The sequence below is a fragment of the Allobosea sp. Root670 genome (assembly GCF_001429415.1).
Lineage (GTDB): Bacteria > Pseudomonadota > Alphaproteobacteria > Rhizobiales > Beijerinckiaceae > Allobosea > Allobosea robiniae.
In genome coordinates, this window is record NZ_LMJU01000003.1 from 56,120 (window position 1) to 146,170 (window position 90,051).

A 90,051-nucleotide genomic window follows, 5' to 3' on the forward strand; every position below is an offset into this window, starting at 1 on the left:
CAGGGTCGTCATTTCCTACATATTCCCGGCCCGAGCCCGATCCCTGACCGCATCCTGCGTGCGATCGCGATGCCGATCATCGACCATCGCAGTGCCGAGTTCGGCGCGCTCGGCAAGGAGGTCCTCGAAGGCTCCAAGGCCGTCTTCAAGACCAGCCAACCGGTCGTGATCTACCCCTCCTCCGGCACAGGTGCCTGGGAGGCGGCGATCACCAACACCCTCTCCCCCGGCGATACCGTGCTGATGGCCGAGACCGGGCATTTCGCGACACTCTGGAAGCAGATCGCCACGCGCTTCGGCATCAACGTCGAGTTCATCCCGGGCGACTGGCGTCATGGCGCCGATCCGGCCGCGATCGAGGCCAGGCTCGCCGAGGACAAGGCCCACGCGATCAAGGCGGTGATGGTCGTCCATAACGAGACCTCGACCGGCGCGACCAGTCGTGTCGCCGAGATCCGCAAGGCCATCGACGCCGCCGGCCACCCCGCCCTGTTCATGGTCGATACGATCTCGTCGCTTGCCTCGGTCGACTACCGCCACGACGAATGGCAGGTCGACGTCACCGTCTCCGGCTCGCAGAAGGGTTTGATGCTGCCGCCCGGGCTGAGCTTTAACGCGATCTCCGAAAAGGCCCTCGCGGCGTCGAAGACCAACAAGCTGCCGCGTTCCTACTGGGACTGGCAGGAGATGGTGAAGATCAACGCCAGCGGATTCTTCCCCTACACGCCCGCGACGAACCTGCTCTACGGCCTGAAGGAAGCGCTCGCGATGCTGCAGGAGGAAGGGCTCGACAACGTCTTCACCCGCCACCAGCGCCTGGCCGCGGCCTGCCGCGCCGCCGTCAAGGCGTGGGGGCTCGAAGTGCTCTGCCAGAACCCGGACGAATATTCGCCGGTCCTGACCGCCGTGCTGATGCCGCCGAGCCATGACGCCGACCGCTTCCGCAAGATCGCGCTGGAGAAATACAACATCTCGCTCGGCTCCGGTCTCGGCAAGGTCGCCGGCAAGGTCTTCCGCATCGGCCATCTCGGCGAATGCAACGAACTCAGCCTGCTCGGCGCGCTGTCGGGCGTCGAGCTCGGCCTGTCGGCGGCCGGCGTGCCGCATCGCAGCGGCGGCGTCGCCGCGGCGATGGCGAGCTTCGAAGGGCAGGACAAGGCCAACGAAACAGCGGTCGCGGCCGTCGCCTAGAGGCTGCTGATTTTATACGGAACCACGCCGTCATCCCGGGCTTGTCCGGGATGACGACCCGCTTCCGTGAAAATCAAGCAAGCCTGGGGCATCGCGCGTCCTGTCGGACGGCCCGGCCCTACGGCGCTTTCAGGCCGAAGACGGCCTCCGCCGTCTCTCCGGCCGTCAGGGCCGCCTCCCATTTCGCCTCCAGCACCAGCCGGGCTTCGGCATCGGCGATGCGGGCGCGGATCGTTGCCGGCGTCAGCGCAACCAGCCCGTCATCGTCGCCGATCAGGAGATCGTCGGGCGAGACGATCGCACCCCGATCGTCACCGGCCGGTTGATCTCGCCGCGCTCGGCCGAAGACGGGCCGCGCAGCCGCTTGCGCCGCGCCAGGCTCATCGTGACGCCGGTCGGATTGTGCCCATGGCCCTATCGGCGGATCACGCCTTCAGGTGAAGCGTCACCAGCACGGTGATCTCGGCGCCATCGGGCAGCGACGCGGCGACGCGCAGGAAATTGCCGAAATGGCTCACCCGCTGGAAGGTGACGGCGTCCCTCGCGGCCGGCAGGTCGAATTCCGAGCCCTCGGCGCACCAGTGCAGGCCATCGGCCGAGATCTCGATCCGCGCTTTCGGCAACGGGCCTGTCGGTGGCTTCAGCGCACGCACGAAGACGATCGCCTCCTTCGCCCAGCCGGCCTCGTAGGGCTCGGTCGCGCTTTCAGCCGTCCAGCTTTCATTGCGGGCAACGACGGCGGTGAGGTTCTCGGGCAGCATCAGAAATCCCCCGACAGGCAGACGGAGTCGAGATAGGCGAAGGCGCGCTTGTCGGTATCCGTCTCCGCGAAGAAGGCGAGGTTCAGCATGCACCACAGGTTCTTCATCGCGGGGATGCGGATGCAGTCGTAGCCATCCATGGCGAAGACCCGGTCATTGACCTGAAACCGTGTCGCCTGCATCGCGGCGAGGTCGAAATCGAAGCGCAGATAATGCCAGTTCACCTTGGTCGGGATCTCGTTGTAGCAAAGCCGCTGCTCGCCACCCGGCAGATCCTCCCAGTCATCGGGAGCGAGGTGGTAGTGCGTGATCGTCTTGCCGGCGGTGCCGATCGGCTTGATCGGCGTCGTCTTGCGCTTAAACTGCCATTTCTGGATGTGCTGGCCGTCCTGCGCATTCAGGAAGCGCAGATGCGGCATCACCCGGTCGCCCGGCCCCGAGGTGTCGCCGATCTGGAGATCGTAGAGGAAGCCGAAGGAGCGGATATCGGTCTCCGAGAGCGCGAGCTCCGTCGCCTCCGGCTTGAAGGTGAAATAGGCCTCCAGCCGGATCGGCCCGGCCTTGCGGAAGGTCAGGCGCTTGATCGCGACATTCTGCGCGCCTTTCTTCGGCCGGGTCGCGATCTTCAGCGCATAGGAGCCGTCGACGCCGCCATGCGAGCCGAAATCCCAGTTCGGCAGGGTCGAGAGCATGGCATGGCTGTGCTGGGCATAGCCCGGCAGCATCGCGTCCAGCGTATCCTCATAATTGCCGACGAGCTGGGTCCAGCCGCACATGCCGCGGTCGAAATCGTCGAGGCAGATGATGCGCGGCAGCGGGTCGAAGCGGCTTAAGGCAGGGTCGCTCTCGCGGATCGCGCGCCTGAGGTCGTCGAGCTGGGTCATGGCTTATCCCTTCACCGCGCCGGCGGTGAGGCCCGCCACGAGATGCTTCTGCATGAGGATGACGAAGGCGAGCACCGGCACGAGTTGCACGGTGGAGGCTGCAAAAAGCACGCCCCATTCGACGCCCTCGACGGCGCCGATCATCTCGGAGATCACCAGCGGCGCTGTCTTGGCCTTGGTCGTCGTGAAGATGAAGGCGAAGAGGAACTCGTTCCAGGCATAGACGATGACGAAGACCGAGACCGCGAGCATGCCCTGCGCCGCCATCGGCAGGATCACGCGCATGATGATCTGGAACTGCGAGGCGCCGTCCATCATCGCGGCCTCGTCGAGCTCGCGCGGGATCTGGTCGATGAAAGTGCGCATCACCACCGTGCCCAGCGAGACGAAGAAGGTGGCGTAGAGCACGATCAGCACGAAATGCGTGTCGTTCAAGCCCAGCCAGTTCACCACCGGGAAGAGCGGCAGCGTGATCACGATCGGCGGGATCAGGCGGATGAAGATCAGGAAGAACGCCGAGGCCTGCAGGCCCTTCGAGGCGAAGCGCGAATAGGCGAAGCCGGCGAGCAGGGAGACACCGACGGCCAGCACGGTCGCCCCGACCGTGACGAGGAAGCTGTTCCACAGGCCGAAGAAGAAATCGCCCCAGCGGCTCCACAGCGCCTGGTAGTTCGCCAGTGTCGGCGCGAAGGAGAAGGTGCCGGTGGTCGAGAAGATGTCGCGGTCGGCCTTGAACGAGGACATCGCGATCAGCCCGATCGGCACCAGCGACCAGGCGACGACCGCGAGAACGCCAACGAGCTTCAGAAGATGGCGGAGCAGCTTAGGCACGCGCGAACATCTCCTTGTAGAGCCGGCGCAGGTAGAACAGCGCGAGCAGGAGCGAGGCGAGCACCAGCAGCCAGCCGGTAGCGGCGGCAGAGCCGAAGGCGTTGTAGCGGAAAGCCTCGAGATAGAGATAGACCGCCATCACCTCGGTCGAGCGCGCCGGCCCGCCGCCGGTCATCAGCCAGACCTCCGAGAACAGCCGGAAGGCGAAGATGTAGCGGAACAGGGCGGCGATCAGCAGCGCCGGCATCAGCAGCGGCAGCGTGATCCGGCGGAACGAAGTCCAGGCCGAGGCACCGTCGATCGAGGCGGCCTCATAGAGATCGCTGGGGATCGAAAGCCGCGCCGCGTAGAGGATGATGAACGAGAACGGCAGGTGCAGCCAGATCGAGAGCAGGCTGACCATGGCGAGGCCATGGCTGGGGTTCACCGCCCATTCGATCGGCGGCAGGCCCAGCGTCATCAGCAGCCGGCTCATCATCCCGACATCGGGCTCGAACAGGTAGCGCCACATAACCACCGCCGAGACTTCGCTGACGGCATAGGGCGCGAGCACGATCGCGAGCAGCAGCGCGCGCAACGGCACGCCGGAGGCGAAGAACAGGGCCATGCCGAGCCCGATCAGCAGTTCGACATGCACCACGACGGCGACGACGATGACGGTGTTGAGCAGCGCCTTCCAGAAATACGGATCGCTCAGCACCTTCGCGTAATTGGCGAGGCCGACGAACGTCGCCGCCTGTCCGAAGGAGGACTGGTTGAGGCTCAGCCAGAAGACATAGAGCGCCGGCACGAAGATGATGCCGCCGATCATGAGCTGAACCGGGGTGACGAGCGCGATCGCCGAGAAAGGCGTACGGGCGCTCATCAGGCGATCCTGAAGCGCTTCAGAGCCTCACGGTCGATCTCGATGCCAAGACCCGGCCCCTGTGGGATCGCGAGCTTGCCGTCGACGAGCTGCGAGCCCTCGCCGACGAGCGGCTGCGTGAAGGCGTCGCGCAGCGGGTTCTCGTAGACCATGCATTCGAAGGTACGGAAGCTCTCCGCCGCCGCGGCGAGCTGCAGGCTCGCGGCAACGCAGATCGCGCCCGACCAGCCGACATGCGGCGCATAGGCCGTGTTGAAGGTCGCAGCGAGCTCGGCGATGCGCCAGGTCTCGGTGATGCCGCCGGAGCGTGTCACGTCCGGCTGAATCAGCCCGAGCGAGCGGTCCTGCAGCATGGTCAGCGCCTCGCCCGCGACGAAATCGCTCTCGCCGGCCGCAAGCCGTATCGGCAGATGCTGCGCAAGGCGGCGATAGCCTTCACGGTCATGCGGCGCGATCGGCTCCTCGAAGAAGCCGTAGCCGAGATCAGCCAGCGCGCGGCCGACGATCATCGCGTCGTCGACGTCATAGGCCCAGTTCGCATCGACATAAAGCGCGATCTCGTCACCGGCGAGCCGGCGGATCAGCTTCGCGCGGGCGATGGCATCACGCAGCGGGTGGCCGAGCTTGACCTTGATCTCCCTGAAGCCGGCCTTCAGCGCCGCCGCCACCTCGGCCTCGACCGTCGCGTCGTCGAGCCAGTTGATCGAGGAGGCATAAGCCGCGACCTCCGTGCGCCCCATGCCGCCGAGCAGCTTGTGGATCGGCTGCCCCGCCTGTTTCCCCGCGATGTCCCAGAGCGCGATGTCGACGGCCGCGATGGCTTCGACGACCTGCCCGCCGGGCCGCCCCGAAAGCGCCGCCCGCATCGCCTTCCAGAGCGCGCGCCGGTCGGCGGCATCGCGGCCGATCAGCCGGGGCACCAGCGCCTCCTCAATGAAGCGCGCATAGCCGGCCGCGCCGCGCCGACACAGGCCCTCGCCGAAGCCGATCGTGCCGTCCTCGGTCTCGACCTCCACGACGACGATCTCGATCGCCGGGTAGTCGCCCTGCGAGGTCCGCTGGACCTTGGGCAGCGTCGCCCGCAGCGGATGGACGTCGATTTTGACGATGCGGCTGGCCGACATGCGGCGTTGCCCTCCCGAGGCGCGTGGCTGAACGGCACTTGCTTATCTGATAGGTTGAACAGTTGCCAAGGAACGCGGCATCTGTCAATGATCCCCGCCGGAGGAAATTGATGAGCGATATCGCCCGTTCCGTGCTGGATGCCGACGACCCGTTCGCGGGCGGCGATGTCGTGCCGATGCGCCTCGGCGATGCCGTGATCCAGCGCATCACGCAGGCGATCCATGAGGGCCGTTTGAAGCCGGGCGATTTCCTGCCGTCGGAAGCGCGCATCGCAGCCTCCTTCGGCGTCAGCAAGCCGATCGCGCGCGAGGCCATCCGCCAGCTTGCGGCCATGGGCGTCGTCCATATCCAGCAGGGCAAGCCGACGCGGGTACAGGCGCTCGATGCCGCGCCGCTCGACCGGTTCTATCGTTTCGCCGTGCGCGGCCGTCCCAACGGCCTGACCGAAGCCGTCGAACTGCGCCGCATCCTGGAGCCGCCGATCGCGGCGCATAGCGCCGAACGGCGTACGGACGAGGATATCGAGAAGCTCGATCTCATCCTCGCCCGGATGGAGGATGCGCTGGGTCATGTGCCGCTCTGGATCGAGGCCGATCTCGATTTCCACGAAGCGGTCGCAGCCTCCTCTGGCAACCGCCTGCTCGATTTCCAGCTCCGCGGCCTGCGCCCCGTCATCCGCGAGGTGATGGAGATTTTCAACTCGCGCGAGGCGCGCGGTCCCGAGGACTGGCAGCGCACGTTCAAGCGCCATGTCCTTGTCGTGGACGCCATCCGCGCGGGCGATGCCGCCGCGGCTTCCGCCGCCATGAACAAGCATTTCGAAGCGGCAGAAGCCGCCATCGCGGAACTCGCGAGCCATAGGGAGGATCATCATGAGTCAAGGGGCGACACTCGACCGTAGGCAGTTCGGCGCCGGTATCCTCGGACTGAGCTTCGCCGGGCTGGGCCACACGGCGCAGGCGCAGAGCGGGCCTTTCAACGTCTTCACCCATCGCGTCATGCAGACGGTCGCGACCGGCGCGCAGGGCGGCGACATCACCAAGGACTGGGCGCAGAAGAACGGCGTCACCGTCCAGTGGACGACCTTCGACACCGGGCCGCTGCAGGAGCGCCTGTTCCGCGAGGCGAGCCTCGGCGAGACCTCCGTCGATGTCGGTTTCGTCGTCAACACGCAGGTCGTGCCCCGCGCCGCGACACTGTTCGAGCCGCTCGACGACTACCTGAAGAAGGACCCGGTCGAGGACATCGCCGATATCTTCCCCGGCCTGATCGAGGGCATGAAGGTCGGTGGCAAGCAGCTCGCGATCCCGTTCCGCCACGCCTCCTCCGGCCTGCACTACAACGAGGAGATTCTGGCCGAGAAGGGCTTCTCCAAGCCGCCCGCGACGATCGAGGAGATGATCGAGATCGCCAAGGCCTGCAGCTATCGCCGCGCCGATGGCACGCAGGTCGTCGGGTTGTGCACGCCGGGCGCGACCTATCCCAACGTGATCGATCTCGCCCGCGCCTGGGACGGCGATTTCATCACGCCGGACTTCAAATGCGTCGCCGACCAGCCGCCGATGCTGAACGCGATCCGCACCTTGCGCGAGCTTTTCCAGGCCAACGCCTTCCCGCGCAATTTCGCGACGCTCTCGCCCGAAGACGTCAATGTCTGGATGCAGCAGGGCCGCGCCGCGATGAGCCTGCAGAGCATGGGCCGCAACCGCATCTACAACGACCCGCAGAAGTCGAAATTCCCCGGCAAGATCAAGACGATCGCGGTGCCCGCCTCGAAGACGCTCGCCGGCAAATACGCTGCAGCCCCGGCCAAGGTCGAGTTCTGGGGCATGGTCATCCCGAAGAACGCCAAGCGCAAGGACCTCGCCTGGAGCTTCATCAAGGCAATGATCTCCAAGGAGGCGACGCTGAAGGCCGCCCTCAACGGCAACGGCCCGGTCCGCGCCTCGACCTATGCCGATCAGGGCTTCGCCGGGTCCGTGCCTTACGCCGCCGAGGAATTGAAGGTGCTCAAGGTCGCGCGCGTCCCGATGCCGGCCTTCGACGAGGCCGCCCGTGCCGGCGATCTGTTCAAGGAAGAAGCCGAAGCCGCCGTGCTCGGCATGAAGACGCCGGAAGAGGCGATGGCCTCGCTGGTCAAGCGCGTACAGCCGCTGCTGCCGGCCTGACGATCGAGAAAGCGGCGCACCACGCCCGAAAACGAGCACCGGAGGACAATCGATGACATCCCGCATCTCGCGCCGCCGGTTCGGTGCACTCGCCGGCGCCGCAGCCGCCGCGGCGCTTCTCCCGCGCGCCGCCTTCGCCCAGGCGAAGACGCTGACCGCGCTCGGTCACCGCGTCCACCAGAATGCCGCGACGACCGGTCCCGGCGGCGACGCCACCGAAGCCTTCCGCAAGGCGAACGACGCCAATGTGAACTGGGTCACGTTCGGCGATGTCAACGCGGTTCATGAGCGGCTGCTGCGCGAGGCCTCACTCTCGGAGACCTCGATCGATGTCGCCTATCTCGTCAATGGCCGCGCGGTGCCGCGCAATCTCCAGCTCTTCGAGCCGCTCGACGCGCTGATGAAGCAGGCGCCGATCGAGGCCTTCGACGATTTCGCGCCGGGCCTGCTCGCCCCGCTCAAGGTCGGCGATGCGCTGCACGGCATCCCGGTGCGCCACGCGACCAACGCGCTGATCTACAACGAAGCCCTGCTGGAAGAGCGCGGCGTCACCAAATTGCCGACGACATTCGAGGAGCTGGCGGAGCTGGCCCGCAAGCTCACCTTCAAGCGCGAGGACGGCACACAGATCTATGGCCTCGCCTTCACCGCCGTCTTCGCCTCGAACTTCCTGACGCTCGCCCGCTGCCTCGGCGGCGACTACATGACGACCGACGGCAAGATCGTCGCGGCCGAGCCGCCGATGGTGAAGACGCTCGCCCTGCTCGCCGATTTCTACAAGGCTGGCGTGCTGCCGCGGAATTTCGCGACGGTGAACAACGAGGAGATCACCACCTGGATGCAGCAGGGCCGGGCGGCGATGACGATCAACCCCTTCGCCAGGCTGGTGACCTATAATGACCCGTCCAAGGGCAAGTATGGCGGGCGGTTCAAATCGCTGCTGCCGCCGATGGCCGCCGATCTCGTCGGCAAGGTCGCCTTCGCCCCGACGACCGAGTTCTGGGCGCTGATGATCCCGAAGAACGCCAGGCAGAAGCCGCTGAGCTGGGAGTTCATTCGCTCCCTGTCCTCGAAGGTCGGCACGACCGCCATGGCGTTGAACGGCAACGGTCCGGTCCGAATCTCGACCTATGCCGACGAGAAGCTGAAAGCCGCGATGCCCTATGCCGCCGACGAGGCCGCCGCGCTCAAGGCTTCGCGCATCCACCTGCCAGCCTTCGACGAGCAGGCCCGCGCCCACGACATCTTCATCGAGGAAACACAGGCCGCCGTGCTCGGCCGCAAGCCGGCGCAGCAGGCGATGGACGACGCAACCGCGCGCGTGAAACCATTGCTCGGCTGATGACAGGCCCGCTTTCGGGGCGTGTCGCGCTCGTCACCGGCGCGGCGCGCGGCATTGGGCTGGCGATCGCGACACGCCTCGCGGATGCCGGCGCGCATGCCATCATCCATGACCGGGACGCCGCCGCCGCCGACGCGGCGGTCGCCGACCTGCGAGCGCAAAACCACGCGGCCACGGCCCTGATCGCCGACCTCGCCGAGCCGGCCGCCCCCGCGACGATGGCAGGGCAGCTCATGGCAAAGGGGAGCGAGCCCGATATCCTCGTGCTCTGCGCCTCAGTCGAGATGCTGGAGACCTGGGACGCGGTCTCGGAAACCGCAATGGCCGCCCAGACGCAGATCAATCTCCACGCTACGGTCAGGCTGTTGCAGGCTTTCCTGCCGGGGATGCTGACGCGCGGCTTCGGCCGGGTGATCGCGATCGGCAGCGTGCAGGAAGCGCGCCCCAATCCGACCCATCTCTACTACGCCGCCACCAAGGCCGCGCAGACCAACATGATCCTGAACCTCGCCCGCACCACGCAGGCGCCGGACGTCACCTTCAACATCGTCAAGCCCGGCGCCATCCTGACGGACCGCAACCGCGCCGTGCTGGCCCAGCCCGGACGGGAGCAGCAGGTCCTCGCCCGCATCCCCTTGGGCCGGATCGGCAGCCCCGAGGATTGTGCGGGCATCGCGCTGCTGCTCTGCTCACCCGAGGGCAGCTATATCAACGGCGCCGAAATCGCCGTGGATGGCGGCTTGCGGCTCTGACCGGGCTCAGGGCCCGACGAGCTGCCCGCCATCGACGACGATGCTCTGGCCGGTGACCCAGCTCGCCTTGGCCGAGGCGAGGAACAGCACGACCTCGGCGATCTCCTCAGGCCTGCCCATCCGCCCGAAGGGAATGTTCGCCAGAGTCGCATTGTAGAGCTCGGGATTGGAGGTCTTGCGGTTTTCCCATGAGCCGCCGGGAAACTCGATCGAGCCCGGCGCGACGCAGTTCACCCGGATGCCCTTGCGCGCCAGCATCTTGGCCTGGCTGCCGGTGTAATGCATCACCGCAGCCTTGATCGCGCCATAGGGCGCCGAGCGCGCCGAGGCCCGCAGGGCCGAGATCGACGAGATGTTCACGATCGACGAGCCCGGCTGGAGATGCGGGATGGCTGCATGGCTGCCGCGCACCACGGCCATCATGTCGACGCTGAGCGAGGCCGCCCAGCCGTCCTCGTCATCGCTCTGGCCGAAGCCCGACGCATTGTTGACGAGGATGTCGAGCCCGCCCAGCGCCTTCACGGCCTCAGGCACATAGGCCTCGATCTGGCCGGCATCGGCAAGATCGACGGTCGCCGCATGGGCGGCGACGCCCAGCGCCGCGATCTCCTGGCGCGTCGCTTCGAGCGGCCCGGCACTGCGTGCGCAGATCGAGACCGCCGCCCCGCCCGCGGCGAAGCCGAGCGCGATCGAACGGCCGATGCCGCGGCTGCCGCCCATCACGATCACGCGCTTGCCGGTGAATTCCTTGGCCATGCGGGCCTCCCCTTCCTGATTGATTCCCGGTCTGTATTGCCGGCGGAAAGGCACGCGCTTCAAGGCAGGCGGCACGCATGCCGCCCCTGCGATTCAGGGAGGAGCACCGGGTCTATCGGTCCCGCGCGACGCGAAAACCATTGGTGTAGAAGCGCACGTCGGCTTCGTATTTGAAGCGCGCAGCGGACCGCAGATAGCGCGGATCGTTGTTGAACGAGCCGCCGCGCAACACCCGCTCGCGGCAACCCCCGACCGTATAGGCGCTGCCGTCGCGGGGCGCGCTGCGATAATTCTCGCTCCAGCAATCGGCGACCCATTCGGCGGCATTGCCGGCCATGTCGTAGAGACCGAAGGCATTGGCGGGGAACTGGCCGGCCGCAACGGCGCTGCCGCGCTTCTGGTCGTTGCAGCCGAGGCAGTTCGCGCGGTTCTTCACCAGGGCCTGGCCCCAGGGATAGGTCGTCGTGGTACCGGCGCGCGCGGCGTATTCCCATTCGCTCTCGGTCGGCAGGCGATAGGGTTTTCCGCTCCGGGCCGAGAGCCAGGCGAGATAGGCATTGGCATCGTTCCAGTGGATGTCGGTGACCGGTCGCTTGCCGCGGCCGAGCCCGCGATCGTCAGGCCGGTAGTTGCAGCCACCCTGGTCGATGCAGAGATCCCATTCCTCGAACGTCACCTCCCGCACCCCGAGCAGGAAGCCGCGGATAGTCACCGGATGCACCGGCTTCTCGAATTCGTAGAGATCGTTCGAGCCCATCTGGAAGCTGCCTGCGGGGATCGCGACCAGTTCGGGACAGCCCGCGCAATCGCGCTGCGGTGCGCCGGCGACCGGCTGGGAAGCGGCTGGCGGCGTCGCCACTGCAGCAACGGCGGCAGGGGCAGCAGGCGCAGTCGGGCCGGCCCGATATTCCTGCTCGCGCGTGCGGGCGAGCGAGGCGAACCGCCCGTTCGGATAGGCATCGAGATAGGCACGGTACTCGGCGGCGCTGCGGCTGTTGCGGATCGATTCCCAGAAGGCGAGATCATAGGCCGAGTCCTGGGTCGCGCCCGGTGTCTGGGGCGGCGGAATGACGGCGCGGCTGCCCTGCGCGACGGCGACCGGCCGGGTGACCGGCGTGACCACGAGCCCTTTGGATGGCTCCGCCGAGAGCCAGATCTGCTGGCTTCGCCGGGTTTCGCGCGAAACCGTGTCCCGCACCTGCTTCAGCGCCTGCGTCATGTCCAGCCCCGGCGTCCGGATCGCCTTCAGCCAGGCGGCGACCGCGCGGTCGGGGCCGCCCGGCAGAGTCTTGCTGGGCGCCGTCGGGAACAGCACGGCGATGCCTTCCATCGGCTCGAGCGGGAGCAGCCCCTTCGCCTTGCCCTGCCAGGGATTGTCGCGGCCGGCATTCAGAAACACCAGGGCGCTCGCCGGCCGGGCGACGATCAGCGGATCGATGATCTCGTCGAGATCGACCGCCCCTTCAGCGCCGTTCTGCGTCGAGACCAGGAAATTGCGGTTCCGCTGCTGGATCGCGTGGCCGCTGTAGAAGACGACGACCTGCGCGCCGCGCCGGAGCTTGCTGGCAAAGCCGGCGATCGCCTGCCGCAAGGCATTGCGGTCGGCATTCTCGACGGCGACGACATCGAAGCCGCCGGCGCTCAAGGTCTCGGCGACGGCGCGGCCCAGTTGGGCGGTGCCGGCGATCGGCGCCTCCGGATAGGCCTCGTTAGCAATGACGAGGGCGACGCGCGCAGGCTCGCCCGGCTGCTGGGCAAAGCCGGGCAGACCCGACAATCCCTGCAGCACGATCGCAGTGGCCAGAACGCGCAACCAAGCCATCGGCAGACGATATCCCTTAGCTAGCGGACATTGACCGTGATCTTCGGCGACATCACGGGCGGATTATGCGGCGTATGATTGTAGTCGCCGAGCAGCAATTGTAGCGTGTGCCGGCCCTTGGGCAGCGTCACCACCACTTCCGTCTGCCCGTTGCCGAGATGGATGTTGTTGTAGTCGGACGGGATCGGCTGGTCCGGCGGGCCGGGATCGGTGTCGATCAGCAGATGATGATGCCCGGTTCGGGCGTGATTGACGCCTGCCGGCGCAACGCCCATGCCGCGCAGGCCGATCCGCACGGTGAAGCGCTCGGGAACGCTCAAGCCATCGATCGGATAGTGGAAATAGACTTGCGCGCCCGGCGGAGCCGGCTGGCGCGTGGCGGTCTGCGCCGCGACTTCTGAAACGAGCCCCTGCCAGGCCATCAGCGCGACAAGGCCGGCGGCTGCGATGCGGATTCCCGACATCACCTGCGCCTCCTCGCATGCGGACCACCCGGCGCCACGATCACCGTGATGCGCTCCGAGATCACCGGCGGGTCGTGCGGCAGATGGTTCTCGTCGGCGAGCAGGAGCTGCAGCGTGTGCCGCCCGTTCGGCAGCGTCAGCTTGTATTCGGTCTGGCCGCCGCCGAGATGGATATGGTTGAGATCGGCCGGGATCGGCTCGTCGAACGAGGGCGGCCCGGCGTCGACCAGCAGATGGTGATGGCCGGTATTCGGCTTGGCGACGCCGGCCGGCGCCACGCCCATGTTGCGCAGGCCGAAGCGGATCGTCGAGGTCGGATAGATCCGGTCGCCATCCCTGGGATAGACGAAATAGACCGCGGCATCGTTGGGCGACGCCGTGCGGGCGCGGCCGGGGCCATGGGCATGCGGCGGTGGAGGCGCAGCGACCGAAGCCTGCGCGTCGCCGACGACGCGGACCCGGATGCGCGGGGACACCACCGGCGGATCATGTGGCACATGCTCGTGATCGCCCATCAGCAATTGCAGCGTGTGTTCGCCGGGCGGCAGCGAGAGTTCGACCTCGGTTTGCCCGCGCCCGAAATGCAGATGGTTGAAGTCGCTGGGAATCTCGCGGTCCAGCGCCGGCAGTTCGGTATCGACGAGGAGATGATGGTGCCCGCCATTCTGGCTGGTGGTTCCGGCCGGCGTCACCGATATGCCTTCCGCCCCGAAACGGATCTTGGCGCGGCTGGGGATCGTCGCGCCGTCCTGCAGATCGATGAAGAAGACACGGGCGCCGGGCGCCGCGACTGAGCGTGGTTTCTCAGGCGCCGCCGAGACCTCGACCGTGATGCGCTCCGACACCACCGGCGGATCATGCGGCACATGATTGTGGTCGGCGAAGAGCAGTTGCAGCGTGTGCTTGCCAGGCGTGAGTGCAATCTCGGCCTCGGTCTGGCCGCCACCGAAATGGATATGATTGAAGTCGCTGGGGATCGGCTGGTCGAGCGGCGGCAATTCGGTATCGATCAGCAGGTGGTGATGCCCGGCATTGCGCATCGCCTGCCCGGCCGGCACGACCTCCATGCCTGAGATCGCGAACCGCACCGTGAGCTTGGCGGGAACCTGCGCCTTGTCGGCGAGACCGACGAAGGAAAGACGGGCGGCTGCAGGGGCCGGGCTGCGCTGCCGGGCGCGATCCTGCGCCGATGCGCCCGCGAATGGGAGCGCCACGGCCAACCCCAACAGCAGAAGCGCCGGCGCGAGGCGTAGCATCAGCGTCTTCCTTTCGCGAGAAGATAGGCCGAAGGCTATCAGCGACGATTGCAGCCTTCAAGCAAAACGCCGTCCGGTTTCGATGAGAACTATGCTTTGTTCTGGAGATGGCCGGGATCATGCATTAGCATGACGTAGAGGCTGCGAGCAGCCTCCAGGATGCACCCATGACCCTCGTCGCCAGACTCTGCGGCCTGCTCCTCATGCTCTGGTCCGGCCTTGCCCTGGCCGAGACGCCGCCCGAACGCCGCGTGGCGCTCGTCATCGGCAATTCCAGCTATCGCAATGCGCCGGCGCTGCCGAATACCGTGAACGACGCGCGCGACATGGTCACCGCCCTGCGCAAGGTCGGCTTCGAGGTGGTCGACGGCATCGATCTCGACAAGCGCGGCATGGATGCGGTGCTGACGCGCTTCGCCCGGCTGGCGCAGGATGCCGACGCCGCGATGTTCTATTTCGCCGGGCACGGCTTCCAGTTCAACGGCGAGAACTATCTCGTGCCCGTAGAGGCCAAGATCGAGGACGAGGTCGGCGTCCAGTACGAGACGACCCGGCTCAACGATGTCGTCACTGCGCTGAATTACGCAAAGGGCGTCAAGATCATGGTGCTCGACGCCTGTCGCAACAACCCGTTCGTCGGCTTGCTCGCCAAGCGGCAGGCGACCCGCGGCTTCTCCGTCGGCTCAGGCCTCGCCCCGGTCCAGCGCGCACAGGGCATGGTCATCGCCTATGCCACGCAGGCCAACGATGTCGCCGCCGACGGGGCCGGCCGCAACAGCCCCTTCACCGCCGCTTTGGTGCGCGAGATCGACCAGCCCGGCCTGGAAGTCGCCGCGCTGTTCCGCCGCGTCCAGAAGAGCGTCTACGACACGACCGCCGGCAAGCAGACGCCGGAACTCTCGCTCTCCCTGCTCGGCGATTTCTATCTCAACCGAGAAGAGACCGATGCCGATGTCTGGCGCCGGATCCGCGCCAGCGACGACACCACCGCCTTGCAGGCCTTCATCCAGCGCTATCCGCAGAGTTTCTTCGTCATCGACGCGCGTACGCGGCTCGACCTGCTCGAACGCCGCTCCTTGGTCTCGAGCGATCGTGAGAAACTCATACGCGAATTCGCCGAGCGCGAGCGCGCCCTGCTCCAGCGCCTCGAACGGGCGGAACAGGGGCGGCGGCAGGCCGCCGACGATCTCGCCCGCAAGGATATCGGCGACGCGGTCGACGTCCCGCCGCCCGTGCCGGCTCCGGGCTCCGCGCCTGTCGCCATCGCCCCTGCCCCACCCGCGTCGCGCACGCAGGACAAGGCGGAGCGCGCGCGCCTCGCCGACGAACTCGCCCGCCGGGAATCGGAGCTCGCTGCGATCGAGACGGAAAAGCAGCGCCTCGCCGAGGAACGCAGGAATGTCGAGCAGGCCATGGCGGCCCGGCTCGGTGTATCCGGCTCGCTGTCGCCGAACCGATCGACGCAGCCCATCGCCCTGCCGGGTGCCGCACTGCGCCCGTCGGACGCCGCACCGCGCGGGCGAGCCTCCGGCGAATGCGCCGAACTGTTGATGCGCGCGCAGCTTGGCGATCTCACGCCGGCGGGGCGCGAACAATTGCGGCAATGCCGCTGATGCAGGGTGGCCGCGGCGGGAAAGCCCGGCCAAAGCCGGAGAGGTGAGGCATGGCAGGCTTTGTCCGCTTCAAGACCGTCATGATCGCCCTGGCTTTACTGGGGGGCAACCTATCGGCCGGCGCCCAGACCGCGCCGCCACCGCCAACCCCTACGCCCTTCGCCGAGGCGCTGCGCAAGGCGGCCGACGATCTCTTCACGAAGGCGGCCGTCTCCGGCGACAGGATCGAGCTGGTGATCGACCCGCTGATCGACGCGGCCTCGGGCGCGCAATCGACCGCGACGCGCTCGATGCAGGCGACCCTGATGGAGCTCGTGCGGACGAACTACCCGCGTTTCACCGTCCTGCCCTTCGACAGCGAAGCCCTGGCAAGCAAGCCGGTGGTGCTGGTCGGCACCTTCACCGCCGTGAACAACCAGGGCGTGGCGGACGGCCCACGCGACGCCTACCGGATCTGCCTGACGCTGGCCGATCTCAAATCCAACAGCATCGTCTCCAAGGGCGTCACGCGCGCCCGCACCGAAGGCGTCGATACAACGCCGACGCCCTATTACCGGGACTCGCCGCTCTGGGCGAAGGATCAGGCGACGGACGCCTATATCAAGACCTGCCAGGGCACGAAGCTCGGGGACCCGATCGATCCCGGCTATGTCGAGAAACTCACCGCCAATGCGCTGATCAATGACGGCATCCTCGCCTATGAGACCCAGCATTTCCGCGAGGCGCTCGCCTTCTACCGGACGGCGCGCAGGCTGCCGGGCGGCGAGCAGCACCGCGTCAGGATCGGGACCTATCTCGCCGCCAGCAAGCTCGCCCGGCGCGAGGACATGATCGATGCCTTCGGCGACCTGATCGATTATGGCCTCGGCACGGACCGATTGATGGTGAAGCTGCTGTTCAAGCCCGGAACGACGCAGTTCATCGATGATCGCCAGATCACCGAGCCCTATCCGATGTGGCTGAGCCAGATCGCGACGCGCTCGCGCCAGAAGGGCGCCTGCCTGGAGATCGTCGGCCATACCTCGCATACAGGCCTGCCGCAGGTGAACGACCGGCTCTCGGCGCTCAGGGCACAGTTCGTCATGGACCTGCTGCTGACCGGCGCGCCCGACAATCGCGGACGCATGATCGCGACCGGCCGCGGCTTCAAGGAAAACCTCGTCGGGACCGGCAAGGACGACGCCAGCGACGCGCTCGACCGCCGCGTCGAGTTCAAGGTGATCGGCTGCTGACGCGAAGCGATCGACGGCACTGCCCCCTTTCGATTCGGCGGGGGCGCTGTTGCGGCGGCGCGCGGAAAAGCGGAAGCTGCACGCCCTCGCGCAAGCTTTCCTGCGATCGACACCGTGCTGACCCGCCCCACATCGCGCCCCTCCGATTTCGGCCACAAGACCGGCACGACGCGCTTCAGCGCGCAGACTCTGCGGACGGCCTGACGATGACCGAGGAAGCCAAACGCATCGGCGCAGTCATCGGGGCGCCACCCGAAGCTGTTCGCCAGGCGCTCTCGCGCCATGGCGTGCTGCGGGCGGGCATCAACCTGTCGAACTTCCTGCTGGTTTCCAGCCGCACGGCCGATGGCGGCCCGGCCGGCGTTTCGCCGGACATGGCAGCGATCCTCGCCGAATGCCTCGGCCTGCCACTCCAATACGTCACCTATCCATCGCCGGGCCCGCTCGCGGATGCGGCCGAGCGCGACGAATGGGATGTCGCGCTGGTCGGGGCCGAGCCGCAGCGCGCCGCGGTCATCGACTTCACCCCTGCTTATACCGAGATCGAGGCGACCTATCTGGTACCCGCAGGCTCGCCCCTGCAATCCGTGGCGGAGGTCGACCGGAAGGGGCGGCGCATCGCAGTCGCCGCGCGCACGGCCTATGGCCTCTGGCTCGAACGGAACATCCGAGAGGCCGAGCTCATCACCGGAGAAGGTTTCGACGGCGCATACCAGCATTTTGTCGACCGGAAGCTCGATGCTCTCGCCGGTCTGAGGCCGAAGCTGATCGAGGACGAGAAGACGCTGCCGGGCTCGCGCATGCTCGCCGGCCGCTTCATGGCGGTCCAGCAGGCGCTGGGCACCCCCAAGGCCTCCGGCATCGCCCTCGACTATCTCAGGAGCTTCGTCATCGCCGCCATCGAGAGCGGGGTCGTCGGGCGGCTGATCGCGAAGCATGGCGTCACCGGCCTCTCTGTCGCGGAGCCGCCTCCCGGCAGCTAGACCGGCAGCTCACCGGCCTTGTCGAGGTGACGGAGGTTCACGACGCCACCCCGTTCAACCAGAATTGAGCGGAGGGCAGCCCCGGGAAAGTGCCGGGCTCCGATTGATCGATCGCCGTACAATCCGTATCCCTCTTGTCGACAAGAGGGTTTTCCATGACCGCCACCAAGACCAAGGCAATCCCCGCCCCGGAGCGCAAACGCGGCTCCGGCGTGAAATTCGTCTACGATCTGCTGCGCGATGAAATCCTCGATCTGGTCCTCCAACCCGGCTGCCCGATCGACGAGGTCCAGCTCGCCGAGCGCTTCCAGATGTCGCGCACGCCGATCCGCGAGGCACTGGTGCGGCTGGCCGGTGAAGGGCTGATCGACACGCTGCCGAACCGCTCGACCATGGTGGCCAATCTCGACTTCTTGAACATGTCGCCCTTCTTCGACGCGCTGACTCTGATGTACCGGGTGACGACCCAGCTCGCCGCCCAGAACCGCCGGCCGGAGGATCTGGAAGCAATCCGCGCGCGGCAGGCGGAATTCGCCGCCGCAGTGAAGGCGCAGGATGCGCTGGCGATGATCGCGACCAACGCCGCCTTCCATGCCGCGATCGCGGAAGCCGGGCGCAACCCCTATTTCAACAGCCTGTTCAGCCGCCTCCTCGACGAGGGCCGGCGCTTCCTGCGGCTCTACTACCAATCCTATGACGACCGGCTGCCGCAGCAATTCGTCGACGAGCACGAGACCATCGTCGCCGCGATCGTGGCCCGCGACACGGCTCTGGCGGAGCGCCTGGGGAAGGCTCATGCGGAACAGATCGTCCGCCAGATTCAGAAGCTCATGATCGGCGAGGACAGGCTCGACATCGCACTTTGAGTTTCTTGCGTAATCATTGTCGACAAAGAATATGCAAAATCCTATAATGAGCCCGAGAAGAGCGCGCCGCCGGGGTGTCGGGCTCTCCGCAAGAACGGCAGCCAGAAGGAGAGCGAGATGAAGGCCCAGATTTTCTCCGGCGTGATCCCCGCGCTGATGACCCCCTGCAAGGCGGACCGCACGCCCGATTTCGACGGGCTGGTGCGCAAGGCCAAGGAGCTGGTCGCCGGCGGCATGTCCGCCGTGGTCTATTGCGGCTCGATGGGCGACTGGCCCCTGCTGACCGATGCCCAGCGCATGGAAGGCGTCGAGCGTCTGGTGAAGGCCGGCATCCCGGTCATCGTCGGCACCGGCGCGGTCAACACCGCCTCTGCCGTCGCCCATGCCGCCCATGCCCAGAAGGTCGGCGCCAAGGGCCTGATGGTGATCCCGCGTGTCCTCTCGCGCGGCTCGGTCATCGCCGCCCAGAAGGCGCATTTCAAGGCGATCCTGACCGCCGCTCCGGACCTGCCCGCGGTAATCTACAACAGCCCCTATTACGGCTTCGCCACCCGCGCCGACCTGTTCTTTGCGCTGCGCGCCGAGCATCCGAACCTCGTCGGCTTCAAGGAATTCGGCGGCGCCGACGAAATGCGCTATGCGGCCGAGAACATCACCAGCCGCGACGACGGCGTCTCGCTGATGATCGGCATCGACACCACCGTCGTCCATGGCTACGTCAATTGCGGCGCGACCGGCGCGATCACCGGCATCGGCAACGTCCTGCCGCAGGAAGTGCTGCATCTCTGCCAGCTCTCGGTCGCCGCGGCCGCAGGCGATGCCACGGCGCGCCGCCAGGCGCAGGAGCTGGAGCAGGCGCTGGCCGTGCTCTCCTCCTTCGATGCGGGCCCGGACCTCGTCCTGTTCTTCAAGCACATGATGGTGCTGAAGGGCGACGCGGAATACGCCCTGCACTTCAACGAGACCGATGCGCTCAGCGACAGCCAGCGCGGCTATGCCGAGGCCCAGCTCAAGCTGTTCGACGCCTGGTATGCCGACTGGTCTAAGGCGAACGTCGCCCGCAAGCAGGCGGCCTGATCAACGCCCCCGCGCGGCGGAAGCCCTTCCGCCGCGCATCGCCACAATCCATGCTGGGCCTCCCGGATCGCCTGCCGCATCCGGGCCGAGAACCGGACCCGCATTCGCGAAACGCACCCGCTGATGGCCAATCTCGATGTCATCGTCATAGGCGCCGGCGTGGTCGGCCTCTCCGCTGCGATCGCAGCGCAGGGGCGCGGCCTGACGGTCACAGTGCTGGACAAAACCGGGCCGGCGGCGGGCGCCTCGGCCGGAAATGCCGGTGCCTTCGCCTTCACCGACATCCTGCCGCTGGCCTCGCCGGGTATCCTGCGCAAGGCGCCGAAATGGCTCCTGGATCCGCTCGGACCTCTCTCGGTGCCGCCAGCTTATGCGCTCAAGATCGCGCCCTGGATGTTCCGCTTCTGGCGGGCCTGCTCGCCCGCACGCGTCGCGCATTCCACGGCGGCGCAGACCGCGCTGATGGACCTGTCCAAGGCGGAGCTGGAGCCTTTTCTGCAGGAGACCGGCACTTTCGCCATGCTGCGCAAGGACGGCAATCTCCAGGTCTATGAAAGCAAGGCCGAGCTTGAGGCTTCCCTGCCAGGCTGGCAGGCCCGCGAGGAGCACGGCATCGCCTTCCGGCATCTCGACGCCGCCGGCATGGCCGAGATTCAGCCCGGCCTCGCCCCGCGCTTCACCCACGGCACTTTCACCCCCGGCTGGTATTCGATCGCCGACCCGCAGGGCTATACGGTCGCGCTGGCGGACCACTTCCGCGCCCGCGGCGGCACGATCGAGCGGCTGGAGGTCGAGAGCCTCGCGCCTTCCGACGGCGGCGTCACGATCGTGCCCCGCGGCGGCCAGACGCGGCAGGCGAAGCAGGTCGTGCTCGCGGCCGGCGCCTTCTCCCACCGCATCGCCAAGAGCCTGGGCGAGCGCATCCCGCTTGAAACCGAGCGCGGCTACAACACCACGCTGCCGCCCGATGCCTTCGACCTGCGGACACAGGTCACCTTCGGCGGCCATGGCTTCGTCGTCAGCCGGTTGTCGATCGGCATCCGCGTCGGTGGCGCCGTCGAGCTCGGCGGGCTCGACTTAGCCCCGAATTTCCGCCGCTCGGAGGCGATGCTGGCCAAGGCCCGCGCCTTCCTGCCCGGCCTCAAGCCCGATGACGGCGTGCAATGGATGGGCTTCCGCCCCTCCCTGCCGGACAGCCTGCCGGCGATCGGCCGGGCCCGCGTCACGCCACGCGTCGTCTACGCTTTCGGCCATGGCCATCTCGGCCTGACGCAATCGGCCGGCACCGCGCGGCTGGTCGCCGACCTCTTGACGGATCGGCCGCCCGCCATCGACATCGCTTCCTTCTCACCGCAGCGTTTCTGAGAGTCGGACCATGGCCAGCCACACCTTCTCCTGCATCGACGGCCACACCTGCGGCAATCCCGTGCGCCTCGTCTCCGGCGGTGGCCCGCGCCTCGAAGGCGCCAACATGCTGGAGAAGCGCGCCCATTTCCTGCGCGAATTCGACTGGATTCGCACCGGCCTGATGTTCGAGCCGCGCGGCCACGACATGATGTCGGGCTCGATCCTCTATCCGCCGACCCGCCCTGATTGCGACGTAGCCGTGCTCTTCATCGAGACCTCGGGCTGCCTGCCGATGTGCGGCCACGGCACCATCGGCACGATCACCATGGGCATCGAGAACGGGCTGATCACCCCGCGCGAGCCGGGCAAGCTCTCGATCGAGGCTCCCGCCGGCAAGGTCGATATCAGCTACCGCCAGGAGGGCCGCTTCGTCGAGGAGGTCCGCCTGACCAATGTGCCGGGCTTCCTCTATGCGGAAGGCCTGACGGCGGAGGTCGAGGGCCTCGGCGAGATCGTCGTCGACGTCGCCTATGGCGGTAATTTCTACGCGATCGTCGAGCCCCAGAAGAACTTCCGGGACATGGCCGACCATACCGCCGGCGAACTGGTCGGCTGGTCGCCCAAGCTGCGCGCCGCGCTGAACAAGAAATACGAATTCGTCCATCCCGAGCATCCCGAGATCCAGGGGCTCAGCCATATCCAGTGGACCGGCAAGGCGACGAAGCCGGAGGCCCATGCCCGCAACGCCGTGTTCTACGGCGACAAGGCGATCGACCGCTCGCCCTGCGGCACTGGCACCTCGGCCCGAATGGCGCAGCTCGCCGCCAAGGGCAAGCTCGCGGTCGGCGACGAGTTCATCCATGAATCGATCATCGGCTCGCTGTTCAAGGGCCGCGTCGAGGCGGCGACGACCGTGGCCAACCGCCCGGCGATCATCCCTTCCATCGCCGGCTGGGCCCGGATGACCGGCTACAACACCATCTTCATCGACGACCGCGACCCCTTCGCCCACGGCTTCGTCGTCACCTGAGGCCGCTTCAGCTTGCGGACGGCTCGTCCGATCCTCGGCGGATCAGGAAGATCGCGGCCCCGCCGCTCATCAGCGCGAGGCAGAACCAGGTCAGCGCATAGATCAGATGCGTGTTGCGGAAACTGACCTGGGTCATGCCGCCCTGCGGCAACGGGCCGGGCTCGGTCGCCGCATCGGCATCGACGAAATAGGGCGCGACCTCGTTTAAGCCGCGCGCCGAGGCGATCGCGGCGACATCGCGCGAATACCAGCGGCCGGCCGCAGGATCGTTGCTGCGCAGAAAGCCGCCGCCGGGTTCGCTCAAACGCAATAGGCCGGCGACCTTCGTGTCCCCGCTCCCCGCCGCACGGCGCTCATCCACCCCGCGCCGATCCTCCGGCACGAAGCCGCGATTGATCAGCACGGTGAAGCCGGTATCGCTGCGGAACGGTGCCATGACCCAGAAGCCCGGCCCGCGCTCGGTCACGGCCATGGTCAGCGTCTCCGGCGCATCGAGATAGCGGCCCTGCAGGACAACGCGACGATACTCGTCGGAGGCCGCATCGATCTCGCTCCACGCCGCCGGCCCCGGCGCTGCGACCGGGGCAGCATGAATCCGCGCCTCGACGCGGGCGATCAGGCCGAGCTTCCAGCTTCGGCGCTCGACCTGCCAGGTGCCGAGGCCTGCGAAGATGAGCGTGAACAGGCAAAGCGCCGCGGCGAAAACGAACCGGGCAAAGCCACGGCGTGCCCGCCCGCCTGCATCGACCGGCATCGTACGGACCTTACATCCGGTGCATGTCCGGCATCATGTTGCTGTTGAGGTGGAACATCACCCAGAGCGAGCCGGCGAGCACGATCGCCACGATGACGAGGGTGAAGATCAGCCCCATCATGTTCCAGCCTCCCTCCGAGCGGCCGTTCATGTGCAGGAAATAGACCATGTGGACGACGATCTGCGCGGCGGCGAAAGCCATGATCACGATCGCCGTCAGCGTCGCATTCCCGAGCATGTCGTTCATGACGAGCCAGAACGGGATCGCGGTCAGGACGACCGAGAGCAGGAAGCCGGTGACATAGCCGCGCAAGCTGCCATGCGGTGCGTGATCGGCACCGTGGGCATCATGCGGTTCGGCGTGCGGTTCGACGTGGCTTTGGGAACCGCTCATTTCAGCACGCCCATCAGGTAGACGAAGGTGAAGACGCCGATCCAGATGACGTCGAGGAAGTGCCAGAACATCGAGAGGCACAGCAGGCGCCGGCGATTGGCCTCGATCAGCCCGCGCTTCGAGACCTGCACCATCAGCACCGTCAACCAGATCAGGCCGAAGGTAACGTGCAGGCCGTGCGTGCCCACCAGCGTGAAGAAGGAGGAGAGGAAGGCGCTGCGCATCGGCGTCGCGCCCTCGCGGATGAGATGCGCGAACTCGTAGAGCTCGATCGCCAGGAAGGCGAGGCCGAACAGCCCGGTGACGACGAGCCAGCGCTGCATCAGCGCCTGCTTGCCCTTGTCCATCGCCAGCATGGCAAAGCCATAGGTGATCGATGAGAACAGCAGCATGGCGGTGTTGACCGCGACCAGCCTGAGGTCGAACAGATCGGCGCCGGAAGGCCCGGCCGCGTAGTTCCGGCCCAGCACGCCATAGGTCGCGAAGAGGACTGCGAAGATCAGGCAGTCGCTCATCAGATAGAGCCAGAAGCCGAGCATGGTCGAGCCGCCGGAATGGGCGTGATCGTCCCCGGTGACGTAGAATGCCGGCACGCTCGCGGCTTGAGCCTGTGCTTTCGCCTTGGCCATCATCGCCCCTCAGGCCCGTCCGAGCTGTCGGCTTCGCGCGTCCTCTTCCCGCACGACATCGTCGGCGGGGATATGGAAGTCGCGGTCGTAGTTGAAGCTGTGGATGATCGCGGTCGCGACCACGCCGATAAAGGTCAGCGCCGCCAGCCACCAGATGTACCAGATCAAGGCGAATCCGCAGATTGTCGCAAGCCCGGCGATGATCACACCGGCGCCGGTGTTCCGTGGCATGTGGATCGGCTTGAAGCCGCCGAGCGGACGGCTATAGCCGCGCTTCTTCATGTCGGCCCAGGCATCGAGATCATGCACGATCGGCGTGAACGCGAAATTGTAGGCCGGCGGCGGCGAGGAGGTCGACCATTCCAGCGTGCGCCCGTCCCATGGGTCGCCCGTCGTGTCGCGCAATTGCTCGCGGCGGAGGATGCTGACGGCGATCTGGATGATGAAGCAGAGGATGCCCAGTGCGATCAGCACTGCGCCCATCGCCGCGACGACGAACCAGATCTGCAGCGACGGGTCCTCGAAGCGGCTGAGCCGTCGCGTCACGCCCATCAGGCCGAGCACATAGAGCGGCATGAAGGCGACGTAGAAGCCGATCACCCAGAACCAGAACGAGAGCAGGCCCCAGAACCGGTCGAGCTTGAAGCCGAAGGCCTTGGGGAACCAGTAGGCGATGCCGGCGAAGACGCCGAAGACCACGCCGCCGATGATGACGTTGTGGAAATGGGCGATCAGGAACAGGCTGTTATGCAGCACGAAATCGGCCGGCGGCACCGCCAGCATCACGCCGGTCATGCCGCCGATGACGAAGGTCAGCATGAAGGCGAGAAGCCACATCATCGGCAGCTCGAAGCGGATGCGGCCGCGATACATCGTGAACAGCCAGTTGAAGATCTTCGCCCCCGTCGGGATCGAGATGATCATCGTCGTGATGCCGAAGAAGGAGTTCACGCTGGCGCCCGAGCCCATCGTGAAGAAATGGTGCAGCCAGACGAGATAGGACAGGATGGTGATGACCACCGTCGCATAGACCATCGAGGCATAACCGAAGAGGCGCTTGCCGCAGAAGGTCGAGGCCACCTCGGAATAGACGCCGAAGATCGGCAGGATCAGGATGTAGACCTCCGGGTGGCCCCAGATCCAGATCAGGTTCACGTACATCATCGGGTTGCCGCCGAGATCGTTCGTGAAGAAATTGGTGCCGACATAGCGGTCGAGGGTCAGCAGCGCGAGCGTCGCCGCCAGGATCGGGAAGGTCGCGACGATCAGGACGTTGGTGCAGAGCGCGGTCCAGGTGAAGACCGGCATCCGCATCATCTCCATGCCGGGCGCCCGCATCTTCACGATGGTCGCGATCAGGTTGACGCCGGACAATGTCGTACCCACGCCTGCGATCTGCAGGGCCCATAGGTAGTAGTCCATGCCCACCCCGGGCGAGTAGGCGGCCCCCGAAAGCGGCGGATAGGCGAGCCAGCCGACCTTGGCGAATTCGCCGATGAACAGCGACATCATCACCAGCACGGCGCCGCTCACCGTCATCCAGAACGAGAAATTGTTGAGGAAGGGGAAGGCGACGTCGCGCGCGCCGATCTGCAGCGGCACGACATAGTTCATCAGGCCGGTGACGAAGGGCATCGCCACGAAGAAGATCATGATCACGCCATGCGCCGTGAAGATCTGGTCGTAATGATGCGGCGGCAGGTAACCCTCGTTGCCGGCAAACGCGATCGCCTGCTGGCCGCGCATCATCAGCGCGTCGGCGAAGCCGCGCAGCAGCATGATCACGCCGAGGATCATGTACATGATCCCGATCTTCTTGTGGTCGACGCTGGTGAACCACTCATGCCAGAGATAGCCCCAGAGCTTGAGCCGAGTGACCAGCGTGACGAGCGCGAGGCCGCCGAGCGCGACCGCGGCGAAGGTCCCGATCAGGATCGGCTCGTGATAGGGGATCGCCTCAAAGGTGAAGCGCCCGAAGATCAGCTTCCACCAGTCGGGATAGGAGGTCATCGTTCCCAGCCTCAGTTGGCGACGCGCGCGGTGACGCCCGCGGTGCCGTAGACATCGGTCGGCGTGCAGATCGCCGTCACGAACGGACGCGGCGGCATCGGCTGCCCGCCCCGGCGCACGCTCTTGTCGTATTCGAGCTGCGCGACGATATGGATGCCCTCCTTGCCGCCACCGCCCTTGGCGTCCAGCGCCATCATGTCGCGCGTGCACATCTTGGCCCGGTCGACGCACATGTTGAGGATGGCGCTGAATAGGTCAGACGGAATGTCGCGGAAATAGCGAACCGCCTCGCGCTCGCTCGGCTTCTCCAGCACGAGATACTCCTCGCGCCCCAGCGTGCTGCCGGTGCGGATCGCACCCTGCACCCAGTCGCCGAAAGCCTTGTCGTCGACACCGCGGAAGCGGAAGCGCATGTCGGAGAAGCCGGCGCCGCTATAATTGGCCGAGAAGCCCTCGAACTCGCCGGCATGGTTGATCACGGCGTTGAGCTTCGTCTGCATACCCGGCATCGCGTAGATCTGGCCGGCCAGGGCGGGAATGAAGAGCGAGTTCATCACCGAGGACGAGGTGATGCGGAACTCGATCGGCTGGTCGACCGGCGCCACCACCTCGTTGAGCGAGGCGATGCCTTGCGCCGGGTAGAGGAACAGCCATTTCCAGTCGAGCGCGACGACCTCGATGACGAGCGGCTCCTTGCGGGTCCCGTTTCCGCCGGCCTTCGCCTCGACTGCCGGCTTGCCGGCGCTGATGCGGTCGAGCGGGCGGTAAGGGTCGAGCAGATGCGTGCCCATCCAGGTCATGGCGCCGATGACGATGATGATCAGCAGTGGCACCGACCAGATCACCACCTCCAGCGGCAGCGAATGGTTCCACTCCGGATCGTAGCTGGCCTTGGCCGAGGCGCGGTAGCGCCAGGCGAAGAAGATCGTCAGCGCCATCACCGGCACGATGATCAGCAGCATCAGCCCGGTCGAGGCGAGCAGCAGGTTGCGTTGTTGCAACGCAACATCGCCGGACGGACCGAGCAGCACCATCTGGCAGCCGCCGAGCAGCGCGAAGAGCGGCAGGACCGCTAAAAAACGAAAGATCCGCAAGAGACTCGAGACCTCCCTCATCCGGGACTGCCGTTCTCTATTCCCATTCTTTCGCACCGCACATAAGACAATCTGTCTCATTGCGATGGTTTGACGGGTGGCTTCTATCCACCGTATCCATTTGTACGAGGTGCGGGCAAGTCCGGTTCGGCCGGCTCGCCTCCCAACGAGGAATTCGCGGTCATGAGCGCTGACGCGGCGAACCATTCAACGAGACATCCGGCGGACGAACATGGCCGCGACCACGTGTCGCCGGCCGATATCGCGCTCGGCGTCATCATCGGCCGGACCTCGGAATATTTCGATTTCTTCGTCTTCGGCCTCGGCTGCGTGCTGGTTTTCCCCGAGCTGGTCTTCCCCTTCGCCGACCGCCTGACAGGCACGATCTATTCCTTCGGCATCTTTGCGCTGGCTTTCGTCACCCGCCCGATCGGCTCGGTGCTGTTCTTCGCCATCGACCGCCGTTACGGCCGCGCGACCAAGCTCACCGCCGCCCTCTTCCTGCTCGGCGGCTCAACGGCGGGCGTCGCCTTCCTGCCGGGCTATGCGACGCTCGGCATCTGGTCGATCGTCATCCTCGCGGGCTTCCGACTCCTGCAGGGCATCGCGCTCGGCGGCGCCTGGGACGGGCTGTCCTCGCTGCTTGCGCTCAATGCCCCGCCCAACCGCCGCGGCTGGTATGCGATGCTGCCGCAGCTCGGAGCGCCCTTCGGCTTCATCCTCGCGGCCGGGCTCTTCGCCTATTTCGAGGGTGCGCTCTCGAAGCAGGATTTCCTCGGCTGGGGCTGGCGCTATCCCTTCTTCGTCGCGCTGACGATCAACGTCGTCGCGCTCTTCGCCCGCCTGCGCATGGTCGCGACCCAGGAATTCGCCCAGCTGATGCAAACCCGTGAGCTGATGCCGGTCCCGGTATTCGAGCTCATCCGCATCCACGGCCGCACCCTCATCGTCGGCGCCTTCGTGCCGCTGGCGAGCTTCGCGCTCTTCCACCTCGTCACCATCTTCCCGGTGAGCTGGATCAATCTCTTCACCGACCGCTCCGTCTCCGAGTTCCTGCTGGTACAGGCCGCCGGCGGCGTGGTCGGCGCAGGCGCGATCGTCACCTCCGGCCTGATCGCCGACCAGATCGGGCGCCGCAACACGCTGCTGCTCTCGGGCGGGATGATCGCGCTGTTCAGCCTGTCGAGCATCGTCGCTCCGCTGCTCTTCGGCGACAGCCTTGCCGGCCAGACGATCTACGTGATCATCGGCTTCGGCCTGCTCGGCCTCGCCTATGGCCAGACGGCCGGCGCGGTCGCGTCCAGCTTCAAGGCGCAATACCGCTACACCGGCGCGGCCCTGACCTCCGACTTCGCCTGGCTGATCGGCGCCGGTTTCGCCCCGCTGGTCGCGCTGACCCTGTCGAGCAGCTTCGGCCTTGCCTGGGTCGGCCTCTACCTGCTCTCCGGCGCGCTCTGCACGCTGGCGGCCCTGTGGATCGACCGGCGACTGGAAGGGCGCTACGGCTAAGGCATTCTCCGTCCCGGCCCCCTGCCGGTACAGGAAGCGGTGGCGCCGCGTCATCCGCCTCGACGACGGGAATTCGCACGCGCTTCAGGACCGCTTCCGGCAGAGCGCGGCTTCGGCCTTCGTCGCCTCGCGGACGATGCGCGTGGCGGCGACAGGCGGCTTGCGGCCCTCATCGATCTCGCCGGCGAAGACGATCGTGCCGTAATAGGTGCCGCTGACCTCCGCCACGCGCTTGCGCTCGGCTTCCGTCAGTTGCGTCAGCGACGCGTCCGTGCGCGACAGGCGCCGGTTGGAGGGCAGGAGCAGGACGTCGCGGGCCGGGCATGGCGCCCGGAAGCAGCGCAGGCCGTTGTCGCAAGCGACGAACAGGGTTTCAGCCTGAACGGGTTGCCAGAGCAGGAAGCACAGGGCCGATGCGGCGACGATCCTCATGATGTCCTGTCCTCCCATACCGCGCGGGGGGCGTCGTCCATACGGATGACGCCCCCCGCTTTTCAGAAACAAGCGCGAAACCGCATCGAGCCGTCAGGCGGCCTGGGGCTGCTCCGCCGGCGCCAGATAGGCGCTCTGGAAGGTCGACATCACATGCGCGACCATGTCGCGGGCAATGTGGAGCTGATCGTCCTGGAAGGCGAGCGCGCGGGGCGAGTTCAACACGATCTCGTAGCTCGGGAAGTAGTCGACGAAGTCGTGGCGCCGGAACAATTCCTCCGCCACCGCCCGCAGCAGCGATTTCGAGGCGCTGTTGGCGACGATGACATCCGCATCCTTGAAGGTCGCGCCGAACGGCACCGGCGAGACCGTGACGACGAAGCGCATCTCGGGGTGGCAATGCTCGCGGATCAGCCCGATGATCTCCTCCATGTCGGCGAGCGTCGCATCGTAGCCGTAATCGACGAAGCGGAAGCGCTCCGGCATCCGCTGCAGCCAGGTCGGGCCGGGATGGGCGTTCATGGCGATGCCTGTCTCGGCGTCCTGCCAGGTCTCGGTCAGGCCGAGCGTGAAGAAGCAGATGCGCGCCTGCTTGATCTGCGCGGTCGCCTCGGTGAGGAGCCTGCGGTTGGCGAAGGCGCTCTCGCGATCCAGCAATCGCAATCCGCTGGCCTGCGGATCGAACCATTGCCCGGGCGCGAGCTCGATCAGCCCCTCGTCGGGATAGCTCTCGCCGAGCAGCACGCGCTTCAGCTCATGAGTCATCGAGCGCACCGAATACTTGTTGAGCGCGCCCCGGCTGAGCTGGCCGCGATCGGCCCCGCCGCCGCGGCCGGTTTCCTCGCTCCAGCTCTCGAAATGCTCGGCCGGCACGCCATGGCCTGCGAGCAGCAGCGGCAGGCCGCGCAGCATCAGGATGTTCTCGACCTCGCGCGCGAAGCAGGAGCCCATGGTGAAGATCGGCCAGGACGGGTCGATCCTGAATTTCGGCTTGTGCGCCACGGCGAGATAGTCACCGGTCGTCAGGCGCTCCCTGGCCATCTTCTCGGGCTTGCCGGAGGTCCAGCCGCGCACCGGGTTGCCGCGCATGATCGAAAGGGCCGTGCCTGCATCGTATTCGATCTTCATGATCGTCTCCTGGTTCGTGGAAACCGATAGCCGGAAGGCCTTCGCGCCCCGCCGGGCTTGGCGAAGCCATTCATGCCCCCGGAGCAGCCTTCACATCCTGTGGGGAATGCCGTTCCGGTCGAGAAAGCCGCGCATCCGGTCGTAGGAGCCGGCATAGCTCTTCGCGAGGCCGTTCAGCGCCGCCTCCTGATAGACCGCGCGCCAGCCGCCCTCCGCCAAGGCCGCCTCGGGCACGACCGGAATCTTCAGCGTCTCGGCCAGCTCCTGGCTGCGCGTGTCATAGGCGACGAGCACGCCAGGCACGCCATGCGCGACGGCCGGCAGCACGCCATGGACGCGATAGCCCACGGCAAGGTCCTGCGAGCGGGCGAAGGCGTCGTAATGCTCGACATCGAAGAACGAGAAGAGCTGCTTCTCGTAGATCCGGCGCATCGCGGCGTCGTCCGATCCGCTCCACCAGCCGGTGCGGGTGAATTCGGCGACAGCCTTCTCCTTGGCCACGGGGTCGCGCAGGAAGAACGCCTTCTCCTCCTGCTCGCCATGCGAGGACATCACCATCTCGCTCTGGCTGTCGACCTTGAGCAGGGCAGCCTTCTGGTTGCGCAGATAGGCTTCCGGATCGGCGGTATAGCTCTTGTCGGCCTCGCGGCGCAGGCTGAACGCGACCTTGCGGATATCGCGCTGGTCTGGGATGCGGATCTTGAGGTCGCGATTGCGGGTGCGGAAGATCGAGGGACAGCCGACCACCTCGACATTGCGGATGCCGTTCTGCCGGAGCGTCTCGGCACTGAAGGCACCGCGCACGCCGATCGCCGCCGAGCGCTCGGCCACGATCGACCAGAAGCGCTTCGAAGCCTCGGGCAGTTCGATCTTGCGGTTCTGGCTCGCCTGCGCGCCGACGCCGATGGCGTAGACCGGCAGCTTGACCTTCTCCAGCACCTCGACGGCGCGGAACCATTCCATGCTCTCATGGATGAAATTCGAGCCGCGCACGAAGACGAAATCGAACTCGCTGGCATAGCGCGCGATATCGGCATCCGTGGGCGACATGATCTTCATCGGCTCCAGATGCGCGTAATCGAGGAGCTTCAGCGTGGAATCGTAGACGATCATGTCGCCGATGTTGAAGTAGTCGCTGAGCAGCTTCTCCATCGGCGCGCGATACCAGCGCACCTTGTCGTGGTCGTAGACCTCGCCCGCCGGATAGATCACCAGCGCCCGCAGGGCCTTGGTCTTCGACACCGGGCGCAGTTCCGAGCCGGGCGCCAACACGCCGGTGCGGGCATCCGCGATCGCGATGGAGCGCAGCCGTGTCTCAGGCAGGGCCGGCAGCGGAATGGCGATCTCCGCCACCGTCGCATCGCCGGTGACGAGCGCGCCCGGATGGATCGTGGCGTATTCCTGCCCATCGAGCAGCAGGCGCAGCGGCGCCCAGGCTCCGCCGGGCTCGCGCGCCACGAGGACCACGACCTCCTGCGTGGTCGCGCGCAGGATTTTCATGGGCAGCACGGCCTGGCTGGCCGGAACAGGGTGCGCGGGCGCGTTCATGAGCCCTCCTTGACGAAGCGAAGTTTCAGGCGGACCAGATCGCGGTCGGGGCCGAGCTTGCAGCCGGCGACATGCATCCTGGTCATGAACAGATAGGGCTGATCGCCCGTGGTCTCGAAGTTGCGCGAGGGTGAGGCCGGATCGGCGATAGCCCCGTAGCCATAGCGCTCACGGTCGCTGCAATCCTTGCTCCACATCGTCGGGTGCGTGACCAGCGTCTGCAGCGGCGACCAGGTCACGAGGTCCTTCGACCAGCTATAGGCGACGCGCCCACCGACAATGCCCTGACGGGGATCGGGGCCGAGATGGAAGATCGCGAGCCATTGCCCGCTCGCCTCGTGCCGGGTGACCGAGCCGACCGTGGTCGGCAGGTGCTTCAGCGGCTGGCACGGCCGCGCCTGGCTGAGATCGTCGCGATAGGGATCGACCGCCGGAATCGTGAAATCCTGCCCGTCGAAGGCGCGCCAGGTCGTCGGATCCTTGAGGTCCGTCGACCGGAACAGGCAGACGCCGTTCTTCTGGCCCTCTCCGCCGGTCGTCGCGATCAGCGAATACCAGGCGCCGTCCTGCTGGACGATGTTCGACGGGTTGAAGAAGCCGCGATGCCGGCCCTGCCCGACATCCTGCTTGTAGGGCGGTGCCGCCACTAAGGGGCGCGGCTCGTCGGTCCTGAAGCTGCGCCCGCCATCATCGGACCGGGCCGCGGTGACGACATTGTACCAGCAGCTCATCGCCTCCTTGAAGCGACAGGCGCCGGGATGCTTGTCGGCGTGGTATTCGGCATGGATCAGCGCCTGGACATGGCGGCCGTCATCAGTCCAGGTCGCGGCAATCCAGCTCTTGTCGCTGAACTGGCTCGGATCAGCGCTGTTCTTCGCCTGGAAGGAGACCGCGCAGCTCTTGCGGAGCGACGTGAGGTCACGGCCGATCAGCGGGCGACTGCGGTAATGGCTGGCGAAGGCGACGACCTCGCCCTTGTCGTCGCGGAAGGCGCGCAGGGGCGCGTCCGGCAGGTCCCATTCCTCGCAGCGCTCGCGCGCCCAGGAGACCACCGTCTCCTCCTGCGCGCCGGGCGCGAGCTCGAGCCGGTAGCCCTGCGCGACCGCGGGCAGCGCCAGCAGCAGCAGGCATGCGGCCGACAGGGCCGCCTGCAGGGCGCGAGCGCCCCTCATGCCACCTTCCTTTCCGGCGCGGGCGCCTGTTGGGCAGCCGCAACCGGCTTGACCATCTTGTGGTCGACCTTGTTCTCGCTGAGGAATGCGCTCATCGCGCGGTAGACCTGCCCATAGGCGGCGTTGAAGCGATCGAAGCGCGCCTGATCCCAGTGTTCCTCCAACCTGAAATCCTGGCCGGCGAAGACGTCGATGCTCGGGATCTTGAAGGTGTCCGCGAACTCGACAGTGCGGCTGTCATAGGTGAAGTAGATCGAGGGCGTGCCGTTCGCGAGCGCCATCAGGTTGCCGTGCAGACGGTAGCCGAGCACGAGGTCGAGCCCACGCACCAATCGCTCGTATTCAGCGACTACGTCGGAATAGAACATCCGGGTCTGGTAGAGACGCTCGACCTGCTCGTCGAGATACCAGCTATTGGCCCATTCATTGGCGCGCAGTGCCGTCATCGCCTGCGCCTGCTGGTCGATAGTGCCGAGCGCGAGCTTCTTCTCCTCGACCTCGCCCTGCGACATCAGCGTGACCTCGAAACGATCCGCCATCGCCTTCACCAGCGAGCGGTGGAAGGTGAGGTAGCGCTTGATGTCCTGCGCATAGGTCTTGGAGACCTCGCGCCTGAGCGTCACGCCAGCGGTCTTGACCTGCTCCAGCGGCGGCAGCCGGATGGCGAGATTGGGATCGTTGTTCCGGAACGCGGTCGGGCAGCCGATGATGCGGACATTCTTGATGCCGAGATCGTTCAGCACCTCCGCCGAATAGGTGCCGCGCACGCCGAGCGAGGCCGTCGAATCCGAAATGAGCTTGAGCACCGTTTTGGTGTCCTCGCTCAGTTGCAGCTTGCCGCTGACGGGCGCCTGCGCGCCGATGCCGAAGGCAATGACCGGGATCTTCAGCCGGCGCAGCACATCCGCCGCCTGCGCCCAGTTCATCTGCGCATGGACATAGTTGGAGCCGCGCAGGAAGACATAATCGTACTCGGCATTGAGCCGGTCGATCATCGCGGGATCGACGCGGTCGATCGGCAACTCGTCGAGCTTCTCGAAATTGAGCAGCTTCAGCGAGGAATCGAAGACGAAGGCGTCGCCGATATTGTGGTAGTGCTCGATATGGCTCTGCAGATCGGCATGGCGATACCAGCGGACATTGTCGTGGTCATAGACCTCCCCGGAGGGGCTGATGACGAGGATGCGGGCCATGGTCGGGTCCCCCTGTTCTTTCGTTATGGTTTCAGGCGATCATCGCGGCAGGGTCCTGCCGCACGGGCGCAGGCTTGCTGCGTTCCGCCAGCAGGCGGCGGTAGAGATCGAGATGCGTCCCGGCGCATTCGACATGGCTCATCGGCTGCTTGATGCCGCCGCGCAGTCGGTCCCAGAGGCCGGGCTCGGTCAGCGCGCGCGTCATGCAATCGACGAGGTCTTCCGGGCTGCCCGGCCGGAAATGCAGGCCGTCGACCTCGTCGGTGATCTTCTCGGCCATGCCGCCGAGATTGCTCGCCAGGATCGGGCGGCCGTGGAAGAACGCCTCCTGGATCACGATCGGCGAGTTCTCCCACCAGACCGAGGGCATCACCATCCAGTCGACCGAGCGCATCAGGTTGGGCATTTCACGGTTCTGGAAGGCGCCGCAGAAGCGCACCCGCCGTCCGGCCGCCTCGACGAGCTTGGCGAACTTGTCCTGATAGGCCTGCGGCTGCCGTTCCAGGTTGCCGCCATAGACCAGCAGGATCGAATCCTCGCCCCAGACGTCCTCGGGAATGCGCGTCACCGCATCGATCAGCACGTCGGCGCCCTTGTAGGGCGTGAGCTGGCCGAAATAGGCGAAGCGCGAACGCCGCCCCTTGCCCTCCGGGAGTGGCCGGGGTGGCGCGGCGCCGGCGACGTCGATGCCGTTCTCGATCACCGAGAAACGATCCTCGGCGAGGCCCCAGTCGACATAGCGGTCGACGAGGAAGCGGCTCGGCGAGACGAAATGGTCCGCGAGCCCCAGCATGCCCTTGATGAAGGTCTCGCGCGCCAGGAATCGCGCCGGCGAGATGTCGGGGAAGCAGGCGTTGCAGTCGGTCGGCGACGCCTGGTAGCAGAGCTTGAAGGCGCCGGTCTTCACCATCTGGCCATGGTGGTGGCAGATCGAGAGATATTCGTGGAAGGTCACCACGATCAGCGCGTCCGGCAGCGCATCACGCACCGCGAACAGGCATTCGAGGCCGAGCCCGATGAAATGGTGGAAATGCACCACATCCGGCTTCAGGTCGTTCAGCACGCGGACGAAATCGCGCTCGATCTCCTCGGTTGCCCGGTTCGAGATCAGGAAGTGGTCGTAATCCTCGGCGTAGTAGAGCAATTCGCCGCCGCGCTGGCGCAGGCTCATCAGCGCCGTGCCGGCATGGCGCGGCGTCGGCGCGCCGACGCGGGCGAGGAAATGGGAATCGACGCCTTCGCCGGCCTGCAACCCCTTGTGCAGGTTGTAGGAGGCCACCTCCGCGCCACCCAGGGACATCGAAGGATGGCCGTGCGATATCACGAGAACCCGCATCCTCAGCCTTTCATGTTGGAGATGGCGAGCGCCCAGCGCCGGTCGAAGCTGGTGCGGTCGGCAAGCTGCGCGAGCACACCCGCATGCGGCGCGGCGGTCTCGCCGTCATCGACCGCGTAGACCTCGACATCGGGCACCCAGAGCGAGGGCGAGCCCGCCATCCGGAGCTTGAGGCAGAGATCGAGCCCCTTCTCCGCCGTGGTGAAATAGTTGCGCGCGAAGCCGCCGACCTCGATGAAGGCGGCGCGCGACAGCACGCAGCATTCGCTGGCGCCCGCCGCGACCTCCATCGGGCCGAGATTGCCGACGGCCTCCAGCGGATAGCCGACGAAACGGTTGGCGATGCGCCGGCTCGCGCCCTCGCCTTCCAGCCAGGCGCCGGCCCAGCGGATCGAATCGTCCTCGAAGAGCAGCGTCGGGCTCGCCACGCATTGGCCGCCGCGCGCGCGGTAGGCCCGCTCCAGCCGGCCGAGCCAGCCGGGCATTCGGATCTGGGCGGCACCGGACAACAGAGCGACAGTGTTGAAGCGGCAGGCGCGAACGCCAGCCTCCAGCGCATCGCAGGCATCCTCGACGCCCTCGACCGCAACGAGCCGCACCGACAATCCATAGAAGCGCGCGAGCCGGCGCGCTTCCGCGCCGACGCGGTCGAAGCTCTCCGAGGGTGCCGCGAGCACGATCGGCAAGGGCCGCGCTTCCGGGTCCATCGCGAGCAAGGCGAACAGCGCCGACAATTCGCGATGGCGGTGATCGAGCCCGATGACGAGGCCAAGCGCAGCTTCCGGGTCGAAAGCACCGACATCGAGCGTCTCAGCAGCGCGCGGCGGCGCGATCTCGGCCGCCTGCAGCGCCGGCGCGATCTGCCGTTCGACCACGGCATTGGCCGTCGAGGAACGGGCATCGAGCAGGCCGAGCACGCGCTCGAGCGCCCGCCGCGCCGGGGCGCGATTGGGTTCGAGCGGCAGGAAGGCGGGACCGGTTCCCTGCACCTCGAAGGCGAGATGCAGCGGCTGGCCGGCCTCCGGCAGGAGTTTTGGCGCAAAGACGATGAAGCCGTGATTGTTGCGCCGGGATGCCAAGGCCGGGCCGAAGCGCGGGTCTTCCATGAAGGCCGCCGTCACGTCGGCGCGCTGCACGCGGGTCCACAAGCGGTCGACCGCGCAGGATTGGCTGCCGCTGCGCAGCGTGACGCCACCGACCCGGCGCTCGGGATCGAACAGCCAGCCGATGATGAGCACGCCGGTGCCCTCGACCACGGTCACCGAGTCGATGCCGGCCCGCACCGGCTCCTCCAGCAGGCAGACCGTGTCGCGCCCGTCGAAGCGCTGCGAGGCGCGCTTGAGCTTGTCGGCTGTCGCCTGGGGCGCGGTGCCGCGCTGCAGGCCGTCGCGCAGATGGCCGGGCACGGTGATCGGTTCGAGCAGGACGTAACGCTCATAGACCTCGAGCGCGCGCCAGCCATCATTGCCACGGAAATAGAGCCGTTCGATCTCGCCGGGGTGCTGGACGTGACAATCCTCCAACAGGCCGAAGAAGCCGCGCGCGCCCTCGCCGAGATCGTCGCGCTCGAAGGTCCCGGTTTCGAGATGGGCCGGCGACAGGCCACCATGCGAGATCAGCAGCTTCACCCGCCCGGCGGCGAAATGAGAGGTCCAGCCCTGCAGGAAGATACTGCGTTCCGCCCCCGCGATATCGTCGAGCCTGCCCATCACCTCGACGAAGCCGCCCGGCCGCGCGACCGTCTGCAGCAGCATCGCCACGGCCCTGAGGCGCCGCGGATTGGGCGCGCCGGTCAGCAGCACTTCGAGCAATCCGTCGACCACGCTCGGGAAAGCCTGCCCGGCATCATCCGCGAGTTCGGAGAGGAAAGCCTGCAGGGGCTGCGGCTTTGGCGCCAGGATCAGGCGCAGCGGCCGGCCGGGCCTGCCGATCAGCAGCGCGCCGGTGCCGCTGCCGTCGACGCTGGGCGCCGGCGCGAGACACAGGAAACCGGTGGCCGCCGAAGGTTCGGCGCCGGGCCGGCGCCAGCTCAGCACCATGGTCTGCGCGCGGTTGCGCGGATTGCCGTCGACCGCGACCGGCACCTTGGCCGGAATGGCGTCGCAGATGCTGCGGACGAGGATCGCGTTCTCGCCGAGCGGCGTCCAGGCCACGGTTGGTGCCTGCGCAACCGCCATCCTGTCGGGAACGATGACCTCGCTCATCGCCTCAGCCTCCCCACAAGGTGACGGCGAGCGTGACGAAGGACATCACCGCCGCGAGTGTCGACAGGAAGCCGAGGATGACGGTGACCTGCCTGAGCGGCGCCCGCGCCTCCTTGCGGATCGCATCGAGACGCTCGTCGAAGCCGCGCAGCGTGCCGTCGAAACGCAGCTGGAAGACGTCGAGCTCGCCGAGCCTCCGCACGATCTCGGTCTGGCTCTCGGTCTCGGCCTTGGTCGCCTCGGCCAGCGCATGGTTTTCTTCGAGCCGCGCCGCGATGCGGTCGAGCTTCTCGTTGAGCTCCTTCTGCGCGAGCTGGGCACGCCGGTTGAGCACGATCAGCATTTCGACTTTGTCGAAGAAGCGTGCCAGCGGCACGGCGATCGCCGCTTCCGCCGCGAGCTCGTCCGCCGCCGGCAGGCGCAGTTCCAGCTCCACGCCCGTCGCCGCGGAAACACCGACGACCGTCAGGCGCGGACGCGCCGCAACCAGCGTCTCGTCGAGATCGATCGAGAAGGCATGCTTGCCGTCGCCGATGCCGTTGCGGCGCAGGTCGATGCGGCTCTGGTCGGCCTTTGCTTCCGCGACGACCTTGCCGTCCAGGGAAACCCTGACCGTGATCGCCTCGTCGGGACGAGCCTCGTCCCAGATCCAGCCATGCAGGCGGCTGCCGTCGAGGGCATCGACCCGTCCGTTCAGGCGCGAGGGGTTGATATTGGGAAGGCGGACCTCCTGGTCCTGTTCGGGAAGGCGGACTTCGTTGTCCTGGTACTGAGCCGTTGTCATGCGGCCTCCGCGAGCTTGAGGTCATCGAAGAGGGCGAGGTAGCGGCCGGCGCAGCCGGCTAGCGTTGGCTGCTCGGCGATGCCGTGGACGAGGCGCTGCCAGAGGCCGGCCTCATCCATCGCCCGGCGAAAGGTGCGGGCCAGTGCGGCCGGATCGCCCGGCCGGACATGCAGCCCGTCGATCTCGTCACGCACCATCTCGGCCATGCCGCCGATGGCGCTGACGATCGGCGGCCGGCGGTGCTGGAACGTTTCCTGGATGACGAGGGGCGCGTTCTCCCACCAGATCGAGGGCATCACCACCCAGTCGACCTCGGCCATCAGCCCCGGCACTTCGTCACGGGAATAGGCTCCGCAATGCGTGACGACGCCCTCCGCGCCAGCGAGCGCGGTATCGAGCGCGGTCGTGAAAGCCTCGCTCTGGAAAGGCGCGCCGCCATGGATGCGCAGCGAGAACTCGGTATCGCCGGAAGCGTGCAGCAATTGCGCCGCCTGCAGCAGCGGCAGCACGCCCTTCCAGGGGTTGAGGTTGCCGAAATAGCCGAAGCTGGTGCGCCGACCTTTCGCCTGCCGATGCGGCGCGGCCTCCTGCGCCGGGCGGGCATTGGCGATCACCTCGATCCGCTCGCCGGGCAGGCCCCAGTCGACATAGCGCTGGCGCAGGAAGCGGCTGGGCGCGACGAAACGGTCGACCGCCGCCAGATGCGTCTTGATGAAGCGCTCGCGCAACAGGAAGCGATCGGAGCCGATCTCGGGGAAGCAGCCATGGCAGGCCGAGGGCGAGGAGCCGTTGCAGCGCTGGCGGTCGCCCGGCCGCACCATCAATCCGTCATGGTGGCAGATCGGATAATAGTCGTGCAGCGTCATTACGATCGACGCCTGCGGCAGCAGCCGGCGGGCCAGCGTCAGGAACTCCGCGCCGATCAGCACGAGATGATGGACGTGGATCACGTCCGGCCGGAACTCCTCCAGCAGCGTCGCAAGGTCCTGCAACGTGCCGTAATGGTCGATCTGGCTCATGTGGAAGCGGTCGTAATGCGCACTCCACAGCACCACGTCCTCGCCGATCGCCTGCAGCGCCGTGCCGGGGTGAGGCTCGCGATGCATCGCATTGGTCGCTCCGAGGAACAGCACCTCGCAGCCCTGCTCGCGATAGGCCTGCGTCAGGTCATGCGCGAAGATCTCGGTGCCGCCCGGATGCAGCGAGGGGTGGTTATGCGCGACGACGAGGATGCGACGGCTCATGCCGTGCCTCCCGGTGCCTTGCCCCCCGGTTTCGTCGCGATCAGAAGGTCCTGGTAATGCGCCGCGCTGATGCCGCGCCAATGCCCGGGCCGCAGCGCCTCCACAGTGAGCCCGGCCTGCGTCGCTTGCTCCAGCAGGAAACGGCTGTCGATGCCGGCAGCGGCAAGCGGCGCCTCGTCGATGGCGTACCAACCCGGCCCGTCCTGCCAGCGCTTGAACGAGAGGCGCTCCTGCCCCGTCGAGGTGCCGTCGATCGCGAAGGCAGTCAGGAAGAGGCGCCCGCCCGGAGCCAGCAGGCGCGCCGCCTCCTGCAGGTAGACCACCAGTTCCTCCGGCGGCAGATGCGTCGCGACCGAGGTCATCGTCACGAAATCGAAGCTGCCATTGGCAAAGCCGAAGCGGACCTCCAGGCCCGGCAGGGATCCTTGCGGATTGTAGAGCGGATGGGCGATGTCGAGCCGCTGGAAGCGGAAGCGCGGATAGGCCGGCGTGATCGTCTGGGCGCACCAGAGGATGCCCTCCATCACCGGATCGACGCCGTCATAGCTGCCGCGCTCAAGATCGAGATACTGCGTCAATGGCACCGCCATGCGGCCGATGCCGCAGCCAATGTCGAAGACGCGCTCATGCGGTTTCAGCCGACCGATCCGGATGAAATGGCCAAGGAACTCCGCGCCGATCGCGCGATAGTCGCCGTCGCCGACGAAGATCGAGTCCGGGGGCGGATGCGGCATGAAGCGATTGCTCTGCAGCGACGCCATCAGCCAGTCGAGCTCCGGCCCGGCGGAAACCTCCGCGGGAACGGGCTCTGGTGCGATCTGTCTCAGGGCGGTCATGCTGCGGTCGCTCTCCTGAAGCCGAAGCGGGGAACAAGGTCGGGTTCGCTGGGAGCGACGGGCGCCGGCAAGGCGAGCTCCGGCGCGGATGTCTCGAAGGCCTGCATCAGCGCATCGATCTGCGCGCCCCAGCGCTGGCTTTGCAGCCAGGCATTGTGCTGGGAGGCGGCGCCGCGCGTGTAGTCGACGCTGCGCGCGATCGACTGCCGTTCGAGATGGTAGAGCGCGACATCCGGCACGTAGAGGATGCCGAAGCCGGCGCGGCGGATTTTGAGGCAGAGGTCGCTGTCCTCGTAATCGCCGATCACATAGCTCTCGTCGAAGCCGCCGAGCTCCTCGTAGAGATCGCGCGCCATGACGATGCAGGCCCCGGTGACGCCGGGCACCGGCCGCTCGACATTGGCCGGCGCATAGCTTCCGGGCATGCCCTTGAAGTAATGATGGTTGAGCCAGGTGCCTTTGCTGTCGCGCTTGAAGAACAGCCCTGCATGTTGCAGCGAGCCGTCATCGTAGAGCAGCTTCGGGCCGACGGCGCCGACCCGCGCCCCGCGGTCGAGCCTGGCGATCAATGCCGGCAGCCAGTCATTGGCGGTGGGGATCACGTCGGAGTTGACGAGAGCGAGAACCTCGCCGCGCGCCTGGTTCGCGCCCGCATTGCAGGCGGCCGAGAACCCGCCATTGCGTCGCATCGCCACGAGCTGCATCGGCAGGCCGTAGGCAAGATGCAGTCCGCCGAGGAGGTGAGCGACCTCCGCCTCGTGCTCGGGTGAATCGAGCACATAGATCAGTTCGGCATTCTCGGCGAACCAGCGGTCGCCGGCGAAGGCCGCGACCTGTACGCGCAGGAAATCGTAGACGCGGTAGAGCGGGATCACGACCGAGGCCTTCGGCCGCGCCAGCGGCTGGCCGAACACCCTGACGGTCGGTTCGGGCCGGCTGTCGCGCAAGTCCTCCTGGCAGGCGGCGAGCACCGGCGCGAGCGTCGTCTCCAGCATATCGGCAGTCAGATATTGCGGCGGGATCGCCGCGAGCGCCCGCGCCCGGATCGTCACGGCATCGGCCGGCTGCACCGGTGGTCGCAGCGTCAGCGTCGTGCCGGATTTCAGCTTGATCTCGCAGCGCGGCTGCAGCACCGGCGCCCCGGTGGCATAATCCGAGGCGAAACCGGCAAAGCCCGTGGCGGCGCGCGTCTCGCCATCCGCTCCGGCCGGCAGGCGGACGGGGAAGCGTTGCAAATGCGCGAGCATCGCGATCGGCTCGCCATTGCCGCGATGCAGCAGCACCTCCTCCAGGAGATCGTCGGGATCGCGCAGCCAGCCGCCGATCAGGAGCCCCGCCCGGTTGCAGACAGCGAGATCGAGCTCGGCAGCGGGCAGATCGTCGCTGCGGCGAACATGCTGGACGGCGAGCGGCACGCGCCGCTGCATCTCGATGGCGAGCAGGCGGCCCTGCTCGGACAACCCCGCAAGCTGCTCGACGACCCAGTTGCGCAATCCGTCCCGGCTGGCGGCCTTGCCCGCCCACCAGCGGCCGAGCGAAGCCGCCGCCTGGCGGCCGGGCAAGGCGCGCAGCACGAGCGAGCGCTCGCCCTGCAGAATGAGGAGCCCGCCGCCACGGCTGGGCGGCGCGTCCAGCACGAGATGAAGTTCGCGCTTGCCGCTGCGATCGGTAGCGCCCAGCCGAGCCTTGAGATCGAGGCGCGAAAGCCCGGCGCCATCAAGGCGCGCGACGCCCTGCAAGGCACCGAAATCGGCCGGCACGGCCGTCTCGAACAGCCACTGGCCTTCGACCAGGGCCGCGGTCGGCTGCATTGCCGCCGGCTTGGGAAACAGGGTCAGCAGAAGCTGACGCAGAAAGGACAGGTAGTTCGGGATCGCAGCGAGACCGAACAGCGGCGGCCAGGACCGGACCAGCGCATTGGCGAGCGTCAGGCGCGCCTGCGGGGCAAGCTCCTTCAGAAGCTCGGCCGGGTCGGCGAGGCCATGAACCAGCGTCGGGTCGAAGCCGGCCGTCACATCGCCCTGCGGCCCGTGATCGGTGAGGGTCGCGACGACATTGTCATGGCCCGACGAGCGGAAGGCGACGACGAGCCGCTCGCGTCCATCGCGCAGGCCGAGCGAAATCGAGGCCGCAGGCAGGCGCCGGCCACCGCCCGTGAGCGCGATCGCGGGCTTGCCGAACGGCGAGGCCTCGAGCGTCCAGCAGAGCAGGAAGACCGAACCGCCGAGGCGGTGGAGTTCGAGCTGGGCCGGCGGTGTCGTCGCCATCGCGACAGGCGCAAGTGAAAGCATTGGGGCGTTCCTGCGGCACGGAGAATCCCGGAGCGCTTGCGGAAAGCGGGGGGACACTTTCCGGGGGCATGCGCGCTCCGGGGCAGCAAACCCTTGCCCAGCCATCGGCCGGGCAAGGGGTCGCATCAGGGTCAGGCGACCGTGAAGTAGGAGTTCGGATCGGCCTGGACGTCGTCGGCGGAGACACCGACCAGGGTCAGGCTGTCGCCATTGCCAAGATCGATGATGGTGTTGCCGCCGACGGTCGTGGCACGCGCAGCCACGTCTTCCGCGGAGTGGACACCCGTGCCGTTGATGTCGGACGCGATCTGCAGCATGTCCGTGCCGGCATGGAAGTCGAGGACGACGTCGTTACCGCCGCCGCCGGCGAACACGAAGGTGTCGCTGCCGCCGCCGCCATGCAGGATATCGTTGCCGGCACCGCCGAACAGCATGTCGTCGCCCGCGCCGCCCTGCAGGATGTCGTCGCCGGCGCCGCCATTGAGGATATCGGCTCCCGCGCCACCCTGGAGGACGTCGTTGCCAGCGCCACCCTGCAGGATGTCGTTGCCCGGGCCGCCTTGCAGGACGTCATTGCCCTCGCCGCCGATCAGGACATCGTCGCCGGCATTGCCGCGCATGATGTCGTCACCGGCGCCTCCGATGAGCGTATCGTCGCCCTCGCCGCCGAACAGGGCGTCATTGCCCTCGTCGCCGGACAGGACATCGTCGCCGAGTCCGCCGAAGAGGGTGTCATTGCCCTCGCCGCCAAACAGGGCATCGTTGCCACCGTCGCCGAACAGCGTGTCATCACCCTCTTCGCCGAACAGGGAATCGACCTGATCCCCACCCTTGACGATGTCATCGCCGGCGCCGGCGAGGATCACGTCGCTGAAACGACTTCCAATCAAAAAGTCGTCGAATGCACTTCCTTCGATCGTTGCCATACGGCACCTCCTCAGCGATCTGATGAACCTGGAACGTTCGACGGCCGCACCGCGGAACGAAAAGACCAGGAATGGGTACGACAGCCTTCCGATAGATCAGGCCATCATTCGACCGGGGGAAGATTGCTCAATAGCTGCGACGCAGCAAGAGTTTTATTATGATCATTTTGCGACGCAACATAATTTGGGCTTTATTTTACAACCGATATTCTATCGATATTCCAAGAGATATACTTTCAAAATCGAAATATAGGAGAAACCGACAAAAGCCGCCGGCTGCCACGTCGATGGCGCCCCTCAATCCTCGCGGAAGGCCCGGTTGAAGCTGTCGGTGACCGGCGAGAGCAGATAGTCGATCGCCCGGCGGGCACCGTTGACGATCATCACCTCCGCGGTCATGCCGGCATGCAGCGCGATCTTGTGGTCCCGCAGGCTCTCGGGATCGATCTCGGCCCTGACGACGAAATAGGGAATGCCCGTCTTCTCGTCGACGAGCTGGTCGGGCGCGACATAGCTGACCTTGGCCTCCAAGGGCGGCAGCAGGCGCGAGTTGAAGGCGGTCAGGCGCACGCGGGTGTTGGACCCGATGCGCACCGAATCGATATCGCGCGGATCGACCTTCGCCTCGACGATCAGCGGTTCGTTCTCCGGCACGATGTCGAGGATCGCCTCGCCTGCCGCGATCGCGCTGCCGGCGGTCCGCATCCGGATATTGGCGACGATGCCCTCCTGCGGCGAGGTCACCACCAGCCGGCGCAGCACGTCCTCGGCCTGGATGATGCGCTCGGTCACCTCGGAGAGCATCAGCTGGGATTCCTGGATCTCGCCGCCGATATCGTTCTGCTGTTCGAGGCTGATCGAAAGGATTTCGAGATTGGCGCCGGCGACCGCCTGCTCGGCCTTGGCCTTGCGGGCGGCATATTCGCCGGCCTTGCCGGACAATTCGCTCTGCTTGGTCTGCAATTCGACGAGCTGGCTGCGCTTGGCGTAACGCTTCTCGTAGAGCTCGGCCATGATCCTGACCTCCTCGTCGATCAGCGAGCGTTGCTGCGTGGTGGCGTCGATCTGGGCCTTCAGCGCATCGGCCTCGGCCTGATGCTGCTCGATGACACGCTGCTGGATATGGATCTTGCCGCCCTGGACCTGGGCGCGGGATTTGAACAAGCCCTGCTCGGCCCGCAGGACCTCGCGCGCGATCGGCGAATCCATCTGCGTGAGATCCTCGGGAAAGGCGATGGCCGCCGCGCCGGTCTGCTCGGCCCGCAAGCGCGCGAGCTTGGCCTCCAGCCCGATGCGCTTGGCCTGCAATTGCTGCAACTCGGCGCGCTGGCGCGCGTCCTCCAGCCGCAGCAACGGCTCGCCCCGCGTGACGCGCTCGCCCTCCGCCTTGAGCAAGGTCTTGAGGATGCCGCCTTCGAGATGGCTGACGGTCTTGCGCTTGCTGTCGACCGCGACGATGCCGGTGGCGACGGCGGCATTGTCGAGCCGCGCCGTCACCGCCCAGGCGCCGAAACCGCCGAAGCCAACGCCGATCGCGGCGACGCCGGCCAGCACGAGATTGCGCAGGCTCGGCGTGCGCTCCTCATGGACCTCCGCCTCGATCTGGAGGGTGAGCGAATGCTCGGGGCGCTTGATCAGGGACCGTCCGGTCATGCCTTCACCTCGCGAACCTGTGGGGGAGCAGCCGGAGCCTTGACGGCAGGATCGACCTCGACCCGGCCGCCGGGCGTGATCATGCCGGCAATCTCGCCACGCGGGCCGAATTGCTGGACGCGGCCCTCGCGCAGGACGAGCAGCTTGTCGACGACCTGCATCACCGAGGGCCGATGCGCGATCAGCACGACGATGGCGCCGCTCTCGCGGGCCGCCGCGATGGCACGGATCAGGCTCTGCTCGCCTTCCGCGTCGAGATTGGCGTTGGGCTCGTCGAGCACGATCAGGCGCGGCGAACCGTAGAGCGCCCGGGCCAGGCCGATGCGCTGGCGCTGGCCGCCGGAGAGATTGAAGTCGCTGTCAGCGACATTGGTGTCGTAGCCGAGCGGCAGGCGGCCGATGAGCTCGTGCACACCGGCGACGCGCGCCGCCTCCAGGATCGCATGCGGATCGGGGTCGCGCATGCGGGCGATGTTTTCGGCGATCGTGCCGTTCAGGAGCGAGACCGATTGCGGGAGGTAACCGACCATCGCGCCGAAGGAGCCACGCTCCCATAGATAGGTGCTGTGCCCGTCGAGATAGACGCCGCCGACATTGGGCCGGAGCACACCGACGAGCAGCCGCGCCAGCGTCGACTTGCCGGCGCCGGAAGGGCCGACCACGCCGAGAACCTCGCCCGGCTCCAGGGTGAAGGAGACGCTCTTGATCACCGTCTGCTCCTGGCCGGGCGGCGCGTAGATGACCCGGTCGATCACGAGATCGCCCTGGCAGGGCGGCGTCGGCACGGTCTGGCGCTGCGAGCTGCGGCTCAGCACGAGCTCGCGTACGCGCTTCCAGGCCGCGGCAGCGAGAACCCATTGCCGCCAGTCTGTGATCATCGAATCGAACGGCGCCAGCAAGCGGCCGAGCAAGATGCTGGCGGCCATCAGCGTGCCTGCGGTGACCTCGTTGCGGATGATCAGGATGGCGCCGGTCGCATAGACCGCGAGCTGCATCGTCATCCGGCTGGAGCGTGTCACGGCCGCGATGAACTTGCCGCGCCTTGTGCCCATGTCGAGCTGCTCGATCATCGCGAGCTGCTGACCGCGCCAGCGCCGGGCGAGCGCCGGCAGCATGCCCATCGCCTCGATCGTCTCGGCATGGCGCAGGCTGGCCCCGACCTCGTTGATGCTGGCGACGCCGGCCTCGTTCGCCTCCTTGAGGATGCGGCGGGTCAGCATGTCCGAGAGCACGCCGAGCAAGAGCAGGATGATCAGCGACGCCAGGCCGACGAGCCCGTAGACCGGGTGCAGCGCGAAGAGCACGGCGAGGAAGATCGGCGACCAGATGGCCTCCAGAGGCGTGGCGATCGCCGAGCTCGCGATGAAGAAGCGGATGTCGTTGAGATCGCGAATCGCCTGCGTCGCCTGCCCCGAACCCTGTTCGAGCGAGGAACTCACGGCAGCCTGCAGGGCCGGCAGATTGAGCTTGCGCGCGAAGATGCTCGCCATCGCCTGGAAGGTCAGCGAGCGGATGAACTCGATCGTGCCGTAGAGCGCCAGCGCCCCGACCGCGATGACGAGGAGCATGGTCAGCGTGTCGTAGCTGCGGCTGACGGTCACCCGGTCCTGGACCTGCATCATGAACAGCGGGACGGTCAGCAGCAGCAGATTCACGCAGAGGCTGAGGAAAGCCGCGTAGCTCAGGCCACCGACGAACGAGCGCTGGAGATTCCGGATCAGTGCGTCCGGCGCAGGCTTCATCGCCTTCATGCATGGCTCCGAGAGTGAGGGTGTGTGGATCCGAGAAAGCTGCGGGAAAAACCCGTCATCGGTCCGAGCAACGAGACATGGAGGGAGTGTCAAGATTATGACAGATTAGAAGCGTAGCTCACCGACTCAGAGCGAAGCAAATAAGGCTGAAACGTGAGAAATTTTGAATTTCGAAACAGTTTCGGCACATCTGAAGGTGATTACAATCTTATTTATTGGCTCACCTAGATGGCATGTGCTTTGCTAATAGGCTTGTAGAGACGCGTGGAGGCAAAACGGATGGTCTATTTAGTTTTTGATCAGGTGGGGTAAGGGATGCACTTCAAATTGCACGGCGGCGAGCAATTCACAGGCGGTTCCTTGAACGGCCACCATCCAGCGAATGGTTCCGGGGTCCTCGAAGAGGTCCCTGATCGCCGAATTTCTCCTTTTGACCTGGCCCGGGTGATCGAACGCGTCAGCCGGCGCTTTCTCGACTACCTCAGGCTCGAACTGTCCAAGCTCGGCGTCGACGACATCTCGCCATCGCAAGTGATGGTCCTGATGACGATCGGACAAGGCGAGATCGCGGTTCGCGATCTCTTGGATCGCGGCCATTATGGCGGCTCGAACGCCTCCTATAATCTCAAGCAATTGGTCGAGAACGGGTATCTCGACCGCGGCGCCTCGCCGCGCGACCGCCGCCAGGCTCGCATCTCCCTCTCGCTGAAGGGGCAGATGCTGTGCGAGCGGCTGCGCTTGCTCGACGAGGCCAGCCAGGTCGGCCAGCGGCTCGAAAGCAATCGCGAGACCGACGTCAACACGACCCACGAGACCCTGCGCCAACTCGAACAGTGGTGGAACGATGCGCTCCGCTACAGCGGAGTGCTGCTCGCATCATGCATGTCCTATTCGTTCATCGCACAGGATCTGGTCAATTCGCTGCTTTGATCGGCAGCCTCGTCGCCGAGGGCGCCGAGGTTACGCTGATCACCGAACGTCCGGCGCAGGAGGCGCCGGGCGTTCGCCAGCTCGTCTATTCCGTCGACGAGACCGCGACCCAGCATCCGGCGCTCGCCGCCACCGAATATCACCTGCGCACGGGCGAGGCGGTGGCGCGGCTGATGGAGCGCCTGAACCGCAGCGACCCGCCCGATGTCGTGCTCGGCCATATCGGCTGGGGTGGCATGCTCTTCGCCCGCGACGCGCTGCCCGATGCGGCATTGATCGGCTATTGCGAATATTATTACCGCAGCACCGGCTCGGACCTCGATTTCGGTATCGACGAGCCGGTTCCCGCGGCCGACCGCCAGCGCGTACGCATGCGCAACGCAGCCCAGCTTCTCGCGCTCGACACGCTCGATGCCGCCTATGCCCCGACGCAATGGCAGCGCCGACAATATCCGGCTGCCTATCGCCAGGGCATCGCCGTCTGCCATGACGGCATCGACACGCAAACCTGCCGGCCCGATTCGAAGGCCTCCTTCGTCCTGCCCGACGGCCGCGTGCTGACGCCCGCCATGCCGGTCGTGACGTTCGTCGCCCGCGATCTCGATCCCTATCGCGGCTATCCCGAATTCATGCGCGCGGCAGCGACCCTGGCGGCCCGTCATCCCGACGCGCTCTTCGTCGTGGTCGGCGGCGACGGCTCGGGCTATGGCCGCCCGCGCTCCGACGGCAATAGCTGGCGCGAGGCGATGTGCGCCGAGACCGAGCTCGGAGACCGGGTCGTCCATATCCCCTGGCTGCCCTATGAGAACCTGATCCGGCTGTTCCAGGTCTCGGCCGTCCATGTCTATCTCACCGTCCCCTTCGTCCTGTCCTGGTCGTTGCTCGAAGCGATGGCCTGCGGCTGCCTCGTCGTCGGTTCCGATACCGAGCCCGTGAGGGAAGTGATCCGCGACGGCGTCAACGGCCTGCTCTCACCCTTCCATGATGCGCAAGCGCTGGCGGAGCGCATCGAGGAAGCACTGTCGAGCCCGGCGCTGATGCGACCTTTGCGCCGCGCCGCGCGCGAAACCGTGATCGCCGCTTACGAACGCGAGCGCTGTCTCGCGCGCCAGACCGGCTGGGTCCATCAGTTCGGCGATTAGGGCATCGGCCCGGAAAGCGGCGCGCGGTCCTCGGGAAAAGCCGATGCTGGATCAAATGCCTTTCAACCGGCAACCGACCCCGCGAACGCCAGGGCCGCCGCCCGGACCGTTTCCGCGAAATCCAGCGCGATGGCGGAGCGGAAGCGGCCGGCCCCCCAGATGATGGCGATGTCGTAGGTCACAGCCGGCCTGAGCGGCCGCACTTCGACGCCCCGGCCGCGATATTCCGCCGCCGTGAACGGATCGACCACCGACAAGCCCGCGCCGGCCGCGACCAGCCCGCAGGCGATCATCGACAGCGGCGTCTCGACACGGGTCTGGCGCGCGACGCGATGGGCCGAGAACAGGGCATCGATGCGATAACGCAGCTGCGTCGACTGTTCGAGCGAGATGAAGGGCTCGTCGACGAAATCCTCCGGCGTCAGTTCGGCCTTGGCCGCGAGCCTGTGCCCGGTCGGCAGCACGGCGACCGGCGCCATCGCCGGCAGGATCTCGATATCGATCCCGGGGAAATCCAGCGGGAGCTGCGCAAAGCCCAGTTCGCAGAAGCCCGAGGTGACCCAATCCACGACCTGCGAGGAGATGCTGCCATAGAGCGCGATCTCCAGGTCCGGCTTCTGCTTGAGATAGCTGCCGACGACCCGCGGCAGGAAACCGACATTGAAGGCCGGCAGCGCCGCAACACGCAGCGAGCCGGCCCGCCCGTCGCGCAGGTTGCGGGCCGCATTCTCGATGCGCTCCAGCCCGACGAACTGACGCTCGACCTCGCGATAGAGCGACAAGGCTTCGTTGGTCGGCACCAGCCGCGCGCCTCGCTTCACGAAGAGCGGCAACCCGAGCGCATATTGCAGGTCCTGGATCAGGCGCGTCACCGCCGGCTGCGTGATGTTGAGCGCCTGCGCCGCCGCGGTGATGCCGCCGGTCACGATCACCGTGCGGAAAGCCTCGATCTGGCGCGGATTCAGCATGCTCAGGCCCCAAAACCAGACATAACATTTCGGCATGGCTTGCACGAAACATTCGATTTGACCAGTTTGAGATCAGCCCCGAACCTGACGGCATCACTCGAAAACGAGGAGGGGATACCGTGAAACTCGCCATCACATTCGCGCTTGCTGCCGGCACCGCACTCGCCGGCTCCACCGCTTTCGCCCAGCAGAAGACCATCTATGTCGCCGGCTATGGCGGCTCCTACGAGCAGACCATGCGCAAGGAGGTCATCCCGGCCTTCGAGAAGCAGGCCAACGTCAAGGTCGAGTACGTCGCCGGCAATTCGACCGACACGCTCGCCAAATTGCAGGCGCAAAAAGGCAACCAGCAGATCGATGTCGCGATCGTCGACGATGGCCCGGCCTATCAGGCCGTGGCGCTCGGCTTCTGCGGCACGCTGACCGACGGCGCGGTCTACAAGGACGTGGCGCCGGTGATGAAGTTCAAGTCGAACAAGGGCATCGGCCTCGGCTTGGTCGGCACCGGCCTGTTCTACAACAAGAAGGTCTTCGACGAGAACAAGTGGCCGGCCCCGACCTCGTGGAACGACCTGAAATCAAAGACCTACGGCAAGAAGATCGTCGTACCGCCGATCAACAACACCTATGGCCTGCACGCCCTGATCGCCTTCGCCCAGATGGCTGGCGGCGGCGAGAACAATATCGAGCCGGGCTTCGAGGCCTTCAAGAAGGACATCAACCCGAACATCGTCGCCTACGAGCCCTCGCCGGCGAAGATGACCGAGCTGTTCCAGAACGGCCAGGCCGTGCTCGGCGTCTGGGGTTCGGGCCGCGTCAAGGCCTTCGCCGATACCGGCTTCCCGGTCGAATTTGTGTATCCCAAAGAGGGCGGCTACGCGCTGGGCTCCGCCGCCTGCCCGATCGAGGGCTCCAAGAACGCGGCCGAGGCCAACGCCTTCATCCAGTTCATGCTCTCGCCCGCGATCCAGAAGATCATGGCGACCGGCGCCGGCTTCGGCCCCGCCAACATGACAGTGACGCTGACGCCGGAGGAGCGGAAGGGCTTGCCCTATGGCGATGAGGTCAAGACGCTCAAGGCGGTCGACTGGGACGTCGCCAACGCCAAGCGCGAGGAATGGACCAAGCGCTGGAACCGCGAGGTCGAGCGGTAAGGCGCCTTCGATCCCAGCCCCTCCGTCATCCCGGACGTAGCGAAGCGAAGATCCGGGATCCATCGTAGAGCGCGACGCCCTTCGATGGATCCCGGGTCAAGCCCGGGATGACGAAGGAGTTTCCGCGCCCTCAAACGAGGCCAGCAATTCACCCATGTCCCATCTCGTTCTCGAAGGCCTCGGCAAGTCCTACGGCACGGCGGTTGCGGTCGAGGGGCTCGACCTTACGGTCGCGCGCGGCGAGTTCATCTCGCTGCTCGGCCCATCCGGTTGCGGCAAGACCACGACGCTGCAGATGATCGCTGGCTTCGCCTCGGTCGACCGCGGCCGCATCCTGCTGGACGGCCAGGATCTCGGCGCGGTCGCGCCCAACAAGCGCGGCCTCGGTATCGTCTTCCAGAGCTATGCGCTCTTTCCCCATATGACCGTGGCGCAGAACATCGCCTTCGGCTTGGAAATGCGCGGAATCGAGAAGGCGGAGCGCGAGAAGCGCACGCTGGAGGCGATGGCGCTGGTCGGGCTGAAGGGCTTCGAGGATCGCTATCCCCGCCGGATGTCAGGCGGCCAGCAGCAGCGCGTCGCGCTCGCCCGCGCACTGGTGATCAAGCCCTCGCTGCTCCTGCTCGACGAGCCTCTCTCAAATCTCGACGCCAAACTGCGTGAGGAAATGCAAGGCGAGCTGCGCCAGATCCAACGCTCGATCGGCACGACCACGATCCTCGTCACCCATGACCAGCACGAGGCCATGGCGCTCTCGGACCGCATCGTCGTGATGAACAAGGGCCGCGTCGAGCAGATCGGCGCGCCCGACGCCGTCTATGGCGCGCCCGATACCGCCTTCGTCGCAAACTTCCTCGGCAAGACCAACGTCCTGAAGGCAACCGGCGACGGAAGCGGCCATGTGGTCATCGACAGCCTCTCCGTGCCGCTCGCGGGCGCAGGCTCGGGCGCACTATGTATCGCGGTTCGCCCCGAGCGGCTCGGCTTCGCGCTCGATGGCGCCCCCGGTTTCGCCGCCCGCATCACCTCGCGCATCTTTCAGGGCGCGCATTGGCTGCTGAGCGCCGAGAGCGCCGCCGGCACGGTCACCCTGATCCGGCACAATGACGGCTCGCCCGTTCCCCGCGAAGGCGAGACGGTGAAACTCCGTTTTGGCCCCGGCGACGCCGCGCTGCTGGCGGAGGGCCCAAGCTCATGAGCCCGGACGTTTCCGCTCGCGCAACGCCCTATTGGATGACCGGCCCGGCATTGGCCGTCTTCCTCGCCCTCGTCATCATCCCGCTCGGCATGACCGTGCTGCTCGCCTTCTACGACTGGGGCCAGTACAAGGGCATCGTCGCCGAGTTCACGCTGAAGAATTTTCGCGAGATCTTCAGCGACAGCTATTTCCTCGAAGTCTTCCTGCGCACGCTCCGCATCGCCGTGCTGGTCACGCTCTTCGCCGTCCTGATCGGCGTGCCCGAGGCCTATATCCTCAATCGCATGTCGCCGGCCTGGCGCGGCATCTGCCTGCTCGCGATCATCGGCCCGCTGCTGGTCTCGGTGGTGGCGCGCACGCTCGGCTGGGCGCTGCTGCTGGGCTCGACCGGCCTCGTCAACCGTGGGCTGATGGCGCTCGGCCTGATCGGCCAGCCGCTCGAATTCATGTTCACCGAGACCGGCGTGGTGATCGCGCTCGTGCATGTGCTGATACCCTTCATGATCCTTGCGGTCTGGGCCTCGCTGCAGCGGCTCGATCCGCAGATCGAGAACGCCGCGCTCTCGCTCGGCGCCTCCCGCCTGACGATCTGGCGCCGCGTGATCCTGCCGCAGATCGTACCGGGCATCCTCTCGGGCTCGATCATCGTCTTCGCGCTGGCGGCGAGCGCCTTCGCCTCGCCGGCGATCATCGGCGGCAGGCGCCTCAAGGTCGCGGCGACGCTGGCCTATGACGAGTTCCTGAACACGCTGAACTGGCCGCTCGGCGCCGCCGTCGCCGTGCTCCTGCTCGCCGCCCTGGTCATCCTCACCGTCGGTGCCAACCGGCTGGTCGAGCGCCGCTACTCGCAGGTGTTCGAATGAGCCGCAATGGTCCCTTCGCGATCCTGTTCCACACGCTCTTCGTCGTCTTCATGCTGGCGCCGCTGGTCGTGGTCTGCCTCGTCGCCTTCACGCCGGAGGGCTATCTCTCGCTGCCCGGCCGGGTCTGGAGCCTGCGCTGGTTCAGGGCGATCCTCGATTATCCTGAATTCCTGCGCGCCTTCCGGGATTCGCTCTGGCTCGCGGCGCTCTCCTCGACCGTCGCGATCGGATTGGCCGTCCCGGCTGCACTCGCCATCGCCCGCTATCGCTTCCCCGGCCGCGAGGCGATGACGGCCCTGTTCATGTCGCCGCTGATGGTCCCCCATGTCGTGCTGGGCATCGCCTTCCTGCGCTTCTTCACGCAGATCGGCCTCTCCGGGACCTTCCTCGGGCTGGTGCTGAGCCATATCATCGTGATCATTCCTTTTGCGCTCAGGCTCGTGCTCGCCGCCTCCTACGGCATCGACCGGCGCATCGAGCACGCGGCGATCTCGCTCGGCGCGAGCCCGGCCGTGGTCTTCCGCCGGGTGACGCTGCCGCTGATCCTGCCGGGCGTCGTCTCGGGCTGGCTGCTCGCCGCGATCAACTCCTTCGACGAGGTGACGATGACGGTCTTCATCGCCTCGCCCGCCACCACCACGCTCCCCGTCCGGATGTTCCTCTACATCCAGGACAATATCGACCCGCTCATCGCAGCCGTCTCCGCCTGCCTGATCGCCCTGACCGCCATTCTGCTGCTGGCGCTAGACAGGCTCTTCGGGCTCGACCGGCTGTTCGTCGGAACCGGAAAAGGCTGACGCTCGTGCCCACCACCATCAGAGAACCCGATGTCGCCGTGATCGGCGGCGGCGTGGTCGGCGGCGCCATCGCGCTCGGCCTCGCCCGCAGCGGTGCCAAGGTCGCGATCCTCGACGAAGGCGACACCGCCTTCCGAGCCTCGCGCGGCAATTTCGCGCTGGTCTGGGTGCAGTCCAAGGGTTTTGGCATGCCCGATTACGCGCTCTGGTCGCGCCGCTCCGCCGATAGCTGGCACGAGCTTGCCGCCTCGCTTGCCGGCGAGACCGGGATCGACGTCGCCCATAACCAGCCCGGCGGCTTCATGCTCTGCCTGTCGGAGGAGGAACTCGACAAGCGCGTCGACGCCATGCGCCGCCTCCATAACAGCCGGCCGCTGACCGATTTTCCCTATGAAGTGCTCGACCATGCCGAGACCAAGCGGCGCCTGCCCGCCATCGGCAAGGACGTGGTCGGCTCGCTCTATTCCCCGCTCGACGGCCATGTGAATTCGCTGAAGCTGTTCCGGGCTTTGCGCGAGGCGACGGTCAGGCGCGGCGTCGACTACCGCCCGAACAGCCCGGTCGAGACAATCGTGCCCAGGGATGGCGGCTTCGCCATCACCGGCCCCTGGGGCGAGATGCGCGCCGGGAAGGTCGTGCTTTGCGCCGGTCTCGGTAATGCCCGGCTGGCGCCCATGGTCGGGCTCGACGCGCCGGTGAAGCCGAGCAAGGGCCAGATCATCGTCACCGAGAAGACCGAGCCCTTCCTGCATAACCCGATGGTCACGGTCCGCCAGACCGACGAGGGCGGCGTCATGATCGGCGACAGCCAAGAGGATCGCGGCTTCGACACCGTCGTCGGCCAGCCGATCCTCTCGACCATGGCGGAGCGGGCCGTGAAGATGTTCCCGCGCCTCGCCGGGCTCAACGTCGTCCGGACCTGGTCGGCTTTGCGCGTGATGAGCCCCGACGGCTTCCCTATCTACGACCAGTCGCAAACCCATCCCGGCGCCTTCGTCGTCACCTGCCATTCCGGCGTGACGCTCGCCGCCAATCATGTCCTGACGCTCGCTCCCGCGATCCTCGCCGGCACCTTGCCGGAGAGCGTCGCGAGCTTCACCGCACGGAGGTTCCATGTTCCGGCCCATAGCTGACCTTGCCGCGGGCGGGGAGCTGAGCTTCACCTTCGACGGTAGGCCGCTGACGGCCCGCGCGGGCGACACCGTCGCCGCAGCTCTGCTCACCAACGGCATCACCGCCTGCCGCGAGACGCCGGTCTCCGACACCGCGCGCGCGCCCTATTGCCTGATGGGCGTTTGCTTCGACTGCCTCGTCGTGATCAACGGCATCGGCAACCGACAAGGCTGCCTCGTCCCGCTCGTCGAGGGTATGCGCATCGAGACCCAGCATGGCCGCCGCCATCTGACGGAGGCCGCGGAATGACGCCGATCGCCAGCATCGAACAGCTCGCCGAGACCTATGACCTCCTCGTCGTCGGCGCAGGCCCGGCCGGCCTCTCCGCCGCCGCGCGTGCGGCCGAGCTCGGCCTCTCCGTCCTGCTCGCCGACGAAAACCCGGCGCCGGGCGGCCAGATCTATCGCGCGGTGACTACGACGCCGGTGAAGAACCGCGCCATCCTCGGCGACGACTACTGGCGCGGCGCCGATATCGTCGCGCGCTTCGAGCGCTCGCAGGCGGCCTACGCCCCGCGCTGCACCGTCTGGTCGATCGGCCCGGACGAGACCGCGCCCGGAACCTTCGAGCTCGGCCTCTCGCTCGACGGCAAGGCCCGCATCATCGGCGCGAAGCAGGTCATCCTCGCGACCGGCGCGCAGGAACGCCCCTTCCCGATTCCCGGCTGGACGCTACCCGGCGTGATGACGGCGGGCGCTGCCCAGATCGCGCTCAAATCCGCCGGCGCCATTCCGTCGGGGCGCACGGTCATCGCCGGCTGCGGCCCGCTGCTTTACCTGCTGGCAGGCCAGCTCGCCGCCGCTGGCTGCCAGATCGCCGCCGTGCTCGACACGACGCCGGCAGTGAACTGGTCGAAGGCGCTCGCCGCCGTCCCGGATTTCCTGCGCTCGCCCTATCTCGCCAAGGGGCTCAAGCTGATGCTGTCGGCCAGACGCAAGCTGCGTTTCGTCTCCGGCGTGACCAGCCTGACGGCGACCGGCAGCGGAAAGCTGGCGACGGTACAGTTCGAGCAAGGCGGTCGCACCGGCACCATCGCCTGCGACACCCTTCTGCTGCATCAGGGCGTGATCCCGAGCGTCAACTTCTCCAACGCTGCCGGCTGCGCCCATGATTTCGACGTGGAGCAGCATGCCTGGGTGCCGCGCGTCGATGCCTGGTTTGCTTCCAGCGTGCCCGGCATCGCCATCGCCGGCGACGGCGCCGGCATCGGCGGCGCGGAAAGCGCGGCCCTCCGCGGCGAGATCGCGGGCCTCAGTGCCGCATCGCGGCTCGGCAAGCTGAACGAGGCCGAACGCGACCGGCAAGCCGAGCCTGTTCGCGCCGAACTGGACAGGAAGCTGCGCGGCCGGCGCTTCCTCGACCTGCTCTACAAGCCGGCGCCGCAATTCCTGGCGCCACCGAAGGACGAAACTATCGTCTGCCGCTGCGAGGAGGTCACCGCCGGTCAGGTCCGCGATGCCGCCGGACGACTCGGCGTCACCGGCCCCAACCAGATGAAGGCCTTCCTGCGCTGCGGCATGGGGCCCTGCCAGGGCCGCCTCTGCGGCCCGACCGTGGTTGAGTTGATCGCCGAGGCGCGCGGTACGACCCCGGCCGAGACCGGCTATTACCGCCTGCGCCCGCCGATCAAGCCGGTGACGCTGGCCGAACTGGCCGCCCTGCCGCAGACCGACGCCTCGGTGAAGGCGGTCGTGCGGTGAGCACATCCGGCAACAGCGCCGATGTGATCGTCATCGGCGGCGGCATCCATGGCTGCTCGACCGCGCTGCACTGCGCGATGCGTGGGCTCTCCGTCATCCTGATCGAGAAGGACCATGCCGGGCGCCACGCCTCCGGCGTCAATGCCGGCGGCGTGCGCCAACTCGCCCGCCATGTCGCGGAAATCCCGCTCTCCAACGCCTCGATGGCGCTCTGGCACAATATCGCCGAGCTGGTCGACGATGATTGCGGCTTCACCAGCGACGGGCAGGTTCTGGTTGCTGAGGATGAGGCCGATCTCGAAGGCTGCCGCGCCCGCGTCGCCGACCTGACGCTGCGCGGCTTCCATCATGAGGAAATGATCGACGCGAAGGAACTGCGCGCCATTGTCCCCGCCGTCTCCGAGACCTGCCCAGGCGGCGTGATCTCGCGGCGCGACGGCGCCGCGATTCCCCTGCGCGCGACACAAGCCTTCAAGCGCAAGGCCGAAAGCCTCGGCGTCGCCATCCGCGAAGGCGTGCGCGTGACCAAGGTCGGACAGGATGGGCCGAACTGGCGCGTCGTCACCGATGCCGGCGATTTCCTCGCCCCTCGCATCGTCAACGCCGCCGGTGCCTGGGCCGACCGCATCGCCGCCGATCTCGGCGAGCCCGTGCCGCTCTCGGTCATCGCGCCGATGCTGATGATCACCGCGCCTTTGCCGGCCTTCATCAAGCCCGTGGTGATCCTGCGCGGGCGAAAGCTCTCCTTCAAGCAGTTCGACAACGGCACGGTGCTGATCGGCGGCGGCCATCTCGGGACGCCCTTGCGCGACCAGAACGTCACTCTGCTCGACTGGCGCAAGCTCGCGATCAGCGCCGGCACGGTCTGGGACCTCTTCCCGGTCATGCGCGGCGCACCGATCGTGCGCGCCTGGGCCGGGATCGAGGCCCGCATGCCGGACGACCTGCCGGTCTTCGGCAAGAGCGCCAGGCATGACGGCGTCTACCACCAGTTCGGCTTCTCGGCCCATGGCTTCCAGCTCGGCCCCGGCGCTGGCGCCGTGATGGCGGAGATCATCGCGACCGGCCGCTCGAACGTGCCGATCGACGGCCTCGACATCGCCCGTTTCAGCACCATCCACTGAGTTTCAACCCAGGAGAAGACCCATGGCCATCAAGCGCTCGATCCGCACGCCCATCCAGAACCGCGTCGTCGAGACCGGCAACCTCGCCTTTGTCGGCGGCGTCGTCGCCGACGACACCAAGCAGGGCATGGGTCCGCAGACGCAGAACATCCTCGGCAAGATCGAGGGCTATCTCGGCGAGGTCGGGCTCGACCGCAAGGCGATCGTCGCCGCCCAGATCTTCGTCACCGATCTCAAGCTGAAGAAGGAGATGGACGCGGTCTGGACCAGCTTCTTCGGCGAGGACATGCCGACCCGCGCCACCGTCGGTGTCGCCGATCTCGGCGGCCCGCTGATCGAGATCGTGGTCACCGCCTCGCGCTGATCCGTTTCAGAGAATGACAAGGCTGCAGGCGCATGATCGCGCCCGCAGCCCATCGGCGGAAAGCGCGAACAGGGGTGCCCAACCTCCCAACGCTGGCATAGGTTCGTCACCTGACGACAGCCTCGAGACCAGCATGCAGCACGCTTCCGACCATTCCGACATCCGCGATGCCGTCGCCAGGCTCTGCGTCGATTTCCCAGGCGAATACTGGCGCAAGCTTGATCGCGAGATGGCCTATCCGGCCGGATTCGTCGCAGCACTCACCGAAAGCGGCTTCCTCTCGGCCTTGATCCCCGAGGAATATGGTGGTGCCGGCCTCACGCTCTCGGCCGCGGCTGTCATCATGGAGGAAATCCAGCGCCAGGGCTGCAACGGTGCCGCCTGCCACGCCCAGATGTATGTGATGGGCACGGTGCTGCGCCACGGCAGCGAGGACCAGAAGCAGCGCTACCTGCCCAAAATCGCCTCGGGCGAACTGCGCCTCCAGGCCTTCGGCGTCACCGAGCCGACCAGCGGCACCGATACGACCGCGCTCAGGACGACCGCCCGCCGCGAGGGCGACCACTACATCGTCAACGGCCAGAAGATCTGGACGAGCCGCGCCGCGCAATCCGACCTGATGCTGCTGCTCGCCCGCACCACGCCGCGCGATCAGGTCGCCAAGCGCACCGACGGGCTCTCGGTCTTCATCCTCGACATGCGCGAGGCGCTGAAGGACGGACTGACCATCCGCCCGATCCGCACGATGATGAACCACGCCACCACCGAGGTCTTCTTCGACAATGTGAAGGTTCCCGCCGAAAACCTCGTCGGCGAGGAGGGCAAGGGCTTCCGCTACATCCTCTCCGGCATGAATGCCGAGCGTATCCTGATCGCCGCCGAATGCGTCGGCGATGCCAAATGGTTCATCGACAAGGCCTCGACCTATGCCAGGGAGCGCCATGTCTTCGGCCGGCCGATCGGCCAGAACCAGGGCATCCAGTTCCCGATCGCCAAGGCCTACGCCAACATGCGCGCCGCCGAGCTGATGGTGCGCGAGGCGATCCGGCTCTACGAGGCCGGCGCCAATCCGGGCGCCGAGGCGAACATGGCCAAGATGCTGGCGGCCGATGCCTCCTTCGAGGCCGCCAACGCCTGCGTCCAGACGCATGGCGGCTTCGGCTTTGCCGAAGAATACGATGTCGAGCGCAAGTTCAGGGAGACGCGGCTCTATCAGGTCGCGCCGATCTCGACGAACCTGATCCTCTCCTATCTCGCCGAGCATGTGCTGGGCATGCCGCGCTCGTACTGACCGAAGGCCTGAGGGGTTCAGGCCGAGGCTGGCACGTCGGGCGCCAGGCTGACGCGGTCGAGCTTCGGCGTCATCGTGTCGAGCAGCGGCAGCGCGGCGGCTCCGAGCGCTGCCGTCAATCGCCCGGTCGCGCCGCGCTGGACGCGTGGGATCGTCCGCCCCGAACGGTTCGCCACCGAAACGGCCAAGGGCGACATCGCCACGATCAGCGCATCGATCACCGTATCCGGCATCTCGCCGCCGAGGATCACGGTCTCCGGATCGAAAAGATTCTCCAGCATGGTCACGACCGGCGCCAGCAGTCCGGCCGCCTCCACGATCCAGCCGGACAGCGCCGGATTTCCGTCACGGTGCAGGCGCGCGATCTCCTCCGGCCCGACGCCCGAGATGCCGGCCTCCCGCAATGTCTCCGCCAGCGCATGGAAGGAGGCATAGCGTTCGAGGCAGCCATATCCGCCGCAGGCACAGGCGCGCCCGTAGCGCACCACAGGAATATGGCCGATCTCGCCGGCATTGCCGAAGGCCCCGCGATAGGGCTGACCGGCGACGATGACGCCGAGCCCGAGGCCGGCGCCGAAATAGATCTGGCAGAAATGGCGTAGATTCCGGCCGAGCCCGTGGAGGTGCTCGCCCACCGCCGCCGCATTGGCATCGTTCTCGATCACCACGGGCGTGTTCAGGGCATCCTGCAGAAGCTGCGCTGCATCCTGCCCGGCCCAGCCCGGCAGGGGCGAGGTCCCGACCGAGTTCATGCCCTCGATCTCGAAGGGGCCGGGCATCACCACCCCGCAGCCGAGCAGGCGCTCGGGCAGGCCGGCCTCGCGCCGCACGGCCGCCAGCTCCGCCGCGGCCGTCTTCTGTACGCCCGCGACGGTCGTATCCGCGAGAGGCGTGATGCGCTGCGCTCTGATCCGCCCGGCGAGGTCGACGAGGACCGTGGTCACGTGATCCGCCGCGATCTCCATCCCCGCCGTCATTCCGCCTTCGGGATTGACGGCGAATTCCACAGGCGGCTGGCCTCGCGCCGTCCGGCGCCGGCCGAGCTCGATCAGGAATCCCTCCTCGACCAGCTCGGCGACGATGTTGGAGACCGCCTGGGCCGTGAGCCTAGTCAAGACCGCGATGTCAGAACGGCCGAGCTGCCCGTGCTGGCGCACGGTTTCCAGCACGACCCGGCGGTTATGGCTGCGCGTCCGCTCGGGATTGGTGCCGACGGCGACGCTGCGGGAAGGTGGAACGGGACGGTTCGGCATAGGCGGTCGCAAGGGAACGGGCGGACAACCTGCGTCGGCAATTAATCCAACTCAAGTGAATTAATGGATTGACAGCTGCGGGCCGGCGAGATGACGATGCGTGCAAGCCTCCCGAATGCCGCCCGCCGGCAGGGATGGAGGACAACGAAATCAGGGGAGAGGGTCATGCGCGGCTTACGCGGGATGCTGTTGGGTCTGATGGTCTCGGTCGGCGCGGTCGCCGGCGCGAAGGCGCAGACCGTCGAGATCGAGTACTGGCAGTATGTCTTCGACGCGCGCGTCAAGGCGATGACCGAGCTGATCAAGCGCTTCGAGGCCGCCAACCCGAATATCAAGGTCAAGCAGACGACCTTCCCCTATGCCGACTACCAGACCAAGATCGCGGCGGCGATGCCGGCCGGCCAGGGCCCGGATGTCGTGCAGCTCTTCTATGGCTGGCTCGACAATTTCGTCGGCGCCAAGTTCATCCAGCCGCTGCCGCGCGACGCCTTACCGCCCGCCGCGATCGAGAAGGAGTTCTATCCGATCGTCTCGGCGATGAAGCGCGACGGCGAGTATTACGCGCTGCCGACGGCGGTGCGCTCGCTCGCGCTGTTCTATAACAAGAAGCTCTTCCAGGAGGCCGGGCTCGACCCGAACACACCGCCCAAGACCGTCGACGAACTGCTCGACTTCGCCAAGAAGACGACCAAGCGCGACGGCGCCGGCAACATGCTCTCCGCCGGCATCACGCTCGACTTCCCCGGCCAGGATTACCATTGGTGGCGCGAGACGCTGCTGCGCCAGAATGGCGGCGCGCCCTATAGCGACGACAACAAGACCGTGACCTACAACAGCGAGGCCGGCGCCAAGTCACTGAACTGGTATGCCGATCTCCAGCGCACCCACAAGGTCGGCCAGGTCGGCTTCATGGACGAGGGCCAGGCCGCTTTCCGTGCCGGCCGCGCCGCGATGACCATCGACGGCTCGTTCCGCTTGGGCGCCTTCGGCGGCATCAAGGCCTTCGAATGGGGCGTCGCCGAGCTGCCAGCATCGGCCGATGGCAAGAAGGCGAATTTCGCCAGCTACTGGGTCAACGCCATCACCACCAAGCCAACCGGCCCGAAGCTGGAAGCGGCCAAGAAGTTCCTCGCCTTCGTCACCACGCCCGAGGCGATGCAGCTCTGGCTCGAGACCGTCGGCGAGCTGCCGGCGCGCAAGGAAGCGGCCGAGACCGAGAAGAACCTGAACCACCCGGTCTACGGGCCGTTCCTCAAGGCGCTCAGCTATTCGCACGCAACGGTCTTCGTCGACGAGATGGCCCAGCGCCAGGTCGCGCTCGACATGATCAACCGCGTGCTGCTGCAGAACCAGGACGCCAAGGCTGCGCTCACTGATGCCGCCAAGGCCGAGCAGGCCATTCTCGACCGCTTCTACAAGAAGTGATGCGGGCCGGGCGCCGGATCGGATTGTCGCGATGAACACCTCTTCGTCTCGCGTCGATGCGCGGTCCGGCGCCCGCCTCTTTTCGGGCCTCGGCATGCGCCAGAAACAGGTCCTCTGGGCCTGGTCTTTCCTGGCCGTGCCGGTGCTGTTCTATGCGGTGGTACGCTTCTATCCGACGCTTGAAGCCTTCTGGATCGCCACCACCAACTGGAACCTGCTGACCAAGCCCTCCTTCATCGGGCTGGCCAATTTCAAGCGGCTGATAGCCGATCCGGTGTTCTGGCAGGTCTTCCGCAACACCGCGCTCTACCTGCTGCTGGGCACACCGATCAGCCTGCTCCTCGCCTTCACCATCGCCTATCATCTCGACCGCGTGCGCTTCCTGCACGGCTTCATCCGGGCTTTGTATTTCCTGCCCTTCCTGACGACCGCCGCAGCGATGGCCTGGGTCTGGCGCTGGTTCTACCAGCCGGTCCCGATCGGCCTGTTCAACAATCTGCTCGCCGGGCTCGGCATCGCCCAGCAGCCCTTCCTGCGCTCGACAACGCAATCACTGCCGGCCGTGCTGGCGCCCGCGATCTGGGCCGGTCTCGGCTTCCAGGTCGTGATCTTCATGGCGGGCCTGCGCGCCATCCCGACGACCTATTACGAGGCCGCCCGCATCGACGGCGTCTCGAACGGAACGATCCTGCGGCGCATCACCTTGCCGCTGCTCAAGCCGACGATCGTCTTCCTCGTTGTCTTCTCCTCGATCGGGTTCCTGCGGATCTTCGATCAGGTCTACAACATGACCAGCCAGACGAGCAGCGACCCCGGCGGCCCCCTGAACGCCACCAAGCCGCTCGTGCTGATGATCTACCAGACGGCCTTCTCGTCCTTCGACATGGGCTATGCCGCGGCCCAGACCGTCGTGCTCTTCCTCGTGCTGCTCGTGGTCTCGCTGCTGCAGCTTAGGCTGCTGAAGGACCGCTGATGAGCGCCGTCGCTCCCCCAATGGCCCTGCGCATCGAGCCCGGCCGCATCATCACCTGGCTGCTGCTCTTCGGTGGCGGCCTCTTGATGGTGACGCCGCTCGTCTTCATGTTCGCGACCTCGCTGAAGGATTCCTCCGAGATCTACGATCTCGCCTTCTTCCCTGCCCATCCGACGCTCGGCAACTACGTGACCGTGCTCTCGGACGGCCGCTTCCTGCGCTGGTTCGCCAATTCCTTCGGCATCGCCACGGCGGTCACGCTCTCGAACGTCTTCTTCGACAGCCTCGTCGGCTACACCCTCGCGAAATTCCAGTTCCGCGGCCGTTATCTCGTCTTCATCGCCATCCTCTCGACGCTGATGATCCCGACCGAGATGCTGGTCATTCCCTGGTACGTCATGGCCAAGAACTTCGGCTGGCTCGACAGCTACTGGGGCATCATGTTCCCGGGGATGATGACGGCCTTCGGCACCTTTCTGATGAAGCAGTTCTTCGAGACCGTGCCGAACGACTTCCTCGAAGCCGCCCGCATCGACGGCCTCAACGAGTTCGCGATCTTCTGGCGCATCGCCCTGCCGCTGGTGACGCCGGCGCTCTCGGCGCTGGCGATCTTCACCTTCCTCAGCAACTGGACCGCCTTCATCTGGCCGCTGATCGTGACGACGTCAAAGGAACTCTACACCTTGCCGGTCGGCCTCACGAGCTTTGCGGTGGAATCGCAGGTCCAGTGGGAATTGATCATGACGGGCGCCGCGCTCGCGACCCTGCCGACGCTGACCGTCTTCCTGCTGCTCCAGCGCTATATCGTGCGCGGCGTGGTCCTCGCCGGCCTCAAGGGCTGATTGCCATGACGAAAACCGATCCCCGCGCGAACGACACGTCCGTCTTCCCCGATCCCATCTACAAGGAGACCGTGCTGCGCCCGCTCTTCGACGGCGCGAAGACGCATCATGTCCAAAGCTTCCGCGCCATCGACCGCGCCCATCTGGTCATGCTCGCCGAGACCGATATCCTGCCTCGCGCCACCGCCGGCCGCATCGCCCGCGCGCTCGCCGAAATCGACAACGAGATCGACCCGGCCGCGCTGAGCTATGACGGCTCGGTCGAGGATTACTTCTTCCTGATCGAGGCCGAGCTGAAGAAGCGCCTACCGGCCGACGATGCCGGGCGCCTCCATACCGGCCGCTCGCGCAACGATATCGACCACACCTTGTTCAAGCTCGCCCTCAAGCCGCGGCTCGACCATATGGCCGGCCTGCTGCGCGCTCTGATCACTGCGACCCTCGATCTCGCCGAGCGCGAGAAGGCCACGCTGATCGTCGCCTATACCCATGGCCAGCCGGCCCAGCCGACGACCTTCGGCCATTACCTCTCGGCCGCGATCGAGGTGATGCTGCGCGACCATGAGCGCCTGGTGCAGGCGCGCGCCTTGCTCGATCTCTCGCCGATGGGTGCCGCCGCGATCACCACCTCGGGCTTCCCGCTGGACCGCGCCCGCGTCGCGCATCTGCTCGGCTTCGCCGCTCCGCTGCAGAACTCCTATGGCTGCATCGCCGCGATCGACTACCTCACTGCGACCTACAGCGCGGTCGAGCTCGTCTTCCTGCATCTCGGCCGCCTGATCCAGGATTTGCAGGTCTGGACCGCCTTCGAAGTCGGCCAGCTCTATGTGCCCAATGCCTTCGTGCAGATCTCCTCGATCATGCCGCAGAAGCGCAATCCGGTGCCGATCGAGCACCTGCGCCACCTGTCATCGCAGACCGTGGCGCGCGCCCGGATGGTCAGGGACATCGTCCACAACACGCCCTTCACCGACATGAACGACGCCGAGGGCGAAACCAACGAAGCCGGCTATCAGGCCTTCGCGACGGGCGAGCGCGTCCTCAGCCTCCTCGCCGCGCTGCTGCCGGCATTGCAGGTCGATGGGCGTCGCGTCGCCGAGAATATCCGCCGCTCCTGCATCACAATCACCGAGCTGGCCGACACGCTGGTCCGTTCGGAGGGCCTCTCGTTCCGCACCGCCCATGAGATCGCGGCCGATGTCGCGCGCGCCGTGGTGGCGGCCGATGGCGACCTGCCGCGCGACGGCTATGCACCCTTCCGCAAGGCCTTCCACGAGCATGCCGGCCACAAGCCCCAATTGAACGAAGCCGCCTTCGCCGAGGCCGTCTCGCCCGAACATTTCGTGGCGGTGCGCGAGCGCTTCGGCGGCCCGGGGCCGCAGGCCCTCGCCGCCGCCTTCGCCGGCTATCGCGGCGTGCTGGTGGCCGCCGGCCTCGCCGCGACCGCCACCGCTGCGCGCGAGGCTTCCGCGCGCCATGAACTCGACGCCGCCTTCGCGGATCTGATGGGAGCAGCCTGATGGCGGGTATCGAGCTTCAGGGGCTGGTCAAGCGCTACGGCAAGACGCAGGTCGTCCACGGCATCGACCTCGCGATCGAGGACGGCGAATTCGTCGTCTTCGTCGGCCCTTCCGGCTGCGGAAAGTCGACGACCTTGCGCATGATCGCCGGTCTCGAAGAGATCGATGGCGGCACCATCACCATCGGCGAGCGGCCCGTGAACCGGCTGGAGCCGAAGGAGCGGAACATCGCCATGGTGTTCCAGAACTACGCGATCTATCCGCATATGAGCGTCGCCGAGAATATCGGCTTCGGTCTCTATACGGCCAAGCTCGACAAGGCCGAGAAGCGCCGCCGCATCGAGGAGACCGCCCGCATCCTCGGCCTCGAACCGCTGCTCGAACGCAAGCCCTCGGCACTGTCCGGCGGCCAGCGTCAGCGCGTCGCCATCGGCCGCGCCATGGTGCGCGACCCCGCCGCCTTCCTCTTCGACGAACCGCTCTCCAATCTCGACGCGCAATTGCGCGCCCAGATGCGCCTGGAGATCAAGCGCCTGCACCAGCGGCTCGGCCGCACCATCGTCTTCGTCACCCACGATCAGGTCGAGGCGATGACGCTGGCCGACCGCATCGTGGTGATGCGCGACGGCCGCATCCTCCAGGTCGGCGCACCGATGGAGCTCTACGAGAAGCCGGCCGACGTCTTCACCGCCCGCTTCATCGGCTCCCCGACGATGAACATCCTACCTGGCAGGACCACCGCCGCCGACGGCAAGCCGGCGCTGGAACTCGCCGGCAACACCATCGCCCTGCCCCTGCGCCCGACAGCACTCCCCTCCGAGGTCCTGGTCGGCGTCCGCCCGCAGGAGCTGCGCGTGCTCGCCTCCGGTGACAATGCCGATCTCGTGCTCACCGGCAAGGTCGCGGTCGTCGAGCCGCTGGGCTCGGAAACCTTCGTCCATGTCGAGCATGGCGATGGGCTGATCCTCGCCTCCGCCTCGGCCAAGGCGCCGCCGGTTGTCGGCCACGAGGTTCGCCTCGGCGCCGGCATCGATTCCTTGCGCCTGTTCGACGCGGCGACCGAGCGCGCCCTATGAGCGCCGGGCGCAACCTCGTCCTCAGCATCGGCCGGCTCTACTGCGACATCGTCTTCCGCGGGCTCGACGCGATGCCACGCCTCGGCGAAGAACGTTTCGCCGAGACCGTCGCGATCGTGCCGGGAGGCGGCGGCTTCATCACGGCCGCCCATCTCGCCGCGCTGGGAACGAGAACCGGCCTGCTCGCCCGCATCGGTACGGACCCGCTCTCCGGCACGCTGGCGCCCGCGCTGGCCGATAGCGGTGTCGACCTCCGCTGGCTCGAACGCACGCCCGAGGCCGGCCCGCAGCCGACCGTCGTCATGGTGCAGGATGGTGAGCGCGCCTTCCTGTCCCGGCGCGCCGGCAGCGCCCGTCCGGCGACGCTGAATGCAGCTCTTGCCGACCCTGCCGCCCGGCATCTCCACATCGCCGAATTCGCGACGCTCGCCGAAATCCCCGACCTGATCGGCACCGCGAAGCGCGCCGGCCTCACTGTCTCGCTCGATCCGAGCTGGGACGATGACTGGATCCGCCGGCCCGACCTGATCGCACGGGCCGCCGGCGCCGACATCTTCCTGCCCAACGCGGCCGAGGCGATCGCCATCGCGGGTTGCGGCGATCTCGATGAAGCCGGCAGCCGCCTCGCCCGGCATTTCCCGATCGTCGTCATCAAGGACGGCGGCAACGGCGCGCGATTGTTCCAGCGCGATAACGCTATCGCACTACCCGCGCCCGAGGGCGGACTGGTTCTCGACACGACGGGAGCGGGCGACGCCTTCAATGCCGGCTTCCTCGCCGCCTGGCTTGCCGGGCGTACCCCGGAGCAGGCTTTGTCGGAAGGCATCGCTTGCGGCACGCTCTCCGTGCGCTCCGTCGGGGGCGCCGGAATGCGGCTGGACCCCGCCGATGTCGATGCCATGAGCCGGGACCTGCTGCACAGCCATGACCGGATCGATGCCTGAAGCGCTCCTGACCCGCGAGGCGGCGGAAGCCGCCGAGGTCGCCGCCCGCCAGATTTCGGCCAATGCCAGCGCCATGGAGCGGCTCGGCGAGCGTTTGCGCCGGCGCAAGCCCGCCTTCATCGCGACCTGTGCCCGCGGCTCCTCCGACCATGCCATGACCTATGGCAAGTACCTGCTGGAGCGGACGCTGGGCCTGCCCGTCGCCTCGCTGGGCCCCAGCCTCGCCTCGGTCTATCGCGAAGAGCTCGATTTGTCCGGGGCCGTGTTCATCGCCGCCTCGCAATCCGGTCGCAGCCCGGACACGCTCCAGTTGACCGAGACCGCCAGGCGCGGCGGCGCGCTGACGATCGGGCTGATCAACGACATGGCCTCGCCGCTCGCCGGGCTGGTCGACGTCGCCTTGCCCCTCGGCGCCGGTCCCGAGACCAGCGTCGCCGCGACCAAGAGCTTCCTCGCCACCGGCATCGCCCTCCTGCATCTCGCCGCGGCCTGGAGCTGCGAGCGGAGCCTGGCCGACGCGCTCGTCAGGTCGCCGGAACTGCTCAGGCAGGCCGGTCTCTGCGACTGGTCGCCCTTCTTTAGGCGTCTTGAGCACGCAACCAGCCTCTATGTCATCGGCCGCGGACTCGGGCTCGGAATCGCCCAGGAAATGGCGCTGAAATTCAAGGAAACCTGCCGCATCCATGCCGAGGCGTTCAGCGCGGCAGAAGTGCTGCACGGGCCGCTGGCGCTGGTGGGGCCGGGCTTTCCGGCGCTGGTGCTCGACCCCGCCGACAAAGGCAGCGACAGCACGCTCTCGGTTGCCCGCAGCTTGGCCGCCCTGGGTGCCAAGATCGCCTATGCCGGCTCCGAGGGGGGCCCGGGCCTCGCCCTGCCCGTGCCGCCGGAGCCGCCGGCCGTGCTCATGCCGCTCCTGCAGGCGCGCGCCTTCTATGGCGGCATCGCGGCGCTCGCAGCCGCACGCGGGCTCGATCCTGATCGCCCGCCGCATCTGCGAAAGGTCACGCAGACGCTTTGAGCCGCGACCGGGCACCGGGCCCTGTTCCGTCGATGCGCAGCTTGCTCTAGACCAGATACGCCCCTGCGCCTCCGGATCATCAGCTCATGAAACAGCCGCTCACGCCCGCTTCGCTCGCCCCGCCCTTCGGCCAGTATTCACATGGCATGAAGGCCGACGCCCGCGGCGTCCTCCTGACCTCCGGCCAGCTCGGCATCAACAGCGACGGCAGCGTCCCGGGCGACGCCGGCGAGCAGGCCCGCATCTGCTTCGAGAGCATCGCGGCGATCCTGCGCGAAGGCGGGCTCTCGATGGCGAATGTCGTGCGCCTCAACGCCTTCGTCACCGACCGCAAGCATATGCCGGCCTATATGAAGGCGCGCGACGAGGCCCTGGCGGATTGCCCGGTGAAGCCGGCCTCGACACTGGTGGTCGTCTCAGGCTTCAGCCGGCCGGAATTCGTGGTCGAGGTCGAGGCAACAGCCGTCTACTGAGCCGGCGGAGTCTCTATCCTCGGACGCTCAATGAGCGCCCGCCTTGACGAAATTGGCGAGTTCCGGCGTCTGCGGATTGGCGAAGAGTTCCTTCGACGGCCCGCTCTCCCAGATCAGCCCCTGGTGCATGAACACGGTGGTGTCGGCCACCGTGCGCGCAAAATTCATCTCGTGCGTCACCAGCAGCATGGTCATGCCGCCCTTGGCGAGCTTCTCCATGACGATCAGCACCTCGCCGGTGAGTTCGGGATCGAGCGCCGAGGTGACCTCGTCGAACAGCATCACCTTGGGCTGCATCGCCAGCGAACGGGCGATCGCGACGCGCTGCTGCTGGCCGCCCGAGAGATTATCCGGATAGCTGTCGAATTTCTCGGAGAGCCCGACCTGCGCCAGCACGTCCTTGGCGAGCGCCAGGGCCTGCGCCTGCGGCACGTTCTTGGTGATGCGCGGCGAGAGCATGATGTTCTGCCCCACCGTCAGGTGCGGGAACAGGTTGTAGCTCTGGAAGACGATGCCGACATCCTTGCGCAATTCGCGCAGCTTCGTCGGGTCTTGCGTCATCACATGGCCGGCGACCTCGATCTTGCCGGCGTGGAAGGTCTCGAGCCCGTTGATGCAGCGCAGGAGCGTCGACTTGCCCGAGCCCGACCGGCCGATGATCGCGACCACCTGGCCCGTATCGACGCTGAGCGAAACGCCTTTCAGCACCTCCAGCGAACCGAAGCGCTTATGGATGTCTTCAATGAGAACGGCTGGCATTCATCACCTTTTCGAGATGGCGGCTGAGCCGGGAGAGCGGGAAGCAGATCGCGAAATAGATCGCTGCGACCACGGTGAAGATCTGAAAGGCCTGATAGGTCGCGTTGTTGACCAGCATGCCGGCGCGCATCAGGTCGACGAAGCCGACGACCTGCACGATCGAGGTGTTTTTCACGAGCTGCACGAGGAAGCCGACCGTCGGCGGCAGCGAGATGCGGACCGCCTGCGGCAGGATCACGTGGCGGTAGGTCTGCGCCGGCGAATGCGCCAGCGACATCGAGGCTTCCCATTGCTGGCGCGGCACGGATTCGATCGAGCCGCGCCAGATCTCGGCGAGATAGGCCGAGACATAGATCGACAGCGAGGCCGAGGCCGCAAGGAAGGGCGGCAATTCGATGCCGAGAGCCGAGAGCCCGTAATAGCTCATGAACAGCACCATGAGCACCGGGATCGACTGGATCACCAGGATGTAGCCGCCCGCGAAGCGTCGCAGCCAGCGGATGCGCGACAGGCGCATGAGCGCGAAGGCGCCGCCGATGATGCTCCCGATGAAGAAAGCGATGACGGTGAGCGCCAGCGTCCAGCCGGCGGAGCGCAGGATGAAGAGGATTTCCGGCCAACCGAAGGTCTGCATCAGGCGGCCTCCCCATGCGCTTCGGCGAGGCGGGCAAGGCCCGACACCTGCGGGAAGAGCCTCCGGCCGAGCCAGTTGAGGAAGAGCTTCAGCGAGAGCGCCAGCACGAGATAGATCACGGTGACGACGATATAGGTCTCGAACGAGCGGAACGTGTCCTGCTCGATGATCGCCGCCGTACCCGACAGTTCCTGCACCGAGACGAAGGAGCAGATGCTGGACGCCAGCATCATCAGCACGAACTGGCTCGACAGCGCCGGCCAGACGCGGGCGAAGGCGGGCTGCAGCACGACATGCTTCAGCACCTGCCATTTGCTCATCGCCAGGGCCAGGCCCGCCTCGATCTGCGACTTGTGGATCGAGTCGACGCCGGCGCGGATGATCTCGGTGGCGTAGGCGGCCAGGTTGAGCGTCATCGCCAGGACGGAGGCTTCCAGGCCGTCGAGGCGGATGCCGATCTGCGGGAGCCCGAAGAAGATCATGAAGAGCTGCACCAGGAACGGCGTGTTGCGCATCAGCTCGACATAGGCGTCAACGATATAGCCGGCCCAGCTCCCCGCGAGGCTGCGCAGCGCGGTCATCGCCGTCGCCAGCACGAGGCCCAGCGTGATCGCGACGAAGGACAGCGCGATCGTGAGCCAGACCCCGTGGAGGATCATGGGCCATTTGGAAAAGACGTCTTGGAAGAGCAACGGCCCGCTCCTTCGTCCGGGAAGGTCGATGGTGGTTGCCGGCGCGTTCTGGACGCGCCGGGACATTGGTGTATCCGATCGGAAATCCGATCAGGACGTCGGATCAGAAGGTCGGCAGCGGCGGCAGCGGGCTGCCGACCCACTTCTGCGCGATCGCGTCGAGCTCGCCGTTCTGCTTGACGTAGTAGATGAAGTTGTTGAGCCACTGGCGCAGCTCCCAGGCGTCCTTGCGCATGGTCATCGAGTTCGGCTGCACGCCGAAGACGAACTTGAGCTCGGTATCGGTCTCGCCGCGCGCCTTCATGGCGGCGTTGGCCTGGGCGTCCGGCCCGGCAATGGCCTCGACCTGGCCGGAGAACAGCGCCTGCATGGTGGTGGCGTCGTCCTCGAAGCGCAGGATCGTGAGGTTCAGCTCCTTCTCGCGGCTGGTGAATTCACGCTCGACGCTGGAGCCGCGATTGACCCCGACCTTCTTCCCCTTGAGGTCGGCCCAGGTTTTGATGGCGACGCCCTTCTTGGCATAGATGCCGGTCTGGAAGGCGCTGTAGGGGATCGAGAACATCACGGCCTTGGCGCGCTCCGGCGTCGGCGCCAGCGTGGCGACGAGGAAGTCGACCTTGTTGGCCTCCAGCGCCGGGATGCGGGCGGGCGGCGTCAACTGCACCAGCTCGACCTTCACGCCGAGATATTTGCCGATCAGCGCGATGACATCCGCATCGTAGCCGATGGCGTTGCCCTGGGAATCGACCGAGCCATAGGGCGGGGCGCCGATCAGCACGCCGACCTTCACCGAACCGCGCTTGATGATGTCGGTGATCGTCTGGGCCGAGGCTTGGCTGGCGGCGAGCATGCCGGCGCCGAGCGCGATGGCCAGGCCGGCAATCTTGAGATGCTTGAGCATTTTCACGTGGTGTCTCCTCTGCTGCGGCGGCGCCGCCTGTCTTGGCCCGGCTTCTGGTGGCCGGCTGTGGAAGAACTTGGTTCGGCGCATCGAATTCCTCGAAAAGTGCTGCCACCTCTCGGTCCGATGCCGGAGCGTCAGGCGCTGGCGCGCACGACGTTGACGAGCGGCTCGCCGGCGAAGCGACGCCTGATGTTGTCGGCGATGATCCCCTGCCTGCGGCTGATGGTGCCGCTCGTCCATCCGGACATGTGCGGCGTCATTAAAACGTTTGAAAGCTCATGGAAAGGCAGATTCGCAGGCAACGGATGGCTGTCCCCAGCGCTGGGATAGCGGTACCAGGTATCGATGATCGCCCCGCCGATCCGGCCGCCTTTCAGGGCGTCGAACAGCGCCTGCTCGTCGATGGTCGGGCCGCGCCCGACATTGACGACGACCGCGCCCGGCCGCATCGCGGCAAAGGCGGCGGCACTGAGGATGCCCCTGGTCTCTTCGGTGAACGGCACCGAGACGACGACGACATCGACCGAGCCACAGAATTCGGCGAGCGCATCGAGCGTGAAGGAGCGATCGACCAGGGCCGAGGCCGGCACCGCGCTGCGGTTGGCGACATGGACCTTCATCTCGAAGGCCTTGGCCCGCGCCGCGATCGCCTTGCCGATATGGCCGAAGCCGAGGAGACCGATGGTCTGGCCGGCCATCTCGCCATGGACGCGCTCCGGCGCGCCAGCCCAGTAGGCCCAGTCGCCCTGGCGCAAGCGCCGGTCGGCATCGGCGAGCGGGATATTCCGCGCCAGCAGCGCCGCCATCACGTATTCGGCGATGGCCTGCTCATGGCCGAAGCAGTTGCAGACGGCAGCCGATGCCGGCAGCGCGCCGAGATCGACCATGTCGTAGCCGGCGCCCGGCACATGGAACAGCTTGAGCCCGGCAGGCTGCGGCAGGCCGGCATCGAACTTCACGCCGACGATGACCTCGGCCTCGGCATAGGCTTTCTGGTCGGCACCCGCTTCGAGATGGTCGGGCAAGAGCCGGATCTCGGCCTTGTCGCCGACCAGCTCGGCAAAGCCGTGGCTGAATGAAGCGGCATTCTCGCCGTGGAAGACAACGCGCATGGTCCGGTAATTCCTTCCGTCAGGTCTTCAGCAGCGGCTCGACCCTGCAGTCCAGCAGGGACGGGTCGATCGCCGCTTCCATCTCGTCGAACATCCCGTCCACGAAGCCGATCAGCGCATCGGAGGCGGCGACGGCCTCATCCGCCCGGCGCGCTGCGATGGCGTTCAAAACCGCGATATGGTGGTCGACCGAGACCGCGAGGCCGACCCTCTGCGGCATTGCGCTGTGATAGATGAAGCCGATGCGCCGGAAGATCGTGTGCAGCGGGCGCAGGGTATGTTCGAGGAACGGCTCTGCGGCGGCCGACAGCACCGTCTCGTCGATACGGCGATCCAGCGCGTTGAACTCCGCCAGGCTGAACCGGTCCCGGCGCTCGCGCAGAAGGCGCTCGATATGCAGGAGCTGGTTGCGATGGGACGGGCCGGCTCTCTCGGCCGCCAGCCCGATGACGAAGCGTTCGAGATCGCGGCGCAGGCGCAGCAGCACCCGCTCCCGCGCCAGATCGACCGGCGCGATCTGGAGGCCGTGACGCGGGCGGATGACGATCAGCGTATCCGCCGCCAGCCGGTTGACGGCATGATGGACCGGCGTGCGGCCATAGCCGGTCATATCCTGCAGATCCTGGAGCGATAGGAAGCGGCCCGGCGGAAGCTCGCAGGTGATCAGCATCGCCTCGAGGCGCTCATAGGCGAGCTCGAACAGGTTGACGCGGTTGCGCCGCTTGGGCGCAGGCGCATCTTCTGCCTGTCGGGGTTGGGTCGCGCTGCGCGCCATTCCCGGGTTTCCTCCGCGAGGGCGCTCTTGGTCGGCGCCCGTTGAGGAGGAGCCTAAACATGTTGTGAAATTTTACAAGAGAATGATTTGCCCGAGAGAGCATTTGCCGGCTTGCGCGACCGCGCCCGCATCGCTCCCGCCGAAACTGCACATCAAGTCGAAACGGATCGGTTCGACCGATCGGATGATCTCATCACAAAGGGCAGCCCCTCGAAAGGGTCCCGCTCCAATCAGCCCCAGGTGAACCAGGACAGCCCGTAGCGCGGCTGAAGGCCTTCGCGAGCAAATAGCCGCCGGCAGCTCTCGGGATCGACCTTGCCGTCCTCGCTCCAGTCCAGATCGCCGCGATGGATGCCGCCCGCGATGAAGGCCGCGTCGATCCCGGCCTGCGCCGCGCCCGCGACGTCGTGCTCCAGCGAATCCCCGATGGCGAGCAGGCGCTCGGCCGGACGATCCAGATAACGCAGGCAGCTCCGATAAATCCGCGGATGCGGCTTGCCGTGATAATGGACGGTGCCGCCCATCTCCTCATAGATCAGCGCCGCGAGCCCCGGCGCCTCGTGCAAGGTGCCGTCGGCATGGACCCGGTAGCGATCGGGATTGCCGCAGACCATCGGCAGGCCGCGTCGCAGCGCCTGCTCCAGCACCGGCTTCCAGCCCGCGACCGACTGGCTGTCGGGGTCCATGCTCATCACGAACAGGAAATCGGCCGCCTCCGGCGTTTCCACCAGCGTCAGGCCGAGTCCGCTCGCCAGGCGATCCTCGCCCGGCCGCGCCAGCAGCAGGCAGCGCGTGCCAAGATCCCGATAGGCCGGCTCGGAGCGTTCCAGCAGCGCTTCGCGCGCATCGTCCCCGGCCGAGGCCACGCGGTCGTAGAGATCGCGGGGGAACCCCATGCTGGCAAGCACGGCCTCGTTATCGCGCCCGCTCCGGCCCGAATTTGAGAGGATGATCACGGCCTTGCCCGCCGCCCGCAGGCGTTCGAGGCAGGCGACCGCCTCGGGATAGGGCCGCGTGCCGTCATGCAACACGCCCCACTGGTCGAGCAGGAAGCCGTCATAGCGGTCGACCAGCGCCGAGAGGCCACCGGGGAAGCCGATCTCGGCCTGCGGTTCAGACAATGCGGGAGCGGACATAAGCCGAAAGCGCCTCGCTGATGATGACGATGCCGAGGATGGCGATCAGGATCACGATCGCCTGCGACCAGGCGAACTGGTTGATCGAGGCGTAGAGCAGGAGCCCGATGCCGCCGGCGCCGACGAAGCCGAGCACGCTCGACTCCCGCACATTGATGTCCCAGCGATAGATCGAGGTGCCGATCAGCACGGGCAGGATCTGCGGGAGGATGGCGACTCCATAGACCTGCAAGGTGCTGGCCCCGGTCGATTCCACCGCCTCGATCTGGCCGCCATCAACCTCCTCGATCGCCTCGGCGACGAGCTTGGCGATGAAGCCGATCGAGCGGGCCGCGACCGCGCAGATGCCGGCGACGGGCCCCGGCCCGAAGATCGCGACGAAGAGCAGCCCCCAGATCACCGTGTTGATCGAGCGCGACATCACCAGCATGGCCCGGCCGAGAAGCCAGGTCGCCTGGTTGTAGGTGGTGTTGCGCGCCGCGAGGAAGGCGACCGGCAGCGCGAAGACGATGGCGATCATCGTGCCGAGCGTCGCGATATGCAGTGTCTCGATCAGCGGCTGGACGATGCGCGGCAGATAGGACCAGCGCGGCGGCCACATCCGCTCGATCAGGTCGGCCGCCTGTTCGTGGGCATCGGCGAAGAAGGCCCATTCGATGTCGAGCGCCGAGACCGACCAGGCCGCGGCAAGTGCGATGCCGCCGAGCCAGATCCAATGCACGACGCGCTCGCGCAGCGAATAGCGTTCCCAATGATCGGGATAGCTGCGCATCGGCGCGCGCTCCTGCGGGAGCTGATGCGCGGTCATCTCAGCCTCCGCCGGGCCCAGTCGCTGAACCATTCGCCGAAGGCGACCATCGCCGCGATCGTCAGCAGGATCGCGCTGGCGAAGTCGAAATCATAGCGTGAGAACGAGGCCGAGAGCGTCTGGCCGATGCCGCCGGCACCGACGATGCCGATCACGGTCGAGTGCCGGAGATTGGAATCGAGCCGGTAGATCAGCACGCCCAGCGTCTTGACCAGGACCTGCGGCACCACCGCGTAGAAGAAGGTCTGGCCGAAGCTCGCGCCGGTAGCGCGGATCGCCTCGACCGGGCCGGGCTTCATGTTCTCGATATCCTCGGCCAGCATCTTGCCGAGGAAGATCGCCGAGGAGAAGGCGAGCGTCAGCAAGCCGGCCACCGGGCCGAAGCCGAACAGCTTCACGAAGAAGATCGCGATGATGACCTCGTGGAAGGTTCGGCCGGTGACGATGAAGGCGCGCGCCAGCAGATAAAGCGGCCGCGGCGAGAGATTGGCCGCGGCCGCGATGCCGATCGGGATCGACAGAACCGCGCCGATGATCGTCGCGGCGATGGCGATCTGCACGCTCTCGACCATCCCTGTCAGCAGCAGCTCCCAGCGGCTGAAATCGGGCGGCACCATCCGCTCGAGAATGGTCCAGGCCCGCGGCAGCCCGGCGAGGATGCGGGCCGTATCGACATTGAGCGTCGAGAGCGACCAGACCAGATAGGCGGCAACCAGGGCCCAGAAGGCGAGCCGCCGGCCGGGGCTGCCGAAGATGCTCGGCGCGCGCCAGCGGCTGGGATAGGAGGCGGCGGCCGTCGTCATGACAGCGCGCCGGCCGGCGCCATCGTTGCGACTGTGGCGGGAGCCTCGTCGTCCTCGTCCTGCGGGGTCGACCAGTCTTCCTCGCCATAGATCCGGGTCAGCGCCGCATCGGTCAGGGCCGAGGCCTCCGCGTCGAACACGATCAGCCCGTCCTTCATGCCGATGATGCGGTCGGCATGGGCGCGGGCGAGCGCGACGTCGTGGATATTGATGATCGCGGGGGTCTGACGCTCGGCCACCAGCTCGCGCACGAGCCGCATGATCTGGCGCGAGGTCTTGGGGTCCAGGCTCGCGGTCGGCTCGTCGAGCAGGAGAAGCTCGGGCCGTTGCATCAAGGCGCGCGCGATGCCGACGCGCTGGCGCTGGCCGCCGGAAAGCGCATCCGCCCGCTGGTTGTGGTAGCCGTCGAGCCCGACGCGATCGAGCAGCGCGAAGGCCGCCTGAATATCCTCGGGCGGGAAGCGGTAGCGCAGCGAGGCGAGAAGGCCGGTATAGCCGAGCCGCCCCGAAAGCACGTTCTGCATCACGCTGAGCCGCTCGACCAGGTTGTATTCCTGGAAGATCATGCCGATCCGGCGCCGCGCCGCGCGCAGGCCCTTGCGGTCGAGCGCGACGATGTCCTCGCCGTTGAGCCTGACGCTGCCGGCCGTCGGCTCGACCAGCCGGTTGATGCAGCGGATGAAGGTGCTCTTGCCGGCGCCGGACGAGCCGATCACCGCGACGAGCTGCGGTCGGTCGATCACGACCTCGACACCGCCCAATGCCTTCTTGCCGGTCGGATAGACCTTGGCCAGCCCCGCAACGGCCAGCAGCGGAGCGCCGCCGGCCGCAGCTCCGGAAACAGCCGACATCAATCGCCCTTCAGCTTCGAGAGGCCGTCCTGGGTATAGGTGATGCCGCTATTGCCCTGGATCAGGATGATGTCGCCCCAGGCATCCTTGTAGCTCAGCTCCTTGAAGCCCTTGGTGTCCTTGAACTCCTTGGCGAGCGCCGAATTCAGGAAGTCGAAGCTGAGGAAGGCCTGCTTGATCTTGGCCTGCAGCTCGGGCTTGAGGTCATGCGCGAGACCGAAGGCCGTGCGCGGGAACGGGCTCGATTCATAGACGATGCGGATGTCGTCGCGCTTGAACATGCCGCGATCGGCCATGCGCTCGACCACGCTGGAGGCGACGGGCGCGGCATCATAGTCCTTGTTGACCACGCCCATGATCGAGTTGTCGTGCTTGCCGGAATAGAGGACCTCGTAGTCCTTGCCCGGCACGACGCCCTTCTCCTTGAACAGGATGCGCGGCGCGGTATCGCCCGAGTTCGAGGAGGGCGCGACATGGGCGACGCGCTTGCCCTTGAGATCGGCGATGCTCTTGATCGGCGAGTCCTTCGGCACGATCAGCTGGAGCGTATAGCCGATCGAATCGTCCTTCTTGGCCATCGCGACGATCGGCACGAAGCCGGCGAGGTTAACCGCGAAGGGCGTCGGGCCGCTGGCGACGCCGGCGATATGAAGGCGGCCGGAGCGCATCGCCTCGACCTGAGCGGCGTAAGACTCGGCGCCGAACCACTTGATCTTCTTGCCGGTGACCTTGCTGAGATGGGCGAGGAAATCGGCGAAGACGTTCTCGTAGACCGACGGGTCCTCCACCGGCGTATAGGAGAAGATCAGCGTGTCCGGGTCCTTCTGCTTCGCTGGATCGGTCGGGGTATCGGCCAGCAGGTCGCGATTGGCGTCGCAATAGCGGGCATCGAGCGTCCCGCGATTGGCGCAATCCTGCGCCTTCGCCGGGCCGGCGAGCCCGATCCCGAAAGCGAGCAGGCAAAGGGACGCGATCTTGGCGCTGAGCATGGCAACCTCCCTGGAAGCGGCGGCGCCCTGACAGCGCTCGTGTAAGATTTCTTCCATCCTGATCAAAAGCGATCACGGACGCAAGAGTGCCGGCTAAGAATTGAAGGCGAAAAGCCGCTTCAGGCCACGAGCCAGCGCGCGCCGCTGCGCTCCCAGCTCGCGCGCAGGCGCGAGCCAGGCTCGGCATCGACGACGATGAGGCTCAGCGCCTCTGCCGGCGCGACGCGGGCCGTGCCGATCTGCTCGAACTTGCTGTGGTCGGCCAGCGCCAGGCTCTGCCGGGCGCGGCCCATCGCAGCTTGCCGCACCGCGATCTTCTCGAGGTCGAAATCCATCGGCGCGCCGTCATCGTCGAAGCCGCCGAGGCCGATGATCGCATAGTCGAAGCGGAAGCCCATGATGCTGGCGATCGCGGCCTGCCCCACGAGCGAACCGTTGGCCCCGCGCGTCGTGCCGCCGGTCACGACCACGTCGAAGACGCCGTGATTGCAGAAGATCTGGGCGACGGAGACGCTCGCAGTCACCACCCGCAGGCCGGGCTTGTTGATCAGCGCCCGCGCCGCAGCCTCGACCGTGGTTCCGACATCGAGGAAGATCGAGGCGCCGGGCGGCACGATCCGCGCCACCGCGGCGCCGATCCGCTCCTTGCCGCGCGGCGAGACGGTGAGCTTCTGGGCATAGGCCGAGCGGATGCCGCCGGAGGCAAGCCCGGCCCCGCCATGGAAGCGCTGCAAGAAATTGCCCGCCTGCAACCGGATGATCTCGCGCCTGACCGTCTGCGCCGATACGCCAAAGCGCTCGGCCAGGGTCTCGATCGTGGTGAAGCCGAGCTCCTGCACGAGGTCGAGAATCTGCCGCTGGCGCGGCGTCAGGGTCTCGGTATCGGGAGCGGAAGGGCTCATCGCATGTCCGTGCCAGACGTGCCGGGGGCGGGAAGCCCGCCCGGCCACGCGCGTATGATAGCGGCCCGCTGCGAAATGCAAGCGGCGGAGCGAAGCGTTCAGCCGCCGCTCATCCACAGCGCATGAACCGATTGCACGATGGCGAAGCCGCTGACCGCGAGCAGGATCACGATCGCGACGATGCGATAATGGCGCTGCAGGGCAGAGCGGAACAAGCGCGTCCCGATCACCTGCCCGACGAAGAGCGCGGGGATGGTCACGGCCGCCAGCAGAGCCGTCGAGGCTCCCATCAGTCCGGATGCCCCCGCGAAACCGATCGCGACGGTGTCGGAGAGCAGGAAATACAGCACGATCGAGGCGCGCCCGACATGCATCGCCGTCTGGGCGTTGAGATAGAACAGCACGACAGGCGGACCGCTCATCGCGGCGGCGCCATTGAGCAGGCCGGAGAGAATGCCGACGCCGAAGGTCGCAGGCGCGCCCGGCTCGCGGCTTGCTTTCAACCCGGCGGCGAGGGCGCAGGTCGTCGCGAGCACCACGAGCGCGATGACGAGGCGCATCACATCGGCCGGGAGCGCCGCGAGGCCATAGAGCCCGATCGGCGTCGCCAGCAGCGCGCCGGCGACGAGCAGCAGGACCGAGCGCAGATGCGCCGAGCGCCACAAGCCCGGCAGCAATTGCAGGCTGCCGACGACTTCGAGCAACAGCACCATCGGCACGGCCGTGACGGGGTCGGCGATCACGGCGAGCAGCGGCACGGCCACCAGCGCGAAACCGAAGCCAGTATAGCCGCGCATGATCGCCGTCAGGAAGACGACGAGGATGCAGGCGCAAACCTGCCCCGTGCTGAACGGCTGCAACAACGCGGCAATCGTCATGAAGCCCCCGTCGAATCGGCCGCTGCCGCATTGGCGTGGCCGAATCCTCTGCCCGCGACGGGCGAGGCTGTATAGCAGGCTGTCAGAGAACCGGTGCCGCCTGCTTGCCGAGCTCTTCGGCCGGCGGAATCCGGCCGCCCTCGAACCAATAGGACGCGGCCGCGCGCGACATCGCCGCCCCGTCATGGCCGATGCCGCCGACCGTGATCAATTGCCAGTTGCAGGGCACGCCGAGGCGCGCCGCCTCGGCCCGGCCGAATTCCAGCATGTTATGGGCGCGGCCGTAGCGATGCGGCCCCTGCGCCAGGGCTTCCGGCTGCGACGGCAGGTTCGGGTCGTCGGTGACGATGTCGCGGTCCCCCGCGAACAGGATCATCGGATAGGCGAGCCAGCGCACGAGCGCTGCCTTGTCGAGCCCGAGCCCGCCGAGCCCTTCCGGGAAATTCCGCTCCGGCGTCGGCAGGGTGTACCAGCCGGGATTGGACGCCATCGCCGCTTCGAACAGCGCGCCGCCCTCCGTCGCCAGCATGCGATGCACGAACTGGCCACCAGCCGAATGGCCGAAGATGCGGATGACCGGCTTGTCGATGACGCCGGCAGCGCGCAGCGCGTCGAGCACGCGGCCGGGCACGGCGTAGAGCCATTCGGCGCGCGGCGCCACGGCGCCATCCGTCGTGATCACCAAGCCATTATTATAGCCCTCGGCCTTCGGGAAAGGCTCGTTCGGGAAGGTCGGCGCGACGATCAGCAGGTTGTGCTTCTCGGCCGCGTCGATCCAGAAATCGCGATAATCGTCGCCATTGCGCAACATGCCATGCTGCACGACGATGACCGGATCATTCGGCTGATGCCGTGCCGGGCGGTAGAAATTGACCTCCAGAGGCTTGTCCGGATGGCTCGCATCGATGAAGGGCAGCGCGCTGCGCCCGACCGGCGGGTTGAGGGTCTTGGGTGTCATGCGGCCTCCGGAGCCTTGTGCAGATGGCAGGCGGCGCTGCGGCCGGGCGCGACCTCGGTGAGGACCGGCCGGACCTCGCGGCAGACCGGCATCGCCTGCTCGCAGCGCGGATGGAACGGGCAGCCGGGCGGCGGCGCCAATGGGGAGGGCAACTCGCCCTTGAGCGGCTGGAAGGCGCGCTTGCGCCGCGCCGCCGAGGGAATGGCGGCGATCAGTGCCGCGCTATAGGGATGCGCCGGCTCGGCAAAGATCTCCGCAGCCGTGCCGACCTCGACGATACGGCCGAGATACATGATTGCGACGCGGTCGCTGATATGCCGGACGAGGCCGAGATCATGGCTGACGAAGAGATAGGTCAGGCCGTGGCGCTCCCGCACATCCATGAACAGGTTGATGACCTGTGCCTGGATCGAGACGTCGAGCGCCGAGACCGGCTCGTCGCAGACCAGAAAATCCGGCTTCACCGCAAGCGCCCGCGCGATGCCGATGCGCTGGCGCTGCCCGCCCGAGAACTGGTGCGGATAGCGCTCGCGATAGGCGAGATCGAGCCCGACCTCGCTCAGCGCCTGGTCGACCGCCCCATCGATCTCCGCCTTCGGCAACAGCTTGTGGACGCTCAAGGCCTCGCCGACGATGCGGCTGACCTTCATGCGCGGATCGAGCGAGGCATAGGGGTCCTGGAAAATCATCTGGACCTTGAGCAGGAAATCGAGACGCTCCTTGCCCTTCAGGCCCGCCACAGGCTGCTGTTCGTAGACCACCTCGCCGGTCGTCGGCTTCAGGATGCCGGTAACGACGCGCGCCAGCGTGGACTTGCCGCAGCCGGATTCGCCGACGAGGCCGAGCACCTCGCCGCGCTTGACGCTGAGATCGATGCCGTCGACGGCGCGCAACACCGGCGGCGCCTTGCCACGTCCGGTCGCCATCAGGATGCGTTCAGCCAGCGTCGGCTTGCGGCGGAAATGCTTGGTGATGCCCTTGAGCTCGATGATCGGGGCGCCGGTCTGGGCATTCATGCCGCTTCTCCCACCGGCACCGGATTGTGGCAGCGGAAGCGATGCGCGCCCTCGCCTGTCGCTTCGGGATCGCGCTCCGCGCAGACCGGCTGGACGCGCGGGCAGCGCGGGCGGAACGGGCAGCCGCTTGGGCGCGCATCGATGCGCGGCGCCACGCCGTCGATCTGGTTCAGGCGTGCGCCGGGCGCGACATTGGCGGCCGAGGAGTTGAGCAGGCCGAGCGTATAGGGATGGCGCGGAGCGTCGAGCACCGCGTCGACAGGCCCGATCTCGACGACGCGGCCGGCATACATCACCGCCACCCGGTCGGCGAGTTCGGCCACCACGGCGAGATCATGCGTGATCCAGAGCACGGCCGTCCCGGTCTCGCGGGCGAGCTTCTGCACCTCGAACAGGATCTGGCTCTGGATGGTGACGTCGAGCGCCGTCGTCGGCTCGTCGGCGATGATCAGGTCGGGCGCGTTGAGCAGCGCCGTCGCGATTGCGACGCGCTGGCGCATGCCGCCGGAGAACTCGTGCGGGAACTGCTTCAACCGCGCTTCCGGCGAGGAGATGCCGACGCGAGCCAGCGCCTTGGCCGCTTCACTGAGCGCCTCATCGCGGCTGCAATCGCGATGCTCCAGGATCGCCTCGCTCATCTGCTCGCCGATGCTGAGCACCGGGTTCAGCGTCATCAACGGGTCCTGGAAGATCATGGCGATGCGGTCGCCGCGCAGATCGCGCAGGCGCTCCTCGCTGGCAGCACGCAGATCCTCGCCGCCGAAGCTGATCGTGCCGGCGACGATCTCACCTGGCGGATCGATCAGGCGCACCAGCGAGAAGCCGGTCACCGACTTGCCGGAGCCGGATTCGCCGACGAGCCCCAAAACCTCGCCGCGCGAGACGCTGAGATCGACGCCGTCGACGGCAGGCCAGGCGCCATCGACGGCGTGGAAAACGGTTCGGAGGCCGCGGACCTCGAGCAAGGGATCGGTCGTGAGATCGGTCATGAGCGCACGTTGAAGCTGCGGCGCAGCCGGTCGCCGACGAGGTTGAGCGAGCCGATCAGCAGCACCAGCGCAATGCCGGGGAAGACCGCGATCCAGTATTCGCCGGAGAGCAGGAACTCGAAGCCATTGGCGATCAGCAGGCCGAGCGAGGGCTGCGTCACCGGCACGCCGACACCGAGGAAGGACAGCGTCGCCTCCAGCGTGATCGCGCCGGCAATGCTGATCGAGGCGACGACCAGCACCGAGCCGACCGAGTTCGGCAAGAGATGCGCGATCATGATGTGCCGGGTCGGCAGGCCGAAATTCAGCGCCGCCTCGATATATTCCTTGCGCCGTTCGACCAGCGCGGAAGCGCGCATCAACCGGGCGTACTGCGCCCATTGCACGAGGATGATGGCGAGGATGACCTTGTCGACCCCGCGCCCGATCGAGGCGAGCAGCACGAGCGCGATCAGGATCGAGGGGAAGCCGAGCATGAAGTCGACGACGCGCATGATCACAGCGTCGACCACCCCGCCGAACTGCGCGGCGACAAGCCCGGCCGAGATGCCGATGAAGAGCGCGCCCAGCGTCGCGGTGAGCCCGACCATCAGGCTGGTGCGCAGGCCGTAGAGGATGGCGCTCAGCATGTCGCGCCCTTGCGAATCCGTGCCGAGCCAATAGGTCATGCCGTTCATGCCGGCCTCGCCCGGCGGCAGGCGGTTATCCATCACGCTGAGCGAAGCGAGATCATGCGGATTCTGCGGCGCGATGACCGGCGCGAGCAGGGCCAGCGCGACCATGATGCCGAGCAGAATCGCGGCGCCGCGCGTCGTCGGCCGGTTGCGGATGCGCCGCAGCACCTTTTCGCGGAGCGGCGTGTCGGCATAATCAGGGACGGCCGGAGCCTTGGCCTCGGCGCTCATGCCATCTCTCCCGTCAGCTTCACGCGCGGGTCGAGCGCGGCATAGAGGATGTCGACGAGGAAGTTCACGGTGACGAAGAGCAGCGTCGCCAGCAGGACATAGGCGACGACCACCGGCCGATCGAGCTGGTAGACCGAGTCGATCAAAAGCTTGCCCATGCCCGGCCAGGCGAAGACCGTTTCGGTAATCGTCGAGAAGGCGACGAGGCTGCCGAACTCGATGCCGATTACGGTGACGACCGGGATCAGGATGTTGCGCAGTACATGGCGGCCGACGACGCGGCGCGGCCTGACGCCCTTGGCGCGGGCATATTTGACGTAATCCTGCGTCATCGCCTCGGTCGTGCCGGCGGCGACAAGGCGGATCATCAGCGCGATCTGGGGTATGGCGAGGTTGATTGCCGGCAGCGCGAGATGGGTGAGCCCGTCCCGGGTCAGAAGGCTGGTCTGGATGCCCAGGACGGAGACCGTCTCGCCGCGCCCAGCCGTCGGCAGCCAGCCCAGCACCACCGCGAAGAGCAGGATCAGCATCATGCCCTTCCAGAAGCTCGGCAGCGAGAAGCCCAGCACCGTACCGCCCATGATGATGCGCGAAGGCCGGCTGTCCGGGTCGAGCCCGGCATAGAGGCCGACCGGAACGCCGGTGACGATGGCGAGCGTCATCGACAGCAGCACGAGTTCGAAGGTCGCCGGCAGACGGCCGAGGATCAGCTCGATCGCCGGCACGCCATGCACGAAGGAGCGGCCGAGATCGCCTTTCAGCGCATTGCCCATGAAGACGAAATATTGCTGCCAGACCGGCAGGTCGAGACCCAGCCGCCGGACCAGCGCCTCGCGTTCGGCCGCACTGGCCGAGGGCGAGACGAGCAATTCGACGGGATCGCCGATGCCGTAGACGGCGAAGAACACCACGACCGAAACCGCGAGCAGCACGAGCACGCTCTGGATCAATCGCTGCAGGACATAGGCGGTCATGACGCTCGACCGGCTCCACTGAATGGTTCACGGGCCGCCCTTGGCAGGCGGCCCGGCTTGTCGATGGGTTGTCGGCCGGCGGCTTACTTGGCTTTCGGCTTGACCGACATCGCCAGCATGTACTGGTCGGCGCGGCCCTTGACGTCGAGCTCGGACTTGAAGGCCCAGATGCCGCTCTCGAAGTGCAGCGGGATGAAGGCGTAGTCCTCGACGACGATCTTGCCGGCCTCCTGCAGGAGCTGCGAGCGCTTGTTGTCGTCGAGCGTCGAGATCGCCTCGCGGATCAGCTTGTCGAACTGGTCGTTCTTGTAGCCGCCATAGTTCGATCCGCCGATCGTCTTGGCCTCGTTCGGGGTCGGCGGCCACTGGCGCAGGAAGGAGGCCGCCTCGCCGGTGCCGGAGCCCCAGCCGCCGATCGCGACGGAGAATTCCTTCTTGGCGCGGCGCGGGAAATAGATCGCGCGGGTCATCGCGTCGACCTCGGTCTTGATGCCGATCTGGGTCAGGTACTGCGCGACGGCCTGGGTGATCTGGCTGTCGTTGATGTAGCGGTCGTTGGTGGTCGAGAGCGTGAGCTGGAAGCCCTTGGCATAGCCGGCCTCGGCGAGCAGCTTCTTCGCCTGCGCCGGGTCATAGGCCAGCTTCGGCGGGTTCGGCCGCGTGCCGGACATGCCGGTCGGCAGGTACTGGTAGGCCGGCTCCGCCGCACCGTCCATGATGCGCTTGACGATGGCATCGCGGTCGATGGCGAGCGACATCGCCTTGCGGACGCGCAGGTCCTTCAGCGGATTCTTGCCGTCCTCGGACTTGACGAAGGGGCTCTGGTCGCGGGCGACGTCGAGCTGGAAATAGACCACGCGGGTCGAGGGCGTGATGACGTGGCCGAAGCGCTTGTCGCCCTTGATGCGGCCGAGATCGCGCGCCGCCGGGTTCTCGATCACGTCATAGTCGCCGGCAAGGAGACCCGCGAGACGCGGGCCGGCATTGGTCACCGGGAGCAGGCGCACGGTCGCCCAAGGCTCGGCCTTGCCCCAATAGGTCGGGTTGCGTTCGAGCTCGATCGCGGATCCCCGCACATAGGACTTGAGCTTGTAGGGGCCGGTGCCGATGGCGAGCGTGCCGTCGTTGAAGCCGGTCACCGTCGGCCAGGCACCGGTGACGCCGCAATTCTTGGCGATGTCGTAGCTGATCGGGCCGTGCTCGACGCTCGAGGCCGAGAGGATGCTGAGGCCCGAAAGCAGGTTGGGCAGCAGCGGCTCGGGCTCCTTCGTGTTGATCACCAGCGTCTGCGCGTCGGGCATTTCGACCGAGGCGAAATTGCCGGTGATATCGGCGAATGAATCCGAGACCTTGGTCTCGTTCTTCAGCGTGCGGCAGAAGGTGAAAACCACGTCCTCGGCGGTGAAGGGCTTGCCGTTGGTGAACTTCACGCCGTCGCGCAGCTTGAAGGTCCAGCGGTTCTTGCCGTCGTTCTGCCAGGAGGTCGCGAGGTTCGGATGCAGCTTCTGCTGTTCGTCCTGGCGCACCAGCGAATCGAAGATGTGCTGGGCCAGCGCATTGTTGGGAGAGAGGTCATGGTAGTGCGGATCGACCGCCGTCGGCTCCGACGACAACGCGATGCGCAGCGTCTGCGCCGAAACCGCCGTACCGGCGAGACAGGCGGCCGCGAAAGCCGCGAGGAAAAGGGGTTTACGCATGGTGTGGTCCGCTCCCGATTGAGAACCGCTTTTGACAGCTTTATTTTCGTCCAGTAGCAAACATGAAAATTTTCGAACGTCAATCGGGTAGCCGCGCATGTCACAGGGCCTGAAGCCGACGACGGATCTCTCGAACCGGATCGCCCGGATCTACCCCTCGCTGAGCAACGGCCACCGCCGTGCCGCGGACTTCGTCCTGCAGCATCCGCTCGACGTCGCGACCATGACGATCGAGGGGCTGGCCGAGGGCAGCGGCACCTCCAATGCGACCGTGACGCGCTTCGTCCGGGCGCTCGGCTATGGCGGCTATGGCGAGTTCCGCGGCGCGCTCTCGGCTGCTCTGAAATTCGCCCATGACCCGGTCGACAATTTCGCCGGCGCCCGCTCCGCCGCCGGCTCGATCTTCGCAACCTTCACCGCCGCGCTCGCCGACCAGAACGCCAATCTCCAGGCCGCCCGCGACGGGCTCGACGAGGCGTCCGTGACCAAGGCCGTCGAATTGCTGCTGAAGGCGCCGCGCGTCTTCATCGCCGCCTCGGGCGCGAGCCACCATGTCGCCTCCTTCCTGGAGGACGGGCTGGCGCTCTATCTCGATGCCGACGTGACCTTCGCCTCCTCGCGCACCGGGCCGGAGCGCGCCATCCGACACATGATGTCGGCACGCCCGGACGACCTCGTCGTCGCGATCGCGGTGCCGCGCTATTCACGCGCCACGCTCGATCTCGCGACCTTCGCCAAGAAGCGCGGCGCCGCGCTGCTGGCCCTGACCGACAGCCCGACCTCGCCGCTCGCTCCCGTCGCGGACGTCACCCTGTTCGCACCGGCCCGCAGCAGGCTGCTGCCGAATTCGCCGACCGCGGTCTTCGCATTGGTGGATGCGCTCATCGCCGCCATCGCGCGGGAGCGCCCGGACGCGGTCGAAGCCCTGAAGGAGCTGAGCGAAAATCTGCTCTGGACGTTCCACCAGTAGCGGACAGGAGGCTCAGGCGGCTCCGATGCGCGCTGCCGCGAAGCGCTCGCGCAGCCAGCGCGCTGCCGGGCCGCAGGGGCGCTGCTTGTGCCAGACCATTTCCAAGGCGACCGGCAGGTCGAAATTGTCGAACTGAAGATCAGGCGTGACGAGATCGGCCGTCACCGGCGAATTCTCGATGACGTAGCTGGAGACGAAGGCCCAGCCGATGCCCTGCTTGACCAGTTGCAGGATCACCCAATGGCTTTCGACCCACCAGACCTCGGCCGCGACGCGCAGGCGCTGCTTTTCCGGTCCGTCGCCACGCGCCGCGACGAGGATCTGGCGATGCCGCTTCAGTTCTTCCCAGTCGACGCGGGTGCCGGCGAGCGGATGGCCCTTGCCGCAGACGAGCTTGATCGGCACCCAGCCGACCGTCTGGAAGCCGAGCTCGGGCGGCAGCAACTCCTGGCGCCACATCACGCCGATATCGGCCTGGCCGGCCAGGACGAGCTGGCTGACATCCTCCATCAGCGGGAACAGCAGCTCCAGCTCGACATGCGGGAAATGCCGCGCGAAATCGGCGAAGAGCGCGCCCAGCAGATGCTCCGGATAAAGCTCGTCGATGGCGACGACGAGCCGCGTCTCGACATGGTTCTCGAAGCTGCTGGCGACGCCGATCAGGTGTTCGCGGCGGTCCAGGATGACCCTGGCCTCGCGCAACAGGCGCTCGCCTGCCGCCGTGAGCACGGGATTGCGACCGGCGCGACTGAACAATGCGACGCCCAGATCCTCTTCCAGATTGGCGACCTGCGTGCTCACTGCCGACTGCGCCTTGCGCAAAGCCCGTCCCGCTGCCGAGAAGGAACCCTGCTCGGCAGCCGCAACGAAGGCTTCGAGCTGCTCGAAGGAGACATTCATCTATCTGACAATCAGATATAACCTAACTTGAGAAAGCCAGATTTGACGATAGAAGGCAGCGCGTCAACGAGAACAACAGGTATTTCGGATGTCCATGCGTTCTTTCCCCGACCGGGTTCGCCATACGGTGCTGTTCGAGGTGCTCGGGCTTGCGCTGGTGATCCCCGGCGGCGCCATGCTCTTCAACCTGCCCGCGACGCATATGGGCGTGATCGGCGTCGGCTCGGCCACCGTCGCGACGCTCTGGAACTTCGTCTACAATCTCGGCTTCGACCACGCGATGCTTCGCTTCATCGGACACACCCGCAAGAGCCTGGCGTTGCGCGTGCTGCATGCGCTGCTGTTCGAAGGCGGCCTGCTTGTCCTGCTGCTGCCGCCGATGGCCTGGTATCTCGGCATGGGCCTGTGGCAGACCTTCGTGATGGATCTCGCCATCGTGGTTTTCTACGTGGTCTACGCCTTCCTCTTCAATCTGGCCTATGACCGGGTCTTCCCGATCCCCACGGTGCCGCAAATGGCCGCAGCCTGAGCCTCTTTGCCGCTCTGACCGGCGAAAGTCTCCGGTTTCCCCTCTGCGTGCCGGCAGCCTATGCCACGGCAGCCATGGACATTCGCCGGCGATCGTATTTTGATCGAAGCGGAACCACCGGGACGGCCTGCTCCGTCCCGGCCGGGATTGCGTGACGCGGCATCAGGCCGCGCCGGGGAGAAGCGATGACAGGTAAGATCTATGATGGCCCGGGCGCGGCGCTCGAAGGGCTGCTTTTCGATGGCATGACGATCATGTCCGGGGGCTTCGGCCTGTCGGGCAACCCCGAGAGCCTGATCCCGCAGATCCGCGATTCCGGCGTGAAGAACATCACCGTGATCTCGAACAATGCCGGCGCCGACGGCTTCGGCCTGTGGATGCTGCTGCAG

At 66.8% G+C, this 90,051-nt stretch carries 86 protein-coding genes (1 of these 86 running past the window's edge); 36 read left to right on the plus strand and 50 right to left on the minus strand.

The genetic code is table 11. The features are described from left to right. A protein-coding gene (locus ASE61_RS07100) for a pyridoxal-phosphate-dependent aminotransferase family protein (RefSeq protein WP_061966178.1) crosses the window boundary here: on the plus strand, positions 1-1,191 show its 3' portion. Its footprint begins 3 nt before the window's first position; 1,191 of the gene's 1,194 nt are visible here — the last part of the coding sequence; its start codon lies off the left edge, out of view; the stop codon is at positions 1,189-1,191. A 425-nt stretch (positions 1,192-1,616) separates the two neighbouring features. Here the strand turns inward: ASE61_RS07100 and ASE61_RS07105 are convergent, their stop codons facing one another. The 5 genes from ASE61_RS07105 to ASE61_RS07125 are packed head-to-tail and all read right to left on the minus strand — an operon-like array spanning position 1,617 to position 5,656. Next, positions 1,617-1,952 carry a hypothetical protein gene (locus ASE61_RS07105; RefSeq protein ID WP_061966181.1) on the minus strand — a complete coding sequence of 112 codons (336 nt, stop codon included), beginning with the start codon at positions 1,950-1,952 and terminating at the stop codon, positions 1,617-1,619. Then, positions 1,952-2,836 (minus strand): DUF6772 family protein, encoded by an 885-nt coding sequence (locus tag ASE61_RS07110; protein WP_061966183.1) that lies wholly within the window; start codon positions 2,834-2,836, stop codon positions 1,952-1,954. The genes ASE61_RS07105 and ASE61_RS07110 overlap by 1 nt, the downstream gene beginning before the upstream one ends. A gap of 3 nt (positions 2,837-2,839) precedes the next feature. Beyond that, positions 2,840-3,667 carry a carbohydrate ABC transporter permease gene (locus ASE61_RS07115; protein ID WP_061966184.1) on the minus strand — a complete coding sequence of 276 codons (828 nt, stop codon included), beginning with the start codon at positions 3,665-3,667 and terminating at the stop codon, positions 2,840-2,842. After that, positions 3,660-4,532 (minus strand): carbohydrate ABC transporter permease, encoded by an 873-nt coding sequence (locus ASE61_RS07120; protein WP_061966186.1) that lies wholly within the window; start codon positions 4,530-4,532, stop codon positions 3,660-3,662. Before ASE61_RS07120 ends, ASE61_RS07115 begins: the two co-directional genes overlap by 8 nt. After that, positions 4,532-5,656 carry a mandelate racemase/muconate lactonizing enzyme family protein gene (locus tag ASE61_RS07125; RefSeq protein WP_061966188.1) on the minus strand — a complete coding sequence of 375 codons (1,125 nt, stop codon included), beginning with the start codon at positions 5,654-5,656 and terminating at the stop codon, positions 4,532-4,534. Before ASE61_RS07125 ends, ASE61_RS07120 begins: the two co-directional genes overlap by 1 nt. A 110-nt stretch (positions 5,657-5,766) precedes the next feature. Between ASE61_RS07125 and ASE61_RS07130 the strand changes: the two genes are divergently transcribed. Genes ASE61_RS07130 through ASE61_RS07145 form a run of 4 tightly spaced genes read left to right on the plus strand, consistent with a single transcriptional unit; the run spans position 5,767 to position 9,919 of the window. Continuing rightward, the gene (locus tag ASE61_RS07130) at positions 5,767-6,558 is read left to right on the plus strand and encodes a FadR/GntR family transcriptional regulator (protein WP_061966190.1); all 792 of its coding nucleotides are present in this window, start codon (positions 5,767-5,769) and stop codon (positions 6,556-6,558) included. Continuing rightward, positions 6,530-7,825, plus strand: a complete 1,296-nt coding sequence (locus tag ASE61_RS07135; RefSeq protein ID WP_061966191.1) for an ABC transporter substrate-binding protein — start codon at positions 6,530-6,532, stop codon at positions 7,823-7,825. The genes ASE61_RS07130 and ASE61_RS07135 overlap by 29 nt, the downstream gene beginning before the upstream one ends. A 52-nt stretch (positions 7,826-7,877) precedes the next feature. Next, the gene (locus tag ASE61_RS07140) at positions 7,878-9,167 is read left to right on the plus strand and encodes an ABC transporter substrate-binding protein (RefSeq protein WP_061966193.1); all 1,290 of its coding nucleotides are present in this window, start codon (positions 7,878-7,880) and stop codon (positions 9,165-9,167) included. Further along, on the plus strand, positions 9,167-9,919 hold the full coding sequence (locus ASE61_RS07145; RefSeq protein WP_061966195.1) for an SDR family NAD(P)-dependent oxidoreductase: 753 nt from the start codon (positions 9,167-9,169) through the stop codon (positions 9,917-9,919). Before ASE61_RS07140 ends, ASE61_RS07145 begins: the two co-directional genes overlap by 1 nt. A gap of 6 nt (positions 9,920-9,925) precedes the next feature. Here the strand turns inward: ASE61_RS07145 and ASE61_RS07150 are convergent, their stop codons facing one another. The 4 genes from ASE61_RS07150 to ASE61_RS27055 all read right to left on the minus strand — a co-directional run bounded on the left by ASE61_RS07150 (position 9,926) and on the right by ASE61_RS27055 (position 14,217). After that, positions 9,926-10,675 carry an SDR family NAD(P)-dependent oxidoreductase gene (locus tag ASE61_RS07150; RefSeq protein ID WP_061966197.1) on the minus strand — a complete coding sequence of 250 codons (750 nt, stop codon included), beginning with the start codon at positions 10,673-10,675 and terminating at the stop codon, positions 9,926-9,928. 112 nt (positions 10,676-10,787) lie between these two features. Then, positions 10,788-12,497, minus strand: coding sequence for an SUMF1/EgtB/PvdO family nonheme iron enzyme (locus ASE61_RS07155; protein ID WP_061966198.1), 1,710 nt, complete (start codon positions 12,495-12,497; stop codon positions 10,788-10,790). A 20-nt stretch (positions 12,498-12,517) separates the two neighbouring features. Beyond that, positions 12,518-12,961, minus strand: coding sequence for a DUF4399 domain-containing protein (locus ASE61_RS07160; protein ID WP_061966199.1), 444 nt, complete (start codon positions 12,959-12,961; stop codon positions 12,518-12,520). Further along, positions 12,961-14,217: a DUF4399 domain-containing protein gene (locus ASE61_RS27055; RefSeq protein ID WP_082617272.1), complete on the minus strand. Its 1,257-nt coding sequence runs from the start codon at positions 14,215-14,217 to the stop codon at positions 12,961-12,963. Before ASE61_RS27055 ends, ASE61_RS07160 begins: the two co-directional genes overlap by 1 nt. A 167-nt stretch (positions 14,218-14,384) precedes the next feature. Here ASE61_RS27055 and ASE61_RS07175 point away from each other — a divergent pair, with 167 nt between their 5' ends. From ASE61_RS07175 to ASE61_RS07205, 7 genes are all read left to right on the plus strand, one after another. Beyond that, a complete protein-coding gene (locus ASE61_RS07175) occupies positions 14,385-15,830 on the plus strand; it encodes a caspase family protein (RefSeq protein ID WP_061966200.1) in 1,446 nt (481 codons plus the stop codon). 50 nt (positions 15,831-15,880) lie between these two features. Continuing rightward, positions 15,881-17,062 carry an OmpA family protein gene (locus tag ASE61_RS07180; protein WP_244492750.1) on the plus strand — a complete coding sequence of 394 codons (1,182 nt, stop codon included), beginning with the start codon at positions 15,881-15,883 and terminating at the stop codon, positions 17,060-17,062. Positions 17,063-17,268: 206 nt separating this feature from the next. Continuing rightward, positions 17,269-18,045, plus strand: a complete 777-nt coding sequence (locus ASE61_RS07185) for a transporter substrate-binding domain-containing protein (RefSeq protein ID WP_082617273.1) — start codon at positions 17,269-17,271, stop codon at positions 18,043-18,045. Between the two features lie 155 nt (positions 18,046-18,200). Beyond that, positions 18,201-18,911, plus strand: coding sequence for a GntR family transcriptional regulator (locus tag ASE61_RS07190; RefSeq protein WP_061966201.1), 711 nt, complete (start codon positions 18,201-18,203; stop codon positions 18,909-18,911). A gap of 117 nt (positions 18,912-19,028) precedes the next feature. Beyond that, positions 19,029-19,988, plus strand: coding sequence for a dihydrodipicolinate synthase family protein (locus tag ASE61_RS07195; RefSeq protein ID WP_061966203.1), 960 nt, complete (start codon positions 19,029-19,031; stop codon positions 19,986-19,988). 123 nt (positions 19,989-20,111) lie between these two features. Then, positions 20,112-21,353 (plus strand): NAD(P)/FAD-dependent oxidoreductase, encoded by a 1,242-nt coding sequence (locus tag ASE61_RS07200; RefSeq protein ID WP_061966205.1) that lies wholly within the window; start codon positions 20,112-20,114, stop codon positions 21,351-21,353. A gap of 10 nt (positions 21,354-21,363) precedes the next feature. Then, the gene (locus ASE61_RS07205; RefSeq protein WP_061966207.1) at positions 21,364-22,365 is read left to right on the plus strand and encodes a 4-hydroxyproline epimerase; all 1,002 of its coding nucleotides are present in this window, start codon (positions 21,364-21,366) and stop codon (positions 22,363-22,365) included. Positions 22,366-22,372: 7 nt separating this feature from the next. Here ASE61_RS07205 and ASE61_RS07210 read toward each other — a convergent pair whose 3' ends face one another. The 5 genes from ASE61_RS07210 to cyoA are packed head-to-tail and all read right to left on the minus strand — an operon-like array spanning position 22,373 to position 27,246. Beyond that, positions 22,373-23,119: an SURF1 family protein gene (locus ASE61_RS07210; RefSeq protein ID WP_061966210.1), complete on the minus strand. Its 747-nt coding sequence runs from the start codon at positions 23,117-23,119 to the stop codon at positions 22,373-22,375. Positions 23,120-23,129: 10 nt separating this feature from the next. After that, complete coding sequence (cyoD, locus tag ASE61_RS07215) at positions 23,130-23,513, minus strand: cytochrome o ubiquinol oxidase subunit IV (RefSeq protein WP_061966211.1); 384 nt, start codon at positions 23,511-23,513, stop codon at positions 23,130-23,132. Beyond that, complete coding sequence (cyoC, locus tag ASE61_RS07220; protein WP_061966279.1) at positions 23,510-24,142, minus strand: cytochrome o ubiquinol oxidase subunit III; 633 nt, start codon at positions 24,140-24,142, stop codon at positions 23,510-23,512. Before cyoC ends, cyoD begins: the two co-directional genes overlap by 4 nt. A 9-nt stretch (positions 24,143-24,151) precedes the next feature. Continuing rightward, positions 24,152-26,152, minus strand: a complete 2,001-nt coding sequence (gene cyoB / locus ASE61_RS07225; protein ID WP_061966214.1) for a cytochrome o ubiquinol oxidase subunit I — start codon at positions 26,150-26,152, stop codon at positions 24,152-24,154. An 11-nt stretch (positions 26,153-26,163) separates the two neighbouring features. Then, complete coding sequence (cyoA, locus tag ASE61_RS07230; RefSeq protein ID WP_156407006.1) at positions 26,164-27,246, minus strand: ubiquinol oxidase subunit II; 1,083 nt, start codon at positions 27,244-27,246, stop codon at positions 26,164-26,166. Positions 27,247-27,429: 183 nt separating this feature from the next. On the opposite strand from cyoA, the gene ASE61_RS07235 reads away from it, so the two are divergent. Then, complete coding sequence (locus ASE61_RS07235; RefSeq protein WP_061966216.1) at positions 27,430-28,755, plus strand: MFS transporter; 1,326 nt, start codon at positions 27,430-27,432, stop codon at positions 28,753-28,755. Positions 28,756-28,839: 84 nt separating this feature from the next. Here the strand turns inward: ASE61_RS07235 and ASE61_RS07240 are convergent, their stop codons facing one another. The 14 genes from ASE61_RS07240 to ASE61_RS07305 form a co-directional block, all read right to left on the minus strand. Continuing rightward, positions 28,840-29,187 (minus strand): hypothetical protein, encoded by a 348-nt coding sequence (locus ASE61_RS07240; RefSeq protein ID WP_061966218.1) that lies wholly within the window; start codon positions 29,185-29,187, stop codon positions 28,840-28,842. Between the two features lie 93 nt (positions 29,188-29,280). Next, positions 29,281-30,315: a GSCFA domain-containing protein gene (locus ASE61_RS07245; RefSeq protein WP_061966219.1), complete on the minus strand. Its 1,035-nt coding sequence runs from the start codon at positions 30,313-30,315 to the stop codon at positions 29,281-29,283. A 90-nt stretch (positions 30,316-30,405) separates the two neighbouring features. Beyond that, positions 30,406-31,863: a polysaccharide pyruvyl transferase family protein gene (locus tag ASE61_RS07250; protein WP_061966221.1), complete on the minus strand. Its 1,458-nt coding sequence runs from the start codon at positions 31,861-31,863 to the stop codon at positions 30,406-30,408. After that, positions 31,860-33,035: a hypothetical protein gene (locus tag ASE61_RS07255; protein ID WP_061966223.1), complete on the minus strand. Its 1,176-nt coding sequence runs from the start codon at positions 33,033-33,035 to the stop codon at positions 31,860-31,862. Before ASE61_RS07255 ends, ASE61_RS07250 begins: the two co-directional genes overlap by 4 nt. Beyond that, positions 33,032-34,228, minus strand: coding sequence for a polysaccharide pyruvyl transferase family protein (locus ASE61_RS07260; RefSeq protein WP_061966225.1), 1,197 nt, complete (start codon positions 34,226-34,228; stop codon positions 33,032-33,034). Before ASE61_RS07260 ends, ASE61_RS07255 begins: the two co-directional genes overlap by 4 nt. 31 nt (positions 34,229-34,259) lie before the next feature. Next, entirely contained in the window at positions 34,260-35,528 is a 1,269-nt protein-coding gene (locus ASE61_RS07265; protein ID WP_320409856.1) for a glycosyltransferase family 4 protein, read from the minus strand. A gap of 38 nt (positions 35,529-35,566) precedes the next feature. Next, entirely contained in the window at positions 35,567-37,768 is a 2,202-nt protein-coding gene (locus ASE61_RS07270; protein ID WP_061966228.1) for a glycosyltransferase family 2 protein, read from the minus strand. 4 nt (positions 37,769-37,772) lie between these two features. Next, positions 37,773-38,552, minus strand: a complete 780-nt coding sequence (locus ASE61_RS07275) for a hypothetical protein (RefSeq protein ID WP_061966229.1) — start codon at positions 38,550-38,552, stop codon at positions 37,773-37,775. Continuing rightward, on the minus strand, positions 38,549-39,796 hold the full coding sequence (locus tag ASE61_RS07280; RefSeq protein WP_061966230.1) for a glycosyltransferase family 4 protein: 1,248 nt from the start codon (positions 39,794-39,796) through the stop codon (positions 38,549-38,551). The genes ASE61_RS07275 and ASE61_RS07280 overlap by 4 nt, the downstream gene beginning before the upstream one ends. Further along, a complete protein-coding gene (locus ASE61_RS07285; protein ID WP_061966231.1) occupies positions 39,793-40,632 on the minus strand; it encodes a class I SAM-dependent methyltransferase in 840 nt (279 codons plus the stop codon). The genes ASE61_RS07280 and ASE61_RS07285 overlap by 4 nt, the downstream gene beginning before the upstream one ends. Beyond that, a complete protein-coding gene (locus ASE61_RS07290) occupies positions 40,629-42,923 on the minus strand; it encodes a glycosyltransferase (protein WP_061966232.1) in 2,295 nt (764 codons plus the stop codon). Before ASE61_RS07290 ends, ASE61_RS07285 begins: the two co-directional genes overlap by 4 nt. Positions 42,924-43,054: 131 nt before the next feature. Continuing rightward, positions 43,055-43,849, minus strand: coding sequence for a calcium-binding protein (locus ASE61_RS07295; protein ID WP_061966233.1), 795 nt, complete (start codon positions 43,847-43,849; stop codon positions 43,055-43,057). Positions 43,850-44,146: 297 nt separating this feature from the next. Next, positions 44,147-45,502, minus strand: a complete 1,356-nt coding sequence (locus ASE61_RS07300) for an HlyD family type I secretion periplasmic adaptor subunit (protein WP_061966234.1) — start codon at positions 45,500-45,502, stop codon at positions 44,147-44,149. Then, positions 45,499-47,253: a type I secretion system permease/ATPase gene (locus ASE61_RS07305; RefSeq protein WP_082617276.1), complete on the minus strand. Its 1,755-nt coding sequence runs from the start codon at positions 47,251-47,253 to the stop codon at positions 45,499-45,501. The genes ASE61_RS07300 and ASE61_RS07305 overlap by 4 nt, the downstream gene beginning before the upstream one ends. A 444-nt stretch (positions 47,254-47,697) precedes the next feature. Between ASE61_RS07305 and ASE61_RS07310 the strand changes: the two genes are divergently transcribed. Then, entirely contained in the window at positions 47,698-48,183 is a 486-nt protein-coding gene (locus tag ASE61_RS07310; RefSeq protein WP_244492751.1) for a MarR family transcriptional regulator, read from the plus strand. Then, positions 48,180-49,325: a glycosyltransferase gene (locus ASE61_RS07315; RefSeq protein WP_244492752.1), complete on the plus strand. Its 1,146-nt coding sequence runs from the start codon at positions 48,180-48,182 to the stop codon at positions 49,323-49,325. Before ASE61_RS07310 ends, ASE61_RS07315 begins: the two co-directional genes overlap by 4 nt. 62 nt (positions 49,326-49,387) lie before the next feature. On the opposite strand, the gene ASE61_RS07320 is transcribed toward ASE61_RS07315, so the two are convergent. Further along, positions 49,388-50,293: a LysR substrate-binding domain-containing protein gene (locus ASE61_RS07320; protein WP_091860608.1), complete on the minus strand. Its 906-nt coding sequence runs from the start codon at positions 50,291-50,293 to the stop codon at positions 49,388-49,390. A gap of 119 nt (positions 50,294-50,412) precedes the next feature. On the opposite strand from ASE61_RS07320, the gene ASE61_RS07325 reads away from it, so the two are divergent. The 10 genes from ASE61_RS07325 to ASE61_RS07370 all read left to right on the plus strand — a co-directional run bounded on the left by ASE61_RS07325 (position 50,413) and on the right by ASE61_RS07370 (position 59,957). Continuing rightward, positions 50,413-51,447 carry an ABC transporter substrate-binding protein gene (locus tag ASE61_RS07325; protein ID WP_061966236.1) on the plus strand — a complete coding sequence of 345 codons (1,035 nt, stop codon included), beginning with the start codon at positions 50,413-50,415 and terminating at the stop codon, positions 51,445-51,447. A 154-nt stretch (positions 51,448-51,601) separates the two neighbouring features. Further along, a complete protein-coding gene (locus tag ASE61_RS07330) occupies positions 51,602-52,645 on the plus strand; it encodes an ABC transporter ATP-binding protein (protein ID WP_061966237.1) in 1,044 nt (347 codons plus the stop codon). Then, positions 52,642-53,508 carry an ABC transporter permease gene (locus ASE61_RS07335; protein ID WP_061966238.1) on the plus strand — a complete coding sequence of 289 codons (867 nt, stop codon included), beginning with the start codon at positions 52,642-52,644 and terminating at the stop codon, positions 53,506-53,508. Before ASE61_RS07330 ends, ASE61_RS07335 begins: the two co-directional genes overlap by 4 nt. Beyond that, positions 53,505-54,305: an ABC transporter permease gene (locus tag ASE61_RS07340; protein ID WP_061966239.1), complete on the plus strand. Its 801-nt coding sequence runs from the start codon at positions 53,505-53,507 to the stop codon at positions 54,303-54,305. The genes ASE61_RS07335 and ASE61_RS07340 overlap by 4 nt, the downstream gene beginning before the upstream one ends. 5 nt (positions 54,306-54,310) lie before the next feature. Continuing rightward, positions 54,311-55,438 carry an NAD(P)/FAD-dependent oxidoreductase gene (locus ASE61_RS07345; protein ID WP_061966240.1) on the plus strand — a complete coding sequence of 376 codons (1,128 nt, stop codon included), beginning with the start codon at positions 54,311-54,313 and terminating at the stop codon, positions 55,436-55,438. Continuing rightward, on the plus strand, positions 55,419-55,727 hold the full coding sequence (locus ASE61_RS07350) for a (2Fe-2S)-binding protein (RefSeq protein ID WP_061966241.1): 309 nt from the start codon (positions 55,419-55,421) through the stop codon (positions 55,725-55,727). Before ASE61_RS07345 ends, ASE61_RS07350 begins: the two co-directional genes overlap by 20 nt. Further along, positions 55,724-57,178: an NAD(P)/FAD-dependent oxidoreductase gene (locus ASE61_RS07355; protein WP_061966242.1), complete on the plus strand. Its 1,455-nt coding sequence runs from the start codon at positions 55,724-55,726 to the stop codon at positions 57,176-57,178. Before ASE61_RS07350 ends, ASE61_RS07355 begins: the two co-directional genes overlap by 4 nt. After that, a complete protein-coding gene (locus tag ASE61_RS07360) occupies positions 57,175-58,302 on the plus strand; it encodes an NAD(P)/FAD-dependent oxidoreductase (protein ID WP_061966243.1) in 1,128 nt (375 codons plus the stop codon). The genes ASE61_RS07355 and ASE61_RS07360 overlap by 4 nt, the downstream gene beginning before the upstream one ends. Before the next feature lie 22 nt (positions 58,303-58,324). Next, positions 58,325-58,666, plus strand: coding sequence for a RidA family protein (locus ASE61_RS07365; RefSeq protein ID WP_061966244.1), 342 nt, complete (start codon positions 58,325-58,327; stop codon positions 58,664-58,666). Between the two features lie 133 nt (positions 58,667-58,799). Next, on the plus strand, positions 58,800-59,957 hold the full coding sequence (locus ASE61_RS07370) for an acyl-CoA dehydrogenase family protein (RefSeq protein ID WP_061966245.1): 1,158 nt from the start codon (positions 58,800-58,802) through the stop codon (positions 59,955-59,957). 17 nt (positions 59,958-59,974) lie between these two features. Here the strand turns inward: ASE61_RS07370 and ASE61_RS07375 are convergent, their stop codons facing one another. Continuing rightward, the gene (locus ASE61_RS07375; protein WP_061966246.1) at positions 59,975-61,210 is read right to left on the minus strand and encodes an ROK family protein; all 1,236 of its coding nucleotides are present in this window, start codon (positions 61,208-61,210) and stop codon (positions 59,975-59,977) included. A 165-nt stretch (positions 61,211-61,375) separates the two neighbouring features. Between ASE61_RS07375 and ASE61_RS07380 the strand changes: the two genes are divergently transcribed. The 8 genes from ASE61_RS07380 (at position 61,376) to ASE61_RS07415 (ending at position 69,481) form a co-directional block, all read left to right on the plus strand. Further along, positions 61,376-62,635, plus strand: a complete 1,260-nt coding sequence (locus ASE61_RS07380) for an extracellular solute-binding protein (RefSeq protein ID WP_061966247.1) — start codon at positions 61,376-61,378, stop codon at positions 62,633-62,635. A gap of 31 nt (positions 62,636-62,666) precedes the next feature. Next, positions 62,667-63,608, plus strand: a complete 942-nt coding sequence (locus tag ASE61_RS07385; protein WP_061966248.1) for a carbohydrate ABC transporter permease — start codon at positions 62,667-62,669, stop codon at positions 63,606-63,608. Next, positions 63,608-64,450 (plus strand): carbohydrate ABC transporter permease, encoded by an 843-nt coding sequence (locus ASE61_RS07390; protein WP_061966249.1) that lies wholly within the window; start codon positions 63,608-63,610, stop codon positions 64,448-64,450. The genes ASE61_RS07385 and ASE61_RS07390 overlap by 1 nt, the downstream gene beginning before the upstream one ends. A 5-nt stretch (positions 64,451-64,455) precedes the next feature. Next, on the plus strand, positions 64,456-65,970 hold the full coding sequence (argH, locus tag ASE61_RS07395) for an argininosuccinate lyase (RefSeq protein ID WP_061966250.1): 1,515 nt from the start codon (positions 64,456-64,458) through the stop codon (positions 65,968-65,970). Further along, positions 65,970-67,046: an ABC transporter ATP-binding protein gene (locus tag ASE61_RS07400; protein ID WP_061966251.1), complete on the plus strand. Its 1,077-nt coding sequence runs from the start codon at positions 65,970-65,972 to the stop codon at positions 67,044-67,046. Before argH ends, ASE61_RS07400 begins: the two co-directional genes overlap by 1 nt. Continuing rightward, entirely contained in the window at positions 67,043-67,990 is a 948-nt protein-coding gene (locus ASE61_RS07405) for a carbohydrate kinase family protein (protein ID WP_082617278.1), read from the plus strand. Before ASE61_RS07400 ends, ASE61_RS07405 begins: the two co-directional genes overlap by 4 nt. After that, positions 67,983-69,008: an SIS domain-containing protein gene (locus tag ASE61_RS07410; RefSeq protein WP_200959610.1), complete on the plus strand. Its 1,026-nt coding sequence runs from the start codon at positions 67,983-67,985 to the stop codon at positions 69,006-69,008. Before ASE61_RS07405 ends, ASE61_RS07410 begins: the two co-directional genes overlap by 8 nt. Positions 69,009-69,094: 86 nt before the next feature. Further along, on the plus strand, positions 69,095-69,481 hold the full coding sequence (locus tag ASE61_RS07415) for a RidA family protein (protein WP_061966253.1): 387 nt from the start codon (positions 69,095-69,097) through the stop codon (positions 69,479-69,481). 27 nt (positions 69,482-69,508) lie between these two features. On the opposite strand, the gene ASE61_RS07420 is transcribed toward ASE61_RS07415, so the two are convergent. The 19 genes from ASE61_RS07420 to ASE61_RS07510 form a co-directional block, all read right to left on the minus strand. Continuing rightward, complete coding sequence (locus ASE61_RS07420) at positions 69,509-70,240, minus strand: amino acid ABC transporter ATP-binding protein (RefSeq protein WP_061966254.1); 732 nt, start codon at positions 70,238-70,240, stop codon at positions 69,509-69,511. Next, entirely contained in the window at positions 70,221-70,874 is a 654-nt protein-coding gene (locus tag ASE61_RS07425; protein ID WP_061966255.1) for an amino acid ABC transporter permease, read from the minus strand. The genes ASE61_RS07420 and ASE61_RS07425 overlap by 20 nt, the downstream gene beginning before the upstream one ends. Next, complete coding sequence (locus ASE61_RS07430) at positions 70,874-71,533, minus strand: amino acid ABC transporter permease (protein WP_061966282.1); 660 nt, start codon at positions 71,531-71,533, stop codon at positions 70,874-70,876. The genes ASE61_RS07425 and ASE61_RS07430 overlap by 1 nt, the downstream gene beginning before the upstream one ends. Positions 71,534-71,669: 136 nt before the next feature. Next, on the minus strand, positions 71,670-72,467 hold the full coding sequence (locus ASE61_RS07435) for a transporter substrate-binding domain-containing protein (RefSeq protein WP_082617279.1): 798 nt from the start codon (positions 72,465-72,467) through the stop codon (positions 71,670-71,672). Positions 72,468-72,604: 137 nt separating this feature from the next. Continuing rightward, complete coding sequence (locus tag ASE61_RS07440; RefSeq protein WP_061966257.1) at positions 72,605-73,582, minus strand: 2-hydroxyacid dehydrogenase; 978 nt, start codon at positions 73,580-73,582, stop codon at positions 72,605-72,607. 19 nt (positions 73,583-73,601) lie between these two features. Next, complete coding sequence (locus ASE61_RS07445) at positions 73,602-74,357, minus strand: GntR family transcriptional regulator (protein WP_061966258.1); 756 nt, start codon at positions 74,355-74,357, stop codon at positions 73,602-73,604. Positions 74,358-74,587: 230 nt separating this feature from the next. Further along, on the minus strand, positions 74,588-75,478 hold the full coding sequence (locus ASE61_RS07450; protein WP_061966259.1) for a TIGR01459 family HAD-type hydrolase: 891 nt from the start codon (positions 75,476-75,478) through the stop codon (positions 74,588-74,590). Beyond that, positions 75,471-76,301, minus strand: a complete 831-nt coding sequence (phnE, locus tag ASE61_RS07455; protein WP_244492753.1) for a phosphonate ABC transporter, permease protein PhnE — start codon at positions 76,299-76,301, stop codon at positions 75,471-75,473. The genes ASE61_RS07450 and phnE (ASE61_RS07455) overlap by 8 nt, the downstream gene beginning before the upstream one ends. Beyond that, positions 76,298-77,104 (minus strand): phosphonate ABC transporter, permease protein PhnE, encoded by an 807-nt coding sequence (gene phnE, locus ASE61_RS07460; protein ID WP_061966260.1) that lies wholly within the window; start codon positions 77,102-77,104, stop codon positions 76,298-76,300. The genes phnE (ASE61_RS07455) and phnE (ASE61_RS07460) overlap by 4 nt, the downstream gene beginning before the upstream one ends. After that, a complete protein-coding gene (gene phnC / locus ASE61_RS07465; RefSeq protein ID WP_061966284.1) occupies positions 77,101-77,916 on the minus strand; it encodes a phosphonate ABC transporter ATP-binding protein in 816 nt (271 codons plus the stop codon). Before phnC ends, phnE (ASE61_RS07460) begins: the two co-directional genes overlap by 4 nt. A 38-nt stretch (positions 77,917-77,954) precedes the next feature. Further along, the gene (gene phnD / locus ASE61_RS07470) at positions 77,955-78,944 is read right to left on the minus strand and encodes a phosphate/phosphite/phosphonate ABC transporter substrate-binding protein (protein WP_061966261.1); all 990 of its coding nucleotides are present in this window, start codon (positions 78,942-78,944) and stop codon (positions 77,955-77,957) included. Between the two features lie 119 nt (positions 78,945-79,063). Beyond that, positions 79,064-79,846: a DeoR/GlpR family DNA-binding transcription regulator gene (locus ASE61_RS07475; protein ID WP_061966285.1), complete on the minus strand. Its 783-nt coding sequence runs from the start codon at positions 79,844-79,846 to the stop codon at positions 79,064-79,066. A gap of 98 nt (positions 79,847-79,944) precedes the next feature. Then, positions 79,945-80,724: a sulfite exporter TauE/SafE family protein gene (locus ASE61_RS07480; protein ID WP_061966262.1), complete on the minus strand. Its 780-nt coding sequence runs from the start codon at positions 80,722-80,724 to the stop codon at positions 79,945-79,947. Positions 80,725-80,806: 82 nt separating this feature from the next. Then, positions 80,807-81,682, minus strand: a complete 876-nt coding sequence (locus tag ASE61_RS07485) for a hydrolase (RefSeq protein ID WP_061966263.1) — start codon at positions 81,680-81,682, stop codon at positions 80,807-80,809. Next, positions 81,679-82,698 (minus strand): ABC transporter ATP-binding protein, encoded by a 1,020-nt coding sequence (locus ASE61_RS07490; protein WP_061966264.1) that lies wholly within the window; start codon positions 82,696-82,698, stop codon positions 81,679-81,681. The genes ASE61_RS07485 and ASE61_RS07490 overlap by 4 nt, the downstream gene beginning before the upstream one ends. After that, positions 82,695-83,687 (minus strand): ABC transporter ATP-binding protein, encoded by a 993-nt coding sequence (locus tag ASE61_RS07495; RefSeq protein WP_061966265.1) that lies wholly within the window; start codon positions 83,685-83,687, stop codon positions 82,695-82,697. The genes ASE61_RS07490 and ASE61_RS07495 overlap by 4 nt, the downstream gene beginning before the upstream one ends. After that, positions 83,684-84,592, minus strand: a complete 909-nt coding sequence (locus ASE61_RS07500; RefSeq protein WP_061966266.1) for an ABC transporter permease — start codon at positions 84,590-84,592, stop codon at positions 83,684-83,686. Before ASE61_RS07500 ends, ASE61_RS07495 begins: the two co-directional genes overlap by 4 nt. Continuing rightward, the gene (locus ASE61_RS07505; RefSeq protein WP_061966267.1) at positions 84,589-85,566 is read right to left on the minus strand and encodes an ABC transporter permease; all 978 of its coding nucleotides are present in this window, start codon (positions 85,564-85,566) and stop codon (positions 84,589-84,591) included. The genes ASE61_RS07500 and ASE61_RS07505 overlap by 4 nt, the downstream gene beginning before the upstream one ends. A gap of 83 nt (positions 85,567-85,649) precedes the next feature. Further along, positions 85,650-87,263 (minus strand): ABC transporter substrate-binding protein, encoded by a 1,614-nt coding sequence (locus ASE61_RS07510; RefSeq protein WP_061966268.1) that lies wholly within the window; start codon positions 87,261-87,263, stop codon positions 85,650-85,652. A gap of 97 nt (positions 87,264-87,360) precedes the next feature. Here ASE61_RS07510 and ASE61_RS07515 point away from each other — a divergent pair, with 97 nt between their 5' ends. Next, positions 87,361-88,233 carry a MurR/RpiR family transcriptional regulator gene (locus ASE61_RS07515; RefSeq protein ID WP_061966269.1) on the plus strand — a complete coding sequence of 291 codons (873 nt, stop codon included), beginning with the start codon at positions 87,361-87,363 and terminating at the stop codon, positions 88,231-88,233. A gap of 12 nt (positions 88,234-88,245) precedes the next feature. On the opposite strand, the gene ASE61_RS07520 is transcribed toward ASE61_RS07515, so the two are convergent. Beyond that, on the minus strand, positions 88,246-89,133 hold the full coding sequence (locus ASE61_RS07520) for a LysR family transcriptional regulator (protein ID WP_061966270.1): 888 nt from the start codon (positions 89,131-89,133) through the stop codon (positions 88,246-88,248). A 94-nt stretch (positions 89,134-89,227) separates the two neighbouring features. On the opposite strand from ASE61_RS07520, the gene ASE61_RS07525 reads away from it, so the two are divergent. Together ASE61_RS07525 and ASE61_RS07530 are read left to right on the plus strand one after the other, a co-directional pair. Continuing rightward, on the plus strand, positions 89,228-89,662 hold the full coding sequence (locus tag ASE61_RS07525; RefSeq protein ID WP_061966286.1) for a PACE efflux transporter: 435 nt from the start codon (positions 89,228-89,230) through the stop codon (positions 89,660-89,662). A gap of 185 nt (positions 89,663-89,847) precedes the next feature. Beyond that, a partial coding sequence (locus ASE61_RS07530) for a CoA-transferase (protein WP_320409857.1) occupies positions 89,848-90,051 on the plus strand: 204 nt, incomplete at its 3' end.

Bases quoted from the DNA above. Each gene is read 5' to 3' on its own strand.
- ASE61_RS07105 (WP_061966181.1), bottom strand. From the start codon at position 1,952: ATGCTGCCCGAGAACCTCACCGCCGTCGTTGCCCGCAATGAAAGCTGG.
- ASE61_RS07110 (WP_061966183.1), bottom strand. From the start codon at position 2,836: ATGACCCAGCTCGACGACCTCAGGCGCGCGATCCGCGAGAGCGACCCT.
- ASE61_RS07120 (WP_061966186.1), bottom strand. From the start codon at position 4,532: ATGAGCGCCCGTACGCCTTTCTCGGCGATCGCGCTCGTCACCCCGGTT.
- ASE61_RS07125 (WP_061966188.1), bottom strand. From the start codon at position 5,656: ATGTCGGCCAGCCGCATCGTCAAAATCGACGTCCATCCGCTGCGGGCG.
- ASE61_RS07130 (WP_061966190.1), top strand. From the start codon at position 5,767: ATGAGCGATATCGCCCGTTCCGTGCTGGATGCCGACGACCCGTTCGCG.
- ASE61_RS07135 (WP_061966191.1), top strand. From the start codon at position 6,530: ATGAGTCAAGGGGCGACACTCGACCGTAGGCAGTTCGGCGCCGGTATC.
- ASE61_RS07140 (WP_061966193.1), top strand. From the start codon at position 7,878: ATGACATCCCGCATCTCGCGCCGCCGGTTCGGTGCACTCGCCGGCGCC.
- ASE61_RS07145 (WP_061966195.1), top strand. From the start codon at position 9,167: ATGACAGGCCCGCTTTCGGGGCGTGTCGCGCTCGTCACCGGCGCGGCG.
- ASE61_RS07150 (WP_061966197.1), bottom strand. From the start codon at position 10,675: ATGGCCAAGGAATTCACCGGCAAGCGCGTGATCGTGATGGGCGGCAGC.
- ASE61_RS07155 (WP_061966198.1), bottom strand. From the start codon at position 12,497: ATGGCTTGGTTGCGCGTTCTGGCCACTGCGATCGTGCTGCAGGGATTG.
- ASE61_RS07160 (WP_061966199.1), bottom strand. From the start codon at position 12,961: ATGTCGGGAATCCGCATCGCAGCCGCCGGCCTTGTCGCGCTGATGGCC.
- ASE61_RS27055 (WP_082617272.1), bottom strand. From the start codon at position 14,217: ATGCTACGCCTCGCGCCGGCGCTTCTGCTGTTGGGGTTGGCCGTGGCG.
- ASE61_RS07175 (WP_061966200.1), top strand. From the start codon at position 14,385: ATGACCCTCGTCGCCAGACTCTGCGGCCTGCTCCTCATGCTCTGGTCC.
- ASE61_RS07180 (WP_244492750.1), top strand. From the start codon at position 15,881: ATGGCAGGCTTTGTCCGCTTCAAGACCGTCATGATCGCCCTGGCTTTA.
- ASE61_RS07185 (WP_082617273.1), top strand. From the start codon at position 17,269: ATGACCGAGGAAGCCAAACGCATCGGCGCAGTCATCGGGGCGCCACCC.
- ASE61_RS07190 (WP_061966201.1), top strand. From the start codon at position 18,201: ATGACCGCCACCAAGACCAAGGCAATCCCCGCCCCGGAGCGCAAACGC.
- ASE61_RS07195 (WP_061966203.1), top strand. From the start codon at position 19,029: ATGAAGGCCCAGATTTTCTCCGGCGTGATCCCCGCGCTGATGACCCCC.
- ASE61_RS07200 (WP_061966205.1), top strand. From the start codon at position 20,112: ATGGCCAATCTCGATGTCATCGTCATAGGCGCCGGCGTGGTCGGCCTC.
- ASE61_RS07205 (WP_061966207.1), top strand. From the start codon at position 21,364: ATGGCCAGCCACACCTTCTCCTGCATCGACGGCCACACCTGCGGCAAT.
- ASE61_RS07210 (WP_061966210.1), bottom strand. From the start codon at position 23,119: ATGCCGGTCGATGCAGGCGGGCGGGCACGCCGTGGCTTTGCCCGGTTC.
- cyoD (WP_061966211.1), bottom strand. From the start codon at position 23,513: ATGAGCGGTTCCCAAAGCCACGTCGAACCGCACGCCGAACCGCATGAT.
- cyoC (WP_061966279.1), bottom strand. From the start codon at position 24,142: ATGGCCAAGGCGAAAGCACAGGCTCAAGCCGCGAGCGTGCCGGCATTC.
- cyoB (WP_061966214.1), bottom strand. From the start codon at position 26,152: ATGACCTCCTATCCCGACTGGTGGAAGCTGATCTTCGGGCGCTTCACC.
- ASE61_RS07235 (WP_061966216.1), top strand. From the start codon at position 27,430: ATGAGCGCTGACGCGGCGAACCATTCAACGAGACATCCGGCGGACGAA.
- ASE61_RS07240 (WP_061966218.1), bottom strand. From the start codon at position 29,187: ATGAGGATCGTCGCCGCATCGGCCCTGTGCTTCCTGCTCTGGCAACCC.
- ASE61_RS07245 (WP_061966219.1), bottom strand. From the start codon at position 30,315: ATGAAGATCGAATACGATGCAGGCACGGCCCTTTCGATCATGCGCGGC.
- ASE61_RS07250 (WP_061966221.1), bottom strand. From the start codon at position 31,863: ATGAACGCGCCCGCGCACCCTGTTCCGGCCAGCCAGGCCGTGCTGCCC.
- ASE61_RS07255 (WP_061966223.1), bottom strand. From the start codon at position 33,035: ATGAGGGGCGCTCGCGCCCTGCAGGCGGCCCTGTCGGCCGCATGCCTG.
- ASE61_RS07260 (WP_061966225.1), bottom strand. From the start codon at position 34,228: ATGGCCCGCATCCTCGTCATCAGCCCCTCCGGGGAGGTCTATGACCAC.
- ASE61_RS07265 (WP_320409856.1), bottom strand. From the start codon at position 35,528: ATGTCCCTGGGTGGCGCGGAGGTGGCCTCCTACAACCTGCACAAGGGG.
- ASE61_RS07270 (WP_061966228.1), bottom strand. From the start codon at position 37,768: ATGAGCGAGGTCATCGTTCCCGACAGGATGGCGGTTGCGCAGGCACCA.
- ASE61_RS07275 (WP_061966229.1), bottom strand. From the start codon at position 38,552: ATGACAACGGCTCAGTACCAGGACAACGAAGTCCGCCTTCCCGAACAG.
- ASE61_RS07280 (WP_061966230.1), bottom strand. From the start codon at position 39,796: ATGAGCCGTCGCATCCTCGTCGTCGCGCATAACCACCCCTCGCTGCAT.
- ASE61_RS07285 (WP_061966231.1), bottom strand. From the start codon at position 40,632: ATGACCGCCCTGAGACAGATCGCACCAGAGCCCGTTCCCGCGGAGGTT.
- ASE61_RS07290 (WP_061966232.1), bottom strand. From the start codon at position 42,923: ATGCTTTCACTTGCGCCTGTCGCGATGGCGACGACACCGCCGGCCCAG.
- ASE61_RS07295 (WP_061966233.1), bottom strand. From the start codon at position 43,849: ATGGCAACGATCGAAGGAAGTGCATTCGACGACTTTTTGATTGGAAGT.
- ASE61_RS07300 (WP_061966234.1), bottom strand. From the start codon at position 45,502: ATGACCGGACGGTCCCTGATCAAGCGCCCCGAGCATTCGCTCACCCTC.
- ASE61_RS07305 (WP_082617276.1), bottom strand. From the start codon at position 47,253: ATGAAGGCGATGAAGCCTGCGCCGGACGCACTGATCCGGAATCTCCAG.
- ASE61_RS07320 (WP_091860608.1), bottom strand. From the start codon at position 50,293: ATGCTGAATCCGCGCCAGATCGAGGCTTTCCGCACGGTGATCGTGACC.
- ASE61_RS07330 (WP_061966237.1), top strand. From the start codon at position 51,602: ATGTCCCATCTCGTTCTCGAAGGCCTCGGCAAGTCCTACGGCACGGCG.
- ASE61_RS07335 (WP_061966238.1), top strand. From the start codon at position 52,642: ATGAGCCCGGACGTTTCCGCTCGCGCAACGCCCTATTGGATGACCGGC.
- ASE61_RS07340 (WP_061966239.1), top strand. From the start codon at position 53,505: ATGAGCCGCAATGGTCCCTTCGCGATCCTGTTCCACACGCTCTTCGTC.
- ASE61_RS07350 (WP_061966241.1), top strand. From the start codon at position 55,419: ATGTTCCGGCCCATAGCTGACCTTGCCGCGGGCGGGGAGCTGAGCTTC.
- ASE61_RS07355 (WP_061966242.1), top strand. From the start codon at position 55,724: ATGACGCCGATCGCCAGCATCGAACAGCTCGCCGAGACCTATGACCTC.
- ASE61_RS07365 (WP_061966244.1), top strand. From the start codon at position 58,325: ATGGCCATCAAGCGCTCGATCCGCACGCCCATCCAGAACCGCGTCGTC.
- ASE61_RS07370 (WP_061966245.1), top strand. From the start codon at position 58,800: ATGCAGCACGCTTCCGACCATTCCGACATCCGCGATGCCGTCGCCAGG.
- ASE61_RS07375 (WP_061966246.1), bottom strand. From the start codon at position 61,210: ATGCCGAACCGTCCCGTTCCACCTTCCCGCAGCGTCGCCGTCGGCACC.
- ASE61_RS07380 (WP_061966247.1), top strand. From the start codon at position 61,376: ATGCGCGGCTTACGCGGGATGCTGTTGGGTCTGATGGTCTCGGTCGGC.
- ASE61_RS07385 (WP_061966248.1), top strand. From the start codon at position 62,667: ATGAACACCTCTTCGTCTCGCGTCGATGCGCGGTCCGGCGCCCGCCTC.
- ASE61_RS07390 (WP_061966249.1), top strand. From the start codon at position 63,608: ATGAGCGCCGTCGCTCCCCCAATGGCCCTGCGCATCGAGCCCGGCCGC.
- argH (WP_061966250.1), top strand. From the start codon at position 64,456: ATGACGAAAACCGATCCCCGCGCGAACGACACGTCCGTCTTCCCCGAT.
- ASE61_RS07400 (WP_061966251.1), top strand. From the start codon at position 65,970: ATGGCGGGTATCGAGCTTCAGGGGCTGGTCAAGCGCTACGGCAAGACG.
- ASE61_RS07405 (WP_082617278.1), top strand. From the start codon at position 67,043: ATGAGCGCCGGGCGCAACCTCGTCCTCAGCATCGGCCGGCTCTACTGC.
- ASE61_RS07410 (WP_200959610.1), top strand. From the start codon at position 67,983: ATGCCTGAAGCGCTCCTGACCCGCGAGGCGGCGGAAGCCGCCGAGGTC.
- ASE61_RS07415 (WP_061966253.1), top strand. From the start codon at position 69,095: ATGAAACAGCCGCTCACGCCCGCTTCGCTCGCCCCGCCCTTCGGCCAG.
- ASE61_RS07420 (WP_061966254.1), bottom strand. From the start codon at position 70,240: ATGCCAGCCGTTCTCATTGAAGACATCCATAAGCGCTTCGGTTCGCTG.
- ASE61_RS07425 (WP_061966255.1), bottom strand. From the start codon at position 70,874: ATGCAGACCTTCGGTTGGCCGGAAATCCTCTTCATCCTGCGCTCCGCC.
- ASE61_RS07430 (WP_061966282.1), bottom strand. From the start codon at position 71,533: ATGATCCTCCACGGGGTCTGGCTCACGATCGCGCTGTCCTTCGTCGCG.
- ASE61_RS07435 (WP_082617279.1), bottom strand. From the start codon at position 72,467: ATGCTCAAGCATCTCAAGATTGCCGGCCTGGCCATCGCGCTCGGCGCC.
- ASE61_RS07440 (WP_061966257.1), bottom strand. From the start codon at position 73,582: ATGCGCGTTGTCTTCCACGGCGAGAATGCCGCTTCATTCAGCCACGGC.
- ASE61_RS07445 (WP_061966258.1), bottom strand. From the start codon at position 74,357: ATGGCGCGCAGCGCGACCCAACCCCGACAGGCAGAAGATGCGCCTGCG.
- phnE (WP_244492753.1), bottom strand. From the start codon at position 76,301: ATGACCGCGCATCAGCTCCCGCAGGAGCGCGCGCCGATGCGCAGCTAT.
- phnE (WP_061966260.1), bottom strand. From the start codon at position 77,104: ATGACGACGGCCGCCGCCTCCTATCCCAGCCGCTGGCGCGCGCCGAGC.
- phnD (WP_061966261.1), bottom strand. From the start codon at position 78,944: ATGCTCAGCGCCAAGATCGCGTCCCTTTGCCTGCTCGCTTTCGGGATC.
- ASE61_RS07475 (WP_061966285.1), bottom strand. From the start codon at position 79,846: ATGAGCCCTTCCGCTCCCGATACCGAGACCCTGACGCCGCGCCAGCGG.
- ASE61_RS07480 (WP_061966262.1), bottom strand. From the start codon at position 80,724: ATGACGATTGCCGCGTTGTTGCAGCCGTTCAGCACGGGGCAGGTTTGC.
- ASE61_RS07485 (WP_061966263.1), bottom strand. From the start codon at position 81,682: ATGACACCCAAGACCCTCAACCCGCCGGTCGGGCGCAGCGCGCTGCCC.
- ASE61_RS07490 (WP_061966264.1), bottom strand. From the start codon at position 82,698: ATGAATGCCCAGACCGGCGCCCCGATCATCGAGCTCAAGGGCATCACC.
- ASE61_RS07495 (WP_061966265.1), bottom strand. From the start codon at position 83,687: ATGACCGATCTCACGACCGATCCCTTGCTCGAGGTCCGCGGCCTCCGA.
- ASE61_RS07500 (WP_061966266.1), bottom strand. From the start codon at position 84,592: ATGAGCGCCGAGGCCAAGGCTCCGGCCGTCCCTGATTATGCCGACACG.
- ASE61_RS07505 (WP_061966267.1), bottom strand. From the start codon at position 85,566: ATGACCGCCTATGTCCTGCAGCGATTGATCCAGAGCGTGCTCGTGCTG.
- ASE61_RS07510 (WP_061966268.1), bottom strand. From the start codon at position 87,263: ATGCGTAAACCCCTTTTCCTCGCGGCTTTCGCGGCCGCCTGTCTCGCC.
- ASE61_RS07515 (WP_061966269.1), top strand. From the start codon at position 87,361: ATGTCACAGGGCCTGAAGCCGACGACGGATCTCTCGAACCGGATCGCC.
- ASE61_RS07520 (WP_061966270.1), bottom strand. From the start codon at position 89,133: ATGAATGTCTCCTTCGAGCAGCTCGAAGCCTTCGTTGCGGCTGCCGAG.
- ASE61_RS07525 (WP_061966286.1), top strand. From the start codon at position 89,228: ATGCGTTCTTTCCCCGACCGGGTTCGCCATACGGTGCTGTTCGAGGTG.